The sequence below is a fragment of the Amycolatopsis sp. NPDC049252 genome (assembly GCF_043197175.1).
In the GTDB taxonomy this organism is placed as follows: Bacteria; Actinomycetota; Actinomycetes; order Mycobacteriales; family Pseudonocardiaceae; genus Amycolatopsis.
This window is the reverse complement of the sequence record NZ_JBICSQ010000021.1, coordinates 29,337-120,410: the sequence shown is the minus strand read 5'-3', so window position 1 is coordinate 120,410 and position 91,074 is coordinate 29,337. Positions and strand designations below refer to the sequence as shown.

Genomic DNA, 91,074 nt, shown 5'->3' with positions numbered 1-91,074 from the left:
GTCAAGCACCTCACGCACGTCGAAGCCCATTGGCTGCTCGGGGATTTCGTCACGAACTGGCAGGCCACCTTCCGGCCGGCGCCGGCCGAGTCCGCCGCGGACCTCCTCGCCGCCTACCGCGAGACCACCGCGCGGGCGGACGACGTGATCGACGGCTGGGACGACCTCGGTGCACCGGGGCCGCGCCGCGCGTCCCGGCGCTGGACGCTGACCCACCTGATCGAGGAAACCGGCCGGCACGCCGGGCACGCCGACATCCTGCGCGAGCTCGTCGACGGCACCACCGGACGCTGACGCTTGTGGCCTGCACCGCCTCACCCCTACGGTCGGAAAGTCACCGGCGATACTGGGGAGGGACCTTGCGGGTCTTCGGAGCGGTCGTGGTGAGCGGACTCCTGCTGACCGGCGCCACACCGGCCGTCGCGGACCCGGGCTGGTCGCCGTCCCCGATCGCGTGGGCGGCCTGCCCCGACGACCCGGACAGCCCCGCTCCCCCGGACGGTGAGTGCGGCACGCTGCGGGTGCCGCTGGACTGGGCCCGGCCGCACGGGCCGTCGCTCGATCTCGCGGTGGCCCGGCACCGGGCGACCGACCCGGCCCACCGGTTGGGCGTGCTGCTCGCCGACGCCGGCGGCCCCGGTTCGTCGGGTGCGGAGTTCGCGCTCGCCACCGGCTACTTCAGCCCGGCGATCCGGGCCCGGTTCGACGTCGTGGGCCTCGACCTGCGGGGCACCGGCCGCAGCGCGTTCATCCGGTGCGAGGACCCGCCCGGCGCACCGGGCGACGAGCCCGCCGACCTGGCGGCGTTCGACGCCCTGCTGCAGTACACCAAGCAGGCCAACGCGGAGTGCCGCGCGAACAACCTGCCGGTGTTCGACCACGCCGACACCGGCGTCAACGCGCGGGACCTGGACGCCGTCCGCCGCGCCCTCGGCGAACAGAAGATCAGCTTCCACGGCATCTCCTACGGCACGCTGCTCGGCCAGCAGTACGCCGAGAAGTACGGCGACCACGTCCGCGCGATGGTGCTGGACAGCTCGATCGACCACAGCGTCGGCATCGCGCGCTTCGCGGGCGACCGTGCGGCCGCGGCCGACGAGCTGTTCGGGCAGTTCACCGCGTGGTGCGACGCGACGCCGTCCTGCGCGCTGCACGGCCAGGACGTCCGCGCGACCTGGGAGCGGGCCCTCACCGCCGCCGACGGGATGCCGTTGGAGCACAACTGGTTGCGCGACTGGGTGTTCTCGGACATGTACGGCCCGGCCTGGGACGACGCGGCGCAGGTGATCGCCGACACCGCCGCCGGGCAGTCCCCGGTGCGGGCCCGGTTCGAAGCGAACTACGACTCGATCCGCCGCGCGGTCGTCTGCCAGGACTTCGACCTGCGGATCCGGAATTTCGCCCAGTATTCGGCGATGCGGGCCGAAGAGCTGCGCCGCGGGCCGATCATGCGGGGCAGCCCTCTCAGCCACGGCGAAGCCACCGCGTGCCTGGGCATCCCCGGCCCGCCCGCGAACCCGCCGCACCGGCTGGACATCACGCGGGCGCCGCGGATCCTGCTGGTGAACGCCCGCTACGACCCGGCGACCCCGTACGCCTGGGCCCAGGACATCCACCACCAGGCCCCGGCGAACACGACGCTGCTGACGTACGAGGGCTCGGGCCACGGCGTCTACCAGCGCACGGCCTGCACCCGCGCGGCGGTGGACACCTACCTGCTGACGGCCACCGCACCACGGCGCGACTTCGGTTGCCCCGCCTGAGCCGTCAGCGCCAGCCCAGCGCCGGGGCGACGTGGGTGAGGATGCTCTCCAGGACGTGGGCGTTGTAATCGACGCCCAGCTGGTTCGGGACGGTCAGCAGCACGGTGTCCGCGGCCTGGATCGCCTCGTCCTCCTTGAGCTCCCGCACCAGTTCGTCCGGCTCGGCGGCGTACGAACGACCGAAGATCGCCCGGGTGTTCTCGTCGATCATGCCGACCTGGTCGCGGGAGTTGCGGTCGCGGCCGAAGTAGGCGCGGTCCAGGTCGTTGGTCAGCGCGAAGATGCTGCGGCTGACCGACACGCGCGGCTCCCGCTCGTGGCCGGCCTCCTTCCACGCCTCGCGGTAGGCCTCGATCTGCTTGCGCTGCTGGACGTGCAGCGGCTCGCCCGTCTCGTCGTCCTTGAGCGTGGAGCTCTGCAGGTTCATGCCCAGCTTCGCGGCCCAAATGGCCGTCGCGTTCGAGCTGGAGCCCCACCAGATGCGGTCGCGCAGGCCCTCGGAGTGCGGCTCGAGCCGCAGCAGCCCCGGCGGGTTGGCGAACATCGGCCGCGGGTTCGGCTGGGCGAACCCGTCACCCTCGAGAAGCTTGAGGAAGACTTCGACGCGTTCCCGGGCCATGTCCGCATCGGTCTCACCGTCGGCGGGGGCGTACCCGAAATAGCGCCAGCCCTCGATCACCTGCTCGGGGGACCCCCGGCTGACGCCGAGCTGCAGCCGGCCCCGCGAGATGAGGTCGGCGGCGCCCGCGTCCTCGACCATGTACAGCGGGTTCTCGTAGCGCATGTCGATCACGCCGGTGCCGATTTCGATCTTGGACGTCCGCGCACCAATGGCCGCGAGCAGCGGGAACGGGCTGCCCGCCTGCCGCGCGAAGTGGTGCACGCGGAAGTAGGCGCCGTCCACGCCGAGCTCTTCGGCCGCGACCGCCAGGTCGATCGACTGGTGCAGGAAGTCCGCGGCGGTCCGCGTCTCGGAGTGCGCGCTCGCCGACCAGTGGCCGAACGAGAGGAAGCCAATCTTCTTCACGCACCGTCCAACGTCCGGGGGCCGGATTGATTCCCCCCGCGAGGTGCAGTGTGATCAGGCCATCGCGTAACCGGCGTCGAGCGCGTGGCCGTCGTCGTGCCGGGTAACCACGACGGTGCCCCGCCCCGGAACCCGCACACGATTCCGGGGCGGGGCACCACGCGCCGATCACGGGGGCAGCTCCACCTCGATGCCCATGATCCGCGCGGTGCGGCGCCGGCGGATCCACCGCCGTGCCGAGGTCACGTCCGGCAGGTCGTCGGCGAAGACCTTGCGCTGGGCCGGGGTCACCGCACGCCAGCGCATGCCGAGGACCGGGCGGACCGGCGGGACCCAGCCCCTCGCCGACTCGTGGGCCTCGGCGACGCGGGTCTCGTAGTCGGCCAGCGGGCGGTAGGCCAGCTCCAGGTCGATCAGGGGCTCGGTGCCGCCGCCGTAGTGGTGGCACCGGAAGAGCATCCGCCCGAACTCGTCGAGCGCGATCTTCAGCGTCGTGGGCACCTGGTCCTGCCAGCGCCCCAGGTTCGGGGCGTTCACCGCACTGGCCGTCAGCTCGGCCGGCACGACGATCACGGCCCGGACCGCGGTTCCGGCGAGCTCGACGCGGATCCGGCGGCCGCCGGCGTCGACGAAGAAGCGGGGTACCCGGCCGGCCGGCCCGGTGCCCGACCACCGCCGCACCCACTGCTCGACCCCGCCGGGCGGGTGTTCGGACAGCACGAACGTGAACTCGAGGTCTTCGCCGGCGAGGCTCATCCGTACCGGGAACAACGACCCGATGTCGTCCATGAACGCCGAGCCGATGACGAGTGCGGCGCCGGAACCGCCTCCGGTCAACGCCGCCTCCTCCCTGGCGGGCGCTCCGCACCCGCCGCCGTGCCGCGCGTGCGGCGGCCCGTCACACCTGCAGGTCGGCTTCTATGCGCTTGAGGTAGTGCCGGGCCAGCGCCAGGTTCGCCCGGTCGCGGTCCAGCACCAGGTACAGGAACAGCTGGTTCCGCGACGACCCCGCGTTCATCAGCCGGATCAGGTGGTACTGGCGGTGCAGCGTGATGAGGATGTCCTCGATGGAGTCGTTGAGCGCCAGCGAGGACATGACGCGGAGCTTCGCCCGCACCACCTCGGTGTTGCCGGCCGCGGCGACCTCCAGGTCCAGCCAGTCGCCGCCGCCGCTGGTGCCGAGCGACATCCCGCTCTCGTAGTCGACCAGCGCGACGCCGACCGCGCCGGCGATGGACATGGCTTCCTTCAGTGCGGTGTCGATGTTCATCATGACTTTTCTTCCTTCTGTGAAATGGTGGTCGGCGGCCCCGCGTTCCCGATGTGCGCCGGGCATCAGGCGGCCAGGATGGAGCTGATCCGCTCGATGACGGGGCGGCACTCGAACAGGAGCCGCCCGACGTTGAGTCCCTTGTCCCCCAGCACGACCATCAGCGCCAGCCGGCCGATGGCGTAGACCGCCATGTAGCCCTCGCTGCTGAACACCACGGTCTGGCTGAGCGTGCCCTGCCCGGTCACGTGTGCGGCCTGGCGAGCTATCCCGAGATCGGCGGCGGCGAGCGCGGAGATCTTCGCCGGGTCGATGCCGTCGGCCGCGTCGGCGATGATCGGTATCCCGTCGACCGCGGCCAAGACGGTGTCGGTGACCCCGGCGACGCTTTCCCGGAGGTAACGCAGTTCACCGGCCAATGCGTCGAAGTCCAATGTTCTTTCTTTCTGCTCCGGAAAGGCTCGGCGACAGGGCGCGGCGCCCGGCTCGAGATGGCCCGAAAATGGGCAGCCGACACAATGATCATCCATTCGGGTTGCTCTCTCGCCGGGAGACCTTACAGCCCGGACCACTTTTCGCCTATCGGCAGCAGGCAAGCACTTTTAGCATTACACGATCGAGTGAACAGCGTCGAGCGGCGTAACAACGATGAATCGACGGTTTCGATCGCCGTCGATGAATCACGCGGACGACGATTTCACTGTTTTCCATTCCCGGTACGCAACGCGACGGGTGATTGCTTTACTCCGTTGAGCCGAATGCTCCCCGGTCAGGAATTCCCCGACGGGCCGCCGTGCCGGAACAGCGTCCGGTATTCCTGCGGCGAGGTACCGAGGTGCCGGTGGAACGCCGCGCGGACCGAAGACGGCGCGCCCAGCCCGGAAAGCCGGCCGATGCGCTCGACGGACGTCGTGGTCGTCTCCAGCAGTTCGCGCGCGCGGTCGATGCGCGCGTCGGCCAGCCAGGCCATCGGGGACGTGCCGGTCTCGTCGCGGAACCGGCGGATGAGCGTCCGCCGGGACACGTGGGCGCGCCGGGCGAGGACGTCGATGCTGAGGTCTTCCGCGAGGTGGGCCAGCATCCAGCTGCGCAGTGGCGCGAACCGCTCCCCGATCGCCTCGGCGCGGTGCTGCTCGATGAACTGCGCCTGCCCGCCGGTGCGCCGCGGCGGGGCGACCAGGAACCGGGCGCGGCGGTTGGCGGCCGCGGGCCCCTGGTCGAGGCGGACCAGGTGCAGGCCGAGGTCGACGCCCGCGGTCACGCCGGCGGAGGTGAGGATGTCGCCGTCGTCGACGTAGAAGCGGTCCGCCAGCACCTCGACGCGCGGGTACCGCCGGCGCAGCAGGTCGGCGTACTGCCAGTGCGTGGTCGCCGGGCGCCCGTCGAGCAGCCCGGCCGCGGCGAGGGCGAACGCGCCCGTGCAGATGGAGACGAGCCGGGCGCCGCGGGCGTGCGCCGCACGCAGCGCGGCCAGGACGTCGGACGGTGGCGGGATCTCGACCCCCTCGAAACCGGGGACGAGCACGGTGCCGGCGCCGGCCAGCGCTTCGAGGCCGGCCGTGGCGGTGGCGGTGAACCCGTCACCCGGCACCGGCCCGGGCCCGGGCCCGGGCCCGGGCCCGCCGTCGGTGCAGACAGTCATCTCGTAAAAGGGGTCCGTCGCGAAGATCTGCACCGCGATGCCGAATTCGAGCGCCGGCACCCCGGGCAGGACGAGCACCGCCACCTGGTGCCGGCCGGCTGTCGCCATGGCCCGATCATAGCGCCGGTTGGCACCAGGGCCACTTCCGGCGGCCGCGGCCGGCTCCTACGGTCGTCGGCATGACCGACACACTCGCCCTGCCCACCGGCCCGCTCGCCGACGCGAGCCTCCGCCTGGCCCGGGAGTCGGAGAGCGCCGCGATCGCCGACCACAGCGTCCGCAGCTTCCTGTTCGCCCGGCTGCTGGCCGAGCAGGACGGCAGCGTGCACGACGCGGCCTACGACGAGGGCCTGCTCTTCGCGGCCTGCGCGCTGCACGACCTGGGCCTGGGTTCCCTCGCGACGGGCAAGGCCCGGTTCGAGGTGGAGGGCGCGGACCTGGCCGCGTCGGTGCTGACCGAGCACGGCGTCCCCGCCGCCGACGTCGACCGGGTCTGGGAAGCGATCGCGCTGCACTCGTCACTCGGCATCGCCGACCGCCGGGGCCTGCTGACTTCCTTGACCCACAAGGGAGTCTTCATCGACGCGGGTAACTTCACCGGTCTCGACCCCGGTTCGCGGGAGCCGGTTTACGCCGCGTATCCCCGGCCGGAGGGCGAACGCTGGATCGAGGACGCGATCGTCGAGCACGCCGCCCGTTCCGCCGCCGCGGCCCCGCCGTACTCCCTCGGCGCCGAACTGCTGCGCCAACGACGAGGCGGGGCTTGAGGGTTCAGCTCGGCTCCCGCCCGCAGGCCATCGCGGCCGGCCGCCTCGCCGGGCCTGCTCCCTGCCGGGTAAGCAGGTTGACGAGACCGCGGGATGTCGCACGCCGGGCGCTCCGCAGCCGCGGCGGCTGCGGGGCTGTCGCGGCCAGCAGCCTCACTCGGCCTGCTCCCTGCCGGGTAAGCAGATTGACAAGACCGCGGGCCGTTGCATGCCGGGCCGCTCCACCGACGCGGCGCCTGCGGCCTCCCGCGGCCGCCAGACTCACCGCACCTGCTCCTGCCCGGTCAACAGGTCGAGGAGACTCTGAGGCGTCTTCTCCCCGAAGCAGATCTCGAAGTCGCGGGCCGCTTCGGTGCCTTCCTCGGCGCTGCGGGCGAAGAGTGCCTGCTCGTACTCGGCCAGCGCCGCCTCGACGTCGCCCGGGTGGGCGGCGAGGATCCTGCCCAGTTCCGCGCCGTCGTACATGGCCAGGTTGGCGCCCTCGCCGTTCGGGGGTGAGAGGTGGGCGGCGTCGCCGAGCAGGGTCACGCCCGGCCGCCGGTCCCAGCGGTGGCCGATCGGCAGCGTGTGGATCGGCCGCAGCACCGGCGGGGTCTCGCCGTCGGTGATCAGGGCCGTCAGCTCCGGGGCCCAGCCCTCGAACTCCCCCGCGATCCGCTCGGCCGCGGCGGGATCGGTGAAGTCGATGCCGGCGAACCAGTCCAGCGGCTTGGACAGCACCACGTAGGTGTGCAGGTTCCCGCCGCTCTCCCGGTGGGCCTGGATCCCCTTCCCCGGCTCGATCGAGATCAGCGCTCCGCCGCCGACGGCCTGCGCACTGGCCGGGTGCCGGGTGTCGCTGTCGAACAGGTAGGTCTCGACGAACGACGTGCCGACGTACTCGGGCACGGCGTCCGACAGCACCGGGCGGACCCGGGACCACGCGCCGTCGGCGCCGACCAGCAGGCTCGCGACGGCGGTGGTGCCGTCGGCGAAGGTGATCTCGTGGCCGCCGCCGTCGAGGGTGCGGACGCCGCTCACCTTGTGCCCCCACCGGACGGTGCCTTCCGGGAGCGCGTCGAGCAGGACGCGGCGCAGTTCGCCGCGTTGCACTTCGGGACGGCCGCCGGTGCCGTCGTCGGGTTCGTCGAGCAGGACGGTCCCGTCCCGGGTCAGGACGCGGGTCGCCTCGCGGCCCTCCAGGATCAGGCCGCGGAACTCGGCCGTCAGGCCCGCGGCCTCGAGGGCGAGCTGCCCGTTGCGCTCGTGGATGTCCAGCATCCCGCCCTGCGTGCGGGCGGCCGGGGACGCCTCGGCTTCGTAGACCGTGGCCGGGATGCCGTGGACGTGCAGGACGCGGGCCAGGGTGAGGCCGCCGAGGCCGGCGCCGATGATCGTGACGTGGGTGGTCATGGTGACTCCTCCGGGTTCGAGGCCGTCCGGCCCCACTGGAATGTCATTCCATCTTGGAACACCGTTCCAGATGTGTCAAACTGGAGCCATGCCATCTCCGACACACCGGGCCCAGCGGCGCACCGACGCGCTCTCCCGCGAGCGCATCGTCGAGGCCGCCGTCGAGCTGCTCGACACGGCCGGCGAGAGCGGGCTGACGTTCCGGGTGCTGACCGAGCGCCTCGCCACCGGCGCCGGGGCGATCTACTGGCACGTCGCGAACAAGGGCGAGCTGCTCGCCGCCGCGACCGACGCCGTCGTCGCGGCCGCCCTCGAGCCCGGCGAGTCCCAGGGCTCCCCGCGCGACGAGATCCGCGCCGTCGCGCTCGGCCTGTTCGACGCGATCGACGCCCACCCCTGGCTCGCCACCCAGCTTTCGGCGCAGTTCTCCCGCAGCCCTTGGGGATCGGTCACACCGCGGATCTTCGAACGCATCGGCCGTGAGGTCGGCGCGCTGGACGTGCCCCGGGAGAGCTGGTTCACCGCGACGTCGGCGCTGGTGCACTACATCCTCGGCGCCGCCGCCCAGAACGCCGCGAACGCGGCGGGCGCCCGTGAGCTCGACCCCCGCGTGGATCGCGCCGGGTTCCTCGACGCCGCGGCGAAGGCCTGGGAGGAGCTCGATCCCGACGAGTACCCGTTCACCAGGGCGGTCGCGGCCCAGATGCGGGTCCACGACGACCGCGAGCAGTTCCTCGGCGGGGTCGACCTCGTTCTCGCCGGCATCACCACGCGGTGAGCCCGAGCGGCGCCGTGTAGGGCGTTATACAGGCTGAGCGTGACCCGGGGCCGCCCGATCGGTAACCATGGTGAGATCGACGACGACTCCCCACGGCAGGCGGAAAACCGATCCGAGGAGGCCACCATGGCGAACCCGGCCCACGCGCCGGTGGTGGACGCCGGCTCGGTGCGTGAACTGACCGTCGGGTCGCTGCTCCGCGAGGCCGCGGAGCGGGCCCCGGCCGCGCTCGCGCTCGTCGAGGGGGTTCCCGACCCGCGGGCGCGGCGCCGGTGGTCGTACTCGGACCTGCTGACGGAGGCCGAAGAAGCGGCCCGGGCGCTGCTCGGCCGGTTCCAGCCGGGCGAGCGGGTGGCCGTGTGGGCCAACAACATCCCGGAGTGGGTGGTGCTGGAGCTGGCGGCCGCGCTCGCCGGCCTGACCCTCGTCACGGTGAACCCCGCGCTGCGGGAAGACGAGCTCCGGCACGTCCTGAGCCAGTCGCGGGCCACCGGGATCTTCCTGGTCGCGGACTACCGCGGCAACCCGATGGCGGAGACGCTCGACCGGCTGCGTCCCGATCTCCCCGGCCTGCGGGAGACGGTGCTTTTCCAGGACTGGCAAGCGTTTCGCGCGTCCGGCTCCCCCAGCGAGGTGCTGCCCGCGGTGAGCCCGGACGACCCGGCCCAGATCCAGTACACCTCCGGCACGACCGGCACCCCGAAGGGCGCGGTGCTGCACCACCGCGGCATCACGAACAACGCGGTGCTGTCCTACGTGCGGACGCTGGACATGCGGCCCGGCGAGGCCTTCGTCAACCCGATGCCGCTCTTCCACACCGCCGGCTGCGTGCTGGCCACCCTGGCGCCGATCGCCTCGCAGGGGACCCAGGTCCTGCTGCCGTGGTTCGACCCCGGCCTGCAGCTGGAGCTGATCGAAGCCGAACGCGGCGCGGTGTTCGGCGGCGTCCCCACCATGCTGCTGGCGCTGCTGGGCCACCCGCGGTTCGCCGGGACCGACCTGTCGTCCGTCCGCTACGCCCTGGCCGGCGGCGCGACGGTCCCGCCCGATCTGGTCAGGCGCGTCGAGTCCGCGGTGGGGGTGCCGATGAGCATCGTCTACGCGCAGACCGAGGCCTCCCCCGGGATCACCATGACCCGGCTCGACGACAGCCCGTCGAACCGGGCGGAGACGCTCGGAAAGCCGTTGCCCGCCTGCGAAGTCAAGATCGTCGATCCCGCCACCGGCGACGTGCGCGACCGCGGCGAGGTCGGCGAGCTGTGCACCCGCGGCTACCACGTGATGCACGGCTACTTCGACCGGCCCGACCAGACGGCCGAGGCCATCGACCCGGCGGGCTGGCTGCACACCGGCGACCTCGCCACGATGGACGACGAGGGCTACCTCCGCATCGAAGGCCGCGTGAAGGAGATGATCATCCGCGGCGGCGAGAACATCTACCCCCGCGAAATCGAGTACGCCCTGCTGGCCCACCCGGCGGTGGCCGACGTCGCGGTGGTCGGCGTCCCGGACCCCGAATGGGGTGAGCAGGTGGCGGCCTTCGTCCGGCTGACGTCCGGTGAGACCGCGGACGAGGCGGCACTCTTCGCCCACGTCCGTGAGAAGCTGGCGCCCCACAAGACCCCGCGGATCTGGCGCTTCGTCACGGAGTTCCCGCTGACGGGTTCCGGGAAGATCAAGAAGCACGAGCTTCGCGACCGGCTGCAAGACGACAGGTGACCCCCGATCGTGGGCAACAACGGAAGTGACGGCTCAGGGCCGGTCGTTCTGGAACTGGAACTGGACGCGCACCGAGCCGTCCAGGGGGACGATGATCGTCGAGTCGCTCGCCGACCAGCGGTCCGGGACCAGGAACATCCGGTCCTTTCCGTGGATCAGCAGGCGCAGCCGGCGGTACCGGTAGTGGAACGTCTGCCCCTCGGACGGCGGCAGCTTCGTCTCCTCGAGGCCCGGGCTCCGCAGGAACAGGCTCTCCTTGGTGTCGAGGATGACGCTCGGCAGCTTGTCGAGGCGGGCCGCATCGGACATCGCCGCACCGCGGCCCGACCACTGCGCCACCGTGGCCGTCATCCAGAACACGCTCACGGCGATCACCAGGTACCCCAGGACGACCGCACCGCGGTGGACCGGCGGCCGCAGCAGGCGGCGGATCGCCGAGCCGTACCGGAACAGGGTGGTGCCCGCCGCGATCAGCAGCGGGGTCACCAGCCCGTACAGCCGCCAGCCGCCCAGGAAGGCGTACCCGAACAGCAGCACGAGACCGGCGGTCAGCGTGCCCAGGCCGATCCCCTGCGCGACCCGGCCCATCCGTCGCGTCGACGTCGTCCGGATCCGCTTCCGGACCACGGCGTGCACCGCGACCGAGCCGGCGCCGGCCGCGGCGAACACCAGCAGCGGGGTGAGCAGCGGCTGCGGGCTGCGCATGATGTACTCCTGCGTCCCGAGCCCGATCGTGTCGACGTCGACGCCGAAGTACTCGTACCGCGCCCGGGCGGAGACGTAACCGAAGTAGAACAGCACCGCGCTCAGCAACGTCAACGGCGGGATCGCCGTCTTGCCCGCTTCGAGGAAACGCTCGAGCCGGCCGGCCGCCGGCGACGTCACCCGGTCGTCGTGGTCTCCGGCGCCGACGAATCCGGCTGCGTCAACGGGATCGATCCGGGACTCACCCGGCTTCGCAGGTTCCGGCACGAGCTTTCCTTTCCGGGGGCGCACACCGCCTTGCCCTGGACCGTCAGCCGCGCGCTGCCGCCGGTGCCGCGCGCGGTGACCGCGACGGAACACGTGTCGGCGCCCGCGCCGAAGGTGAACCCGGCGCACGCGTCCGGATCGCCGCACTTCCCGCCCACCGAGAAGGCATCCGGCGGCGTGACCTGAATGCCGGTGACCGCGACGCCGTTGTCCGGCAGCAGTTCCGGCTGCAGCCAGCTGACGGTCACGCACTGGTCCCGGGCACTCGAGTCGCCGGCCCCGCCGCCGATCGGCAGCTGGGCGATCGAGATCGAGACCCCGGCGTCGTCGGCGGTCCGCGGGGCCTCCGGGCCGGTCGGTTCGGCACTCGGGGTGCCGGTGGTCATGGGTGCCTCGGTGGCGGACGTCCCCGTGGTGGACGTCTCCGCGGCGCCACCGGACGGCGTCGAACAGCCGGCCGCCCCGAAGGCGAGCACAGCGGACAGCGCCAGACAGCTTGATCGGAACAAGGTCATCGTGGTTCCTCCTCGGCCTGCGGAGCCGTGCGAGAGCCCGGTGATACACCGGAATTCGGGTATCACGCCGTGGCCCGCGCGCTCTGCGGGGTGTGTCCAGGGACGTCGTGCGGATCGCCGCCGAGCAGCGCCGCCACCGCCGGTGCGCGGCGGGCGCGGGCGAGGCAGCGCGCCCGCGACGGGCCGATCGAGCCGACCGGGATGCCCAGCGTCGCGCTGATCTCCCGGTAGGACCGCGGCGGATCGCACAGCAGCATCGAGAGCAGCCGCTGGTCCCGCGGCGGCAGCTGGGCAAATGCGTGGCGGGCCGCGGCACGGCGTTCCCCCGCGATCAGCGCGGCGTCGAAGTCCGGCTCGGCCGGGTCGCCGATGAGCGCGGCGTCGGTCGGGATCTGCCGGTTCCGGTGGCGCAGCACCCGCAGGCACTCGTGCCGGGTGGTGGTGCTCAGCCAGCCCGGCAGCGCCTCCGCGTCGCGGATGTGCGCCAGGTGCGTCACCAGGTTCAGCCACACCGCCCCGGTGACGTCCTCGGCGTCCGCGCCGCTGATCCGGTACTGGCGGCAGACGGCCGAAACCAGCGACGAATAACGGACGACGATATCCCGCCACGCCCATTCCGCACCCCGGGCGGCGTTTTCCAGCAATGGTGCCGGCGAATCGTGGTACATGACCCCTCCTCGAACTGTCTCGCTCCCGGGTTCACGGTTCCGCCACGACCTGCTCGCCGACCTTGCGGGAATCTTGCGGACGGAGCAGTATCGGTTCCGCCATTCGCGACGCGTCGGACACGGGAAGGCCGCCGCATGGAGTTCGTGCTGTTCGGGGAGGTGCAGCTCCGGGTGGCGGGGCGGCCCCTGGACATCGGAACGCCCCGGCAGCAGGCGGTGCTCGCGGTATTGGCGGCCGACGCGGGGCGCCCCGTTTCGCTGGAAACGATCATCAACCGGGTCTGGGGTGACGATTCACCGGCCGAAGCGCGCAACGTGTTGTATTCCCACATAAGTCGGATACGCCGGCTGTTCAAGGAGATCGCCGATTCCACCGGCGAGACCGCCAAACTCCCCCGTCGAACTGCCGGTTACGTGCTGGAAATCGATCCGGACGACGTCGATCTGCTCCGCTTCGGCCGCCTGGTCGACCGCGGGAACGACCAGCTGGCCACCGACGCCGACCGGGCCGCCGCACTGGCCGAAGCGGTCTTCGGCCGGCCGGGCACCCCGTTGGCCGGTCTTCAGGGTGACTGGGCCGACCAGGTGCGCGCGACCTGGCACCGGCGCCGGCTGGCCGCCGCGGTGCGCTGGGGCGAGCTGGAGCTGCGCCTGGGCCACCCGGGCACGGTGATCGACGCGCTGTCCGGCCTGGCCGGCGAATACCCGCTCGCGGAACCGCTGGAAGCACTGCTGATGCGCGCCCTGCACACCGCGGGACGCCCGGCGGAGGCCCTCGACCGGTACGACGTCGTCCGCAAGCGGCTCGCCGAAGCGCTCGGCACCGATCCCGGCCCCGAGCTGCGCGCGCTGCACCGCGCGATGCTGCGGGACGAGCTGCCGTCCACGCCGCGCGGCGCGCCCGTGACGACCCCGGCCCAGCTGCCGCCCGGCACCCCCGGTTTCGTGGGCCGGGAAACCGCGCTCCGCCACCTCGACTGGGTGAGCGACGAGCAGTTCCCGGCCACCCGGATCGTGGTGCTGTCGGGCACCGCCGGCGTGGGCAAGACGGCGCTGGCCGTCCACTGGGCCCACACGGTCGCCGCCGGGTTCCCCGACGGCCAGCTGTACGTGAACCTGCGCGGGTTCGACCCGACCGGCTCACCGGTGGACCCGGCCGAAGCGCTGCGCGGGTTCCTCGAAGCGCTCGACGTCCCGGGCGGCCGGCTCCCCAGCACGCTCGAGGCCCAGGCCGGCCGGTACCGGAGCCTGCTGGCGCACCGGCGCGTCCTGGTCGTGCTGGACAACGCCCGCGACGCGGAGCAGGTCCGGCTGCTGCTGCCCGGCTCACCGGGCAGCGTGGTCGTCGTGACCAGCCGGGACCGCCTCGCCGGCCTGGTCGTCGCGGGCGCGCACCCCCTCACCGTCGACCTGCTCGACGGCGCCGAGGCCCGGGTGATGCTGCGCCGGCGGATCGGCGCCGTCCGGGTCGCCGCCGAACCCGAGGCGGTCGACGAGATCATCGGCCTGTGCGCGCGGCTCCCGCTGGCCCTCGCGGTGGCCGCGGCCCGCGCCGCCACCCACCCCGCCTTCAGCCTGGCCGCGCTGGCCGGGCAGCTGCGGGACGCGCGCGGCGTCCTCGACGAGCTCTCCGGCACCGACCCGGCGACCGACGCCCGCGCCGTGTTCTCCTGGTCGTACCTGCGGCTGGACCCCGCCGCGGCCCGGCTGTTCCGGCTCTTCGGGCTGCACTCCGGGCCGGACATCGGCACCGGGGCGGCGGCGAGCCTGGCCGGGGTGCCGGCCGGGAAGGCGCGGCGGATCCTGTCCGAGCTCGCGCACGCGCACCTGATCACCGAGCACGCCCCCGGCCGCTACACCGTGCACGACCTGCTGCGCGCCTACGCCACGGAACTCGTCCAGGAGACGGATTCCGCCGCCGACCGGGCGGAAGCCGCCCACCGCGTGCTGGGCCACTACGCCCACACCGCCTACCACGCCGACGGGTTCCTCGACCCCCGGCTCGAGGTGCCACCCGAGCTGACGCCGCTGCCCGCCGGCGCCGAGTCCGAACGGATCACCGACCGCCGGCAGGCCGTCGCCTGGTTCGAGGCCGAACACCGCGTGCTGCTGCTGGCCGTCCACGCGGGCGCCGCGTTCGACGCCCGCGTCTGGGACCTCGCCCGGTCAATGCAGCGTTTCCTTTCGATGCAAGGACATTGGCACGACGAGAGCGATGTGCTGACGGTGGCGGCCGCCGCCGCACGCCGCCTCGGTGACCAGCGCAAGCAGGCGTTCGCCCACCTGCACCTGGCGGGTACGCACGTCCGGTTCGGCCGGCACACCGAGGCCCACGAAGACCTCCGGACGGCGCTGACCCTCGCCCGTGCCGCCGGCGACGTCGTCGGGCAGGCCTACGCGCACCGCCAGTTCGCCTGGCTGCTCGACCGGCAGGGAGCCGTCACCGACGCCCTCACGCACGCCGAGCAGGCCCTGGACCTGTTCCGCGCGGCCGAGCACCGGGCCGGGCAGGCGACGGCGCTCAACGCCGTCGGCTGGTTCCGCACCCTGCTCGGCGAGCACGAAGTGGCCATCGGCTTCTGCCGGCAGGCGCTCGACCTGCAGACGCAGCTGGCCGACCAGATGGGCGCGGCGCAGAGCTGGCACAGCATCGGCTACGCGCACAAGCAGCTCGGCGACCCGTCCCGCGCCCTCACCTGCTACCGGACGGCGCTGGACCTGGCCCACCGCAACGGAAACCTGATGACGGAAGCCCGGTTGCACATCGAAATCGCCAACCTCCACCACGAACTCGGCGACGTCGAGGCCGCCCGGTCCGGCCGGCAGCGGGCCCACGACATCCTCGCGCACCTCGCCCATCCCGACGCGGACGAAGTGCGGACACGACTGTCCGAAGTACCCAGTGGTTGATCCACCGAGCAGGAGGAACCTCATGGCCGAACACGAAGACAAAGGCAAGGAAAAAGAAGCCGAGCAGTTCGCGGCAGAAGTCGAGCGCTTTTGCGGCCTTCTCGACGAATTCAAGGCGAAGCTGTCCGAACCACAGCAGGTGATGTTGCACCGCATCCTCTGGCTCGCCTGGGCCGCGACCGAGGACGAGGAGAACCTCACCGCATCGTTCACCGGGTCTTTCACACCGAAACAGGCTTCGCTGATGGTGGACTATCCTTCCGGCTCCAGTGGACCCGTGACGTTGGTTCCCCGGATGGTCAGGGGCTTCATCAAATCCTGAATTCACCGACCGCGACCCACGAGGAAGGGAATCCGGGCCATGTCCGAGCCGCCGGTCGTACTCGTGTCCATGCCGTTCCTGGAGGCCGACCGGCCGTCCATCCAGCTCGGGCTGCTCAAGGCGATCGCGGAGCGGCACGGGTTCCCGGCGCGGACCCTGCACCTGAACCTCGACTTCGCCGTGCGGATCGGCCTGGACTACTACCAGTCGCTGGCCGAGCACCGCGGCCGGCAGCTCGGCGACTGGCTGTTCTCGGTCGCGGCGTTCGGCGACGCCGCGCCGGATCCGGACGGCAAGCTGCTCGAGGAGATCGGCGCCGGACTGTCCTACCTGGACGGTCCGGCGGAGCCCGCGGCGGCACGGTTGCGGGGTACGCGCGAGCGGGACGTTCCCGCGTACCTCGACGCCGTCGCCAGGGAGTTCGCCGGGGTCCGGGTGGCCTGTTTCAGCTCCACGTTCCAGCAGAACACGGCGTCGTTCGCGCTCGCGCGCCTGCTGAAGGAGCGCTACCCCGGCATCGTCACCGTGTTCGGCGGCGCCAACTTCGACGGCGACATGGGCCTGGAGCTGGTGCGGACCGTGGACTGCGTCGACTTCGCCGTCCTCGGCGAGGGCGACGTCGCGTTCCCGCGCCTGCTGGACGCGCTCGCGACGGGCACGGACCCCGGCGGGATTCCCGGCGTCGCCCGGCGCGTCGGGAACGACGTCGTCGCGACGCCGCCCGAGGCGCCGTACAGCCGGCTCGACGACCTGCCCGTGCCGGACTACGGCGAATACTTCGCCCGTGCGGCGCGGCTCGGGCTGCCCGCCGACGACGTCACGATCCCGTTCGAGTCGGCCCGGGGCTGCTGGTGGGGCGCCAAGCACCACTGCACGTTCTGCGGGCTCAACGGGACCACCATGCGGTTCCGCGCCAAGTCGCCGGCCAAGGTGCTCGACGAGCTCGACCGGCAGGCGCGGCGGTACGGCGCGTTCCGGTTCGACGCCGTCGACAACATCCTCGAGCCGAGCTACCTGAAGGAGCTGTTCCCGGCGATGACCGAGGGGGCCCGGGACTACCGGATCTTCTACGAGGTCAAGGCGAACCTGACCCGGGCGCAGCTGAAGGTGCTCGCCGGGGCGGGGGTCGACCGGCTGCAGCCGGGCCTCGAGTCGCTGAGCTCGGCGGTGCTCCGGCTGATGGACAAAGGGGTCCGGGCCGCGCAGAACGTCAACCTGCTGCGCTGGGCCGGGTACTACGGGATCTCCGTCGGCTGGAACATCCTGTGGGGCTTCCCAGGCGAGACCGCGGCCGCCTACGCGGCGCAGGCGGCGGCCGTCCCGGACCTGCTCCACCTCCAGCCGCCGGCCGGCGCGGACCGGGTGTGGCTGGAGCGGTTCAGCCCGCTGTTCACCCAGCCGGCCCGGTTCCCGCTGCGGCGTCGCGAACCGGAGCCCAGCTACCGGCACGTCTACCCGTCCACAGTGGACCTCGACCGGGTTGCCTACTTCTTCGACTACGAAACGGAAGCCGCCCTCGACCCGGACGTCTACACCCCGCTGGCCGACGCCGTGTCCGCCTGGACGGCGGCGTGGCAGGCGGACTCGCGGCCGTTCCTCGTCTACCGGTCCGCCCCCGGCTTCCTGCAGATCCACGACGGCCGGGGCCCGGACCGCGCCGGCGTCCACACCTTCCGCGACGCGCTCGCCGGCATCTACCTCGCCTGCGCCGAGCGGCCCCGCACCGCCGCGGCCGTGCACCGCGAACTCGGCCTCACCGCACCGGTGGCGCAGGTCGAAGACGTCTTCCGCGAGTTCGCGGCGCGCGGGCTGATGTTCCTCGACGAGAACCTGGCGCTGTCCCTGGCCTTGCCCGCCACGCGGGGCCGGTGACGCGTATCAAGGCCGGGGTTCCGCTCCTCTGTCCGGCTGCGGGGGTGGACGAGCAGAAAGGCCGTGTCATGGATCCGTCGGCCATCATGGTGGCGGCGAACACCGCCGCGCGGCGTCTCACCGGCTGGACTCCGTGGGAGTTCACCTGGGGGCCGATCAGGAAGGGGAACTGCACGATGGCCGCGGGGGCCAGGTGGACCCTCTTCCCCAACGGGACGGCCACCTTCGACGGCACCGTGTCCAGTGTGGACGACGACGCCGCGTGGGTGATCTGGCACGTCGACCTGCTGGACGCGGGCTGGGCGGTGCTGGGGTCGCTCGCCACCGAGCACCCCGTCGGGGGCGACTGGCGCAAGTTCGTGCGGACCATGCCGAGCGGCGCGGAACCCTACCGGTTCCGCGCCTGGGCGAGTTTCGAGCCGGACCTGTGGGACGACATCGCCCACCTGAAGATGTACTCGAGCTGCTGAACAGTGGCCGGCTCCCGCTGGTGCGGGAACCGGCCACCGGGGTGGTTCAGGCTCGCGGCAGCTCGGTCGGCACCGGCGTCACCGCGAACGCGTGCACGGCCAGGCGGCCCGCCGGTGCGGCGACCTCGGGCAGTTCGTAGGCGTCGGCCGCGTCGACGTCGACCTGGTAGCCGAGGTCACCGAGCGAGGCCGCGGTGACCCGGCTCAGTGGGTTCGGCGCCCGGTTGACGAAGCCGGTCATCAGCTCGTTGCCGAAGGTGCGGTCGCGCCAGTGCACGTCCGCGGTGCCCGGCCCGCCGGTGTTCTCCACCGGCACCCGCACCGGGTCGCCCGCGCCGCCGCGCAGCTTGTGGTACTCGGCCATCGCGCCCGGCCCGGAGAACGTGGGGTCGGTGCTGCCCTTGCCGACCAGCAGGCCCTTGGCCGCCCAGCGCGAGCCGACACCGACGACGTGGCCCATCTCGTGGGTGATCACGTCCCCGAGGATGCCCTCGGCCTCCATCTTGGCCAGGTCGACCTTGTCGAACGTCATCTCGCCGCGGGCCGGCAGCAGGGCCGAAGGCTCGGGCCCCGCCGGCCGCACGTGGGTGATGAGCGCCTGGCCGAGGATGTGCCCCTCGCCGTCGATGTCGGCGCCCTTCGCGACGATCAGGACGTCGTCGATCAGCTCGCCGTCGACCACGGCCGACGGCAGGTCACCGACGATCACCTTGGCCCACCGGTCCGCGGCCGCGGCGAAGGCGTCCTGCTGCCCCGGCGTCAGGCCGCCCGCGAACCGGACGGTGATCGTGAACGGCGACGTGGTGCCGGTCAGCAGCAACGCGCGCTCGGCGTCGGCCCTGGCGTGGTAGATCTCGTGGTCCGGCATGGCGGTTCCTTTGCCGTGGGCGGTTGTACCGGGTCGGATCCCGCAACCGCCGGGGAAATACACCGCGTGTCGCCCGCCCGCCTCCGGACGCCGTGCTGGCACGATCGGGCCATGGAACGTGTGCTCGGTATCGGTGGTTACTTCATCCGCGCCTCGGACCCGGCGGCCCTCGGCGCCTGGTACCGGGACAGCCTCGGCCTCGACGCCGACGAGCACGGCCTGTGGCGCCAGGAGGCGGGCCCCACGGTCTTCGCGCCGTTCGAGGCCGGGACCGACTACTTCGGGTCCCGGACCCAGCAGACCATGCTCAACTTCCGGGTCCGCGACCTCGACGCCATGCTCGCCCAGCTCCGCGCCCAGGGCGCCGACGTCGCCGAGGAGACCCAGGACATGGACGGCGTCGGCCGCTTCGGCTGGGTCACCGACCCCGAGGGCAACCGCATCGAGCTCTGGCAGTCCGCTTAGTCCTGCCCGCGGGGCTTCACCTTCTTCACGTCGGGCTTCACCTCGTGACCCGCGGCAGGCGCGCCGCCGATGTCGGATTCGATGGCCGCCGTCACGATGCGGTTGCGGTCGCCCGAGGAGAGCACACCGTTGGCGACCAGTTCCTGGGTCACCGCCTTCACGTGCTTCACGAACCGGTCGTGGGACGCGTACTCCGCGTTCTCGTCGATGACGTCGTTGAGGGTGCAGCCGTTGCCGATGTCGGTGTTCTCGACCTGGCTGTCGATCCCGCCGATCACCACGGTCTCCCGGGTGTCCGAGTTCGGGCAGGCGTCCGGCGGTGGCGGCGCCGCGACCACGGTGAAGGATCCCGACTGCTCCGCCGAGACGTTCCCGGCGACGTCGGTGGCCCGGAACCGGACCGCGTGCGCGCCGAGCGCGGAGACCACCACCGGCGCGGTGTACCGCGTCCACGCACCACTGTCCACTTTGTACTCAGTGAAGTCCACACCGGACTCCGCGTCGGCCGCCGTCAAGGTCACCGTCGCCTGGCCCACGTACGACCAGTCGCCACTCTGCTTACCGCTCACCGTCAGGGACACCACGGGCGCGGTCGTGTCACCGCCGGCGACCACGGTGAAGGACGCAGTCCCCACCGCAGAGATGTTGCCGGCGACATCACGAGCCCGGTAGTCCACCGTGTGCGCGCCCACCGACGCAACCTGAACCGGAGCGGAGTAAGCGGTCCACGCGCCGCCGTCGACCCGGTACTCCACCGCGGCGACCCCGGAACCCGCGTCCGACGCCGTGACCGTGACGACCGCCTTGCCGACGTAGTTGCCGTCGCCGTCCCGGGTGCCGCTCACGGAGGCCGTGACGACCGGCGCCGTCGTGTCGCTCTTCACCACCGTGAAGTGGGTCATCCCCTCCGGTGACGTGTTCCCGGCGACGTCGCGAGCCCGATAGGAGAGCATGTGCATGCCCGCCGCGGTCACCGGGACCGGTGCCGTGTAGGCGGTCCACGCCCCGTCGTCCAGTTTGTACTCGACGGCGGCGACCCCGGAATCGGCGTCCGTGGCCGTGACAGTTGCCGTCGCGACGTCGACGTAGTTGCCCGACGCGTCCTGGGTACCGGCCAGCGAAGCGGTCACCGTGGGCGGGGTGCCGTCCCCCTGACGTTCGACGATCGTGAAGTGCGCCATGCCTTCGGCGGACGTGTTCCCGGCGACGTCGGTCGCGCGGTAACCCAGCATGTGCATGCCCAGCGACGACACCACCACCGGCGCCGAGTACGGCGTCCAGGTCCCGCCGTCCAGCTGGTATTCCACCGAAGCGACGCCGGAGCCCGCGTCGGTCGCGGTCAGCGCTACGGAGGCCGAGCCGAGGTAGTTTCCGGACGGGTCCTGGTCCCCCGTCACGGCGGCGGTCACCGTCGGCGCGGTGGTGTCGCCGGTGCCGTCGGACACGACGAACTCCCCCACCATCGACGTGTGGCCGGGGATGGTGCAGAAGTACCGGTACCTGCCCGGCGTGAGCGTCACGACCGCCTCGTGCCGGCCGTTCTGCGGGTCGAACGGGTTGGCCAGCACGTTCAGCGTGACGTCGTGGTTGTACCCCGGCGTCGAGGTGTCGAACGTCAGGGTGTGCGACATCCCCGTCGTGTTGCCGGTGGCTTCGCTGTTCTCGAAGACGATCGTGGTCTCGCCGGGCCGCGCGCCCGTCGGCGCGGACGCGTATGCGGTGGTGCTGTTGTTCCCGGTCCAGGTCAGGGTCTGGACCGGCGCCGCCACCGCGGGGGTGGCGAGCCCGAGCAGGACCAGGAAAGCGGCCAGCAGCACGGCGATCGGGCGTGGGGACATCGCGGGAAACCCTTCCTGGGAGGAACGGGGGCCGGGCGTGGGCCCGGCCCCCGTCGCGCTACAGCTGCCGCACCCGGATGTTGCGGAACTCGGTCAGGTCGTTGTCGCTGTGGTTCTGCAGCCCGATGAACCCGCTGACGAACTGCCGCAGGTCGGTCGGCGGGTCCCCGGCGCGCGAGGACTGCTGGCCGGGCGTGTTGTCGAACTCGTTGATCACCACGCCGTTGCGGATGATCGTGTAGTGCTGCCCGACGACCTTGATCTCGTAGTCGTTCCAGGTGCCCTTCGGCCGCGCCCCCGCCTGGTCCAGCGGGCGCGGGTCGAAGTTGTAGACCGACCCGGTCTTCTGCGGCTCGCCGGAGTCGCCGTCGTAGATCTGGATCTCGTGACCGCAGTAGATCGCGACCCACGCCTGCGAGTCCCGCGCCGACCCGACCGTGCCGCAGCTGCCCGGTGGCCGCTGGGCCAGCGGGGTCCGCGGATCCGGGAACCGGACGAAGACGCCGCTGTTGGCCCGGTTCGGGTCCGGGGCGATGTCCTTGAACTGGACCTTCACCGAGAAATCCCCGAACTGGCGCTGGGCGTACCAGAGCATGCCCAGCCCGCCGGCCGAGCGGATCGACCCGTCGGGTTGCAGCGTGAACTGCCCGGACGGCGCCTGTTCCCAGGCCCGCAGCGAGTCGGCCGTGCCGTCGAAGAGCGCCTCGTACCCGGTGGTGCCCGGCTTCCCGATCGGCGACGCCTCCGCCGCCGCGTTCAGCTCGGCCACCTCGGCGTCGTTCAGGACCCCGAGGTCGGAGAGCGTCTCGGTGGCCTGCTCGACGTGGTTGACGAACGCCGCGTGCGTGCTCCACGTGCCTTCGTCGTCGATGAAGTCGTCGACCGTGCAGCCGCCGCCGGCGTTGCGGTTCGGTACCTTCGTGATGGTGTCACCCAACGTCACCACCGGACTGGGATCGGCCACCGCGCACCCGACGTTCACCGCGGTCCGCGTGGTCACCGCTTCGCCGTCCGCGTAGGTCACGGTCAGCTTGGCGGTGAAGATCCCGGTGCGCGGGTAGGTGTGGCGCGGGTCCGCCTGGGTGGACACCGAGCCGTCGCCGAACTCCCAGCGGTAGGACACGCCGCCGGACTTCGACCCGGTGAACGCCGCCCTCAGCGCCTTGTTCTGCACCAGCACCGACGACGCGGCCGGCGCCGGGGTCGGCGCGCCACCCGTGTAGCTGATCTTCAGCAGCTTCTGGTTGGCGTCCAGGGAGAAGAAGCCGTTGCCGTAGTCGAGCACGTACAGCGCGCCGTCCGGCCCGAACTTGGCGTCCATCCAGCTCTGCACCTTGGTGTCACCGGACCCGCCGGGGATGATCTGCCGGAACGTCTCGGCGAACACCGGCGGCTGGTGCGTCGGCACGCCCGCCGGGTCCACGGTCACCGCGACCCGGTTCTGCGAGTTGGACTCGTCGCCGATGAACCACTTGTTGTCCCAGTACGCCGGCCACGCGACACCGCTGTTCGTGTTGACCAGCGAGCGGTGGTACGTCGGCCCGGACATGATCGCCTGGCCGCCGCCCCGCAGGTACGGCTGGGTGTAGGTGGCGTCCGCCGCGTTGTAGGTCGGAATGGACGAGCCCGGCCGCTTCGGGAAGACCGGGCCGCCACCGTCGGGCGAGTACCAGATCATGTTGTCCTTGATCGGCGGCAGGTTCACCAGGCCGGTGTTGCGCGGCGAGGTGTTGACCGGGTTGTCGCAGTCGTACCAGCCGGTCAGCTCCGCGGCGTTGGTGCTGCTGCGGTCGCGGTAGGGCTGCCGGTTGCCCATGCAGTACGGCCAGCCGTGGTTGCCCGCCTCGGTGATGATCGTCGCCGTCTCGTACTTCGCCGGCCCGAGCTCCGGGCTGGGCGAGGACGCGTCGGGGCCGACCCAGCCCGCGGTCATCCAGTTGTGCACCGGGTCGATCTGCAGCCGGGAGATGTTGCGGACGCCCATCACGTAGATCTCCGGGCGCGTCTTGTCCGCCGGCCCGTTCGGGAACAGGTTGCCCTGCGGGATGGTGTACGTCCCGTTCGCCTCCGGGTGGATGCGCAGGATCTTGCCGTCGAGGTCGTTCGTGTTGCCCGCCGTGCGGCGCGCGTCCTGGAACGAGAGGCCCTTGTAGTCGAGCGTCCAGTTGTTGCCCGAGTAGCCGTTCGAGCCGCCCGAGGAGTTGTTGTCCCCGGACCCGACGTAGAGGTTGCCGTCCTTGTCGAACGCCATGCCGCCGCCGGCGTGGCAGCAGCTGTGGATCTGGACGTCCCAGGACAGCAGGTCCTTGCGGGTGGCCTGGTCGAGCGTCTGCGCGGTGGCGTTGTAGGTGAACCGCGAGACCGTGCGCTTGCCGATCCGCTTGTCGCGGTCGATCGACGCGTGCGGCATCCAGTAGGCGTACATGAACCCGTTCTCGGTGAACTTCGGGTCCAGCGTCAGCCCGAGCAGGCCCTCTTCGTTCTTGACCAGCTCGTCACCGCTGCCGCGGTTGCCCATCACCGGCAACGTCGTGAGCAGCTTGACCTTCTTGGTCACCGGGTCCCACTGGTGGACCGTGCCGCAGCCGAGGCCGACGTTCGGGTCGTCCCAGCTGACGATCGGCCCGGTCGGGCAGGCCGCCTTGCCGATGTAGAACACCTTGCCGTCCGGGGCGATGGTGAGCCCGTGCGGCTCGCCGATCTGGTCGAGCTGCCCGGCCGCGTTCTTGCCGGTCAGCCGCTCGACCTTGTAGTTCGCGGCGATGCCGGCCTGGCAATCGCCGCGCACCATCCCGGTCGTCCAGCGCAGGGCGCCGAGCAGGTGGCTGCGGAACTGGTCTTCGCCGTAGGACGCCTCGGTGCGGCCCATGCCGGTGTAGAAGGAGCGGCCGCCGTCGTAGTCGCGGCACCACGAGATCGGGTGGAACGCGCCGTTCGCGCCGACCCCCGGGTTGTAGCCCTTCTCCTCGACCTGGGCGACCGTGTGGACGGTCCCGACCGGGTTGGTCTCCCAGTTGAGCCAGCGGTCGGTGCGCGTCCAGTTCTGCGGCAGCCCGGCGGTGGCCGGGTGCTGCGCGTCGAGGACGTCGACGACGGCCTGCTGCGGCGCCGGTTCGGGCGGCGGCGGGGTCGTCGAGGTGTCCTTGAACAGCTTGAGGTCGGCGAGCTGGATGAGCGGCTCACCCGAGTTCGCGGTGATGTTCAGCCGGTAGTTCGGGTAGACCGTGGTGTTGGCGAAGGTGAACGTCCGGGTCTGGAACCGGTCCGTGAACGTCTCGTTCGTGCGCGTGTCCAGGTCGGTCCAGGCCTGCCCGTCGGCGGAGCCCTGCAGGGTCCAGCTCTTCGGGTCGCGGCCGGGGAAGTCGTTCGCCGAGACCAGCGAGTAGCTGCTGACCGCGACCGGGGTGGCCATCTTGTAGGCGGCCCAGCCGGTCGTCGCGAACGTCAGCCACTTGGTGTTCTCGTTGTTGTCGGCCAGTTTTTCCTTGGTCTCGTTCGGCGGGTTCTCCGCGCTCGCGGTCACCGCCGCCACGGCCTCGGGCGTCGGGCGGGCGCCGACCGGGCGGGCCCCGATCAGGCCGGTGAACCACTGGGACGAGTCCTGGGCGCGGGCGGCGTCGGAGATGCCGAGGAACCCGCCGCCGGCCTTCATGTAGGCCTGCAGCGCGGCTTCCTGCTCCCGCGCGAGCGTCACGCCCTGCGCGGACAGGAACACCACACCGCGGTAGCGGGCCAGGTTGGCCGCGGCGAACACGGCCGGGTCGGACGAGGCCGTGACCGTGATGCCGTTGTCCGAGCCGAGCCGCGCGATCGCGTCCGCCGCGCGCAGCACCGGGTCCTTCTGGCCGGCCGCCGCGCCGTGGAAGACCAGCACGTTCACCGGCACGTTCACCACGGCCGGCGCGGCCTGCGCCACCGGCATCACCGTCAGCGGCGAGCCGGCCGCCAGTACCGAACCGAGGGCGAGCACGACCGCGCCGCGCCTTCCGAACCAACGTCTCTTCACGATTCCCCTCCTCATGCGTGCGTCCGCCCGTCGGGGCTCATGTCGTGCCCGGCGTGGCCGTGCTGCTTGAACCGGTCGATCGCTTCCTGGGCCCCGTCGGGCAGGCTGCCGTCGGCGTTGCGGACCAGGAACAGGCCCACCATCCCGCCGTCGGAGTGGGTCTGGACGTGGCAGTGGTACATCCACACCCCCGGCCCGGCGCCCTCTCCGGCGATCACCTGGAAACCGAACGAGCTGCCGGGGTCGAGGTTCTTGTTGTCGACGATGGCAGCGTTGTCAGCGGCGCCGTCGAGCATCCCGGTGCGGGTGTCGGCCCAGCGGTGCCCGTGCAGGTGGAACGTGTGCGGCAGGCTGCCGTACCCGACGCAGACCCACTCGACGCGCTCGCCGAGGCGGGCCTCGAACACCGGCGTGTCGGGCGCCATCTCGTGGTTGATCATCATCTCGTTGAACACGACGGTGTACTGCTTGGCGGGCAGCAGGTCGCCGCGCTTGCGCACGATCAGCCCGCCGTAGAGCCCGCGGGCGAGGCCGCCGGTGCCGTGGTCGGTGCCCATCGCGTGGTCGTGGTAGTGCCAGTAGCCGGCGCTGCCCGGCATCCAGAACCCGCCACTGGCCTCGTACCGGGCGCGGGTGCGCCAGGTGTAGGTCCGTGTCTCGCGCGGGTTGTTGAACGACGCGTTGAGCGGGGCGCCGTCGGACGCGGTGTCGTAGGTGACCCCGTGCGGGTGGATCGAGAGCCGCTGGTCGGTCAGGTTGACGAGCTCGATCTCGACGGTGTCGCCCTCGTAGACCTCCAGCAGCGGCCCCGGGATCGTGGCCTTGCCCGGCTCGAGGCCGTAGCCGTACCGGCCACCGGGCAGCGCTTCGGCGTAGATCGTGATCCGGCGGGTCAGGCCCGCCGCCGCGGCGGAGTCGGCGGCGGCGACACCGACGGCCGGGATCAGCACCCCCGCGGCGGTTCCGGCCAGCATCGACCGACGTGACACTCGCATGTGGACTCCCCCGCGTCTCAGAAGCGCACGGTGCGCAGGTACTCGAACCCGACCTTGGCGGTGTTCAGCGGATCCGTGGGCTGGTCGTGCTCGACGATGTACTCGCCGATGTTGTGGCAGGAGGCGGCGAAGATGCGCGGGAAGTTGATCACCCCGGTGCCGGGGTCGGTCATCTGCCCGTCCGCGGTCCGGTCCTTGACGTGGTACTGCGTCACCCGCGGGTAGTTCCGCCGGAACAGCTCGACGGGGTCGGCCCCGCCGTTCACCGCCCAGAACAGGTCGATCTCCAGGTGCACGTCCCGCTTGTTCGTCTTCGCGGTGAGCACGTCGTACGGCAGCACGCCGTCGATCGGGTGGAACTCGTGGTCGTGGTTGTGGTAGCCGAGCTTGAGCCTGGCCTTCTTGAACGCCGCCGCCGCGCTGTTCATCCGGCCCGCGAAGGCCTCCCACTCGGCGATCGTGGCGAACTGCGCGAACGGCACGACGACGGAGGAGTTCCCGAGGATCTTCGCGTCGGCGATGGTCTGGTTCAGGTCGCCGTCGATGCCGACGTGCGTTGAAGACGCCTTGAGGTGGACCTTGTCGAGGATGGCGCGGAACTCGGTGGCGCTGCGCCCGTACGTCCCGGCCAGCTCGACCTTCCGGTAGCCGATGTCGGCCAGCGCGGAGAGCGTGCCCTCCGGGTCGTTCTGCAGCAGGGAGCGCAGGGAGTAGAGCTGGATGCTGATCTTGTCGAGCGGAACGCGCTGCCTGCCCTGCGACGCGCCCGCCGTGCCGGGCAACGCGACCGCCGCCCCGACCGCGAGCGCCGCCGTCGCGACGTTCAGGATCGTCCTTCGGGAGTACTGCTCAGCTTCCTGACCGCACATGGAACTCCCTCATCTCATTAGCCGAAAAGCTGAAACGGGATCTAGTCCTCGATCGCGACCCACGCCGACTGCGTGGAAGCGCTTTCCTCGACGGCGTGCAGCACGCGCTGGACGCGCAGGCCGGCGTCGAAGCCCGGCTCGGGATCGGTGCCCGCGCCGAGGGCGTCGAGCAGGTCGGCGACCTCGTGGGTGAACGTGTGCTCGTACCCGAGGAGGTGCCCCGGTGGCCACCACACGCCGACGTACGGGTGCTGCGGTTCGGTGACGAGGATGCGCCGGAACCCCGCCTCGGTGCCTTCACCCTCGTACCACTGGAGTTCGTTCATCGACTCGAAGTCGAAGGCCAGGCTGGCTTTCGACCCGTTGACCTCGAGCCGCATCGCGTTCTTGCGGCCCAGCGCGAACCGCGTGGCCTCGAAGCTGGCCACGGCTCCCCCGGACAGCCGCGCCAGGAACAACGCGGTGTCGTCGACCGTCACCGCGTCCGTCCCGCCGTTCTCGGACGGCCGTTCGGGCACGAAGGTGTTGGTCAGGGCCGAAACCCCGGTGAGCCGCTCGCCGGTGACGAACTGCGCGGCGTCGACGATGTGCGCGCCGAGGTCGCCCAGCGCACCCGACCCGGCGGACTCACGGCGCAGCCGCCAGGTCATCGGCGACCGCGGATCCGAAAGCCAGTCCTGCAGGTACACCGACCGCACGTGCCGGATCTCGCCGAGCGCCCCACCCGCCACCAGGTTCCTGGCGTGGGCGAGCGCCGGCACCCGGCGGTAGTTGAACGCGACCATGGCCCGTACCCCGCGTTCACGGGCCCGTCGCGCCGCCTCGGCCATCGCTTCGGCCTCCGCGACCGAGTTGGCCAGGGGTTTCTCGCACAGCACGTGCTTCCCGGCTTCCAGCGCGGCGATCGCGATCTCCGCGTGGCTGTCGCCCGGCGTGCAGATGTCGACCAGGTCGACGTCGTCGCGCGCGACGAGCTTCCGCCAGTCGGTTTCGACGTCGGCCCAGCCGAACCGCTGCGCCGCCGCCTTGGCCCGGGTCTCGTCCCGGCCGGCGAGCACCGCGAGCCTCGGCACCAGCGGTGGGTCGAAGAACCGGTGCACGCTGCGCCAGGCGTGTGAGTGCACGGCGCCCATGAACGCGTGGCCCACCATGCCGATCCCGATCGTTTCCCGTGCCGGGGACATACCCCTCCTTCGGTTTTGGCGGGTCAGGTCAGGAGTCGAAGCCGACGTCGAGGTACTGGTCGACGTTCTCCTTGGTGACGACGGCGGAATACGTCGTGATCTCGGCCGGGATGTCGTGCTCGGCGAGGTCGCCGACGCCCTTGTTCTGCCCGAGCAGGCGGGCCAGCGCGATCGCGGTCGAGGCCATCGACGGGCTGTAGAGCACGGTCGCCTTGATCGGCGACGCGTCGGCCTTGATCAGGTTCATCATGTTCTTCGAACCGGCCCCGCCGACCATGATGAACTCCTTGCGGCCCGCGGTGTCGATCGCGGCGTTGACGCCGATGCCCTGGTCGTCGTCGTGGTTCCACAGGGCGTCCAGCTTGGGCGCGCTCTGGAGCAGGTTCGCGGTCTGCTGCTCACCCGACTCCGACGTGAACTGCGCCGAAACCCGCGGGCCGACCTTGTACCCGGCGCGCGCGAGGGCGTCCGAGAATCCCTTGCTGCGTTCCTGGGTCAGCGGCAGCGAGTCGATGCCGGCGACCTCGCCGATGACCGGGTTGGCGACGTTCTTCGCCTTGAGCTGCTTCGCTATGTAGTCACCGGCGTTGACGCCCATCCGGTAGTTGTCGCCGCCGATCCACGTGCGGTACGCGAGCGGCGTGTCGAAGACGCGGTCCAGGTTGATCACCGGGATCCCGGCGTCCATCGCCTGCTGCCCGACCGAGGTGAGCGCCTTGCCGTCGAAGGGCAGGATCACCAGCACGTTCACCTTGGCGTTGATCAGCGTCTCGACCTGGGAGATCTGCTGGTTGACGTCGTTGGTGCCCTCGGTCGCGCTGAACTTCACCTCGCTGAACTTCTGCGCCTGGGCCTTGGCGTTCTTGGTGATCGCCGCGATCCAGCCGTGGTCGGCGGCGGGCGCGGAGAAGCCGATGGTGACCGGCTTTCCCGGCTCGGCGTTGCTGCCCGCGTTGGCGACGGGCGCGTTCGACTCCGAGTTCGCGGGCGTGTTCGACGTGCAGCCGGCCAGCACCGCGCCGGCGCCGAGGGCGGCACCGCCGAGGAGGAACCCCCGGCGGGCGAGGAAGGGTTGTTCGGTCATGACGACCTCCAGAGGTGGTGACTGCTACGGACTGGTCCTGGCCTTCCTGGCCCGGAACTGCAGGAGCACGGCGAGCACGATGATCACGCCCTTGGCGATGTTCTGGATGTCGGTGTCCAAGTTGTTGAGCGTGAAAAGGTTGGACAGCACCGTGAAGATCAGCACGCCGATCAGGGTGCCGATCAGCGAACCGCGACCGCCGGTGAGCAGCGTGCCGCCGATGACCACCGCCGCGATGGCGTCGAGCTCGTAGAACATGCCGTTGGTGGACGCGCCCGCCGTCGTCCGCGCGACGACCATGAGCGCGGCGATCCCGCAGCACAGCCCGGCGACGCCGTAGACGAGCGCGAGGTGCCGCTTGACGTTGATGCCGGCCAGCCGCGACGCCTCGATGTTGCCGCCGACCGCGAAGGTCCGGCGGCCGAAGGTGGTGCGGTTGAGCACGACCCAGCCGACCGCGAACACCAGCGCGAACAGCCAGATCAGCACCGGGATGCCGAGCAGCGCGCCGCGGAAGAAGGTGAGGAAGTCCTGGTCGGCGACGACCTGCGTGCGGCGGCCGCTGAGCCGCTCGGCGAGCCCGCGGGCCGAGACGTACATCGCCAGCGTCGCGATGAACGGCACGACCTTGCCGTAGGCGACGAGCACGCCGTTGACCAGCCCGCAGCCGAGGCCGACCGCGAGTCCACAGAGGACCATCACCCACGGGCCGTAGGACTGGGTGGCCAGTGTCGTCAGCCAGACGCTCGACAACGCGACGATCGAGCCGACGGACAGGTCGATGCCGCCGCTGATGATCACGAACGTCATCCCGACGCTGACCACGCCGATCGCCGCGGCCAGCCGCAGGATCGTGGAGATGTTGCTTTCGGTGAAGAACAGCTCCGGCCGGGTGAACTGGCCGACCAGGCACAGCACCACGAGCACGCCGGTCAGGCCCAGCAGCCGCGGGTCGGCCCGGAAGGAGAACCGCCTCGCCGGTGCGGGCAGCGCTTTCGGTGGTGCCGTTTCGGTGTCGGTCATGCCGCGCTCCCCTCGAGAATCACGTCGAGCACCCCGGCCTCGGTGAGCCCGGACGAGGGCCGGTCGGCGAGGACGCGGCCCTCGCGCAGCACCAGCACCCGGTCGGACAGCCCGAGCACCTCGGGGATCTCGCTGGACACCAGCACGATCGCCACGCTGCTCGCGGCCAGCTCGTCGATCAGCCGGTACAGCTCGGCGCGGGCGCCGACGTCGACGCCGCGGGTCGGCTCGTCGAGCAGCAGCACCCGGCAGCCGCGGACCAGCCAGCGGGCCAGCACCGCCTTCTGCTGGTTGCCGCCCGAGAGCGTGCGGACGATCCGCCGCGGGTCGGCGGGCCGCAGGTCGAGACGCCGCAGGCTGGCGCCGGCGTCGTCCAGTTCCTTCCCGCGTTCGGTGAACCCGAGCTTCGCGTAGCGGCCGAGACTGGCCAGCGTCACGTTGTGCACCACCGGCAGGTCCAGCAGGAGGCCCTGGCTCTTGCGTTCCTCCGGGGCCAGCCCGATCCCGGCCTTGACGGCGGCCAGGACGCTGCCGGGACGCAGGGGTTTCCCTTGGCTCGTCACGGTTCCGCTGTCGGCCTTGCGCGCGCCGAAGATCGTCTCCAGCAGCTCGCTGCGGCCGGAGCCGACCAGGCCGGCGATGCCGACGACCTCGCCGGCGTGGACGGTGAAGCTGACGTCCTCGAATTCGCCGTCCCGGGTCAGGCCCTCGACTTCGAGCGCGAGCTTGCTCCGGTCGGCGTGCCCGTCGTGGCGCGGCCCGAACACCGTCTCCACCTTGCGCCCGGCCATCAAGGCGACCAGGTCGGCGGTCGGCGTGGTGCGGGCGTCGAGGCCGGTGCCGACCGTCTGGCCGTCCTTGAGCACGGTCACCCGGTGCCCGATCCGGCGCAGTTCCTCGAGCCGGTGCGAGATGTAGACGATCGCGACACCGTCGGCGGTCAGCTCGCCGACGATCCGGAAGAGGTTGTCGACCTCTTCGCCGGCCAGCGCCGCGGTGGGTTCGTCCATCACGAGCAGCCGGGCGTCGTGGGCCAGCGCGCGGGCCATCGACACCAGCTGCCGGCCCGCCGCGGACAGCTTGCCGACCTCGTGCCACGGCCGGATGTTCGCGTGGCCCAGCCGGGCCATCAGCCGGGCGGCCTCGTCCCGGGCCTGCGAGATCCGCGTGAACCCGAACCGGGCGCGCTCGTGGCCGAGGAAGATGTTGTCCGCCACCGAAAGCCCGGGTACGAGGTCGAGCTCCTGGTACATGGTGGCGATGCCCAGGCGCAGCGCGTCGACCGGCGAACTCAGTTCGACGCGTTGTCCCTGCCAGGTGATCTCGCCCGCGTCCGGCCGGTGCGCGCCGGAGAGGACCTTGATCAGGGTCGACTTGCCGGCGCCGTTCTGCCCGAGCAGGCAGTGCACCTCGCCGGGTTCGACGTCGAGGTCGACGCCGTCGAGCGCACGCACGCCCGGGAAGGCCTTCACGATCCCGCGAACGGAAAGCAGGCTCATACCGAGGCCTCCTCGGTGCCGGCGGCGAGGGTGGGGTCGGTGAACAGCCGTTCGGCCGCCCGGTGGGCGGCACCGCGCAGCGGGGCTCCGAGGCCGAGTGCGGACGCCACGACCCGGGCGTGGCGCTCCGGCTGGGCGTGGACGGCGAGCTCGACCCGGACCGGTTCCACCAGCCACTCCCCCAGTTCCGCGAAGTACCCGCCGAGCACGACGACGTCCGGGTCGAGCACGTCGACCACAGTGGACAGTGCGACCCCGAGCGCGACACCGAGTTCGTGCACCGCCGTGACCGCGCGCTGATCGCCGCGCCGCACGCGGTCCTTCAGCCGCGCGACCCGGCCTTCGACGCCGAGTGCGGGGTCGAGCAGCGGATCACCCGGCGCCGCGGCCGCGCGCAGGACCGCGGCCAGGTTCGCCTTCGTCTCGAGGCAGCCGGTGCGGCCGCAGGAACACCGCTCGCCGAGCGGGTCGACGGCGATGTGCCCGACCTCGCCCGCGAAGCCGCGCGCGCCGCGCAGGACCGCGCCGCCGGACACGAGCCCGCCGCCGACCGCCGTCCCGCCGCTGAGGTAGAACAGCTCGCCGGCGCCGGTGAGCGACTCGGCGAGCGCGCCGAGGTTGGCTTCGTTGTCCACGGCGACCGCGTCGGCGGGAAGGTTCAGCCGGGCGGCCATGAGACCGGCGATCTCCGCGTCACGCCAGCGCAGGGCCGGGGCGAACCGCAGCACCGAGGCGGCCGAGTCGACCAGCCCGGGCACCGAGATCGCGACGCCGACCGGCGGGCCGGGCAGCACCCGGTGCGCGAGGTGGGCGAGTTCGTCCATGCCGCGCTGCAGCCCGGCCGCGGCGACGTCGACGGTCTCGGCCCGCTCGGCCAGTACCCGGCCGGACAGGTCCGTGACGACCGCCGACAGCCGGTCGGCCTCGATGCCGAGGGCCAGCGCGTAGGCGTCTTCGCCGTCCAGTTCGACCAGGCGGCTGGGCCGGCCGTTGCCGGGGAGGACACCGGCGGGCCGGACCAGGCCCCGCCGCGCGAGTTCGGCGAGCAGGCCGGGGACGGCCGACTTCGCGACCCCGCAGCGGGCGGCCAGCTGGGTGCGGGAGAGCGGGCCGGTGCGCAGGGCCCGCAGGACCGCGGCGAGGTGGGCCGTACGCGGGCTCACCGAGTCGGCTCGCCTGGTACCGGTCACGGCCACGATGCCCCCACCTGTGCTGCTGTTTCCTGAACACACTTTGTTACTCAGTCAGCGAAAGTAGGGTGACCCGGGTCACCCGTCAAGGTGACGAAGGTGTGCTTAGTCCGGTTTTCACCCGGATAGACGCGCCAAACCGTACATACTTTCGACCAGCAAGTGCAAAAGTCTGCACGGTTCGAGCGCTACGGTGGGGACTTGTTCAGCCACCCAGCGTGCCCGGGCGACCCGTCTCTGCCGCGGGTGTGGCGGTCTGCCGCAGCTCGTCGTGAGTGGGAAACCGGGTTAGAACACTGTTTCCCACTCACGACCAGCCGCGGCAGACCTCTTACGTGAGGGACGTGGTCAGCTGCTGAGGGTGAAGGCCCGGTCGGTCGCGGACCAGGCCGCGCCGATCACCCCGGCCGTCTCGCCGAGTTCGGACAGCACGATCGGGAGGTTGCCGGTCGCCAGCGGCAGGGAGCGGCGGTACACCGCGCTGCGCACCTCGGCGAGCAGCTGGTGGCCGAGCTGCGCGACCCCGCCGCCGATCACCACCATGCCCGGGTTGATGAAGCTGACCAGCGAGGCGACGACGTGGCCGAGCCGGCGCCCGCCGTCGCGGATCAGGTTGACCGCGCCGAAGTCGCCCGCCGCGGCGGCGCGGCCGACGTCGCGGGCGGTGACCACCCCGCGTTCGGCGGCGGCGTCGGCGAGGTGGGCCGACCGTCCGCTGCGGGCCAGGGCCAGCCCGTCGCGGGCCAGCGCGGCGCCGCCGAAGTAGGCCTCCAGGCAGCCGACTTCCCCGCATGCGCAGGTCGGGCCGAAGTCGTCGAGCCGGATGTGCCCGATGTCCCCGGCCGTGCCGGCGACCCCGCGGTACACCTTGCCGCCGAGCACGATCCCGCAGCCGATCCCGGTGCCGATCTTCACGAACATCAGGTCGTCGGTCGAACGCGCGACCCCGGCGTGCCGTTCGCCGAGGGCCATCGCGTTGACGTCGTTGTCCACCGCCACCGGGCAGCCCCACAGCCCGCCGAGGTGGTCCCGCACGTTGAACCGGTCCCAGCCGGGCATGATCGGCGGGGCGACGGCCATCCCCTCGGCGAAACTGACCGGCCCCGGCAGCCCGATGCCCGCGGCGACCAGCCGGCCGGGCGCCTCGTCCCGGACCTTCGCCGCCAGCTCGGCGACCCGGCGCAGCACCGGGTGCGGCCCCTGCCGGACGTCACAGTCCTCGACGGTGTGCGCGAGCACCTCGCACGACGCGTCGGTCACCGCCACGCCGACCGACGTCGCGCCGACGTCCACCGCCAGCACCCGCAGCTCGCCGGACAGCCGGACCAGCGTCGACCGGCGCCCGCCGCGGCTGGCCGAGGGCCCCGCGGTCTCGACCAGGCCGACCTCGTCGAGCCGGGCCACCTCGGCCCCCACCCTGGCGCGCGGCAGCTCCAGCCGCTCCCCCAGCTCGACCCGCGACATCGGGCCCTCGTCCCGCAGCAGCGTCAGCAGCCGGGTCTGGTGCCGGGTTTCGACCATCGAGTGCTCCGGAGACGATGCCGTGGATACCCCGCTCATGCGCGGGAGCCTACTGTGCGGGCGGCCGTCACTCCGCCGATCCGAGGTTCTTGCGCCGGTTGGCCACGAATCGCGCTTTCTTCTGACGATTCCCGCACGTGTTCATGTCGCACCATTTGCGGGTGCGGCTTTGGCTCGTGTCGAAGAAGGCGGCTTGGCACGTCGGCGAGGCGCACAGGGCCAGTTTTCCGTCCCGTTCGCCCGCGATGACGCTGATCGCGTCGGCGGCGATCACACTGAGCGCGTCTTCCACGCGGGAAGCCGACCCGAGCTGCCATCGCCGCGTGCCCTCGGGCGTCAGGATGGCCGCCGCCCGGCCCTGAACACTGCGCTCGTTGATGATCCGGACGGCGGACGCGGGGAGCGCGTCCTGGACCGCGGCCGCGGTCGCGGCGGCGTGGATCGATTCCCTCAGTGCCCGGGCGAGTGCGAGCTGGGCGGGGGTGCAGGAGTCCACGGCGAGGCCGCTCACCGCCAGCCAGTCGACGAGCCGGCGCGGTGTGGGAATGCGTTCCACCGCATCGCCGTGACGCTCCGACAGCGTCCCCGTGAAGCTGGTCGCCAGCACATTACCGAGGCGGAATTCGGGGAACTCGATGCGCATGGAACCAGCTTAGCAGGTTGCACAATGACCCATGCGCCTGTTAGAACCGTCTACGCCGGTTCCGCGACGACAGGGAGGTCTCATGACGAACGACGTCCGAGCATTCGAAGCCCACGCACCCGACGCCGACCTCGACGACCTGCGTGCGCGGCTGGCCGCCGCGCGGCTGCCGGAGCCCGAGACGGTCCGTGGCACCCCACGACGCTGGGACCAGGGTGTTCCGCTCGCCGACCTCGTCGACCTCGTGGACCACTGGCGCACCGGGTACGACTGGCGCTCGTTCGAAGCGCGCCTCGACCGGATCGGCCAGTTCCGCACGACCGTCGACGGTCTCGGAATCCACTTCCTGCACCGCCGATCCGCGCGCGCCGACGCCACACCACTGCTCGTGACGCACGGCTGGCCGGGCAGCGTCGCCGAGTTCGTCGACGTGATCGACGAACTGGCGGATCCGGAAGACACGGACGCGCCGGCGTTCCACGTCGTGGCCCCTTCGCTGCCGGGCTTCGGTTACAGCGACAAACCGGCGACCACCGGGTGGGGAACCGAAAAGATCGCGGCCGCGTGGGTGGAGCTGATGGGACGGCTCGGCTACGGCGAGTTCGCGGCCCACGGCGGCGACTGGGGCGGCAACATCACCACCGTTCTCGGCGGCCGGTTCCCGGAGCACGTTCTCGGCATCCACACCACGTTCGCGGAGGGACCGCCCGGGTTGACCACGGACGGCCTGACCGCGACCGAACGCCGGTGGACCGAGGAGACCCGCCATTTCTGGCGCCACCGCGCGGCGTACGCGAAGCAGCAGGCGACCCGGCCGCAGACCATCGGCTACGCGCTCGTCGACTCACCGATCGGGCTGCTCGCCTGGATCCTGGACAAGTTCGCCGAGTGGTCGGACACCGAGGACAGCCCGTTCGAGACGATTTCCCGGGACCGCGTGCTCGACGACGTCACCCTGTACTGGCTGACGCGCACCGGCGCGTCGGCGGCCCGCATCTACTACGAAAGCCACAACTCGCTCGACCCCGAACTGCGGGTCGACGTCCCGTCGGCGATCACCATGTACCCCCGCGACATCGAGAAGTACCCGCGCGCCTGGGCGCAGGAGCGGTACCGCCGGATCGTCCGCTGGACGGAACCCGAAGCCGGCGGGCATTTCCCGTCGCTGGAGGTTCCCGGGTACTTCGTCAAGGACCTGCGAGAAGGCCTCGCGGCCGTACTGGCCGCCCCTCGATGAGCCCGGGTCACTCCTTGGGCGTCTTCGTCTTCGTCTTCGTCTTTTCCGGCTTCGAGGTCTTCGGCGTCTTGGTCTTGGTCTTGGTCTTTTCCTTGGTCTTGTCGGCCTTCTGCTGGTTGCCCGTCTCGGCCGACGAATCCCCCGACTCGCCGGCGCCGTCCGCCGTCTCGGGCTCCCCGCTCGTCGTCACGGCTCCCGGAACCTCCGGTGCCGTGGTGAGCTGCGCGGCCGAACCCGGGTTCTCGCCCTGCCCGGCGGGTCTGGCCGGGGCGACCACCTGGGTCGTCGCCGGTGCCACCACCCCGCCGTCGGTCACGGAAGCGGGCGGCCCGGCGGAGGTGCTCGCGCCGATCGTCACCGTGGTGACCAGGACCGCGCTCGCGGCCGCCACCTTCGCCGCCGTGGCCCACGAAAGAGCAGAGGCCCCGGTCCCGGCGGCCGCACCCGTGCCGGCGGCCGCTCCGGTCCCGGCGAGGGACCCGGACAGCCACTGCGTGACGAACGGGACGCCCAGCAGCAGCGGCGCGATCGTGGCGGGCAGTTCCTCGTTGAGCCGCCGGAGACCGGTGGCCAGCTCGCGGCAGTCCGCGCAGCGGTCGAGGTGGTTCGTGATCCGGTTCGCCTTGTGCTCCCCGATCCCGTCGCGCACCCACCGGGAGAGCTGGCCGCCGACGACGCGGCAGTTCCGCCGCTGCGTGGCCGGGATGTGCTGGTCCAGGTAGGCCTGCCGCAGCCCTTCCCGCGCGCGGTAGGCCAGCGCGGCGACGCTGTTCGGCGTCATCCCGAGGTCCTGCGCGATCCGCGCGGGCGAATCGCCGTCGATCTCGGTCCGCCACAGCACGGTCCGCCACCGTTCGGGCAGCTCGGCGAACGCGTCCGCGGCGACGGTGGCGTGCAGCCGGCTGCTCACCGGCTCGTCGCTGCCCATCGCCGGCAGCACGTCCGGCACCTCGGCGACCACGGACACGCCGGAGTCGCGCCGGCGCCAGTTGATCATCGTGTTCCGGATGGTCGTGAGCAGGTACGCGCGGAAGTCCTCGTCCGGGCCCGCGCCGGAGCGCAGAATCCGCAGTACGCGGGTGAAACCTTCGGCGATCAGGTCGTCGCGCTCGGCGGCGTCGGCCGCGATCGCGGCCGCCACCCGGCGGGCCGCGACCAGGTGCCGGTCGTAGAGCTGGCCGTACGCCGAGGTGTCCCCGCCTCGCACCGCCTCGATCAAGTCCGCGTCGCTCGGAACGTCCACCGTCCCGGCCACCGCCGGCACCACCTCGGTCACCGCACCCCCTCTTGCCCGTGCGCCTGCACGTGCAGAACGTCACGAGATGGTGGTGCACCGGGCGGCCCGGCGCAAGGCATCGGCGCCAAGTCCCGCCTTCCTCCGGGGAGAGCGCTTCCCAGGCCCGCTTTGTCAGGCGCCAGGGCTCTCTGGCGTGGTTTCAGCGGCGCCCGGCCAGCGCCCGCACCTCGTCCTCCCCCAACGCCCGGCCGTACAACCGGAAATCGGCGACGGCACCCTTCAGGTACGGGTGCTTCGGGTTCTGCGAGCGGCCGAGGTAGTTCAGCTGGGTGGCGCCGAGCAGGAGCGGGCCCATCAGCGGCGCCGGGTTCGCGCCGGTCGGCTCGCCGCCGAAGTACAGGCGCATCCCGGCGCCCGCGGTCACGGCCACGTGCGTCCACTCGCCCGCCGGGAGCGCGACGGCGGCGTCCACGAAGTCCTCCGTCTCCATCCCCCCGAGCTTCATCGCGCAGCGGGCGACGCCGAGCCCCGTGCGCGGGGTCAGGAACAGATAGGACTGCGCGTTGAACCCGAGGTCGAACACCCGCGCCGAGGTGACGATCGTGTCCGCCCGGACCCACATCGACACCGTCAGCTCGGTCAGGTTCGCCGGCAGGCCCGGGGCCAGCCGCACGTGCCCGTCGACGCCGTCCAGTTCGATGCCCCGCTCCCCGTGGGTCGCGCCGCCCGCCAGGACGGCGTCCGGCCAGCGGTGGGTGCTCTCGGCCAGGCTCGCGCCGAGCGGGTACAGCGCGACGGTCTTCGGCGCGGGGCGGTCCGGCGGCGAGGCGAGGTAGACGCTGTAGTGCTCGTGCTGGACGTCGAGGAACGGGCTCAGCCGCAGCCGCTGCTCCCCCGCCCGGACGCTGAACTCCGCGCGGCCGGGCTCACGCCGCAGGGTGCGCTGATCGACCGTCGGGATGACCGGCGGTCCTTCCGCGCCGTGCCGGGCGGCGAGGACGAGCGGACCGTAGGTGAGCGCCCGCACGGCCGGGTTGTCGGGCGCGGGCAGCCACCGCGGGGTCATCGGCAGGTGCAGCTCGACGACGTCGCCCGCGCGCCACCGCCGCCGGATCGTCGCGAACCGCCCCGGTTCGGCGGACACGGGCGCGCGGTTGACCGTCAGCCGCGGTTTCGAGACCCACGAGGGAATCCGGAGGCGCAGTGCGAACTCGCCGGGGCCGTCGACACGCAGCCGGACCGTCTCGTCGTACGGGTACTCGGTCTCCAGGCGCACCCGCGCGCCGCGAAAGTCCACTGTGGACGGGATGAACAGGGTGACGTACAGCGTGTCGCTCGTCGTGAAGTAGATGTTTTCCGCGTACTTGACGTGGGTCTCGAGGCCGGTGCCGTGATCGCAGGTGAAGTTGCCGTAGTCGCTGCTGTAGGTGCCGGGGTCGGAGGTCACGCCCTCCTTCGGCTTGCGCTCGGTGCCCGGCGTCAGGCCGGTGTAGTAGGTGACGAACCCGTGCGGCGAGTCCGGGTCCTGCTCGCCGAGCATTTGGTTGAGCAGCGACCACTCGTAGTGGTCGAGGTACTCGGTGCGGCCCGGGTCCTGCAGGAACAGCAGGCGGCCGAGCTTGAGCATGTTGTAGCTGTTGCAGTTTTCGCAGGTGTTCTCGCCGAGCTGGCTGACGATCTGGTCGGGTGGGCCGAAGAACTCGGCGTTGGCGTTGCCGCCGATGACGTAGCTGTGGTGGTGGACGACCTGGTCCCAGAAGTACGTCGCGATCGTGCGGTAGCGCTGTTCGCCCGTGACGTCGTACTCGGCCGCGGCGCCGACGATCTTCGCGATGTCGGTGTTGGCGTGCCGCCCGGCGAGCGTGTCTTGGCGGGCGGAAAGGGGTGTGAAGATCTCGTCGTGGTCGAAGCGGCGGGCGAGCGTGAGGTGCCGTGGGTCCTTGGTGACGGCGTAGAGGTTGGCCAGGGCTTCGTTCATCCCGCCGAACTCGGTGTGCAGGACCTTCTGCATGGCGTCGCGGGTCAGCGGCGCGGTGCGGGCGTCGATCCAGCGGGCGATGCCCCGGGCGACGTCGAGGGCGCCGGCGGTGCCGAGCAGCCGGTGCTGGTCGAGCAGCCCGGCGAGGATCTTGTGGATCGTGTAGTACGGCGCCCACACGGACTTCCCGGCCTCGAGGTTGACGAAGTCCTGCTCCGGGAACGCCGAGAGGTAGCCGGACGGCGCCTGGCACTTCGCCAGCTCGGCCACCAGCCGCGCACCCTTCGCGGCCAGCTCGGTGTCTCCCGTGTTCGCGGCGGCCAGGGCGAGCCCGGACAGCAGGTGCCCGGTGGTGTGCCCGCGCAGCTGGATGTCCGGGGCTTCCCAGCCGCCGCACGGCTCGGCCGTGGTGGGCAGACCGGCGTTCAGCCGGAAGGTGTGCAGCAGCCGGTCGAGGTCGACGAACTTCAGGTACGCCACGGTCCGCCGCATGTTCGCCAGGTACCGGCTCTCCAGCAGCCGGACGCCCCCGAGCGCGACGGGCCGCACCGCCTCCGAAGCCGCGGCGCTCCACGGGACCACCGCGGCCAAGCCGAGTGCGGCGCCGAGGCTGAGCGCGGTGCGCCGGGTGACGTTCATCGGACCTCCACCTGCCGGTACGGGGTCAGGCGCACCGGGCCGACCAGGCCGTACGCCTGTCGCGCCGCGATCGCGAACACCTCGGGGCGGCTCACCCGGAGCCGGTTGTTGAGCGTGGTGGCGACTTCCACCTCGATGCTGTTGCGCCCGGACCGCAGCCAGCGGCCGACGTCGACGACCGTGTCCAGGACGTCCGACGGCGGCAGGGCGGTGCCGTTGACCCGCACCCGGTAGGTGTCGAACACCTCGCCGAGGTCGAGGTACGCGCCCAGGTCCCGGCCCCACCGGCCCAGGTCGACGGTCGTGCGGTAACGACCCACACCGGAGACGTCCTCCAGGCCCGGGATCGACGACCACGCCGCGAGCGCGGTCAGCGAGAACTGTCGTATCGGCTTCACCGTCGACGTCGGCGTGGCCCCCGGCTGCCAGTCTTCGACTTCGAGGGACCAGGTGGACAACGCCAGCGGCGCGGGCGGCGCGGCGACCGACGTCCGCACGACGCGGCCGGTCGACAGCGTCGTCGAGTACGTGCCCGCCGCCGGGGAACGCACCAGCAGCTTGCCGTCGAGGTACCGTACCTCGGGCGCGTCCGAGGACACCGCGTGCGGACCTCGGTCGGCCGCCAGGGCGATGATCACCGACTGTCCTGGGTTCAGCGACACCGACACCCGGATCTTGCTGCCGGAGCGGGTGAACACGCCGAGCCGTTCGGTGTCGCCGGTCCAGGCGTGGTACACGACCGGCTGCGCGTCACGGTCCTGCGCGGTCAGCCAGACGTCCTGCGTGACGGCCGTGATCTTGCGGTTCTCCGCGTGCCGCGCGTTGCAGAGGTAGTAGTAGTCCGTGTCGCCGTCGATGCGGTGGACGCTCATCACCGTGGACGGGTCGTGCTCCACGTCGCGCGTGACGCCCAGCTCGGCGAGCGCGGCCGGGATGCCCGTCGCGTCCGCGACGACGCGGACCGAAGGCTGCGCGACCAACGCCGCGACGAGGGCGCGAAGCCGGTCGTTCTCCCCCGGCAACGCGATGCCCTCGGCGTGGACGTCGGCGGTCCAGGTGCCGATGACGATCGTCGGCAGGCCCGCCCGCGCGAAATCCAGCAAACGCCGGGCCGCGCGGACGGACAGCGTGTGCTCACTGCCGTGGAACTGGTCGCCGCCGAGGATCATCGCCTTGTACGCCGGGCCATCCGGCGCCAACCGGCCGTGCCGGACGACGGCGCTGGGCAGCTCCAGTACCGCCTCGCTGAGGAAGCCGTGCGTCCAGCCGGCCGGGATGCCGTCGTTGGTCGCCCACGGCGCGCCGATGCCGGTGGACGTCCAGCCCTTCTGCCGGTAGAACGCGATGTCCACCTGCGGTTTCCCGGTGCGCAGCACCAGCTGCGTGCGGGCGAACCAGCCCGCGACGTCCGGCACGTGCCCCCACGTCGGCTGCCGCGGGCCCCACGCCTCGGCGTACCCGATGCCGTTGCCGTTGTACGGCGAGAACGCCGCGAACCCGGGCCACTGCGCGCCGGGCGCCATCGCGTAGGCGAAGCCGTGCAGCACGGCCTGGTTGACGCCGCCCGCGAACACGCTGCCCATGGTCTGCAGCACCTTGTCCCAGGTGGTGTTGTACGCGCCGTTCGCGTACGCCGCGGACTCGCACGACAGCAGCTTCCGGCCGCCCATGTCGCGGCCGGACGCGAGCACCCGGTAGTCGTCGAGGTTCTTGAACCCCAGCGACTCGCTCTCCGGGACGTCCAGCAGCGCGGCGCTGCGGATGGCGTCGGTCTGCAGGCCGTAGGGCTGCACCCGCAGGGCATACCGAGGCGGTGCGCGAAGTCGCGAACCGGGATCAGGTGGTTCTCGTGGTAGAGGTCCGAGAGCACCTGGTTGTAGTCGTCGCGCACGTGGTTCGACGTGTCGGCGTCGAACGCGAACAGGTACTTGCCCTTCTTCTGCACGACCACCGGCAGGTACGGCAGCAGGTCGTACCCCGCGCGCCGCCGGAACTCGGCGAGGAAGGACGGCGTCCAGATGGTCGCGTCGGTCTCGATCTCCAGGGAGTCCTCGAACAGGTCGCCGCCGACGTCCTGCAGCAGGCCCCGGATGGCGCGGGTGAGGATCGTCGAGTTCCACTCGTCCAGGACGACGCGGGTGCCCGCCGCACTGAAGTGGTCGACGACGTACGCGAGCGGCGTCGTGTGCGGGCCCGCTTCCGGCTGCTGCGCCGAGCCGCGGGCCCAGTACGCGAACAGCATCCAGGTGCCATCGGGCGCGGTCCAGTCGATCTGTCCGTTGTGGACGTCCACGGTCCGCACCGACGCCGGGTCCAGCGTCACCGTTGCCGCGGTCGGCGAGCCGATCACCAACGCGGCTTGGACGGCGATCAGGTCCTGCTTGCCCACACCGTCCTCGGCGGGCACCACCGCGGCCGGCGGCGGGCCGGTGTAGCTGCCGACGACCGTGACGACGCCGTGGGCGAGTTCCTTACTGGCCGCGACATCGTCGGGCGTGATGGTCGGGACCGCGGTCGGCCAGCACGGGCCCATCGCGAGGTCGACGGTCAGCCCGCGCGCCTTGGCCCGGCGCAACGCCGTCTCCACCGCCGCGAGCCAGGCGGGCGTGCCCCAGCCGTGGTGCTCGGGATCCATCACGGTCTGGACGCTGTGGTGGACGTCCTGGATCTCGACCCCGCCGAACCCGGCGTCGGCGATCTGATCCACCTCCCGGGCGATCTCGCCCAGGTCGACCAAGCCGTGCGGCCACCACCACCGGAATTTGGCGGCCGTGCTCGTGTCGGGCTTCGCGAACTGCTTCAGGAACGGCTTCCCGCCCGAAGCGAGGGCGGGCGGGGCCCACGAGAGGCTGGCGCCCACACCGAGCGCCGCACCGACGGTGAGGACGGTGCGTCTGGTGACGGTCATCGGGTGGCCTCCAGCCGGGCGGTGACGGCGGCCTGCGGGCGCAGCGCGACCGGGCCGACGAGGCCCGACGCCAGGATCTTGTTGCGCTCGTTGGCCAGGGTGTTGGTGACGCGCACGCTGATCGTGTTGACGCCCGGGTGCAGCGCCCCGGTCGCGTCCACGGTGTACGGATGCCACAGCGCGGCGGGCAGCCGCGTGCCGTCGACCGTCGCCGTGGCGAGGTCGTGGACCTCCCCGAGGTCGAGCACCAGCTTGCGTTTTGCGAGGTCGGCGGCGGTGAGCGTCACCGTCGTCGTGTAGACGGCGCTGCCGGAGAACGTCGGCGCGAAGGTGGTCCAGGAGCCGAGCGGGCGTTCGGTGGCGACGGCGCCGTCCTGCTCCAGCTTGACGGTCCACGGCCCGTTCAGCGTGATCGGCGCCAAGGGATCGGTCACGCGAACGGTGCCGCGGTAGGTGCGGCCGTTCGCCTGGCCCGTGAGCGGGTAGGTACCGGACGCCGTCGCGGTCACCGCGGCCTGAAGGTCGCGCCCGGTCTGCGAGACCGCGGTGGCCGGCAGCGTGCCGTCGGTCAGGTGGGCGGTGTCGTGGACGCCCTTGCGGAACACCACGCCCAGCGTCTCGTACGGCTGGAGCGTGACCGGGACGCCGGTGGTGCCGCGCCCGGTCGTGTACGCCGTGGCGACCTTCGCCGTGCCGGTGCGCGGGTCCCAGATCTCGGGGGTGCCGCCGACCGGGAAGGTCGCCGTGGTGGTGACGACCGCGTCGCTCTCGTTGTTCAGCAGGAACGCCGTGTCCGCGCCACGGCCGGTGCGCGACACCCGGACGGCGTCCGCCGCGGGCTGCAGCCGGGCCGCGCCGTCCCCGGCGTTCTGCGCCAGGCCCGCGATCGTGGTGACGTCGGTCACGACCGTGACGGCACCCGACAGGTTCCGCAGCTCCCGCACCAGGTCGGCGTCCCGGCCGGTCGCCTCCCGCGTCGGCAGCGGGCCGACCGCGATCAGGTGTCCGCCGCTCCGCACGAACTTCGCCAGGGTGTGCGCGGTCGCGAGGTCGAGCACCGGTGTGCGTGGCAGTACCGCGAGCCGGTAGCTCGCCTCACCGACCTGCAGCGTGCCGCCGCGGACCTGGGCCTGGAAGCGCGCGGCCGGATCACCGGACAGCGACGAGTCGCTCAGCAGGTCGAAGTCGACCTGCCCGCGTTCCAGCGCGTAGGCCGCCGCAGAGAAGTCGGCGTCCAGCTGGTGCGACGCGTCGGCCGCCCGGGTCTGCTCGGCGGCCCGCTGCGGCTGGACCAGCGCGGTCCGGGCGAGGTTCTCACCCCGGCCCAGCTCCATCACCCGGCCGATCCACGCGTCGACGTCCGGCATGTTCTCCCAGAACGTGCTGCGCGGGCCGAACGGCGGTGCGAACGTCACCGACGTCTCGTCGGTGTACATCGCGTGCAGGAACGTGAGGTTGACGCCGCGGGTGGCCAGCGCGCCGACGGTGGCGTGCATGTAGTCCGGCGCCACCTGCCAGCCCGCGTTGCCGAACGTCTCCATCAGCGTCCGCGGCGCGCCGCTCTGGTGCGCGGCCGAGGAAGCGTTGCGGCCCAACGTGGTCTGCCGGCCGGCGGTGTAGTCGGTGGTGATCATGTCACTGCCGGGCACCTGCGCCCACTGGTTGTCCTTGGACAGGTCACCGGTCGAGTTCATCCGCTGCTGCGGGCTCTGCTCGTCGAGCAGCGGGTTGGAGATCAGCTTCAGGCCGTGCTGGGCCATCCAGTCGGCTTCACGCTTGTAGTAGCTGGTGGAGAACAGGTTGTCCACGGCCCGCCAGTACGTCCCGGCGGCTTGGTCGGCGACGGCGTCGAGACCGTCGGCCGCCGCGGTGTAGGCGACGCCGGGGGTGCCACCGGCCGCGCGGACGGCGTCGGCGAGGCCGGGCGAGGACGGCAGTCGCTTGAACGGGTGCGGCTGCGCGGAGGCGAGGAACGGCTCGTCGTCCCAGAACCCGGGCACGACCGTGCCCATCGCCCACGGGAAGCGGCGTGCGTACTCCTCGGGCGCGATGCTCAGGAAGGCGTCCGTCGCCTTCGGGTCGAGCAGGTCGAGGTAGCCACGCGTGTAGCCGCTGGAGTCGTCCTGCAGGAGGACCTGCGAGTAGACGTCGACCTGCCAGCGGCCCGCGGGCACCTGCCAGGTGCTGCCCTTCAGCTCGACGGCGGCGTTCGTGCCGACCGGCCGCGCGGCCGCCGCCGTGACCCCGGCGAGGTTCACGCGGTTCTGCGGGAAGTCCGCGAGCGCGGTGGCGTCGTCGAAGGTCGACGTCCACAGCTTGGTGCTGTCGGGGGCGGTGACGGTGAGGTCGTCCCACAGGGAGCGTTGGGTGCCCTCGGCCGACACCGCCGCGGCACCCGTGGGGTAGCTCGCGTCGATGGCCGCGGGCTGCACGGTGTTGTTGATCTTCGGCGTGATCGTGGTGCCGGAGACCGTGACGTTGATCGTCTGCACGTGGGTCGGGGTGAAGCCCGGGGTGTTGACGCCGGTGGTCAGTCGCGTCCGGTTCGCACCGTCCACTTTGTACACACTGGCCGCGCCCTTCGCGTCGACGTCCACGAGGTATCCGTGGGTGCCGTCCGAGCGCACCGCGAGCTGGACGCCCCCGGCGGTCAGCGTGACCTTGCCGCTCACGGTGTAGTCGGTCCAGCCGGCCCCGGGCGTGAGCGGGGCCGCGCCCGGTTTCGTCGCCGGGTCGACGACCAGCTTGCCGGTGTCCACGCTGAGCCCCGACGTCTCGGCGAGCGGCAGCGTCGCCGGTCCGTCGACGATCCGGGTCGAGCGCAGCAGGCCCTTCAGCCGCAGGTCCGGGCGCGCCGGGATGGTGCGGGTGCCGAGGGTGCCGCCGTTGACGACGTAGTTCGCGCCGCGGCCGCTCGGGAAGTTGTTGTCGTTGAACAGCCACATCTTCATGCCGGCGCGCTGCGCCTCGCGCAGCACGTGCCCGACGAGTGTGAACCAGTCCTCGGAGAGGAAGACGGGTTTCATCGAGTCGCCGCCGAGCGGGAAGATCACCGCCTCGTACACGCCTTTCGCGCGCATCTCGGCCAACTGCTTGTCGGCGATGTCACTGGTGATGGTGTTGTTCCAGTACCAGTAGATCGCCGGCCTGCTGTCCTTCGGCGGGTTCGCGAAGGCGGCCGGGTCGAACCGGGCCGGGGTGGTCGTCTCGGCCGGGCCGCGGCCGTGGTCGGCGGTGGCCGGAGTGGCCACGCTCAGCACGGTAGCGGCCGCGAGCACCACGGAGGTCAGCGTTCTGCGCATGGGATTCCCCTTCAGCCGCGCGGAATGGGTTGCCGGAAGGTGTGGGTGCCGGAGCCGACGTGGTAGACGGCGTCACCCTGCGGCAGGTGCACTTCGGCCGTGCTGCCGGGCGGGATCTTGACGGTCAGGCGGTACTCGCCGCCGGACTTCGTCCAGGCCGTGGCGATCCGGCCCTGCGGGCTCTCGTAGCTCCCGGACGCGGACGTCAGGTCGCCGACCACCGCCGGGTCGATCACCAGGTCCTTGAAGCCCGCCGAACCGGCCGCCTGCCCGATGCCGGTCAGCCGGGTGGTGAGCCAGCCGTCCATCGCGCCGAGCATGAAGTGGTCCTGCGACTGGCCGCTGCCGCCGTCCCAGGTCTCGCCGAGTGCGGTCAGCCCGGCCACGACCTGGTGGCCCAGGCTGGGGCTGGTCGTCTGCGTGGCGATCCGGTAGACGACGTCGTCGCGGCCCGCGGCCGACAGCACCCGCAGCACCGACGGGAACGAGATCTCCCCCATCACCAGGTGCCAGCCGGCGGCCTCCACGACGTCCACCAGGTGCTGGGTCTGGCCGGCCCGCAGGTCGGCGGGCACCGCGCCCATGTCGAGCGCGAGGGCCGTCGCACCCTGCCCACCGCCGCCGAACAGGCCAGTCGCGGGTACGTAGTACTTAGCCCAAACGGCCCTGGCCAGCGCGTCGGCCTGCGCGCGATACGGCGTCGCGTCCTGGCCGAGCGCCGTCGCCACCTTGGCGAGGCCGTCGGCGACCGCCCAGACGCCGAAGCTGCTCGGGATCGCACGCGGCATCGCCGGGGACTCGGTGGTGATCCAGTCGCCGAGGCCGTAGTCGTAAACGCCGTCGACCCACCGCGTGGGCTGTCCTTGCAGGTAGGCGAGGTAGCGCTGCATCGCCGGGTAGTACTGGCTCAGCAGTTCCTTGTCGCCGTAGGTCTGGTACGCCTTGAGCGGCACCTGGATCAGGGCGCCGCCCCAGTTCGGGTCGTCGCGGTAGGAGCCGGCGAGGGTCACGTGGTCCGGGACGGTGCTGGGCACCAGACCGGACGCCTCCTGCCCGTCGGCCATGTCCTGGACGATCTTGCCGAGGTAGGCCTCGACGTCGTAGTTGCGGGCGATCGCGTCGAAGGCGAGGTGGTCCTGCTCCAGCCAGCCGAGTTTCTCGCGGCTCGGGCAGTCGGTGAGGATGCTCTGCATGTTGTTCTCGACGGCGGCGCGGGTGAGCCGGTGGATGCCGTCGAGGGTCGCGTCCGAGGAGTCGAAGTCACCGGCCGATCGGTTGTCCGCCATCGTGCGCAGGCCGGTGACCGAGAGCTGCGCGTTGTCCGGCACGCCGACGACCTCGAGGTAGCGGAAGCCGTGGTAGCTGAAGTCGGGGTGCCAGGTCTGCCGGCCGCCCCTGCTCGTGAAGCTGTCCCAGATCGGCGCGCCGACGTTGCTGATGGACTGGTCGACGTGCCCGTCGCGCAGCGCTTCCGCCGGATAGACCCGGATGTTCGTGCCGGTCGGCGCGGTCAGCGTCACCTGCGGGAGACCGGCGATGGTGCGTCCGAGGTCGTAGACGCGGAAGCCGGGCGCGGGGCGGGAGATCTCCTTACCAGGCAACTGTTCCACGACACGGACGGGCTCGGTCCGGCGGCCGGTCAGCTTCGCGGTGCTCGTCGCCGGCACCACCTTGTCCCAGGTCCGGCGGTCGGCACCGGGCTTGTCCCAGCCGGGGATCTCACGGCGGGCGTCGTAGTCCTCGCCGCCGTACCAGTACGACGCCGTGGTGGCGCCGAGCGTGGTGCGCCAGCTGGAGTCGGTGCCGATCCGCAAGACGGTGCCGTCGGCCGTCGTGACCTCGAGCTGCGCGATCACCTGCGGGTCGCTCGCCGTGCGGGCGAACTTCCGGTAGCGGCCGGAGGTGTGCAGCGAGTCCGCGGTGCCGTTGCCGACCGCGATGCCGATCGTGTTCGCGCCGCCGCGGACCTGGTTGGTGACGTCGTAGGCGGCGTACGTGACGCGGTCGGCGTAGTCGCTGTCGCCGGGCTCCAGGACGGCGTCCCCTACCCGGGCGCCGTTGAGGCTGGGCACGTAGACCCCCAGTCCGCTGACGTACAGGCGGGCGCTGGTGACGCGGCCGTGGACGGAGAAGTCCTTGGCGAACACCGGTAGCGCGGGAGGCAGCCAGGTGGCCGGCACCGGCTGGTTCGTGACGGTCTTGGCCACCGTGAACGGTCCGTCCGTGGCCGTCTGGACCGTGTAGTCGACCGGGAAGTTCGGCGTTTTGCCGTCGGCGGTGAGGGTGTCGGTGCGGGGGTACAGCACGATCTGGTCGAAGGTGTGCGCGGCGCCGAGGTCGATCGTGAGCCAGACATCCGCGTCCGGGCTGGTGTGTGCCGCGCTTTGGTAGCCGGCGTTACCGGCGTCCTCGGGGTTGGACGTGGTGAGGCCGTCGGCGATCAAGCCCGGCTCCCACTCCTTGCGGACGGTCTGGGTTTCCGATGCGGTGACGTACTTCTGGCGGCCGTCAGCGAGGTTGGTCGCCGGGTTGGCCGAGTCGCGGACCTGGAGTTCGGCCAGCTGCAGGCGGTACGTCAGGTCGGGGAAGCGGCGGGGGTCGCCGGTGGTGACCATGCGGTTCTGGCTGTCGAGGGGTTGTTCGGCCAGCGGTGGTCCGAGCTTGGTGACGTCCAGCTTGACGTACCGGGCGTTTTGGGTCGGGAGCGTGACCACCACAGGTTGGGCGGGTTTGGTGCCGAGCTGCCATTGGCTGTTGGTCACCCAGCCTGCCGACCAGTCCTTTTGGTTGGTCAGGCCGGTTTCGAACCAGTTCGGCTTGCTCCAGTCCGACGTCGTGGTGCCGGACCAGGTGCGGACTCGCCAATAGACCCGTTGGCGGCTGGTTACCGCTCGTCCCGCGTAGCCGAGTCCTGTTGTGGTGCCCTTGACGCGGCCGGTGACCCAGAGGTCCGGGTGGTTCAGTCTGGCTTCCGACGTTGCCGCTTGGACTTCGTACGCCGTTTGGTCTCTGGTGTTCTGCCAGCTCAGCTCGGGCGTGGTGTCGTCTGTCCCCAGTGGACTCTGCAGGTGGTTTGCGCGGAGGTCCTTCGGGGCGGAGTGGTCTCCGGCTTCGGCGGTCCCGGGGACCAACAGCGTTGCCAGGGCGAGGATTGCGGCGAGGTGCAGAGGTCTGTGGCGCACAGCAGCTCCTGGGGCGGCCGGTGGGGTGCGGCCTGGATTCGACGGTGAATCGTTTCAATCGTTGGCTGGGACGCTACGTGGGCTTTGCTTGGGGGACAAGGATTTGTCCGGGATCGGACAAGGGCGCGGCGTCGGTCACACCAGGCCACGTCGGGCGGCCAAGACCACGGCCTGGATGGGGGTGGTGCAGCCCAGTCTGTCGCAAATGGACCGCAGTCTGCGGCGGACCGTGCGGTCGGACAGGTCCAGGCGCCGCGCGATGGTCTCCACCGGCAGGCCCTCGGCCAGCAGGGCGAGCAGGTTCAGCTCCTCGTCCACCAGGCACACCGCCCCTCCTCACTCCGCGACGATGATCACGTGCAGGGTTCTCGGCCCGTGCACGCCCTCCACCCGGGTCAGCTCGATGTCGCTCGTCGCGCTCGGGCCGCTGATCCAGGTCTGCGGCCGTGCCGGGTCCAGTGCCGCCACCGCTTGCGGGACGCCCGGGACTATTCGATCCTCCGGCAGCACGCAGACGTGGACGTCCGGGACCAGGCTCAGTGCGCGGCGGCCCTGGCCGGGGCCGTGGTCCAGGACCAGGGTTCCGGTGGTCGCGATGCCCAGTGCCGCCGTGGTGACGACCGCGTCGAACGTGTCCAGGTCCGTCGCGTCGGGTACGCCGTCCAGCTCGATCGGGAAACCCTTTGGCACCAAGACTTTCCGTGCGGTACCCAAGGCTTCCCGGATGGCGTCGGGTAGCTCGGCTTTCGTGCAGCGGGTCAACGCCGCGCGGTAGTCGACCACGCGCTCGGCGAACAGGTCCACGATGTTCGGCGGCGCGACCGTTCGGTAGTCACGTGGGACCGGGGCCTCGGTGCGGTCCGCGTTCCGCAGCGCGCCGCGGACGGCCGCCAGGATCTCTTCGCGTGCGCTCACGGGCGACCTCCCTTGCGCCACCACGCCCGGAACGACTCTCGTGGCGGGGCCGGCAGATCACGGGCGTTCGTCCACAGGGAACCCGGCCACGGCAGTCGTCCCAGGGCCCGGCGGCCGCCCGGGAGGACTCGCTTGCCGAAGCGGGTCAGGGCCCGGTTGGCGACGCCCAGGCCGCGTTCGGCGGCGCTCAGGCGCCGGGCGTCCGACAGCAGCCAGGACGCCGACTTCATCGCCAGCGCCTCGGGTTTCGGGGCGCCCTCGCGGTGGGCGTCGACGACCTTCGACCGCAGGTGGACCAGCACCTCGGGGATGTCGATGCGCACGGGACAGGCGTCGAAGCACGCGCCGCACAGGCTGGAGGCGTACGGCAGCGAGTCCGTCTGCTCGTCGACCCCGACACCCTTCAGCAGCGGGTTCAGGATCGCGCCGATCGGGCCCGGGTAGACCGAGCCGTACGCGTGGCCGCCCGTCCGCTCGTACACCGGGCAGACGTTGAGGCATGCCGAGCAGCGGATGCAGCGCAGCGCTTGGCGGCCGACCTCGTCGGCCAGCGCGCGCGTGCGGCCGTTGTCCAGCAGGACGACGTGCATCTCCTGCGGGCCGTCGCCGGGCGTGACGCCCGACCACGTCGAGGTGTACGGGTTCATCCGCTCCCCCGTGCTGGAGCGGGGCAGCAGCTGCAGGAAGACGTCCAGGTCGGCCCACGTCGGCACGATCTTCTCGATGCCGACCACGGAGACCAGCACCTCGGGCAGCGTCAGGCACATCCGGCCGTTGCCCTCGGACTCGACGACGACGAGCGTGCCGCTGTCGGCCACCGCGAAGTTCGCGCCGGACACGGCCATCCGCGCCCGCAGGAACTTCTCGCGCAGGTGCAGCCGCGCGGCGGCGGCCAGCTCGGCGGGCTCGTCGGACAGCCCCGGGGGCGCGTCATCCATGCCGCGGCGGAAGATCTCACGGATCTCGGCACGGTTGCGGTGAATGGCGGGCACGAGGATGTGGCTGGGCAGGTCGTCACCGAGCTGCACGATCAGCTCCGCGAGGTCGGTCTCCCACGCGGTGACGCCGTGCTCGGCCAGGGCCTCGTTGAGCCCGATCTCCTGGGTGGCCATCGACTTGACCTTGACGACCTCGTCGACCCCGTGGGTGTGCGCGATCTTCGCGACGATCTCGCACGCCTCGGCGGCGTCGCGAGCCCAGTGCACGGTCGCGCCGCGCGCCTGCAGGGACGCCTCCAGCTGCAGGAGGTACTCGTCGAGGCGGCGCAGGGTGTTGTCCTTGATCGCCGCGCCGGCCAGCCGCAGCTCCTCCCACTCACCCACCTCACCGACGACGGCCGCACGCTTGGCGCGGATGGTGCCGGTGGCGTGCGCGAGGTTGCGGCGCAGCTGGGTGTCGGCAAGCGCTTTCCGAGCGGCCTCGGGAAAGGCGGGCATGCCGACGAACGTGGCGCTCACGCGTCCTCCCCGGTCGAGGCCAGCACGTCGGCCAGGTGCATCACCCGCACACCGCCACGCTCACGCGAGAGCAGCCCGCCGATGTGCAGCAGGCACGAGTTCGCCACCAGCACCCGGTCAGACCACACGCGCAGAACTGCGTGAGGGGCACTCATACGTCCTCCTCGGTCAGGCGGACCATCCGCGCCCAGCCAGATCGCCGAGGCATCACCGCACACGAGCCACTCACGCGTCCTCCTCGGTCGAGGCCAGCACGTCGGCCAGATGCATCACCCGCACACCGCCACGCTCACACGAGAGCAGCCCGCCGATGCGCAGCAGGCACGAGTTCGCCACCAGCACCCGGTCAGACCACACGCGCAGAACTGCGTGAGGGGCACTCACGCGGCCTCCTCGGTCAGGCGGACCATCCGCGCCCAGCCAGATCGCGCAGGCATCACCACACACGCGCCACTCACGCGTCCTCCCCGGTCGAGGCCAGCACATCAGCCAGATGCATCACCCGCACACCGCCACGCTCACGCGAAAACAGCCCGCCGATGTGCAGCAAGCACGAGTTGTCCCCCGCCACCAGCACTTCGGCGCCCGTGCCGCGGACGTGGCGGGCCTTGTCCGCGCCCATGGCCGTCGACGTCTCGGCGTTCTTCACCGCGAACGTGCCGCCGAAGCCGCAGCACTCGTCGGCGGCGGGCAGGTCGACCAGGTCCAGGCCGCGCACCTCGCGCAGCAGCCGCAGCGGCTTGTCGGCGACGCCGAGCATGCGCAGCGAGTGGCAGGTCGGGTGGTAGGTTACGCGGTGCGGGAAGTAGGCGTTCACGTCGGTCACGCCGAGAACGTCGACGAGGAACTCGCTCAGCTCGTAGACCTTCGGCGCCGCCGAAGCGAGCCGCTCGTCCCCCGCCCGGCGCGCGACGATCGAGTGCTGGTGGCGGATCGACCCCGCGCAGGAGCCGGACGGCGTGACGATCGCGTCGTACCCCTCGAAGGCGTCCACGAACGTCCGCACCACCGGCACGGCCTCGTCGAGGTAGCCGGTGTTGACCATCGGCTGCGCGCAGCAGGTCTGCGCGGCCGGGAAGTCCGCGTCGACGCCGAGGCGGCGCAGCAGCCGGAACACCGCCTTGCCGGTGTCGGGGAACAGCGCGTCGTTGATGCAGGTGACCAGCACCGCGACGTTCACGTGAACATCCCCGCCGCCTGCCGCAGCATCGCGACCTCCGTATTGAAAGGTTTCATAAACCTGGCGCGGTGACGCTACTATGCGACGGAACACGAAGTCAATGACGTGCTAAAACCCGGATTGAAGCGATCTTGCCGTGCCTCGCTCCGAATTGTCACGTTTCAACGCACACGTCAAGCACAAGCCTGCCGGGTCCGCTCAGCGAGAAGAACCTCCGTGGCTCGGGCAGAATTGAACGCGTCCGAAACGCCGTTGTCAGCCGGAGGTAGGAGCCCGTGACGCGCACCCTGGTCGACGCATCCGATCGCTGGAAGCCCCTCAACCAGCTGCTGACCGAGCTGCTGGACCGCATCGCCGCGGAGATCCCCGGCTGTGCCGGCGCCGCCCTCACCACGGGCCACGACGGCGGTCCCCTGTCGGTCCTGGCCACCCACGGCGTCGCCGAACGCCTCGCCCCCGCCGAGGTGCGCCACGGCGGCCCGATCGCCGACGCCGCCGCGACCGGCGACATCATCACCACGGACGACCTCTTCGCGGACACGCGCTGGCCCGGCCTGCGCCGGGACGCCCTCGCCGAGAGCCACCCCGAGCTCGCCGACCGGTGGAGACGGGTGCGTGGCGTCGTGGCGTTCCCCGGCCCCTGGGACGACGGCGGCACGCTCGTGCTGTCCGCCGTGCTCGACGGCCCCGTCGGCCCCGAGGTGCGCGGGGTGCTGGCCCGCTACGAGAAACTGACCGCCGACCTGCTCGTCGTCGCCGAAGCCGCGGCCGCCGGCGACTCGGCCCAGGTACTGGCCATGCTCGCCTCCCGCGCCGCGATCGAGCAGGCCAAGGGCGCGATCACCGCGCTGCGCCGCTGCAGCGCCGAGGAAGCCTGGAACACGCTGCGCCGCACCAGCCAGGAGTTCAACGTCAAGCTCCGCGACCTCGCCGTCGCCCTCGTGGAGCACCTCGGCCGGGTTCCCGTCCGGCAACCCGACGGGACGATCCCGATCACCCCCGACCACCCCGCCCGCGACGCGGCCCGGCAGCTGTGGACGGCGTTCACCGCGGATCGCCCGGTCGGCCCCGCGTGAGCGATCAGGATCTCGTCCGGCGCCTGCTCGACGTGGCGGGCCGGACGTACGCCGAAGAAGCCGGGATCACCCTGCGGGACAAGCCCGCGCCGCTCTACCGCCTGCTCGTGCTCTCGACGCTGCTGTCGACGAGGATCAAGGCCGGCATCGCGGTGGACGCGGCGCGGGAGCTGCACCGCGCGAAGCTGGGCACGCCTCACGCGGTGGCGGGCAGCACCTGGCAGAAGCGCGTCGACGCGCTGGGCCGGGCCCGCTACCGGCGTTACGACGAGCAGACGGCGACCGCCCTCGGCGAAGGCGCGCAGCAGATCGTCGACGACTACGCGGGTGATCTCCGGAAGCTTCGCGAGGCGGCCGGCCGCCGGCCCGAAGACATCCGGGCCCGGCTGCGGAAGTTTTCCCGGGTCGGCCCGGTCGGCGCCGACATCTTCTGCCGCGAAGCCCAGGCGGTCTGGCCGGAGCTCCGCCCGTACCTGGACAAGAAGGCCCTCGACGGAGCGGAACGGCTCGGGCTGCCACCGGACCCCGGGCGGCTGACCGCCCTCGCGGAAGGCGCCGCCCCGCAGACCCTGGCCGCGGCGCTCGTCCGCGTCGCGCTCGACGCCGGGCTCGCCGAGCGCGTGACGACCCAGGGGTACCGACCGAGCCGTCCGCCACGGAGGCCGGGAATGGCCGCTACGTACAATCACAGTGAGGGCGAAGCGCCAGGCCAAGGCTCCGGCACCGGCGCGAGGGAGGGGTCAGGATGTTCGGTTCGAAGAAGAAGCTCAACGATCTGAACGATCTGATGGCGCAGCTCAGGCCCGACCTGAGCCGGGAATCGCTCGGCGTCGGGCCCGGCTTCCCGGGCGTCGCCCCGAACCCGCTCCTGAGCGGTGAGGCTCGGAAGCGCACTGCGGAACTGCGATCGGGGGAGCTTGCGCTCGGCGTGCTCGTCGACTGGCGCGAGGTCAACAGCAATCCACGCGTGGTGCTGATGTTCGACGTGGAGACCGCCGGCGGCCTCTCGTTCCGCGGTATCGCCGACGAAGACCTCACGATCACCGAGCTCACCCGGCTCACCCCAGGACAGACGTTGCCCGTGCGCTACCGGCCGGCTGTCATGGACCACTACGTCTCCCTTGCCCGGGACGCGGACCCCGCCCAGGTGCAGCAGCTCTCCGACGAGATCGCGAGCCGCAAGCGGACCTGACCCGAAGCCAGTGGCCGGATCCCTAGGTCCGTTCGGTCTCCGCGGTCACCTCCGCGACCTCGTCCGCGTCCATCGCCTTCGTGTCACGCGGGGGCAGGAACGGCTCGTCCTCGCCGTCCTGGCCGCCTTCGATGCCGCGGCCGCGGGCGAGCTCGGCGTCCAGCTCGGCGCCGAGGAGCACCGCGAGATTCGAGATCCACAGCCACACCAGGAAGACGATCACCCCGGCCAGCGAACCGTAGGTCTTGTTGTAGGAAGCGAAGTTCGCGACGTACACGGCGAACCCGGCCGAAGCCAGCGCCCACAGCAGGACGGCCAGCAGCCCACCCGGTGTCAGCCACTTGAAGCCCGGCTGCCGCACGTTGGGGCCCACCCAGTACAGCAGCGCGAACGCCAGGCTGACCAGGATCGCGATCACCGGCCACTTCGCGATTTCCCACACCAGCACGCCCGTCGACCCGATGCCCACGAGGTCGCCGAGCCGGCGCGCGACCGTGCCCGTCGCCACGACGCCGAGCGCGCACGCGCCCAGCAGCGCCACGATCCCGACCGTCAGGATGATCCGCAGCGGCAGGATCTTCCACACCGGGCGGCCTTCCGGCATGCCGTAGATCGCGTTGCCGGCTCGCATGAACGCGCCGACGTACCCGGACGCCGACCACAGCGCGCCGAGCAGGCCGAAGATCGCCACCGGCCCGGCGAGGCCGCGGGAGCCCGACAGCTCCTTGATCGCGCCGACCAGGATCTCCCGGCCCTGGCCGGGCACGACCTGGTTGACGTTGTCGATCAGGGTCTGCGTCGCGCTGGGCCCGAGCAGGCCCAGCAAGGCGGTCAGGAGAACCAGGCCGGGGAAGATCGACAGCACGCCGTAGTAGGTGAGCGCGGCGGCCCAGTCGGTGAGGTTGTCCCGGCCGAACTGGTGCACGGTGCGCTTGAGCACCTCCCACCACGACCGCTTGGACAACTCGGTCGGGCCATCGGGTTCTTCGCCTCGCCTGCGCACCAGCACCACTCCTGCCTCGTCGCCGGAGGGTTTACCCCGTTGCGGCGGCGGGAAACAGGCGGTCGTTCACCGGCGGACGCCGGGGCCCTCGGCGACCGGCAGTCCGGCGGGACCGGGTGCGCGGGGACGTCCTACAGGTCGACGGACTTGTTGTCGCCGGGGTCGGGGGCCGATCCGGTGACCCGTGCCTTGGCCATCTCGAACAGCGCCCGGGGCTTGCCGCCGGGTGAGGTCCAGTACTCGGCCGACTCGGCGTCCACCTTGAGCAGCACGACGTCCGCGTCCTCCGGGCCGCCCGGGAACCAGGCCTCGACGAACTCGTTCCACAGCTCCTTCTTCCGGGCGACGTCGTCCACCACCGACGCGGCACCGCTGAGCGAAAGCCAGGATCCGGAGCCGGCGTAGCCGACGTTGACCTGGCTGTCGCGGGCGATCTCGGCGACCATGTCGGCACTCCTCGAGACGAAGAACCACGCCGACCCGTCGAACTCCACCCGCTGGCCGGTCATCGGCCGGCTCACCAGCTTGCCGCCGGCCTGGCGGGTGGTGATCATCGCCGTACCGACCTTCTTGGCGATGTCGGTGACGATCTGGTTGTCCTCGGCACTCATGGCTGCTCCCGTTCTGACGTCGTCAGACCCGGTTTCCCCGCGGGCCGCCGGTTCACTCATGCTCCGGTCAGCTGATGAAGCCCGCCGTCTTGAGCCAGTCGTGGGCCACCGTGGCGGGCTTCTGCCCGTCGACGCTGACCTTCTTGTTCAGGTCGGTGAGCGTCGCGGCGTCGAGCTTCGCGGCGATCGGCGTGAAGACCTGTTCCAGCTGCGGGTACTTCTGCGCGACCGCGGACGCGATCGAGATGGCCGGGTTGTACGTCGGGAAGAAGTGCTTGTCGTCGTCGAGGACCGTCAGCTTCTGCCCGGCGACGCGCCCGTCGGTCGAGGCGACCGAGCCGAAGGCGCAGGGGTCCCCCTTGCCGATGCTGGGGTAGACGACGGCGTCGTTGAGCACGTGCACCTGCGCTTCGGGCAGGGTGAACCCGTAGGTCTTCTCCACGCCGGGGAAGCCGTCGTCCCGGCTCTTGAACTCCGGGCCGATGCACGTCGAGGCCGCCGCCGGGTCCTTCTTCGCGAGCGCCGCGTAGTCCGAGATCGTCTTGACGCCGGTCTTGGCGAGGGTCGCCTCGCTGCCGGCCATGGCGTAGGTGTCGTTGGCCGGCGAGCGCGCCCACCAGGTGACGCCGTGGGCGGCGTCGGCCTTCTTGACCGCGTCGTACTGCCCCTGCGGGTCGGTGATCGGCGTGGTCTGCTTGAGGTAGCTGACCCACGCGGTGCCGGTGTACTCCCAGTACAGGTCGACCGCGCCGCTGGTCAGCGCCTGCCGGACGTTGCTCGAGCCGGTGATGTTGGTCTTGTCCTGCGGGCTCGCCCCGGCCGCCTGCAGCGCGACGAGCGCGATCTGGCCGAGCAGCAGCTGCTCGTCGAACTCCTTGGAGCTGACCCGGATCTGCGCCCCGCTCAGCGCGTCGATCTTCTTGATGGACCCGGCGCCCACCTGGGTGCCGGCGTCGTCCTTGCCGATCGTGCACCCCGCGGCGAACACCGCGACGAGCGCGAGGACGGCGGCTGTCGTGCGCTGGAGCATGGGTGGGGCCTCCTTGAGTAGGTCGGGCTACAGACCGCGCGGGTGCAGGACCTCCTCGGCCACCAGGCCCAGCCAGTCGGCGAAGAGCGCCAGCGCGGCGACGACGATGCCGAAGGTCAGGCTGAGGATCGGGCGGTACAGGCCGATCCCGGCGACGAGACCGCCGCCGAGACCGCCGCCGTCGATGAAGGTCGCCAGCGTCGCGCTCGCGACCGTGAGCACCAGCGCCGTGCGGATCCCGGCGAGGATCACCGGAACGGCCAGCGGCAGCTCGATCCGCCACAGGATCGACGTCCGCGTCATGCCCATCCCCCGCGCGGCGTCGACCAGCGTCGGGTCGACGCCGTCGAGCCCGACGATCGTGTTGCGCAGTACCGGCAAGGTCGCGTAGACGACCAGGGCCGTCACCGCCGTGCCGGTTCCGGTGCCGACCCACAGCGCGAGCAGCACGACGAGGCCGATCGACGGGATCGCCTGGCCGAGGTTGCCCAGGCCCAGCCCGATCGGCCGGGCCCACCGGGCGCCCGGGCGGGTCAGCAGGACGCCGAGCGGGAGCGCGATGGCGATCGTGCACACCGTCGAGATCAGCGTGAGGCGCAGGTGCGCGCCCAGCTCGGTGAAGATCTCGTCGGCGTTGAGGTAACGCTGTTCGATCGAGTCGGCCGGGTGCGCGCGCACGAGCAGGACCAGCGCCAGCAGGCCGAGGGTGAGCAGCACCGGGCGCACCAGCAGCCCGAGCCGGCGACGGCGCGGCCGGGCGGGCGTGACGACGTCCGGGCCGGACGTTTCGACGACCTCAGGGAGCACGGGCGTCTCTGCGGCGGGCCGCAGCGCGGTGAGGAGGCTGGGCACGTCGCAGACGGTGCCGTCCTCGGTCACCCGCACCGCGGTGCTTCCGGTGCGCACCATGGTGTCCAGCGCGTCCCACAGAGTGGCCTCCCGCGAGACCGCGGGTAGTCCGTCCGCCTCGACCGGCCGGAGGTCCAGGTCCGCCACCCGGATCAGGGCGAGCCGCTTCAGGTTCCGTTGGGAGCCGACGAAGGACGCGACGTAGTCGTCGGCCGGCGCGGCGAGGATCGCCTGCGGCGTGTCGTACTGCGCGAGCACCGAACGCGGCCGCAGCACCGCGATCCGGTCGCCGAGCTTGAGGGCCTCGTCGAAGTCGTGCGTGACGAACACGATCGTCTTGCGCACTTCCCGTTGCAGGCGCAGGAACTCGTCCTGTAGCCGGGCGCGGGTGATCGGGTCGGTGGAGCCGAACGGCTCGTCCATCAGCATCACCGGCGGGTCCGCGGCCATCGCCCGCGCCACGCCGACCCGTTGCTGCTGGCCGCCGGAGAGCTCCCGCGGGTACCGGGTGCCGTGCTCGCGGGTCAGGCCGACGACCTCGAGCAGCTCGCGCACGCGGCCGGCGACGCGCCGCCGGCTCCAGCCGAGCACCCGCGGCACCACGCCGATGTTGGCGTCCACGCGCAGGTGCGGGAAGAGCCCGACCTGCTGGATGACGTAGCCGGTGTGGCGGCGGTGTTCGTCGAGGTCGAGCGCGGAGACGTCGGTGCCGCCGATCGTGACCGCCCCGGAGGTCGGCTCGACGAGCCGGTTGATCATCCGCATGGTCGTCGTCTTGCCGCACCCCGACGGGCCGGTCAGCACCACGATCTCGCCGGCCGGGATGCGCATCGTGAGGCCCTCGACCGCGGGCACCGCCTGCCCGGGGTAGCGCTTGGCGACCTCCAGCAGCTCGATCGTCTCGCCGGCGGTGCCCACGACCGGCGCCGGGGCCGCCTCCTCACGGGCGCGGGGACGCCGCCACGTGGTGAGCTTGCCGAGCGCCACGAAGGCCAGGTCGAACAGCAGCGCCAGCACCATGATCCCGAGCGTGCCGGTCAGCACCTGGTTCAGGGAGTTGACCGAGCCGAACCGGCCGAGGCCGTCGAAGATCTCGTTGCCGAGCCCGGGACCCTTGACGTACGCGCCGATGGCCGCGATCCCGATGGTGATCTGCGTCGAGACCCTGATGCCGGAGAGGATCACCGGCCAGGCCAGCGGCAGCCGCACGCGCCACAGCAGCCGCACGCGGCCGAGCCCCATCCCGCGCGCCGCGTCCACCACAGCCGGGTCGACCCCGCGCAGCCCGACGATCGTGTTGCGGGTGATCGGCAGGAGCGCGTAGAGCACCAGTGCGCACAGCACGTTCGTCAGTCCCAGGCCGAACGGTCCGATCAGGATGCCCAGCAGCGCGATCGACGGGACGGTCAGGAACGCCGCGGTCGTCGTGGTCGCGATCGAGCCGAGCCACCGCCGCCGGTAGGTGAGCAGGCCGATCGTCATCCCGACCAGCACGGCCAGCGCCATCGCCGCGAGCGTGAGGTCCACGTGCAGGATCGCGTCGTTCACGACGTCGATCCAGTTCTCGCGGAGGTACTCGATGAGGCTCAGGGCCGCGCTCCTCGACGTCGAAGGGCGGAAAATCCCCGACCGCCCCAGTCCGGCTGACCCCCAGCCCAGCACGTCCGCGAGGCGCTGTCCACCGCCCCGCCTGATCCGCGCGGCGTCAGTGCACCGTCTGCGCCGTCGGTGACCTGGACGAACGGCGGCGCTCGAACGCCAGGCCGGCCACCGCCAGCGCGAGCCCAATCGCGCTCACCACGACCCCGGCCCACGCCGTGGCGCGGTAACCCAGGCCGGCCGCGATGACGACACTGCCCAGCGCCGCGCCGAGGCTGTTGGCCGCGTTGAAGGCCGACTGGTTGAGCGCCGCGCCCATCAGCTGGGCGCCGGGCGCCACCGCGATCAGCCGCGCCTGCAGCACCGGTCCGAGGAACAGGATCGTCGCGCCGATCAGGAAGGCGCCGGTGAACAGCCCGAACGCCGAACCCGCCGTCAGTCCGAAGTAGACGTTCGCGGCGATCACCGCGGCGAAGCCCGCCACCATGGCCCGCCGCAGGTCCCGGTCGGCGTACCAGCCGCCCAGCACGTTGCCGGCGGTCATGCCGAGCCCGACCGCGACGAGCACCCACGCGACCGAGCCGGGCGAGAGCCCGGTGACCGAGGTCGTGATCGGCGCGAGGTAGCTGTCCACCGCGAAGAACCCGGCGATCCCGATCGAAGCGGTCGCCACGACCAGCCACACCTGCGGCCGGCGCAGCGTGCGCAGCTCGTCGGCCGGGGAGCCGCCCGAGGCCGGTGCGTCCGGCACCGTGGCCGCCACGGCCAGCAGCGCGAGCAGGAACACCCCGGCGATGACCAGGTACGCCGTCCGCCAGCCCGCGGCCTGCCCGAGCCGGGTGATCACCGGGACCCCGCCGACGTTGGCGACGGTCAGCCCGCTCAGCACCACCGCGAAGCCGCGGCCCTCGCTGCCCGGCCCCATCAGGGTCGCCGCCAGCAGCCCGGCCGCGCCGAAGTACGCGCCGTGCGGCAGCCCGGCGGCGAACCGGGCCACCAGGACCAGCCCGAACGTCGAGGCCACCGCGGACGCCACGGTGCCGAGCACGAACAGCACCAGCAACCCGAGCACCAGGCGCTTGCGCCGCATCCGCGCGGTGATCGTGGCGATCAGCGGCGCGCCGACGACCACGCCCAGCGCGTACGCGGTGATCATCCACCCGGCGTGCGCGACGGCGTCGGGCTCGGAACGGGCGTACTCGTCGCCGAGCACGCTGCGCGCGATCTCCGGCAGCAGGCCGGCCGGCACGAACTCGGTCAGGCCGATCGCGACCGAGCCGAGGGCCAGCGCCAGCAGCGCGGCCCAGCGGCGCCGGGAGGAGAGGTCGTCCATTTCGGCGACTTTAGCAACGCTGTTGCGTTAGTACCAGAAGCCGCGGGTAAGGTGGCGCGGTGCACTTGGCCTTCCTGCGCGACTACCACGAGGCGCTGGTGATCGCGCTGGCCCGGACCGTGCCCACCCTCGAGCGCGGCACGGTCGCCGAGGTCACCGGGCTGACCCCGCAGGCGGTGTCGAAGGTGCTGGCCCGCCTGGTCGAGGAGGGCCTGCTCGAACCGGCCGGGGTGCGCCGGCCCGCCCTCGGCAAGCCGGCCGCGGTCTACCGGCTCGTTCCCGGGAGCCGCTGGGCGATCGGTGCGCACGTCACCCGCCGTGAGCTGCGGCTGGTCCTGACCGACCTGGCCGGCGCCGTCCGCGCGTCCGCCGTGACGCCGTTGCCGGACGACTTCACCCCGGACCAGCTGCTGGCCCGCCTCGCCGACGGCGTCACCACGCTGATCGCCGACCACCGCCTGACCACGCCCGTCCCGGACGGCGGCGCGGACCCGTCGCGCGTGCTGGCCGGGGTCGGCATCGGCATGATCGGGCCGCTCGACCAGGCGGCCGGCACGGTCCGCGGCGCGCACCGGCTGCGGCACTGGCGGGACGTCCCGCTCGCCGCCCTCGCCGAGAAGAAGCTGGGCCTGCCGGTGGTGCTGGACAAGGACGTCACCGCCGGGGTCACCGCCGAGGCCTGGCGCCGCGGCCCCGCCTTCCGGGACGCGGCCCTGGTCGTGGTCGACGCCGGCGTCGGGGCCGGCCTGTGGCTGGGCGGGGCCGCGCACCGCGGCGCGCACACCAACGCCAGCGAGTTCGGCCACGCCGTCGTCCAGCTCGACGGCCCGCTGTGCGTGTGCGGCCGGCACGGCTGCCTGGAAGCGGTCCACGAACGCGCGGCCGGTCCGGCCGAGGCCGCCGCCGTGCTCGCGACCGGCGTGGTGAACCTGCTGCAGACCCTCGACCTCGGCCACGTCGTCCTCGGCGGCGCCGACCTGCTCCGCGACGGCGAGCTCTACCGGGACGCCGTGGAGCACGCGGTGCACACCCAGCTCCCGGGCGCGGACTGGCTCACCGTGGAGGTTTCCCTGACGTCCTTGGGCACGGACGTCGTCGCCGCCGGCGCGGCCATGCAGGTGCTCAACACCCGCTACGGCCTCCCCGACCCCGCCGGCCTCCGGCTGCCGATCCCGGGATAACCGCTTTCGCCCCCGTGTCGAATCGGGGCCGCCGCGTTCGTAGTCCTGGTACGAGGACCCCGGCAGCGGGGCCCGAGACGACGAGGAGCGGGCCGTGAACCCGGAGACCGTGAGCGCCACCCTGACCATCACCGTGCCCGTCACCAGGGTGTTCGCCGTGCTGGCGGACCCGGCGGCGCACTGCGCGATCGACGGCACCGGCTGGGTCCGGCAGGCCCCCGACCGGGCGCCGCTGACCGAAGTGGGCCAGCTCTTCCGGATGGACATGCACCACGACGGCCACCCCGACGGCGACTACCAGGTCGTCAACAAGGTCCACGTGTTCGAGGCGCCGCGGGCCATCGCCTGGCTCACCGGGACCGCCCAGGGCGACGGCGAGCCGGAGTTCGGCGGCTGGATCTGGCGCTATGACCTCAGGCCGCTCGGCCCGTCCGCGACCGAGGTCACCCACACCTACGACTGGTCGCAGGTGCCGCGGTTCGTCCGGGAGCGCGGCATCCGGTTCCCGCCGTTCGGCCCCGGCCACCTCGAGAACTCGCTGCGCCACCTCGCCGAACTCGCCGCCCGTCCGAGCGACCGCACCGAGGGAGCGGCATGACCGCCACCAGCACCTTCGACGGCTTCGGCACCCACGAGGTCCGCGACCCGTGGGTCACCCGGATGCGGGACCTGCCGGCGACGGTGGCGCCGAGCACGCTGCGGGAACCGCTCGACCGGCCGGACGCGACCGTCGTGCGCGGCGACCCCGCCGACATGGCCGCGCGGCTCAAGGAGGAGTCGGCGGTGCCGTTGCGCTCCCACGGCAGCCTGTCGCCGAACCGGGCGCTGCCGGCCGCCGGTCTGCTCGATCGCCGGACCCGCGACGGGCACCCCCAAGAGCTGGTCCACCGGCACGCCTGAGGTCACCGCCGGCCCGTCCGGCCGTGCCGATGCATGCCCGTTCGCCGGGGCACCAGGGCGAACGTATCCCTTGAGCTGCAAGAAAACTTCGTACATCCGTCAGGTGACGGATGTCTGGTACGGCCCCATCGCGAAGCATGATTCCACGGGGCCCCGCCGCTCCGGACCTCGGTGCCGAGGAGGAGCGATGTACCGTGCTACGTCCGTCTCGACAGCAGTGATCTTCATCTTGGCCCTCAACCTCCGGCCGGCCGTCACCAGCCTCGGCGCCGCCCTCCCCGATATCTCCGTTGCCGGTTCCCTGGTCGCCGCGATCCTCGTCGCCCTGCCCCTGTGGGCGATCGGCCTCGGCGGCTGGGCGACCCCGTGGCTGTGCGGGCGGGTGGGGACCCACCGGACCGTCACCGTGTCCCTCGCCGGGCTGGCGGTGTCCCTGTTCGGGCGCGTGCTCGGGGGGCCGATCCCGCTGCTGGCCGGGACGACGCTGGCGTGCCTGTCCATCGCGGTCCTCGGTACCATGCTCCCCCTGCTGGCCCACGGCTCCTCCGCCTACCCCCTCGGGCTCGGGGTGGGCAGCACGGCCGGGGCGCTGATCACGCCGCTGACGGTGATGTCGTCGTCGTGGCGGGTCGGCCTGGGCGTCTGGGTCGTCGTGGCCCTGCTGGCCGAGCAGGTCTGGCGGCGCACGCCCGGTGAGTTCCTCGCCCCGCGCATCGCGGGAAAGCCGGTACGGGCGACCGCGCTGACCATCCACTTCGGACTCATCTCGACGGTGACGTTCCTCGTCATGGGGTGGCTGCCCGGAATCCTGCGCAGCGCCGGGGTTTCCCCGACCACCGCGGGCGCCTGCCTCGCGTTGTCCATGGCCATGGGCCTGCCGATGATGTGGCTCGTGCCCGGCTGGACCCGCCGCTGGCACAACCAGACCCTGCTCGTCGTCGTCCTCGCCGTCCCCAACGTCATCGGCGTCGCCGGGCTGCTGCTCGCCCCGGCCGCCGCCCCCTGGGTCTGGGCCGGCGCCACCGGCATGGGCATGGGCTCGCTCGCCTTCGTCCTCACCACCATTTCCCTGCGCAGCAAGGACAGTTCGCTCTCGCTGTCCGCCGTGGTCCAGGGCGTGGGATACGTGGTCGCCGGGTTCGGTGTGCTGGCCTGCGGCTGGCTCCACACCCGCACCGGCTCCTGGGAGGTGCCGCTGCTGCTGGTCCTGGCGATCCTGCTCGGCCAGGTGATCAGCGGCCACGTCACGGTGTCGCACCGGCGTCCGGCGCCCCCCGCGATCCCCCGCTGGACCGCGCTGCTGCGCCAGCCGGAGGCACCCGAGGTCGGCGCTTGACCCGCACTCCACTTCGGACACTCGGGCTGGGCGGCCGGTGCGGCCGCTCAGCCCGAGGCCGGCTGGTGGCGGGCGGCTTCCCGGGCGATGTCGATGCGCGAGCTCACCCCGAGCTTGGTCAGGATGTGCGAAACGTGCGTGCCGACGGTGCGCGGGGACAGGTACAGCCGGGCCGCGATCTGCGGGTTCGACAGCCCTTCCACGACGAGGGCGGCGATCTTGCCCTCCGTCGGGGTCAGGCTGTCCCAGCCGTGTGTGGTCTGCCGGTGCTTGACCGTCGGGCCACGCCGGATGCCGAACGCCCGGAACCGCGCACGCAGCCGGACGACGTCCCACTGCGCACCCAGCTCCGTGTAGAGGTCCAGAGCGTGGGTGAAGGCGGCCCGGGCCGAGCCGCGGTCGTCGGCCGGGCCCTCGGCGAACGCGGTCGCTGCGGCTTCCAGGGCCTTGGCCCGGGAGAGCGGACGACTCGCGTCACGGTAGCCGTCGGCGGCTCGCAGCAACGCTGTCGCGTCCCGTTCGAGCAGGCCGGTGCAGTACTGCGCCAGCGCGAGGCGGTGCGGGACGGTGGATTCGGCGGCGATCGCGCGGACCCGGGCCCCGATCGCCTCGGTGGCCTGCGCGTCGTTGTTCGCGACGGCCAGCCGGGCGGCGTCCCCGAGCAGGTCCTCCCCCGCGTCTTCGCCGTTCAGTCCTTCGAGCAACGTGGCCAGCGCCTTGTCCGGCGCTCCGGCGTACTCGAAGGCGAGGCTGCGGGCGCGCACCAGCAGCTCGACGACCTGGTCGCCGATGCGTTCCGAGTACGTCGCCGCGACGTCGACGTGCCACTGGGCCGCGGCCGCCTCGCCGCGGTGGAAGTGGATGATCGCGGCGACCCCGTGGTCGCAGCACACCACGCTCGGGTCCTTGCGGTCGTCCGGGATGACGTCCACCTCGGCCAGCGCGTCGTCCCACCGGCCGGCGCCGAGCAGCAGCTGCCCGAGCGCGCTCTGGACCTGGGTCAGCCGCACGGCGCTGCCGGTGCGGTCGGCCAGGTCACGGGCCTGCCCGGCGGCGGCGAGCGCGTCGGTGTAGCGGTTGAGCGCGCCGTAGGTGACCGACTGGTTGATGCGCAGCCGCAGGGTGAGGTCGATCAGCGCGGGGTCGCCCCGCACGATGACGATCGCGCGTTCGAACAGCGGCAGCGCCTTCGCCCACTCGCCCCGGGTCATCGCGACCATGCTCAGCACGTACAACGCCCACCCGGTCGTCCAGCGGTCTTCGACCTCGCCGAGCTCGTCCAGAGCCTGGGTGGCGACCCGGTTCGCGATGTCCACCTCACCGAGTTCCCGCTGGGCACGCGCGATGAGCACCAGCAGCCTGACCCGGTGCCGGGTCTGCAGACCCGGCCGGCTCACGGCGTCCTCCAGCACGACGAGGGACTCGGGGAGGCAGCCGGTCAGCGCGCGGCACTGGAGGACCGTCGTGTGCAGGTCGATGAGCACGTCGGGGTCGCGGACGCGGTCCAGTGCGCGGCAGGCGATCCGCTCGGCCTGGGCGATGTTGCCCACCCCGAAGTACGCGTCGGCCAGCCGGCAGGCCAGCGCGCCCGTCACGGCGTCGTCGAGCGGCGCGTCGCGCACCGCCCGCCGCAGGAGCGCGACCGCGGCCGCCGGCGCCTGGCCGATCAGCGAGGTGGCCACGTCGAGCAGCCACCGCACGGCCCAGGGCGGCACCGGCAGCCGGCTGTCCGTTGTGGACACCATGGGCAGCAGCTGCCGCGCGACCCGGTCGACCGGGGCGCTCGCCTCGGCCAGCGCCCACGCGGCGGACTGGTGCCAGGCGATCCGGACCGCCGTCGGCATCTCGTCGTACAACGCCTTGCGGATCAACGGGTGCCGGAAGGCCAGGTCGTCGCCGGCCGCCACCAGCACCCCGGCGGCGCGTGCCTCGTCGAGGGCGGGCAGCAGCTCGGCGAGCGAGCAGTTCGTCACGGTCGCGAGGTCCGCGACCGAGAAGCCGTCCCCGAGCAGCGCCGCCGCCCGCAGCACGGTCCGCGCCGCCTCGGACAGGAAGCCCAGCCGGTCCGCGATCGCCTCCGGCAGGGAGTCCGGCGTGGCTCCCCCGGTCAGCTCCACGACGCCCGCGTCGCCGACGTCCAGGCACGAGCTCCGGGTCAGCGCGTCGACCAGTTCGGTGAGGTACAACGGGTTCCCGGCGGCGTCGGCGGCCAGCTGCTCCAGCTCTTCACCCGGCTTGCCGCCGGCCAGCGCGGCGACCAGCTCGAGTACCGCCGGTTCCGCCAGCCGGCCCAGCCGCAGGCGCCCTTCCGGGCCGACGAGCCGGAACAGGGACCGCAGGTCGTCGCGGCGCGGCACCGGCCGGGTCACCCCGATCAGCAGGAGCGGGAGCTGCCGGACCGAGCGGACGAGCCGGCTCCACACCGCCACCGTCGTGCGGTCGGCCCACTGCAGCTCGTCGACGACCAGCACGACCGGCCCGTCCAGGCAGAGCTCCTCCACCAGCACGATCACCTGTTCGGCGGCGGCGGTCGCGAGGTCGGTGCCCTTGCCCGCGGTGGCCCGGCCCCGCAGCAGCTCGGCGATGGCGCCGCGGCGCGGATCCTGCGTGGATGCGGTGATCTGCAACGCGTCCAGCAGCGGGAGCAGCGGCAGTGACTGCCCCAGCTCGTCACCGGCACCCCAGTACACCTGGCAGCCCGCGCCGGCGGCGGCGGCGCACCCGGCCCGGGCCAGCGCGGACTTCCCGATGCCCGGCTCGCCGTCCACCAGCACGGCGCGCCCCCGGCCCGCGGCCACGTCGCACACCCAGGCGGCCAGCCGGGACAGCTCACCGTCCCGGCCGACCAGCAGCTCGGTACCGTCCGTGAGCGGTCGCACACGGCGATAATAGAAGCAGGACAGTTTTCAAACAAGAGGGTATGCTCGATGGACGCCCGAGTCGCCGTCACGTTACCCACTCTTACCGGGTGATAAACATCCATTTCCAAAATTGTTCGGAAATGCGGTTCCGGTGCGATTCCGCCGCCCGGCGTTGGTGGATCATTAACCACCTGTTGGCCACCCCTTGCGCCAACCCTGCTAAGCTCTCCCGGTCCCGGAGCACCGGCGACGCGTGTTTGACCGTCGGTGGAACGACGCCGCCGCACCGGGCGCCCGCCGCCGGCGCCGCGGCCGTGTTGACCATTTTCGCAGAGCGCCTCCCGGGCACCCCGCTGCCCTCGCCGCCGGCGGCGCGATCACCACGTCGGCGCCCAGCACGGCGACCCCTCCGGACGAAAACGGGGTCGACCTCCGTCTCCCCCGGCGAAATGGGTGGCAACCGGCGGACACCCCGAATCCCGTTGCCGTTTCGACACAATTCCCGGCGGCGGCCGTCACCCGTCCGCGCACTGATCCGTTCGAGGATTTCGACGCGTATCCGTGGTCGTTTGCCAGCGCCCCCACGAATACACCCGAGATCGGCACCACCCGGTCCGGGGACCGCACCGGTGACCGTCCGCGATCACGCACAGGTGGCGCCCACCTGGGCGACACCGCGGGAAAGGAAAACAGCACAACCACCCTTGATCGAATGACCGGGAGCACTGTTCAACGGCTCGGTCAGGTCGTTTTCCGGTGCCGCCGGAGAAAACGGTGCACGACGAAACCGGGTTCACGGGTGGTGCGGCGGGCGCCGGGCAGGTGCTCCCCGTCGACGTGACCGAGGGCGATCCCGCCGACGACGACGTGGGCTACGCCGTGACCCGGATGATCGTCTTGCCGGGCCGGTGCTTGCGCCGGCCGAAGGCCCCGGCCGCCTCGGTGAGCGGGTGCACTTCGCCGACGAGGGGCTTCAGGCGTCCGTCGCGCACCCGCTGAGCCAGGTCGGCGAGCCGGGCCCGGTCGGGTTCGACCACGAAGAAGACGGCACGCCCGTCCCGGGGCCGCACCTCGGGCGGCATGGCGATGGTCACGAGGGTGCCGCCGGGGCGCACGAGGGCGGCCGAGCGCGCGAGCACGTCACCGCCGAGGACATCGAGCACCAGGTCGACCTCGCCGGCGTCCTCCACCCGTTCGGCGCCGAGGTCGAGGAAGGTGTGGGCGCCGAGGCCGAGGGCGGCGTCGCGGTCGCGGGCCCGCCCGGTGCCGATCACCCGGGCCCCCGCCTCCCGGGCGAGCTGGACGGCGATCGACCCGACCCCGCCGGCCGCGCCGTGGATCAGCACGGTCTGGCCGGTGCCGAGGCCGCCGTGGTCGAACAACCCCTGCCACGCGGTCAGTCCCGAGATCGGCAGCGCCGCGGCGACGGTGTGGTCGATGTCGGCGGCGAGCGGAGCGAGGTTGCGCGCCTCCACGGCGGTGTATTCGGCGAGCGTGCCGTCGCGGGTCCAGTCGGCGAGGCCGAACACCCGCTGGCCGACGGTGAGCCCGGTGGTGCCGTAACCCAGCTCGGCGACCACGCCGGACAGCTCGTGCCCGGGCACGCTGGGGGTGCGGTCGCGCCCGGCCCGGTCGGTCCAGGTGGCGGGCCAGGCCAGCTCGCCGGGCGTGAACCCGGCGGCGTGCACCCGAACGACGACGTCGTTCTCGGCGGCGTGCGGGTAGGGCAGGTCGGCCAGGGTGAACCCGCCGACACCGGCGTCGCGGTCCCTTACGGTGATGGCTTGCACAGCAGCTCCTTCGCGCTCAGCTCGGCCAGGCCGAGCCGGTGATGCGCTCGACGGTGGTCGTGCGGCGGAAACCGGGGACGAAGTGCGCCAGGACGTCGGAGTTCACCGTCCCGTTCGTGGTCTCCGGGCGGTGCTTGAGCCCGTTGAAGTAAGCCTGCAGGAATTCGTTCTTGAAGTCACCCCGCGGGTGCACCGCGAGGATCTCCGCCACCTGCGCGGTGTCCAGCTCGTCGAGGCCGAAGCCGAGCACGTCGGTCAGCACGCCGAAGTGGGTGGCGGCGATCTCCGGGCCCATGCGGCCCGGGATGCCCGGCGTCGTGTGCAGCGCGATCGCCGTCCAGACGGTGTCGGCGGCCGCGGCGGAGAAGCCGTGCTCGAGCAGGAACCTGCGCCCGTGGTCGGCGCCGTCGACCTCGAACCGCTGCTCCACCGCGGAAAACAGCGTCAGGAGACCGGCGTCGTGGAACATCGCGGCCAGGTAGAGCAGCTCGGCGTCCGGTGCCACGCCGAGCCGGTCCGCGTGGATCCGGCTGAAGAAGTAGACGCGGCGGGAGTGGTGGTAGAGCAGCGGGCCGGTCGTCTCCTGGGCGATCCGGGTCGCCTCGGCGACCGCCGCCGTTTCGGGCACCTCCACACCCGCGATGACCTCTGCCATGACTTCCGCTCTTTCCGTTCGTGGCCGCCGGACGGGCTGTCCGGCTTCCATGGTGCCGCCGGCACCGGCGCGGCGCCGCCTTCGCCCGGCCACGAACCCCTCGGATCAGGACACCGGCGGGACCACCATCCGGGCCAGCGGAACGTGGTGCTGGCCGGCGTGGATGTCGCGGTCCCGCAGGGATCCCTGGCTCACCGGGCGGGGGAACGAGATCTTGACGACGTTGAGCGCCGGGATCCGGAAGAGCTGGACCGTGCTCTCCTCGACCCGGTACAGCACGGCGATCACCCCTTCGTTGAGGAACGACTCGTCCGCGGCGATCCGGTAGCCCCGCTCGTCGCGCAGGAACAGCTCCATCGTGACCCAGAACGGGCCCGCGTTCTTCGACCTGACCTCGTGGGCCAGCTCCGCCAAGGTGGTCTCAGGCATGGGTCTTCTCCCCGGTTTCGATCCGGAACAGCTCCAGCGGCGCGCAGTCGACGACGTGGTTCAGCACGAACTCGTACGCCGCGCCGCGCTCGACCTCGGCCGGCGAGGACGCGAACGCGAAGCTCGGCAGGTAGTCCATCCCCGGGGTCGGCAGGTGCAGCATCAGCGGGTTGGCGATCTTGGCCACGGCCGTGGCGGTCGCCTGGTCGGGTGCGTTGACCAGCAGCATCACGCCGACCTCGCGCGGCGGCCCGCTCTCGGGTTCGAGCTCGCCCAGTACCGCGTTGTGGCCGTAGAGGCGCAGGTCGAACGCGTACTCGCCGCCCGAGAGGCCGAGGGTCTGGGTCACCCGCTGCGTGAGCACCGCGCGCAGCAGGTCCGCCCACGCGTCGATGTCGGCGAGCACCAGCGGGTCCCGGACCGCCGTGAACGACATCGTCTCGTACCCGGTGATCCGCGCGCCCTCCAGCTTGATCGTGTGCTGCACGGCGACGTGGAACTGCGAGCCCTCGACCCGGACGGTCCGCTCGTCGAGGGCGACGTACTTCGCGTCGCGGACGTCGAGGGTGCCGTCGGGCTCCCGCATCTCGAACGGGTTCGCGGTCTCGTAGAGCATGTGGGCGGCGACCAGGATCGGCGTGCACGCCACCTCGGGGTCGAGCGGCTCGATGGTGAAGCCGCCGGCGTCGATCGTGGCGAGGACGCCGCCCGCGCGCGGGTTGCTGGTGCACTGCCCGCCGCACTCGATGATCTTGGCGGCGTGCCACGTCGGCCCGGCCGGCATGCCCTTCATCAGCGGGTACGCGGCCGCCACCGCCGTGTCGGTGGCGCGCCCGGCGAGCACGACCTGGGCCCCGTCCCGCAACGCCTCGACGATCGGCTCGTGGCCCATCGCGCCGACGATGTGGGTGCAGCTCTCCAGGGTCTCGGCCGCCAGCTCGCCCGAGGGGGTCAGCGGATGCACCCGCCCCGCGCCGAGGTGCTCCTTGAGCGCGGCCGCGTCCTGCTCGCTGTAGATCCTCGCGACCTTGAGGTCGAGCCCTTCCGCCGCCATCACCTCGGCGGCGATCCCGGCGACCCAGTCGACACCGGTGTCGGTCCCGCTCGTGCCGCAGGAGCCCACGACCACCGGGATGCCCGCGCCGGCCGCGGCCGTCAGCAGGCTGCGCAGGTCGCGCGCGACGGCCTTGGCCGTCGTCTTGGCCGTCGCGGCGCCGAGGTAGTACGGGCCGGAGTCCGTGGAGCCGCCGTCGATGCTGATGACGTCGGCGCCCAGGGCGATGCCGCGCTCGACCGTCGCGTGGTCCCAGCCGGCGCCGAGCATGCCGCTCGGGGCCAGCACGCGCACTGTGTCCATGTCTTCCGGATGCATGTCTTTCGGATGCATGTCTTTCTGGTCCCTCATTTCTCTCCGTTCACCACGAACCGGGCCCGGCCCGCGAGGGCCGCCACGAGTTCCTCGGCTCCGCGCAGGCCGGCGGCCCGGCGCGCTTCGGCGGTCTGCCCGGCCAGGTGCGAGCAGACGACGATTCCGTCGATCCCGCGCAGCGGGCTGTCCGCGGGCAGCGGTTCCTCGCCGACGACGTCGAGCACGGCACCGGAAATCTCGCCGTCCCGCACGGCCGCGGCGAGCGCGTCCTCGTCGACGATCGCGCCCCGGGCGGTGTTGACCAGCAGTGCCGTCGGCTTCATCAGCTTGAACGCCCCGGCGTCCAGCAGTCCCCGGGTCCGGCCGGTGAGCGCCGCGTGCACCGAAACGTAGTCCGAAGTGGACAGTAGCTCCGGCAGCTCGACGAACCGGACCCCCGGCTCGCCGGACGGGAAACCGGTCGTGCAGACGACCGTCATGCCGAAGGCCCGGGCCAGCGGCACCACCGCCCGCGCGGACGCGCCGTAGCCGATGAGCCCCAGCGTCGAGCCGCGCAGCTCGTGGCCGTCCTCGCGCGGCCACTTCCCTTGCGCCACGCCGGAAGCGGACTGCACGAGCCGCCGCGCCCCGGCCAGCAGCAGGCCGAGGGTGTACTCGGCCACGGCGTTGGCGTTGACGCCGGGCAGGGTGCTCACGCTGATCCCCAGCCGGGCCGCGGCGGTGACGTCGATCGAGTCGTAGCCCACGCCCGTCCGCACGACGACCCGCAGCCGCGGCGCGCGGGCGAGCACCTCGGCCGTCAGCGGCTCGCCGGCGGCCACCAAGGCCGCGTCGATCCCGTCGAGCGCCGCCACGAGCTGATCGGGATCGCGCCGGCCGGTCATCGGCGCGTGCACGGTTTCCAGCCCGGCGGCGCGCAGGAACTCGTCGACCTCGTCCCCGGGGCAGAGATAGTCGGTGGTGACCAGGACGCGCTTCACAGCTCGGGCCCCTCGGCCCGGCGACGCCGCAGCACGGCGATCCGGGTGACCAGCAGGACGCCGACCAGCGTGACGGCACCGACGTCGAGGAGCATGAACGGCCAGCCCGTCACGTCGACCATGCCGCCGACCAGCGCCGGCCCGACGAACCCGCCGGTCGACCAGCCGACGGTGTAGAGGCCGGTGTAGGTCCCGAGCACACGGGCCGACGGCGCGAGGTTCCACAGCACGACCGCCATGTTGACCATGAACGCCGCCGCGCCCGCGGCGGCGACGCAGAAGGCGACCACGGTCCCGGCGGGGGTCCGCACGACGGTCCCGAGCACCATCGCGGCGGCGAACACGACCATCCCGGCCAGGATCACCCGCAGCCGGCCGAAGCGTTCGGCGAGCAGCGCGGCCGGGTACGCGGCCGCGATGAAGGCCACTCCGCTGGGCAACGACACCCCGCCCGCGTCGCCGCGGGACAGGTGCAGGGCCTCCATGCCGTAGTTGGTGACGAGCGACCGCGAGGCGAACCACGCGCTCCCGAAGGCGAAGACGGCCAGGATGACCAGCAGCCGGCTGCGGTCGGCGTCCCGGACGATGTCCAGCAGCACCTGGCGCATCGGCACGCGGGGCGCCTGGGCCGCGGAGCCCTGACGGTCCTCCTCGAGGGCGGCGAGGTAGGCCGGGGACCGGCTGTCGCGCACCTTCCAGGCGAGCACCGCCACCGACGCCAGCATCAGGATCGCCGGGATGACGAAGGACAGCTTCGGGAAGTCGTCGATCAGGAACAGGCTGATCAGCGCCGCGACGATCACCGTGATGCTCGAGGCGATCTTGACCGCGGCGTTGGCCCGGCTGCGCCGTTCCGGGCCGATGTAGTCCGGCAGCAGCGACTCGGCGATCGGCTTGAACGAGTTCGCGACCAGCGCGTAGCCGAACATCGTCAGGATCAGCAGGGGCAGCGTGGCCGCGGCGTGCGGGATGAGGACGAACAGCACCGCCGCCACCGGCATGCCGGCCACGAGGTACGGGATGCGCCGGCCCCACGCCGTGCGGGTGCCGTCCGAGCGGTTGCCCATCCACGGCTGGACGAAGATGCCGAGCAGGTTGTCCATCCCCATCAGCGCCCCGATGAGCGCGGCGCTGCCGAGGTGCTCGCGCAGCAGCGGCGGGACCTGCGAGTCGTAGAGGTTCCACGTCGACTCCTGCGCGAAGACCGCGAGAGCCACGAAGAACGTGATGCGGCCCGTCCGCGCGCGGGGCGTGGTCAGTGTCATCGCCGGCACCTTCCCTCCGCCACCGCCCTGGTGGCGACCGCTACCGTACTTTTGCTATAGCAAGATGGTCAATAGTTGCAAACGGCTTTTGCGTCGGCTACTAGGCTGGCGGTCATGACGGGCGAAGCACTGAAGGGCGTCACCACCGACACGCTGGCCGACCGCGTGTACCGCGCCCTCCGCGACGCGATCACCACCGGCGAGCTGCGCCCGGGCCAGAAGGTCACCGAACGCGGGCTGGCCGAACGGCTGTCGGTCAGCCCGACGCCGGTGCGCGAGGCCATCCGGCGCCTCGAACAGGACGGGCTGCTCGAACGCACCGGGCCGAGGACGGTCAAGGTGGCGGAGTTCGGCGACGTCGCGATCCAGGACCTCGCCGAGGTCGAGGTGGCCCTGCGCGGGATGGTGGCCCGCTTCGCCGCCCGGCACGCGACCCCCGCGCAGCTGGACCGGCTCGACACCGTCCTCGACGAAGCCGACGACCTGCTCATCCTCGTCAAGCAGCGCCACCAGGCCGGGCAGGACGTCTCACGGCACCTCGACCGGCTGCTCGACGCCATGCAGCGCTTCAACGGCGTCGTCGAATCCTGCGCCGGCAACCCGGTACTGGTGCGCCTGCTGGACCAGACGCGGGTGTTTTCCGCGCCGGAGCGGCGTTCCCGGCTGGTCGAGCTGATCAGCTCGGACGACCGGTTCGGCATGGAGCGCTACGCGATCCACCGCGCACTGGTGCGCGCGCTGCGGTCGGGCGACTCGGCGGCGGCCGAGGCGCTGGTGCTGGAAGACGCCCGCGGCGGCCTCGGCGACCTGCTCGCGGGCAGCACGGGCGCCGCGCGCTCCTGAACTCAGCGGCCGAGGTCCGGCCGGTCCCGCAGCTGCCGGCGCGAGGTGATGCCGAGCTTGCGGAAGATGCTGCGCAAGTGGGCGTCGACGGTGCGGGGGCTGAGGAACAGCTGCGCGGCGACCTCGTTGGACGTCGCACCGGTGGCGACCATCCGGGCGATGTGCGTCTCCTGCATGGTGAGCTCGCCCGGCGTGTTCTTGGTCCGGGCCTGCGCCGTTTCGCCGGTGGCGCGCAGCTCGGTCGCCGCGCGCCGCGCGAACGCCTCGAGACCCGCGTCCGACGCCAGCCGGTGGGCGGTGCGCAGGTGCTCGCGGCAGTCGCGCCGGCGGCCCTCGCGGCGCAGCCATTCGCCGTACAGCAGGTAGGACCGGGCCCGGTACGGGAGCAGCGGGCTCTCCTGGAGACGTTCGACGGCTTCGCGGTAGTGGTCCTCGACGCCGGTCACCAGGCCCCGCGCGTACGCCGCGACGCCGAGGCCGGTGGCGGTTCCGCCGGCCGCCGTGCGTTCGGTCAGCGAGTCAAGGGCCTCAGTGGCGTCACCGGGACGGCCGGCTCGGACGGCCGCCTCCACGAGCTCGGGCAGGGCGGCGCCGGCGAGGGAGAGGTCGCCGCCCGCGATGGCCCGCCAGGCGGCGGCCAGGGCGGCCGGGTAGTCGGCACATCCGTTGTGCAGCACGGCGGAGGCCCAGTGCACATTGGCGATCAGCTGCCCCGCGCCGCGCGCGGTCGCCGTCGCCGTGGCGGTCTCGAACAGCTTCACGGCTTCCTCGCGGCGCCCGCGCATGGCCGCCAGGTGCAGCCGGGGGTACAGCATCGGCGGGCCGCCGATCGCGTCGGCGATCGCTTCCTCCTCCGCGATCGCCGCCATCGCCGGCCCGAAATTCCCGCTCAGCGCCCCCTGCGAGGCCAGCTGGGCTAGGCCGAGCCGCAGGACGAGCGGCGAGCCCGACTCACGCCCGGTCTTCACCAGCCACTCGGTGATCGCCGCCTGCGCGTGGGGGTCCCACATCTCCGCCGCGAGCATGATGCCGAGCGCGGGCCGCCGGGTCCACATCGGAGTGTCACCGCCGTCGAACACCTTGCGCAGCAAGGGAGCCGCCGCCCGGTGCCCCTCCTCGGCCAGCAGGACCAGGACGTCGAGGACGTCCGTCGTGCGCGGCGCGGGCGCGTCGGACCGGGCCGCGGCCAGGACCGTGTCCAGCACGCCGCCGGGCCGTCCGACGAGCAGGCCCATCTCGATCGCGTCCAGGTAGACCTCGCGCGACCGGCCCGGGTCCACTGCGGACAGCCGCTGCGCGGCACGCACCATGTACGCCGGCCCGTCGCCGTCGTGGTGCCGCTGGAAGGCGATCTGCCCTCGGAGCAGGTCGACGTCCACGTGCTGAAGTTCTTCCAGGGACGCGGAATCGAGGGTCGTGAGCAGCTCCGCCGCCGCGGCCGGGGCACCGGCGTCGAGGCCGGCCCGCACCGCGGCGATCGTCCGTTCGATCCGGCGGCCGGCGTCCAGCGACAGCGCGGCCGCGCGTTCCAGGAAGGCCGCCGCGGCCACCACCCCACCCCGGGACCGGGCCCTCGACGCGCACCGCTCCAGCTCGGCGGCGACGTCGTCGTCGGGACCCGCGCAGGCCTGGGCCCGGTGCCAGGCCCGCCGGTCGGGGTCCCCGGCCGGGTCGGTGACCTCGGCCAGCACCCGGTGGGCCGCCTGGCGCAGGCTCGCGTCGGCGGCGCGGTAGACCGCCGACCGGGCCAGCGGATGGCAGAAGCGGACGCGGGTGGCGAACTCGACCAGCCCGGTGGCGGCCGCGGCCGCAGCGGCGCCCGGCACGTCGATGTCGAGAAGTCGCGCGGCCGGCCACAGCAGGCCGGGATCGCCGGTCGGCTCGGCACTCGCCAGGGTGAGCAGCAGCCGCGCTTCGGCGGGCAGGTCGGTCAGCCTGGCCTCGAAGCCGTGTTCGACCCGGGACGGCACCGGCACCGTGGCCGGCGGGGCGAAACCGCCAGTCCCCGGAAGTTCGAGCAACGCCAAAGGATTCCCGCGCGCCTCGGCCAGCAGCCGGGCCCGCACCTGCTCGTCGAGCGTCACCCGGCTCTGCGCCGCCAGCAGCTCCCGCGCGTCGGCGTCGGCGAGCCCGCCGACGGCCACCCCCGGCAGCTCGGCCAGCTCACCCTCAGCGGCGGGCAGCCGGACCGCGCACACCACGGCGATGGGCTCGGCGCCGACCCGGCGGGCGAGGAAGGCCAGCGCCTTCGACGACGCCGCGTCGAGCCAGTGCGCGTCGTCGAGCACGCACAGCAGCGGACGTTCTTCGGCCGCCGACGCCAGCAGCGCCAAGGTCGCCAGCCCGACGCGGAAGAGGTCCGGCGTGCCTTCGGCCAGTCCGAACGCGATCCGGAGGGCGTCCCGGTGCCGGGCGGGCAGGTCGTCGAGCCGCGTCAGCACGGGCACGCACAACTGGTGCAGGGCGGCGAACGGCAATTCCGACTCGAACTCCGCCCCGCAGGCCCGCAGGATCCGGAACCCCGGCGCCCGGGCGGCGTGTTCCAGCAATGCGCTCTTGCCGATGCCCGCCTCGCCACGCAGGACGAGTGCTCCGCCCTCGCCCGCGCGGGCCGCGCCGGTCAGCTCGTCGATCCGCCGGATCTCTTCCCGCCTGCCGAAGAGCGTCCGCATGGCCCGCATGCTAGACGGTCCCCGTAGCTGGGCGGGTAGGTGACAACCACCGACGCGAACGGGCGCCCGCCGGTGCGAGCGTGGCTGCACACCAGCACACACCGGAGGTAACGATGACTGCCGAAAACACCACGCTCGCCACGACATCACGCCGAGACCTGATCGGGCGCGGGCTGCTGCTCCTCGCGTCGCTCGCCACGGTCGGCGCGGGGATTCGCGGGATCGTCTACATGACCCAGGTTTCCGACGACCGGGTCTGGATCGAGAGCTGGCGGATGACCGCCTTCATGCTCGTCGCCGGGCTGTTCGCCCTGCTGGCCTGGACACCGCGGGCGCAACGCGGGGTGTGGGAACTGCTCTTCGCCCAGAAGGCCGGGCTCGTCGTGATCGCCGTGGCGCTGGGTGACGTGCCCGAGGCGCGCGAAGCCGGGTTCGTCGACTTCGGCCTCGTCGTGATCCTCGTGGTGTCCTACCTGCTTTGTTGCGGCTGGCAGAGCTGGCAGACCAAGACCGCGGTGGCGTGACCCGCGCGCCACCGCGGGCCAGGGGTCAGATCTGGTTCTCGCCGCCGTCGACGTACAGGTTGCTGCCGATGACGAAGCTGCTGTCCGGGGAGGCGAGGAACGCCACCGCCGCGGCGGCTTCGTCCGGCCGGCCCATCCGGCCGATCGCGATGTCGCCGGCCAGCTTCGCCATGAAGCCGTCCGCGTTCTCCGCGCCGACGAGCTCGGTGATCCCGTTGGTGTCGATCGGTCCCGGCGAGACGGCGTTGACGCGGATGCCGCGGCCGGTGAGCTCGTGGGCCCAGGTCCGCGCGAACGACCGGACGGCCGCCTTCGACGCCGCGTATAGCCCGAAGGCCGCGGTGCCGTTGTCGGCGGCGGTCGAGGCGTTCAGGATCACCGAAGCGCCGTCGTTGAGCAACGGCAACGCTTTCTGCACGGTGAGCAGCGTGCCCCAGACGTTGACGTCGAAGATCCGGTGGTACTCCTCCGCGGTGACGTCCTCGAGCGTCGAGAACAGGGCGGTGGCCGCGTTGGCGAACACCACGTCCAGGCCCTGGCCGCGGTCGCGGACCGCGTCGTAGAGCCGGTCGAGATCGGCGGGATCGGTGATGTCACCGGGGATCGCGGTGACGCCCTCGCCGATCACCTCGACGGCCTCGTCGAGCTCGGTCTTGCGCCGGCCGGTGATGAACACGTGCGCCCCCTCGGCGGCCAGCCGCGCGGCGGTGGCCCGGCCGATTCCCCGCGTGCCGCCACCGGTGACGACGGCGGTCTTGCCTTCCAGCTTTCCCATTCCCAGACCTCCAGAGACTTCAGCACCGTTCGGTACAGAATTCGACCGTAGCACTTCCGGACCGATCGGTACCGAAGGGGTAGGATGGGGCCATGGACGCAGCCGGGAAGACACCGATCGGCCGGCCGCGGGGGTTCGACGCCGACGCGGCCCTCGAGCGGGCCATGCTCGTCTTCTGGGAACAGGGTTACGAGGGCGCCAGCCTGAGTGACCTGACCGCCGCCATGGGCATCACGAAGACGAGCATGTACGCCGCCTTCGGCAACAAGGAAGACCTGTTCCGCAAGGCCCTCGAACGCTACGAGGAGGGCCCGGCCGCCTACGTCGCACGGGCGTTGCGGCAGCCGACCGCCCGCGAGGTGGCCACGGCGTTCCTCGCCGGTTCGGTCTCGACGAGCACCCGCCCCGGCTGCCCGTCCGGCTGCCTGGGCGTCCAGGGGTCACTGGCCGCGGGCGAGGCGGGGCGGACCGCGCGGGACACCCTGATTGCCTGGCGCGACGAAGGCCGCGCGCACCTGCACGACCGGTTCCGGCGGGCCGTCGACGAAGGCGACCTGCCGCCCGACGCCGATCCGGCGCTGCTCGCCCGCTACGTCATGACGGTGGCGAACGGCATCGCCGTCCAGGCCGCCGGTGGCGCCGGCCGCGACGAACTGCAGCAGGTCGCCGACGTCGCCCTCCGGAACTGGCCACCCGCCTGAGCGCCGCCGCCGATCGAGCGCGGATTCGGCGTTTGCTCGTTTTCGGCGGGCGGCACCTCCTACGCTCACTGGTGTGGACGGTATCGACAGTCTCCGGCACGCCATCGAGACGATCCCCATTCCCGGCGCCCCGCCCCGGCTGTCCCGGCAGGGCGCGGCCGTCGGGCTCGCCCTCCTCGACACCTCGTTGCGGCTCAACCACGTGCGCCGGCTGACCGAACGGCTGACCGTCGTCGAGCACGGGACGGCGCGGCGCAGCACCGAGGTCGACGTCAGCCTCAAGCTCCTCGACGAGGGGCAGCGCCACGCCACCGCGCAGCTGCAGGACCTCATCGGCCAGGAACACGGCGAGCGGGCCGCGTCGAGACCGGCACGGCAGCGCTCCCTGTGGGTGCCGCTGGCCCGCCTGCCGCGCCGCGACGTCTCCCCCATCGACGTGTTCGACAGCTCCGGCCAGAAACTGCCGCGGCTCACCCAGCACGAGGCGTCCCGGCTGGTCGCCTCCGGGCTCTACCGGCTGCTGCGCGGGATCCTCGCCAGCGACGAGAACGCGCAGACCGCCAAGCACGAGCTGAACACCTTCCTGTTCCAGGTGCACGAACCGCGCTGGCTGATCCAGCAGGCGCTGCTGACGCTGCTCACCGAACGGAACCACCCGGAGGAGGAGTTCGAGCTGGCGCCGGCCGAGGGCACGGTCGCCGGGTACGGCAGGCAGTGCCGGGACCTGGCGCTGGACATCCTCGCCGGCTGTTCCGAGCTGCTGGTCGAATACGCGTACCTGCTGAACGTCGCGGTCCGCGACTACATGCTGGTGGTGGCCCTGGACGACTCGGTCGAGGAACACCGGCTCAGCTACGAAACCCCACTGCACGTCGACGCGCGGCAGCCGGTGGCCAAGGAACAGTGGCGGCGGCTGGCCTCCAGCAGCCGCGGCTACGTCGTGACCTACGAGACCATGATCCCGGCGACGCTGAAGTCCTACCACCTGGTCGCCCGGACCGCGCCCGAAGCCGAGATCTCCCGGATGTACCTGTCCACCGACGCCGACCAGCACCAGGTGGACGGCCTGGCCGACGACCTCGTCTCGCTGGCCGAACGGCAGGACGCCGCCCCGCTGCAGGAGGCCGACGGCGCCCGGCACAAGATCCTGGAGCTGCAGGCGCAGAGCGTGCTGCGGCGGCTGGCGGACCTGGTGCGCCGCCGCAAGTGGGAGGCCGGCCAGTCCGGTGTGGAGCTTTCCCCGCGCAGCCTGCCGGCCTGCCACCGGCTGGCCGCCGCGGCCACGACGGGCGAGGCGGTGCGGACGGACTCGGGCGAGCTGGACAACTCGCTGCGGCGGCACCCGGAGTTCACGGCCGCGAACCTGCGCGAGGCCGCGCGGGAGCTCACCGAGCGGGAGTTCGGGCAGGACCTGGTGCTCGTCAACGGCATCGCCGACAACGAGGCGCGGGCGTACTGGCGCCGCTCCGGCGGCCGCGACGCGCGGGGCGACCACGTCCGGGTGCGCGCGACACTCGTGCTCAAGGACTCCACGAAGTCCGGTCCGCTCAACGTGACGTTCTACGCCCTGGCCGTCGCGGCGGTCTCGTTCGTGCTCGGCTGGCTGCTGGTGGGCAGCCCGTGGTTCTACGGCCGGGCCGCCACCCAGGAGCTCGGCCACATCGGCGACGGCCAGTCCGTGATCACGATGCTGCTGCTGTTGCCGGGTTTCCTCTACAGCCGGCTGTCACTGCCACCGCGCCGGACCGTGCTCGGGTACCTCGGCACGCTGCCGCAGGCGCTCGTGCAGCTGAGCATCGCGGCCATCGCCGGGTTCGCGGCCGCCGTCGCGACGCAGAGCCGGGGCGAGGTCGTGCAGGTCACGCTCACGATCGCCGTCGCGCTGCCGGTGCTCGCCGCGCTCGTGCTGTTCAGCCAGGCGTCGTGGCGGGAGTCGGCGATCCCGTTGTCCCGCATCGGGGCGCCGCGGTGGGCGGGCACCGGCGCCTGGGACCGCCGCAAGCCGCTGGAGGCCGACGTCCGGTTCGACTCGTCCGGGGGGTGGTGAGGATGCGCGGCCAGCGGATCTCCGTGCGGAACGTCGCCGACCTGGCCCGGGCCGGCTTCGAGATCGCGCGGCAGCCGGTGACCAAAGTGGACTTCGAGGTGCACCACGCGATGGCCCGCCACGGGTACCTGCGCGACCTCGTGGCCGCGGAGGCCGTCAGCACGGTCTTCCTGGAGACGCTGTGCTCGGCCACGAACGGCGCCGGCGTCGTGATCGGCACCCGCACCCGGAAGCCGCTGGACGGCACGGAAGTCGTCGAGCGGGTCGAGGGCCAGCAGCCGGCGGAACGCCCGCAGCAGCACCCGGGCGCCTGGACGTTCCACCAGACCACCTCTCCCAACCCGACGTTCATCTACGAGTCCGCGCAGACCTTCGAGGGCCTCATCGCGATCGACCCGGGGGCGCGCGAGGTGTGCGAGTGGCACGGCCTGGCGCTGCGCGACCTGGTGAAGGAGATCTCCGACGCCGCGTCCGCGCTCATCGACGCGCCGCTGCTGTCGTTGCAGAGCCCGGCGCAGCTGCCGACGATCGTCAAGACCCGCAACCACGATCTCCGCACCCGCAAGGAGGTCGCGCCGCCGTGCGCGTCGCTGGCGGTCCGGTTCTCGATCGCGGTGCGGGACGTGTCCGCGGCCGTGCGGTTCGAGCTGGCCGACCGGTTCCGGGAGCTGTGCGAGAAGCACCGGTACAGCTTCTGGCTCGCCGACACGCGCCCGGGCCACCGGCAGGGGAACTGGTTCGAGGTCTACCACGCCGACGGCGAGTTCTCCCCGCTGTACAAGGGCGACCTGCGGTCCCGTCAGCGGATCGGCACCTGCCTGCCGGTGACCTTCGTCGGGCCGGCGCGGATCGGCTCCACGCACGCGATCGCGTCGTTCCTGCAGCGCTACCCGCAGGTGGGGGTGGTCGGCTGCGCGGGCACGACGTTGTCGGACGTCGCGTTCGTCCACCTGCAGCTGTCGATCCACGGTGTGGCCGCCGACCGGCTGAACCGCATCCTGGGCAAGCTCCTCGGCGAGTCCTCGACCGCGGCCCGGCCGTACAAGCTGTTGCGAGAGCTGTTCAAACGGCTCGGCCTGCCACCGGACCCCGACGGGCCCGCCTCGTCCGCGCCGGATCCGACCGGCGACTACCAGACCTTCGCCGGCCCCGCGTTCGCCTACCGGCCCTACCAGATGCCCGACTGCATGGCGGTGTGGGTGTCGTGGGAGATCGCCCGCCAGCACGAGGGTCTCGCCGCCCCGCTGGACTCCCTGTACCGCGCGCTGGCCCAGGTCGCGCCCCGGGTTTCGCCGGACCACCCGGCGTCGGCGGGCGACCTGGCCACCGTCGAGTACCTCATCTGCCGCGCCACCGAGCAGTCGGTCATCCGGGGCAAGGCGAAGCTCGCCGTGCCGAAGACGGTGCTGCGCCAGTTCTCCTCGGGCGGCGTCGAACCGCCCGCGGCCAAGCTGTGCGCTTCGCTGGAGGAGGCGTGGAAGGCCCACGTGGACCAGTCCGGTGTGGACGGAGTGAGTGAACTGACGGTGGCGTGGCGCGAATCCTGGCTCGGCCACTGGACCTATTCGTGAACCGGCCTAGAGTGGGGGTCATGACCGAGTCGGAGGAGCTGGCCCGCGGATTGCGGGCCACGGCCAGGAACGCCGCCACCACGGCATTGCGCGAAGGGCTGGAAGACATCGACGCGCGGCACGGCCCGCGGGTCGCCGACGAGGTCGCCGCCCTGATCAACGTCGCCGAGGTGTACGCCGGCCTCGCCGACCGCGAGGTCCCGGCGCGCGGGGACGGCGATCGCGACGACGAGCCGTGGGGGTACCGGCCCCTCAGGTCGTAAGGGCCGGTTCACTTCTCCCAGACGTAGCTCAGGGACGGCGGGTGGTCGGAACCCTTGGTGACGCTCAGGTTTTGCTCCGGGTGCGCGGCGGCGTACCGGGTCATCTCGTCGTACATCCGATCGCGCATGTCCACGTCGCGCACCTCGATCGTGGCCCGCTGGCCGAGGTTCCCGGAGTCCACGTTCGGATCGTCGCGGATCGCCAGGTTCCAGAAGTGCTTCTTGTCGGTGCCGTCGGCGCCTTGGCCGTCGTTGGTGAAGTAGACCTCCTTGCTCGTCTTGTCGTAGATCTCCTGGGTCACCTTGATCTGGTCGTCGCCCTGGGCGGCGGAGAAGTAGCCGGAGTCGTCGCCGGCTTCGCCGGTGTAGAAGCCGACTTCGCCGCCGTACGCCTGGCCGAACCCGTAGCTGCCCTTCCACAGTTCCAGCCGGTACTGCTTGCCGGTCTCGGGGTCGGTGAACTCCATGTTGTCGCCGTCCGGGCTGCTGGTGTGGTCGAGGTGCGCGCCGATGACCGGCTCCAGCTTGTCGTAGAGGTCGTGCCAGCCGAGGTAGCTCTGCACCGAGTGCTCGCCGGTCGTGTAGTAACCGCCGTCCTCGACGTACTTGAAGCCGAAGTAGTCGTAGACCTTCTGCGCGACTTCGGGGTTCTGCATGATCTTGTCCCAGTCGCCGTGCAGCAGCGCCCAGTCGAGTTCGGGGTGCTTCGCGATCAGCGCGGCGAGGCCCGGGATCTCCTTGAGGATGATCGCGCCGATCTCGGCGAGGTTCCGCTTCTCCGAACCCGCGAGTTCCCAGACCGCGCCGGTCTTGGTGCGCAGCTTCACGCCTTCGGCGAGCAGGACGGCGTCGTAGGTGGTGACCACCCGCTGCAGGTCGGCCAGCAGGATCAGCGCCTTGGCCTTGACGAGCTTGTCCTCCGCCCAGGCCAGCACGATGTTTCCGTTGCCGTGCCCGTGGTCGTTCCACACGCCGTCGAGCTTCGTCTGCAGGGCCTTCGCCTCTTCGCGTTTGCTCCGGCCTTCCTGCTGGGCGTGCGCCAGGGCGTCACGGACCACCTCGAACGACCGCGCCGACTCTTCGAGGTCTTCGGCCTGCTCGTCGCGGTTCTTCTTGAAGTCCTCCAGCGAAGACAGCGCCCGTTCGCCGGCCCCGCCGTGCCAGCCCTCGCTGAGCTCGACGCGGACACTCTCCAGCAGGGACTTGGCGTCCTTGACGGATTCTCTGGTCGCCCGGCAGGCCCGGGCCCGGTCGTCCAGCTCGGTGGGGCTGCCCTGGTCCAGCTGGTCGGCGAGCTCGTAGATCCGGTCGAACACCGCCGTCACCGATCGATCTTCGCGAAGCCGCCGTCCAGCGACTTCAGGAAGGTGTCGCGGGCTTCGTCATCGGTCGCGTCGTAGCTCTTCGCGGCGAGGTTGATGCTTTCGACCAGAGCCTCGACCTGCTGCTGCGCGGCCTCGAGGTCTTCCTTCCGGGTCAGGAGCCAGACTTCGTAGTCACCCGCGTAGCCGGCCGCCCGGTCCGTGCCCCCGACGTTCGGCGACCCGCCGGTGGAAAGAGACGGCGGCGTCCCGTTGCCGAGCTTGGCCGCCGCCTTGCTGATGTTCTCGACCTCGACCTCGAAACCCACTGACGCTTCCTCCCGCACCGACGAGCCGTGTGACATCCGACTGGCGAAATGTAACAACCCGGTAGGTGCCGGAACGTCCGTTTCCGGAAGACCGGCCCGAGGGAGAACGCGCGGGCCGGCCGTCCGGTTTACCCCGGGAAGTCGGCGGACGCGCTGACCGAGGCCCACTTCTCGGTCTCGGCGCTGCGGTGCGCGGCCGACTCCAGTGCACTCCGGACGGCGTCGGCGCCCAGCACCAGCCGGCGCGGCAGGTCGTCCGCGGCCAGTACGTCCAGGATCACCCGCGCGGCACGCACCGGGTCGCCGGGCTGGACGCCGTCGTTCGCGGCGCGGTAGCGGTTGATCGCGCCGACCGTCTCTTCGTAGTCCGGGCCGGCCGGGTGCAGGGTCATCGACGAGCCCTGCCAGTCGGTGCGGAACGCACCCGGTTCGACGATGACGACCCGCACGCCGAACGGCTCGACTTCGCTCGCCAGGACCTCGGAAAAGCCCTCCACGGCGAACTTCGCGGTCTGGTACGCCCCCATGCCCGGGGTGCCGCCGACGCGGCCGCCGATCGAGGAGAACTGCAGGAACACGCCCGACCGCTGCCGCCGCAGCACCGGCAGCGCCGCCCGGGTCACGTTCACCACCCCGAACAGGTTCGTCTCGACCTGGGCGCGGAAGTCGTCCTCGGCCATCTCCTCGATCGGCGCGCTGTTCGCGTAGCCGGCGTTGTTCACCACGACGTCCAGCCGCCCGAAAGCCGTCACGGACGCCTCGACCGCAGCTTGTGCCGCGGCCGAGTCGGTGACGTCGAGGGCCACCGCGCGCACCCGGTCACCGAACCGGTCGACGAGATCCTGGAGCTGTTCCGGCCGCCGGGCCGTCGCGACGACCTGGTCACCGGCGGCGGCGACCGCCTCGGCCAGGCTGCGCCCGAACCCACGGGACGCCCCGGTGATCAGCCACGTCTTGGCCATCTGCCCACTCCTTCAGTAAATGCCACATCGTTGTGACACTTACAAGGCTGAAGGGCAGCGCTTTAGTCCCGCGGCGACTGTGACGGCGAGCACGGGCAAACGTCCCGAGGTGGCCTTGGGGCGCCGAGGAGGAGCGGAGCGGGAGTCAGCCGACCAGGCGGGGGAACAGCTCGCGCAGCCCGCGCCGGAGGTCGTCCAGCGCCCCTTCCGCGCCGACCAGGTGGCGTAGCAGGGCCTGCTGGAACAGGCCGTCGAACAGGGCGTACGCCTCGGACGGGGAGCACGTCGGCTCGGCGCCGGCCAGCTCGGCGTAGCCGCGGACGTTGCGCCAGATCATCTCCTGCAGGCTGTCGTCGATCTCGGCGACGTCGTCGCGGAACGCGGCCTCGAACAGGGACTGGGTGCGCAGGTCGTACCACAGGCGGTGCATCAGCGGGGCGTCGCCGAGGGCGGCGGCCAGCCCGTCGGCACACGCGGTGGCGAGCTCGCCGGCCGTCGCCGCCTCGCCGACGCCGCCCTCGTAGCGCTGCACGCAAGCGGCCTTGTAGCGCCGCACGCAGTAGGTGATCAGCTCGACCTTGTCGGCGAAGTAGTAGTGCAGCAGCCCGTGCGAGAACTTGGTGTGCTCCGCGATCGTCCGCAGGCTGGTGCGGGCGTACCCGAGGTCGGCCAGCGCGAGGAGGGCCGCGTCGGCGAGCTCCCGACGGCGCTCCTCGAACTTGTCGACGCCGTTCCGGCGCCTCACGGCGGCTGCGCTGGTCACCGGCCGAAGATACCAGTAAGCGGTTCTCTGACCAATCGTCCAAGAAAATCTTGACATTCGTCCAAATGGCGGCCAAGGTCGTGTCCAGCGATCGACGGAGCTCGGGAGGGACGACGATGTCTCTGTACCTCTACCTGGAAAAAGGCGCCTCCCTGAACCCGGACGCGCCCTGTCTGACCCTCGACGGGAACTCCGTTTCCTACGACCAGGTGGTCGAGCTCGCCGGGGCCGTCGCCCGCGCGCTGCGGCACTCCGGCGTGCAGCCGGGCGACAAGGTCGGCATCCTCTCGGCCAACGACCCGACCGCCTTCACCTGCGTCTTCGGCATCGCCCGCGCCGGTGCGGTGTGGTGCCCGATCAACCCGCGCAACGCGGCAGGCGAGAACGCCGAGCTCCTGGACCTCTTCGACTGCACCACGTTGATCTTCCAGCCGGGTTTCGAGGACCTCCTCCGCCAGATCGTCCCCCGGCTGCCGAAGCTGACCACCCTGGTCCGGCTCGGCGACGGCGACGGCTTCGCCCCGGGCTTCGGCGACTGGCTCGACGCCGCCCGCGACGATCCGCCGGCCGAAGCCCCGCAACCCGACGACGTCGTCGCGCTGGTCGGCACCGGCGGCACCACGGGCCGCCCCAAGGGCGTCATGCTCACCGACCGCAACCTCGAGGTCATGTCGGCGATCACGCTGATGAGCTACCCCTTCGACGGCCGGCCGGTGTACCTGGCCCTGGCCCCGCTGACGCACGCGGCCGGCGTCCTGTGCTTCCCGATCCTCGCCCGCGGCGGCGAGGTCGTGATCATGGCCAAGCCCGACGTCGGCCGGTTCCTGGAACTCGTCGAGCGCCACCGGGTCACGCACACGTTCCTGCCCCCGACGCTGATCTACATGGTGCTCGGCCACGAGGCGCTCGACCGCACGGATCTGTCGTCCCTGCAGTGCTTCTGGTACGGCGCGGCGCCGATGTCGACGGCCCGGCTGACCGAAGCCCTCGAGCGCATCGGGCCGATGGCCCAGCTCTTCGGCCAGTCCGAAGCCCCGATGATGATCTCGACGATGGCGCCCGCCGAGCACCGCCGCCCCGACGGCACCGTCCACACGGGACGGCTGTCCTCGGCCGGCCGGCCCTCGCCGCTGGTCACCGTGGCGATCCTCGACGACGCCGGAAAGCCTGTGCCCCAAGGAGAACGCGGCGAGATCTGCGTGCGCGGCTCGCTCGTGATGGCCGGTTACTACCACAACCCGGAGGCCACGGCGGAGTCCTCGGCCCACGGCTGGCACCACACCGGCGACATCGGGTTCCTCGACGACGAGGGGTACCTGCACATCGTCGACCGCGCCAAGGACATGGTCATCACCGGCGGCTTCAACGTCTACTCCGCCGAGGTCGAACAGGCCGTGATGGCCCACGACGCCGTCCGCGACTGCGCCGTGATCGGCCTGCCCGACGACAAGTGGGGCGAACGCGTCACCGCCGTCGTCCAGCTCCAGCCCGGCGCCGAGCTCGACCCGGGTGAGCTGATCGCGTTCGTCAAGGCCCGCATCGGCAGCGTCAAGGCGCCGAAGCAGATCGAGATCTGGCCGGAGCTGCCGCGCTCCACCGTCGGCAAAGTCCTCAAAGCCGACATCCGTTCCACCTTCACCGAACGCAGCAAGGAGGCTGTCCGACCATGAAACTCGCGCTCTACCTGCCGAACTTCCGGGACAAAGTGACCGTGCGGGAACTCGAGGACCTCACCGCCCTCGCCGAGGACCTCGACTTCGACTCCGTCTGGACGCTCGACCGGATCATCGTGCCGGAGGCCTCGGACCGCGGGGAAATGCAGTACCCCTTCGGGATGCTGGACGAAATGGGCAAGCAGCTCCCGGTGAGCTCGCGCGGCGAGTTCCTGCAGGGCATGCCGCTGCTCCCCTGGCTCGCCGCGAAGACCTCGAAGGTCCGGATCGGCATGAGCATCATCGACACGCCGTACCGGTCCCCCGGCGTCCTCGCCGCGGAGCTGGCCACCATCGACCACCTCTCGGGCGGACGGCTCAACGTCGCCGTCGGCTCCGGCTGGATGCCGGAGGAGTTCGCGGCCGCCAGCGCCGCGCACATCTTTCCCAAGCGGCACAAGCACGTTCGCGAAACCCTGGAGATCATGCAGGGCATCTGGACCAACGAGGTCTTCGAGTACCACGGCGAGTTCGCCGACTTCGAGCCGGCCGGATTCGGGGCCAAGCCGGTGCAGAAGCCGCACCCGCCGATCTTCTTCAGCGGCCTCAAGGACCCGAAGCGCTCGGCGAGCCGCATCGCCAAGTACCACCTGTCCGGCTGGATCGGCATCCAGGACTCGCCCGAGGACATCCAGCGGTGGCGCACCGAGATCCAGCGTGAGCTCGACGAGCTCGACACCCGGCGGTCGGTCGACGACCTCGAGATCTCCAGCATGATCTGGTTCGTCATCACCGACCAGGACATGGACCAGAGCCCCCGGGGCAAGGGCACCAACCTGCTCGTGGGGTCGGCCGCGCAGATCACCGACCAGCTCAAGCGCTACAAGGAAGCCGGGCTGACGATGCCCTTCCTGTGGCCGCCGTTCCAGGACGTGCCGGTGGCGAAGACGCTCGACGACCTGAAGCGGCTCAAGGAAGAAATCCTGCCCAAGATCGACGCGATGTGAGAGGAACAGGAATGTCCGAACTCGAAGGAAAGCGGGTCTTCGTCACCGGGTCCGGTGCCGGGATCGGCAAGGCCATCGCGAAGCTGTTCACCGAACGCGGCGCCCGGGTCGTGGTCAGCGACCTCAACGCCCTCTCGGCCAAGCAGGCGGCCGAGGAGATCGGCGCGGCCGGCGTCGCCAACTGCGACGTCACCGACGAAACCCAGGTCCAGACCGCGATCCAGCAGGCGGTCGAGATCCTCGGCGGCCTCGACGTCCTGGTCAACAACGCCGGGATCGAGGTGTCCTCGCCGCTGCTGCAGCAGTCCACCGAAAGCTTCGACCGGATCTTCGCGGTCAACGTGCGCGGCACGTTCGTGACGATGAAGGCGGCGACCCCGCACCTGGTGGAGTCCCAGGGCAACATCGTCAACATCTCGTCGATCGCCGGCGTCGGCGGCAGCCCGCTGCTCGGGTCCTACTGCGCGACCAAGGCCGCGGTCATCCAGCTCACCCGGGTCGCCGCGGTGGAGATGCGGCCGGCCGGGATCCGGGTCAACGCGGTCTGCCCGGGCTTCGCCGACACGGCCATGGTCGAGCGGCTCGTGCCCGACTTCGAGGCGGCGACCCAGGTCCCGTTCGGCGACCTCGTCGCCGCGAAGCAGGGCCGGCTCGGCACCCCGCAGGACATCGCCGAGGTGGCGGCCTTCCTCGCGTCCGACCGGGCGAGCTGGGTGACGGGCAGCCACTACGTCCTCGACGGCGGCCTGACCGCGTCGCTGGTGTGAGTTCCGGCCGGCGGGCCCGTCACGAGGCGGGGCCCCCCGGCCCCCCCCCCCCCCCGGCCGGCGGCGAGGCGGTGCACCCCACCGACCCCCGCCCCCCCCGCGGGGGGAAGGCCACGCCCCCCCCGCGGGCC

77 protein-coding genes and 2 pseudogenes are annotated in these 91,074 nt (G+C 71.8%); 28 read left to right on the top strand and 51 right to left on the bottom strand.

What is annotated here, in order from left to right; genetic code table 11:
- Together ACGFMK_RS23400 and ACGFMK_RS23395 are read left to right on the top strand one after the other, a co-directional pair.
- On the top strand, window positions 1-294 hold a 294-nt coding region (locus tag ACGFMK_RS23400; protein ID WP_392766777.1), incomplete at its 5' end, for a DUF664 domain-containing protein.
- Between the two features lie 65 nt (window positions 295-359).
- Window positions 360-1,763, top strand: a complete 1,404-nt coding sequence (locus ACGFMK_RS23395; protein WP_392766774.1) for an alpha/beta hydrolase — start codon at window positions 360-362, stop codon at window positions 1,761-1,763.
- Window positions 1,764-1,767: 4 nt separating this feature from the next.
- Here ACGFMK_RS23395 and ACGFMK_RS23390 read toward each other — a convergent pair whose 3' ends face one another.
- The 5 genes from ACGFMK_RS23390 to ACGFMK_RS23370 form a co-directional block, all read right to left on the bottom strand.
- Window positions 1,768-2,790 carry an LLM class flavin-dependent oxidoreductase gene (locus tag ACGFMK_RS23390; protein ID WP_392766773.1) on the bottom strand — a complete coding sequence of 341 codons (1,023 nt, stop codon included), beginning with the start codon at window positions 2,788-2,790 and terminating at the stop codon, window positions 1,768-1,770.
- A gap of 168 nt (window positions 2,791-2,958) precedes the next feature.
- Entirely contained in the window at window positions 2,959-3,627 is a 669-nt protein-coding gene (locus ACGFMK_RS23385; RefSeq protein ID WP_392766770.1) for a hypothetical protein, read from the bottom strand.
- 61 nt (window positions 3,628-3,688) lie between these two features.
- The gene (locus ACGFMK_RS23380) at window positions 3,689-4,060 is read right to left on the bottom strand and encodes a hypothetical protein (RefSeq protein ID WP_392766786.1); all 372 of its coding nucleotides are present in this window, start codon (window positions 4,058-4,060) and stop codon (window positions 3,689-3,691) included.
- 65 nt (window positions 4,061-4,125) lie between these two features.
- Window positions 4,126-4,494, bottom strand: coding sequence for a roadblock/LC7 domain-containing protein (locus tag ACGFMK_RS23375; protein WP_392766767.1), 369 nt, complete (start codon window positions 4,492-4,494; stop codon window positions 4,126-4,128).
- A 335-nt stretch (window positions 4,495-4,829) separates the two neighbouring features.
- A complete protein-coding gene (locus ACGFMK_RS23370) occupies window positions 4,830-5,810 on the bottom strand; it encodes a GlxA family transcriptional regulator (protein WP_392766765.1) in 981 nt (326 codons plus the stop codon).
- A gap of 71 nt (window positions 5,811-5,881) precedes the next feature.
- Here ACGFMK_RS23370 and ACGFMK_RS23365 point away from each other — a divergent pair, with 71 nt between their 5' ends.
- A complete protein-coding gene (locus ACGFMK_RS23365; protein WP_392766762.1) occupies window positions 5,882-6,469 on the top strand; it encodes an HD domain-containing protein in 588 nt (195 codons plus the stop codon).
- 261 nt (window positions 6,470-6,730) lie between these two features.
- Here the strand turns inward: ACGFMK_RS23365 and ACGFMK_RS23360 are convergent, their stop codons facing one another.
- Window positions 6,731-7,861: an FAD-dependent oxidoreductase gene (locus ACGFMK_RS23360; protein ID WP_392766759.1), complete on the bottom strand. Its 1,131-nt coding sequence runs from the start codon at window positions 7,859-7,861 to the stop codon at window positions 6,731-6,733.
- Between the two features lie 88 nt (window positions 7,862-7,949).
- On the opposite strand from ACGFMK_RS23360, the gene ACGFMK_RS23355 reads away from it, so the two are divergent.
- Both ACGFMK_RS23355 and ACGFMK_RS23350 read left to right on the top strand, forming a co-directional pair.
- The gene (locus ACGFMK_RS23355) at window positions 7,950-8,639 is read left to right on the top strand and encodes a TetR/AcrR family transcriptional regulator (RefSeq protein WP_392766756.1); all 690 of its coding nucleotides are present in this window, start codon (window positions 7,950-7,952) and stop codon (window positions 8,637-8,639) included.
- Between the two features lie 126 nt (window positions 8,640-8,765).
- Window positions 8,766-10,358 carry an AMP-binding protein gene (locus ACGFMK_RS23350; RefSeq protein WP_392766753.1) on the top strand — a complete coding sequence of 531 codons (1,593 nt, stop codon included), beginning with the start codon at window positions 8,766-8,768 and terminating at the stop codon, window positions 10,356-10,358.
- Window positions 10,359-10,391: 33 nt separating this feature from the next.
- On the opposite strand, the gene ACGFMK_RS23345 is transcribed toward ACGFMK_RS23350, so the two are convergent.
- The 3 genes from ACGFMK_RS23345 to ACGFMK_RS23335 form a co-directional block, all read right to left on the bottom strand.
- Window positions 10,392-11,330 (bottom strand): hypothetical protein, encoded by a 939-nt coding sequence (locus tag ACGFMK_RS23345; protein ID WP_392766751.1) that lies wholly within the window; start codon window positions 11,328-11,330, stop codon window positions 10,392-10,394.
- On the bottom strand, window positions 11,240-11,845 hold the full coding sequence (locus tag ACGFMK_RS23340; RefSeq protein ID WP_392766748.1) for a hypothetical protein: 606 nt from the start codon (window positions 11,843-11,845) through the stop codon (window positions 11,240-11,242). Before ACGFMK_RS23340 ends, ACGFMK_RS23345 begins: the two co-directional genes overlap by 91 nt.
- A gap of 62 nt (window positions 11,846-11,907) precedes the next feature.
- Window positions 11,908-12,513 (bottom strand): RNA polymerase sigma factor, encoded by a 606-nt coding sequence (locus tag ACGFMK_RS23335; RefSeq protein WP_392766745.1) that lies wholly within the window; start codon window positions 12,511-12,513, stop codon window positions 11,908-11,910.
- A gap of 135 nt (window positions 12,514-12,648) precedes the next feature.
- On the opposite strand from ACGFMK_RS23335, the gene ACGFMK_RS23330 reads away from it, so the two are divergent.
- From ACGFMK_RS23330 to ACGFMK_RS23315, 4 genes are all read left to right on the top strand, one after another.
- Window positions 12,649-15,423 (top strand): BTAD domain-containing putative transcriptional regulator, encoded by a 2,775-nt coding sequence (locus ACGFMK_RS23330; RefSeq protein ID WP_392766743.1) that lies wholly within the window; start codon window positions 12,649-12,651, stop codon window positions 15,421-15,423.
- Window positions 15,424-15,445: 22 nt separating this feature from the next.
- The gene (locus ACGFMK_RS23325) at window positions 15,446-15,745 is read left to right on the top strand and encodes a hypothetical protein (protein ID WP_392766740.1); all 300 of its coding nucleotides are present in this window, start codon (window positions 15,446-15,448) and stop codon (window positions 15,743-15,745) included.
- 39 nt (window positions 15,746-15,784) lie between these two features.
- Complete coding sequence (locus ACGFMK_RS23320) at window positions 15,785-17,617, top strand: RiPP maturation radical SAM C-methyltransferase (RefSeq protein ID WP_392766737.1); 1,833 nt, start codon at window positions 15,785-15,787, stop codon at window positions 17,615-17,617.
- A gap of 68 nt (window positions 17,618-17,685) precedes the next feature.
- On the top strand, window positions 17,686-18,087 hold the full coding sequence (locus tag ACGFMK_RS23315; RefSeq protein ID WP_392766734.1) for a DUF6294 family protein: 402 nt from the start codon (window positions 17,686-17,688) through the stop codon (window positions 18,085-18,087).
- Between the two features lie 46 nt (window positions 18,088-18,133).
- On the opposite strand, the gene ACGFMK_RS23310 is transcribed toward ACGFMK_RS23315, so the two are convergent.
- Window positions 18,134-18,955 carry a leishmanolysin-related zinc metalloendopeptidase gene (locus ACGFMK_RS23310; protein ID WP_392766731.1) on the bottom strand — a complete coding sequence of 274 codons (822 nt, stop codon included), beginning with the start codon at window positions 18,953-18,955 and terminating at the stop codon, window positions 18,134-18,136.
- A 111-nt stretch (window positions 18,956-19,066) separates the two neighbouring features.
- On the opposite strand from ACGFMK_RS23310, the gene ACGFMK_RS23305 reads away from it, so the two are divergent.
- On the top strand, window positions 19,067-19,420 hold the full coding sequence (locus tag ACGFMK_RS23305; protein ID WP_323326747.1) for a VOC family protein: 354 nt from the start codon (window positions 19,067-19,069) through the stop codon (window positions 19,418-19,420).
- On the opposite strand, the gene ACGFMK_RS23300 is transcribed toward ACGFMK_RS23305, so the two are convergent.
- The 11 genes from ACGFMK_RS23300 to ACGFMK_RS23250 all read right to left on the bottom strand — a co-directional run bounded on the left by ACGFMK_RS23300 (window position 19,417) and on the right by ACGFMK_RS23250 (window position 35,272).
- A complete protein-coding gene (locus tag ACGFMK_RS23300; RefSeq protein WP_392766728.1) occupies window positions 19,417-21,258 on the bottom strand; it encodes an OmpL47-type beta-barrel domain-containing protein in 1,842 nt (613 codons plus the stop codon). The genes ACGFMK_RS23305 and ACGFMK_RS23300 overlap by 4 nt on opposite strands.
- 58 nt (window positions 21,259-21,316) lie before the next feature.
- The gene (locus ACGFMK_RS23295; RefSeq protein ID WP_392766726.1) at window positions 21,317-25,279 is read right to left on the bottom strand and encodes a ThuA domain-containing protein; all 3,963 of its coding nucleotides are present in this window, start codon (window positions 25,277-25,279) and stop codon (window positions 21,317-21,319) included.
- A complete protein-coding gene (locus ACGFMK_RS23290; protein WP_392766725.1) occupies window positions 25,276-26,259 on the bottom strand; it encodes a multicopper oxidase domain-containing protein in 984 nt (327 codons plus the stop codon). Before ACGFMK_RS23290 ends, ACGFMK_RS23295 begins: the two co-directional genes overlap by 4 nt.
- A gap of 17 nt (window positions 26,260-26,276) precedes the next feature.
- Window positions 26,277-27,128, bottom strand: a complete 852-nt coding sequence (locus ACGFMK_RS23285; protein WP_392766722.1) for a sugar phosphate isomerase/epimerase family protein — start codon at window positions 27,126-27,128, stop codon at window positions 26,277-26,279.
- A gap of 41 nt (window positions 27,129-27,169) precedes the next feature.
- A complete protein-coding gene (locus ACGFMK_RS23280; RefSeq protein ID WP_392766720.1) occupies window positions 27,170-28,312 on the bottom strand; it encodes a Gfo/Idh/MocA family protein in 1,143 nt (380 codons plus the stop codon).
- Between the two features lie 28 nt (window positions 28,313-28,340).
- Window positions 28,341-29,396 carry a substrate-binding domain-containing protein gene (locus ACGFMK_RS23275; RefSeq protein WP_392766717.1) on the bottom strand — a complete coding sequence of 352 codons (1,056 nt, stop codon included), beginning with the start codon at window positions 29,394-29,396 and terminating at the stop codon, window positions 28,341-28,343.
- Window positions 29,397-29,420: 24 nt separating this feature from the next.
- Window positions 29,421-30,419: an ABC transporter permease gene (locus ACGFMK_RS23270; protein WP_392766714.1), complete on the bottom strand. Its 999-nt coding sequence runs from the start codon at window positions 30,417-30,419 to the stop codon at window positions 29,421-29,423.
- Window positions 30,416-31,918: a sugar ABC transporter ATP-binding protein gene (locus ACGFMK_RS23265; protein WP_392766711.1), complete on the bottom strand. Its 1,503-nt coding sequence runs from the start codon at window positions 31,916-31,918 to the stop codon at window positions 30,416-30,418. Before ACGFMK_RS23265 ends, ACGFMK_RS23270 begins: the two co-directional genes overlap by 4 nt.
- Window positions 31,915-33,114: an ROK family protein gene (locus tag ACGFMK_RS23260; protein WP_392766709.1), complete on the bottom strand. Its 1,200-nt coding sequence runs from the start codon at window positions 33,112-33,114 to the stop codon at window positions 31,915-31,917. Before ACGFMK_RS23260 ends, ACGFMK_RS23265 begins: the two co-directional genes overlap by 4 nt.
- Before the next feature lie 342 nt (window positions 33,115-33,456).
- Window positions 33,457-34,629, bottom strand: a complete 1,173-nt coding sequence (locus ACGFMK_RS23255) for an ROK family transcriptional regulator (RefSeq protein ID WP_323327744.1) — start codon at window positions 34,627-34,629, stop codon at window positions 33,457-33,459.
- 67 nt (window positions 34,630-34,696) lie between these two features.
- On the bottom strand, window positions 34,697-35,272 hold the full coding sequence (locus ACGFMK_RS23250; RefSeq protein ID WP_392766707.1) for a CGNR zinc finger domain-containing protein: 576 nt from the start codon (window positions 35,270-35,272) through the stop codon (window positions 34,697-34,699).
- An 82-nt stretch (window positions 35,273-35,354) separates the two neighbouring features.
- On the opposite strand from ACGFMK_RS23250, the gene ACGFMK_RS23245 reads away from it, so the two are divergent.
- On the top strand, window positions 35,355-36,509 hold the full coding sequence (locus tag ACGFMK_RS23245) for an epoxide hydrolase family protein (RefSeq protein ID WP_392766704.1): 1,155 nt from the start codon (window positions 35,355-35,357) through the stop codon (window positions 36,507-36,509).
- A gap of 7 nt (window positions 36,510-36,516) precedes the next feature.
- Here ACGFMK_RS23245 and ACGFMK_RS23240 read toward each other — a convergent pair whose 3' ends face one another.
- From ACGFMK_RS23240 to ACGFMK_RS23225, 4 genes and pseudogenes are all read right to left on the bottom strand, one after another.
- Complete coding sequence (locus ACGFMK_RS23240; RefSeq protein ID WP_392766701.1) at window positions 36,517-37,785, bottom strand: sigma-70 family RNA polymerase sigma factor; 1,269 nt, start codon at window positions 37,783-37,785, stop codon at window positions 36,517-36,519.
- A 160-nt stretch (window positions 37,786-37,945) separates the two neighbouring features.
- Window positions 37,946-40,363, bottom strand: coding sequence for a beta-L-arabinofuranosidase domain-containing protein (locus tag ACGFMK_RS23235; protein ID WP_392766698.1), 2,418 nt, complete (start codon window positions 40,361-40,363; stop codon window positions 37,946-37,948).
- Window positions 40,360-42,156: a glycosyl hydrolase gene (locus tag ACGFMK_RS23230; protein WP_392766695.1), complete on the bottom strand. Its 1,797-nt coding sequence runs from the start codon at window positions 42,154-42,156 to the stop codon at window positions 40,360-40,362. Before ACGFMK_RS23230 ends, ACGFMK_RS23235 begins: the two co-directional genes overlap by 4 nt.
- Before the next feature lie 68 nt (window positions 42,157-42,224).
- Window positions 42,225-42,605 (bottom strand): annotated as a pseudogene (locus ACGFMK_RS23225) (glycosyl hydrolase); the annotation flags it as partial.
- 256 nt (window positions 42,606-42,861) lie between these two features.
- On the opposite strand from ACGFMK_RS23225, the gene ACGFMK_RS23220 reads away from it, so the two are divergent.
- Entirely contained in the window at window positions 42,862-43,065 is a 204-nt protein-coding gene (locus tag ACGFMK_RS23220) for a hypothetical protein (RefSeq protein ID WP_392766789.1), read from the top strand.
- 202 nt (window positions 43,066-43,267) lie between these two features.
- On the opposite strand, the gene ACGFMK_RS23215 is transcribed toward ACGFMK_RS23220, so the two are convergent.
- The 8 genes and pseudogenes from ACGFMK_RS23215 to ACGFMK_RS23180 form a co-directional block, all read right to left on the bottom strand.
- A complete protein-coding gene (locus ACGFMK_RS23215) occupies window positions 43,268-46,573 on the bottom strand; it encodes a glycosylhydrolase-like jelly roll fold domain-containing protein (protein WP_392766692.1) in 3,306 nt (1,101 codons plus the stop codon).
- 11 nt (window positions 46,574-46,584) lie between these two features.
- Window positions 46,585-49,755, bottom strand: coding sequence for a family 78 glycoside hydrolase catalytic domain (locus ACGFMK_RS23210; protein ID WP_392766689.1), 3,171 nt, complete (start codon window positions 49,753-49,755; stop codon window positions 46,585-46,587).
- 135 nt (window positions 49,756-49,890) lie between these two features.
- Complete coding sequence (locus ACGFMK_RS23205; RefSeq protein WP_392766687.1) at window positions 49,891-50,082, bottom strand: LuxR C-terminal-related transcriptional regulator; 192 nt, start codon at window positions 50,080-50,082, stop codon at window positions 49,891-49,893.
- A gap of 9 nt (window positions 50,083-50,091) precedes the next feature.
- Complete coding sequence (locus tag ACGFMK_RS23200; protein ID WP_392766686.1) at window positions 50,092-50,670, bottom strand: lactate utilization protein C; 579 nt, start codon at window positions 50,668-50,670, stop codon at window positions 50,092-50,094.
- Window positions 50,667-52,106, bottom strand: coding sequence for a lactate utilization protein B (locus ACGFMK_RS23195; RefSeq protein WP_392766783.1), 1,440 nt, complete (start codon window positions 52,104-52,106; stop codon window positions 50,667-50,669). The genes ACGFMK_RS23200 and ACGFMK_RS23195 overlap by 4 nt, the downstream gene beginning before the upstream one ends.
- 17 nt (window positions 52,107-52,123) lie before the next feature.
- A pseudogene (locus ACGFMK_RS23190) lies at window positions 52,124-52,240 on the bottom strand ((Fe-S)-binding protein); the annotation flags it as partial.
- 112 nt (window positions 52,241-52,352) lie between these two features.
- Complete coding sequence (locus ACGFMK_RS23185) at window positions 52,353-52,511, bottom strand: hypothetical protein (RefSeq protein WP_392766683.1); 159 nt, start codon at window positions 52,509-52,511, stop codon at window positions 52,353-52,355.
- A gap of 70 nt (window positions 52,512-52,581) precedes the next feature.
- Window positions 52,582-53,307, bottom strand: a complete 726-nt coding sequence (locus tag ACGFMK_RS23180; protein ID WP_392766680.1) for a (Fe-S)-binding protein — start codon at window positions 53,305-53,307, stop codon at window positions 52,582-52,584.
- A 275-nt stretch (window positions 53,308-53,582) separates the two neighbouring features.
- On the opposite strand from ACGFMK_RS23180, the gene ACGFMK_RS23175 reads away from it, so the two are divergent.
- The 3 genes from ACGFMK_RS23175 to ACGFMK_RS23165 are packed head-to-tail and all read left to right on the top strand — an operon-like array spanning window position 53,583 to window position 55,575.
- Window positions 53,583-54,383, top strand: coding sequence for an ANTAR domain-containing protein (locus ACGFMK_RS23175; RefSeq protein WP_392766677.1), 801 nt, complete (start codon window positions 53,583-53,585; stop codon window positions 54,381-54,383).
- Entirely contained in the window at window positions 54,380-55,162 is a 783-nt protein-coding gene (locus ACGFMK_RS23170; protein ID WP_392766674.1) for an endonuclease, read from the top strand. Before ACGFMK_RS23175 ends, ACGFMK_RS23170 begins: the two co-directional genes overlap by 4 nt.
- A complete protein-coding gene (locus ACGFMK_RS23165) occupies window positions 55,129-55,575 on the top strand; it encodes a hypothetical protein (RefSeq protein ID WP_392766671.1) in 447 nt (148 codons plus the stop codon). Before ACGFMK_RS23170 ends, ACGFMK_RS23165 begins: the two co-directional genes overlap by 34 nt.
- A 22-nt stretch (window positions 55,576-55,597) precedes the next feature.
- On the opposite strand, the gene ACGFMK_RS23160 is transcribed toward ACGFMK_RS23165, so the two are convergent.
- The 5 genes from ACGFMK_RS23160 to ACGFMK_RS23140 form a co-directional block, all read right to left on the bottom strand.
- Entirely contained in the window at window positions 55,598-56,581 is a 984-nt protein-coding gene (locus tag ACGFMK_RS23160) for a YihY/virulence factor BrkB family protein (protein WP_392766780.1), read from the bottom strand.
- Between the two features lie 128 nt (window positions 56,582-56,709).
- On the bottom strand, window positions 56,710-57,189 hold the full coding sequence (locus ACGFMK_RS23155) for a pyridoxamine 5'-phosphate oxidase family protein (protein WP_392766669.1): 480 nt from the start codon (window positions 57,187-57,189) through the stop codon (window positions 56,710-56,712).
- Window positions 57,190-57,256: 67 nt separating this feature from the next.
- Window positions 57,257-58,219, bottom strand: a complete 963-nt coding sequence (locus ACGFMK_RS23150; RefSeq protein ID WP_392766666.1) for a glycine betaine ABC transporter substrate-binding protein — start codon at window positions 58,217-58,219, stop codon at window positions 57,257-57,259.
- Window positions 58,220-58,246: 27 nt separating this feature from the next.
- Window positions 58,247-60,616 (bottom strand): ABC transporter permease subunit, encoded by a 2,370-nt coding sequence (locus ACGFMK_RS23145; RefSeq protein WP_392766663.1) that lies wholly within the window; start codon window positions 60,614-60,616, stop codon window positions 58,247-58,249.
- A 157-nt stretch (window positions 60,617-60,773) separates the two neighbouring features.
- Window positions 60,774-62,000 carry an MFS transporter gene (locus ACGFMK_RS23140; RefSeq protein WP_392766660.1) on the bottom strand — a complete coding sequence of 409 codons (1,227 nt, stop codon included), beginning with the start codon at window positions 61,998-62,000 and terminating at the stop codon, window positions 60,774-60,776.
- A gap of 59 nt (window positions 62,001-62,059) precedes the next feature.
- Between ACGFMK_RS23140 and ACGFMK_RS23135 the strand changes: the two genes are divergently transcribed.
- The 4 genes from ACGFMK_RS23135 (at window position 62,060) to ACGFMK_RS23120 (ending at window position 65,417) form a co-directional block, all read left to right on the top strand.
- A complete protein-coding gene (locus tag ACGFMK_RS23135; RefSeq protein ID WP_392766657.1) occupies window positions 62,060-63,181 on the top strand; it encodes an ROK family protein in 1,122 nt (373 codons plus the stop codon).
- A 94-nt stretch (window positions 63,182-63,275) separates the two neighbouring features.
- Window positions 63,276-63,779: a polyketide cyclase gene (locus ACGFMK_RS23130; protein WP_392766654.1), complete on the top strand. Its 504-nt coding sequence runs from the start codon at window positions 63,276-63,278 to the stop codon at window positions 63,777-63,779.
- Window positions 63,776-64,081, top strand: a complete 306-nt coding sequence (locus ACGFMK_RS23125; protein WP_392766651.1) for a hypothetical protein — start codon at window positions 63,776-63,778, stop codon at window positions 64,079-64,081. The genes ACGFMK_RS23130 and ACGFMK_RS23125 overlap by 4 nt, the downstream gene beginning before the upstream one ends.
- A 187-nt stretch (window positions 64,082-64,268) precedes the next feature.
- Window positions 64,269-65,417 (top strand): MFS transporter, encoded by a 1,149-nt coding sequence (locus ACGFMK_RS23120; RefSeq protein WP_392766649.1) that lies wholly within the window; start codon window positions 64,269-64,271, stop codon window positions 65,415-65,417.
- Between the two features lie 47 nt (window positions 65,418-65,464).
- Here ACGFMK_RS23120 and ACGFMK_RS23115 read toward each other — a convergent pair whose 3' ends face one another.
- The 7 genes from ACGFMK_RS23115 to ACGFMK_RS23085 form a co-directional block, all read right to left on the bottom strand.
- Window positions 65,465-68,296, bottom strand: coding sequence for an AAA family ATPase (locus ACGFMK_RS23115; protein ID WP_392766646.1), 2,832 nt, complete (start codon window positions 68,294-68,296; stop codon window positions 65,465-65,467).
- An 854-nt stretch (window positions 68,297-69,150) separates the two neighbouring features.
- Window positions 69,151-70,068, bottom strand: coding sequence for an NADP-dependent oxidoreductase (locus ACGFMK_RS23110; protein ID WP_392766643.1), 918 nt, complete (start codon window positions 70,066-70,068; stop codon window positions 69,151-69,153).
- 16 nt (window positions 70,069-70,084) lie between these two features.
- Window positions 70,085-70,723 (bottom strand): HD domain-containing protein, encoded by a 639-nt coding sequence (locus tag ACGFMK_RS23105; protein ID WP_392766640.1) that lies wholly within the window; start codon window positions 70,721-70,723, stop codon window positions 70,085-70,087.
- A gap of 105 nt (window positions 70,724-70,828) precedes the next feature.
- A complete protein-coding gene (locus ACGFMK_RS23100; protein ID WP_392766637.1) occupies window positions 70,829-71,152 on the bottom strand; it encodes a DUF4387 domain-containing protein in 324 nt (107 codons plus the stop codon).
- Window positions 71,145-72,509: an acyclic terpene utilization AtuA family protein gene (locus tag ACGFMK_RS23095; RefSeq protein ID WP_392766634.1), complete on the bottom strand. Its 1,365-nt coding sequence runs from the start codon at window positions 72,507-72,509 to the stop codon at window positions 71,145-71,147. Before ACGFMK_RS23095 ends, ACGFMK_RS23100 begins: the two co-directional genes overlap by 8 nt.
- Before the next feature lie 44 nt (window positions 72,510-72,553).
- Window positions 72,554-73,501, bottom strand: a complete 948-nt coding sequence (locus ACGFMK_RS23090; RefSeq protein ID WP_392766631.1) for a phosphoglycerate dehydrogenase — start codon at window positions 73,499-73,501, stop codon at window positions 72,554-72,556.
- Complete coding sequence (locus tag ACGFMK_RS23085; protein WP_392766628.1) at window positions 73,498-74,766, bottom strand: MFS transporter; 1,269 nt, start codon at window positions 74,764-74,766, stop codon at window positions 73,498-73,500. Before ACGFMK_RS23085 ends, ACGFMK_RS23090 begins: the two co-directional genes overlap by 4 nt.
- 114 nt (window positions 74,767-74,880) lie before the next feature.
- On the opposite strand from ACGFMK_RS23085, the gene ACGFMK_RS23080 reads away from it, so the two are divergent.
- Window positions 74,881-75,609 carry a GntR family transcriptional regulator gene (locus ACGFMK_RS23080; protein WP_392766625.1) on the top strand — a complete coding sequence of 243 codons (729 nt, stop codon included), beginning with the start codon at window positions 74,881-74,883 and terminating at the stop codon, window positions 75,607-75,609.
- A 2-nt stretch (window positions 75,610-75,611) separates the two neighbouring features.
- On the opposite strand, the gene ACGFMK_RS23075 is transcribed toward ACGFMK_RS23080, so the two are convergent.
- Complete coding sequence (locus tag ACGFMK_RS23075) at window positions 75,612-78,281, bottom strand: AAA family ATPase (RefSeq protein WP_392766622.1); 2,670 nt, start codon at window positions 78,279-78,281, stop codon at window positions 75,612-75,614.
- Between the two features lie 113 nt (window positions 78,282-78,394).
- Between ACGFMK_RS23075 and ACGFMK_RS23070 the strand changes: the two genes are divergently transcribed.
- Entirely contained in the window at window positions 78,395-78,805 is a 411-nt protein-coding gene (locus ACGFMK_RS23070; RefSeq protein ID WP_392766619.1) for a hypothetical protein, read from the top strand.
- A 25-nt stretch (window positions 78,806-78,830) separates the two neighbouring features.
- Here the strand turns inward: ACGFMK_RS23070 and ACGFMK_RS23065 are convergent, their stop codons facing one another.
- On the bottom strand, window positions 78,831-79,580 hold the full coding sequence (locus tag ACGFMK_RS23065) for an SDR family NAD(P)-dependent oxidoreductase (protein ID WP_392766616.1): 750 nt from the start codon (window positions 79,578-79,580) through the stop codon (window positions 78,831-78,833).
- A gap of 92 nt (window positions 79,581-79,672) precedes the next feature.
- On the opposite strand from ACGFMK_RS23065, the gene ACGFMK_RS23060 reads away from it, so the two are divergent.
- From ACGFMK_RS23060 to ACGFMK_RS23045, 4 genes are all read left to right on the top strand, one after another.
- A complete protein-coding gene (locus tag ACGFMK_RS23060; RefSeq protein WP_392766613.1) occupies window positions 79,673-80,281 on the top strand; it encodes a TetR/AcrR family transcriptional regulator in 609 nt (202 codons plus the stop codon).
- Window positions 80,282-80,354: 73 nt separating this feature from the next.
- Window positions 80,355-82,328 (top strand): hypothetical protein, encoded by a 1,974-nt coding sequence (locus ACGFMK_RS23055; protein ID WP_392766610.1) that lies wholly within the window; start codon window positions 80,355-80,357, stop codon window positions 82,326-82,328.
- A 2-nt stretch (window positions 82,329-82,330) separates the two neighbouring features.
- A complete protein-coding gene (locus tag ACGFMK_RS23050) occupies window positions 82,331-83,899 on the top strand; it encodes a hypothetical protein (protein ID WP_392766607.1) in 1,569 nt (522 codons plus the stop codon).
- Window positions 83,900-83,919: 20 nt separating this feature from the next.
- Complete coding sequence (locus ACGFMK_RS23045) at window positions 83,920-84,162, top strand: hypothetical protein (protein ID WP_392766604.1); 243 nt, start codon at window positions 83,920-83,922, stop codon at window positions 84,160-84,162.
- Window positions 84,163-84,170: 8 nt separating this feature from the next.
- On the opposite strand, the gene ACGFMK_RS23040 is transcribed toward ACGFMK_RS23045, so the two are convergent.
- The 4 genes from ACGFMK_RS23040 to ACGFMK_RS23025 form a co-directional block, all read right to left on the bottom strand.
- Entirely contained in the window at window positions 84,171-85,487 is a 1,317-nt protein-coding gene (locus ACGFMK_RS23040) for a DUF4474 domain-containing protein (protein ID WP_392766602.1), read from the bottom strand.
- Window positions 85,484-85,792 carry a hypothetical protein gene (locus tag ACGFMK_RS23035; RefSeq protein ID WP_392766600.1) on the bottom strand — a complete coding sequence of 103 codons (309 nt, stop codon included), beginning with the start codon at window positions 85,790-85,792 and terminating at the stop codon, window positions 85,484-85,486. The genes ACGFMK_RS23040 and ACGFMK_RS23035 overlap by 4 nt, the downstream gene beginning before the upstream one ends.
- 128 nt (window positions 85,793-85,920) lie before the next feature.
- Window positions 85,921-86,754: an oxidoreductase gene (locus ACGFMK_RS23030; protein ID WP_392766597.1), complete on the bottom strand. Its 834-nt coding sequence runs from the start codon at window positions 86,752-86,754 to the stop codon at window positions 85,921-85,923.
- A 145-nt stretch (window positions 86,755-86,899) separates the two neighbouring features.
- The gene (locus tag ACGFMK_RS23025; RefSeq protein ID WP_392766594.1) at window positions 86,900-87,517 is read right to left on the bottom strand and encodes a TetR family transcriptional regulator; all 618 of its coding nucleotides are present in this window, start codon (window positions 87,515-87,517) and stop codon (window positions 86,900-86,902) included.
- A 116-nt stretch (window positions 87,518-87,633) separates the two neighbouring features.
- Between ACGFMK_RS23025 and ACGFMK_RS23020 the strand changes: the two genes are divergently transcribed.
- The 3 genes from ACGFMK_RS23020 to ACGFMK_RS23010 are packed head-to-tail and all read left to right on the top strand — an operon-like array spanning window position 87,634 to window position 90,943.
- Entirely contained in the window at window positions 87,634-89,187 is a 1,554-nt protein-coding gene (locus tag ACGFMK_RS23020) for a long-chain fatty acid--CoA ligase (protein WP_392766591.1), read from the top strand.
- Window positions 89,184-90,176 (top strand): LLM class flavin-dependent oxidoreductase, encoded by a 993-nt coding sequence (locus ACGFMK_RS23015; protein ID WP_392766589.1) that lies wholly within the window; start codon window positions 89,184-89,186, stop codon window positions 90,174-90,176. Before ACGFMK_RS23020 ends, ACGFMK_RS23015 begins: the two co-directional genes overlap by 4 nt.
- Window positions 90,177-90,187: 11 nt before the next feature.
- On the top strand, window positions 90,188-90,943 hold the full coding sequence (locus ACGFMK_RS23010; protein WP_392766586.1) for an SDR family NAD(P)-dependent oxidoreductase: 756 nt from the start codon (window positions 90,188-90,190) through the stop codon (window positions 90,941-90,943).
- The last annotated feature ends 131 nt before the right edge of the window (window positions 90,944-91,074 follow it).

Bases quoted from the DNA above. Each gene is read 5' to 3' on its own strand.
- ACGFMK_RS23235 (WP_392766698.1), bottom strand. From the start codon at position 40,363: ATGAACGTCACCCGGCGCACCGCGCTCAGCCTCGGCGCCGCACTCGGC.
- ACGFMK_RS23275 (WP_392766717.1), bottom strand. From the start codon at position 29,396: ATGACCGAACAACCCTTCCTCGCCCGCCGGGGGTTCCTCCTCGGCGGT.
- ACGFMK_RS23085 (WP_392766628.1), bottom strand. From the start codon at position 74,766: ATGACACTGACCACGCCCCGCGCGCGGACGGGCCGCATCACGTTCTTC.
- ACGFMK_RS23060 (WP_392766613.1), top strand. From the start codon at position 79,673: ATGGACGCAGCCGGGAAGACACCGATCGGCCGGCCGCGGGGGTTCGAC.
- ACGFMK_RS23155 (WP_392766669.1), bottom strand. From the start codon at position 57,189: ATGAGTGCCGAGGACAACCAGATCGTCACCGACATCGCCAAGAAGGTC.
- ACGFMK_RS23030 (WP_392766597.1), bottom strand. From the start codon at position 86,754: ATGGCCAAGACGTGGCTGATCACCGGGGCGTCCCGTGGGTTCGGGCGC.
- ACGFMK_RS23100 (WP_392766637.1), bottom strand. From the start codon at position 71,152: ATGCCTGAGACCACCTTGGCGGAGCTGGCCCACGAGGTCAGGTCGAAG.
- ACGFMK_RS23070 (WP_392766619.1), top strand. From the start codon at position 78,395: ATGACTGCCGAAAACACCACGCTCGCCACGACATCACGCCGAGACCTG.
- ACGFMK_RS23250 (WP_392766707.1), bottom strand. From the start codon at position 35,272: ATGCGCATCGAGTTCCCCGAATTCCGCCTCGGTAATGTGCTGGCGACC.
- ACGFMK_RS23270 (WP_392766714.1), bottom strand. From the start codon at position 30,419: ATGACCGACACCGAAACGGCACCACCGAAAGCGCTGCCCGCACCGGCG.
- ACGFMK_RS23280 (WP_392766720.1), bottom strand. From the start codon at position 28,312: ATGTCCCCGGCACGGGAAACGATCGGGATCGGCATGGTGGGCCACGCG.
- ACGFMK_RS23195 (WP_392766783.1), bottom strand. From the start codon at position 52,106: ATGCCCGCCTTTCCCGAGGCCGCTCGGAAAGCGCTTGCCGACACCCAG.
- ACGFMK_RS23370 (WP_392766765.1), bottom strand. From the start codon at position 5,810: ATGGCGACAGCCGGCCGGCACCAGGTGGCGGTGCTCGTCCTGCCCGGG.
- ACGFMK_RS23105 (WP_392766640.1), bottom strand. From the start codon at position 70,723: ATGGCAGAGGTCATCGCGGGTGTGGAGGTGCCCGAAACGGCGGCGGTC.
- ACGFMK_RS23215 (WP_392766692.1), bottom strand. From the start codon at position 46,573: ATGCGCAGAACGCTGACCTCCGTGGTGCTCGCGGCCGCTACCGTGCTG.
- ACGFMK_RS23165 (WP_392766671.1), top strand. From the start codon at position 55,129: ATGTTCGGTTCGAAGAAGAAGCTCAACGATCTGAACGATCTGATGGCG.
- ACGFMK_RS23290 (WP_392766725.1), bottom strand. From the start codon at position 26,259: ATGCGAGTGTCACGTCGGTCGATGCTGGCCGGAACCGCCGCGGGGGTG.
- ACGFMK_RS23380 (WP_392766786.1), bottom strand. From the start codon at position 4,060: ATGAACATCGACACCGCACTGAAGGAAGCCATGTCCATCGCCGGCGCG.
- ACGFMK_RS23295 (WP_392766726.1), bottom strand. From the start codon at position 25,279: ATGAGGAGGGGAATCGTGAAGAGACGTTGGTTCGGAAGGCGCGGCGCG.
- ACGFMK_RS23245 (WP_392766704.1), top strand. From the start codon at position 35,355: ATGACGAACGACGTCCGAGCATTCGAAGCCCACGCACCCGACGCCGAC.
- ACGFMK_RS23095 (WP_392766634.1), bottom strand. From the start codon at position 72,509: ATGGACACAGTGCGCGTGCTGGCCCCGAGCGGCATGCTCGGCGCCGGC.
- ACGFMK_RS23305 (WP_323326747.1), top strand. From the start codon at position 19,067: ATGGAACGTGTGCTCGGTATCGGTGGTTACTTCATCCGCGCCTCGGAC.
- ACGFMK_RS23220 (WP_392766789.1), top strand. From the start codon at position 42,862: ATGGTCGGGACCGCGGTCGGCCAGCACGGGCCCATCGCGAGGTCGACG.
- ACGFMK_RS23265 (WP_392766711.1), bottom strand. From the start codon at position 31,918: ATGAGCCTGCTTTCCGTTCGCGGGATCGTGAAGGCCTTCCCGGGCGTG.
- ACGFMK_RS23125 (WP_392766651.1), top strand. From the start codon at position 63,776: ATGACCGCCACCAGCACCTTCGACGGCTTCGGCACCCACGAGGTCCGC.
- ACGFMK_RS23015 (WP_392766589.1), top strand. From the start codon at position 89,184: ATGAAACTCGCGCTCTACCTGCCGAACTTCCGGGACAAAGTGACCGTG.
- ACGFMK_RS23320 (WP_392766737.1), top strand. From the start codon at position 15,785: ATGTCCGAGCCGCCGGTCGTACTCGTGTCCATGCCGTTCCTGGAGGCC.
- ACGFMK_RS23140 (WP_392766660.1), bottom strand. From the start codon at position 62,000: ATGGACGACCTCTCCTCCCGGCGCCGCTGGGCCGCGCTGCTGGCGCTG.
- ACGFMK_RS23150 (WP_392766666.1), bottom strand. From the start codon at position 58,219: ATGCTCCAGCGCACGACAGCCGCCGTCCTCGCGCTCGTCGCGGTGTTC.
- ACGFMK_RS23335 (WP_392766745.1), bottom strand. From the start codon at position 12,513: ATGTACCACGATTCGCCGGCACCATTGCTGGAAAACGCCGCCCGGGGT.
- ACGFMK_RS23360 (WP_392766759.1), bottom strand. From the start codon at position 7,861: ATGACCACCCACGTCACGATCATCGGCGCCGGCCTCGGCGGCCTCACC.
- ACGFMK_RS23300 (WP_392766728.1), bottom strand. From the start codon at position 21,258: ATGTCCCCACGCCCGATCGCCGTGCTGCTGGCCGCTTTCCTGGTCCTG.
- ACGFMK_RS23355 (WP_392766756.1), top strand. From the start codon at position 7,950: ATGCCATCTCCGACACACCGGGCCCAGCGGCGCACCGACGCGCTCTCC.
- ACGFMK_RS23080 (WP_392766625.1), top strand. From the start codon at position 74,881: ATGACGGGCGAAGCACTGAAGGGCGTCACCACCGACACGCTGGCCGAC.
- ACGFMK_RS23330 (WP_392766743.1), top strand. From the start codon at position 12,649: ATGGAGTTCGTGCTGTTCGGGGAGGTGCAGCTCCGGGTGGCGGGGCGG.
- ACGFMK_RS23315 (WP_392766734.1), top strand. From the start codon at position 17,686: ATGGATCCGTCGGCCATCATGGTGGCGGCGAACACCGCCGCGCGGCGT.
- ACGFMK_RS23255 (WP_323327744.1), bottom strand. From the start codon at position 34,629: ATGGTCGAAACCCGGCACCAGACCCGGCTGCTGACGCTGCTGCGGGAC.
- ACGFMK_RS23065 (WP_392766616.1), bottom strand. From the start codon at position 79,580: ATGGGAAAGCTGGAAGGCAAGACCGCCGTCGTCACCGGTGGCGGCACG.
- ACGFMK_RS23310 (WP_392766731.1), bottom strand. From the start codon at position 18,955: ATGCCGGACCACGAGATCTACCACGCCAGGGCCGACGCCGAGCGCGCG.
- ACGFMK_RS23010 (WP_392766586.1), top strand. From the start codon at position 90,188: ATGTCCGAACTCGAAGGAAAGCGGGTCTTCGTCACCGGGTCCGGTGCC.
- ACGFMK_RS23020 (WP_392766591.1), top strand. From the start codon at position 87,634: ATGTCTCTGTACCTCTACCTGGAAAAAGGCGCCTCCCTGAACCCGGAC.
- ACGFMK_RS23340 (WP_392766748.1), bottom strand. From the start codon at position 11,845: ATGACCTTGTTCCGATCAAGCTGTCTGGCGCTGTCCGCTGTGCTCGCC.
- ACGFMK_RS23045 (WP_392766604.1), top strand. From the start codon at position 83,920: ATGACCGAGTCGGAGGAGCTGGCCCGCGGATTGCGGGCCACGGCCAGG.
- ACGFMK_RS23365 (WP_392766762.1), top strand. From the start codon at position 5,882: ATGACCGACACACTCGCCCTGCCCACCGGCCCGCTCGCCGACGCGAGC.
- ACGFMK_RS23325 (WP_392766740.1), top strand. From the start codon at position 15,446: ATGGCCGAACACGAAGACAAAGGCAAGGAAAAAGAAGCCGAGCAGTTC.
- ACGFMK_RS23050 (WP_392766607.1), top strand. From the start codon at position 82,331: ATGCGCGGCCAGCGGATCTCCGTGCGGAACGTCGCCGACCTGGCCCGG.
- ACGFMK_RS23120 (WP_392766649.1), top strand. From the start codon at position 64,269: ATGTACCGTGCTACGTCCGTCTCGACAGCAGTGATCTTCATCTTGGCC.
- ACGFMK_RS23285 (WP_392766722.1), bottom strand. From the start codon at position 27,128: ATGTGCGGTCAGGAAGCTGAGCAGTACTCCCGAAGGACGATCCTGAAC.
- ACGFMK_RS23350 (WP_392766753.1), top strand. From the start codon at position 8,766: ATGGCGAACCCGGCCCACGCGCCGGTGGTGGACGCCGGCTCGGTGCGT.
- ACGFMK_RS23075 (WP_392766622.1), bottom strand. From the start codon at position 78,281: ATGCGGACGCTCTTCGGCAGGCGGGAAGAGATCCGGCGGATCGACGAG.